The sequence below is a fragment of the Mesorhizobium sp. M0601 genome (assembly GCF_040320845.1).
GTDB lineage: Bacteria > Pseudomonadota > Alphaproteobacteria > Rhizobiales > Rhizobiaceae > Mesorhizobium.
Genome location: NZ_JAMYQK010000005.1, coordinates 1 through 111,467, shown reverse-complemented (window position 1 = coordinate 111,467; position 111,467 = coordinate 1). Strand labels below are relative to the sequence as shown.

The 111,467-nt window shown below is 63.3% G+C and carries 112 protein-coding genes and 1 pseudogene (1 of these 113 running past the window's edge); 63 read left to right on the top strand and 50 right to left on the bottom strand.

What is annotated here, in order from left to right; genetic code table 11:
• Both NKI41_RS07625 and NKI41_RS07620 read left to right on the top strand, forming a co-directional pair.
• Nucleotides 1-509, top strand: partial view of an ABC transporter permease gene (locus NKI41_RS07625; protein WP_023677502.1) — the 3' portion only. It extends 487 nt beyond the left edge of the window; only the last 509 of its 996 coding nucleotides appear in the window; its start codon lies off the left edge, out of view; its stop codon occupies nt 507-509.
• 153 nt (nt 510-662) lie between these two features.
• A complete protein-coding gene (locus tag NKI41_RS07620) occupies nt 663-1,193 on the top strand; it encodes a DUF2231 domain-containing protein (protein WP_023677503.1) in 531 nt (176 codons plus the stop codon).
• 91 nt (nt 1,194-1,284) lie between these two features.
• On the opposite strand, the gene phnN is transcribed toward NKI41_RS07620, so the two are convergent.
• From phnN to NKI41_RS07575, 9 genes are all read right to left on the bottom strand, one after another.
• Nucleotides 1,285-1,914, bottom strand: coding sequence for a phosphonate metabolism protein/1,5-bisphosphokinase (PRPP-forming) PhnN (phnN, locus tag NKI41_RS07615; protein WP_352464731.1), 630 nt, complete (start codon nt 1,912-1,914; stop codon nt 1,285-1,287).
• Complete coding sequence (locus NKI41_RS07610) at nt 1,911-3,050, bottom strand: alpha-D-ribose 1-methylphosphonate 5-triphosphate diphosphatase (RefSeq protein WP_352682268.1); 1,140 nt, start codon at nt 3,048-3,050, stop codon at nt 1,911-1,913. The genes phnN and NKI41_RS07610 overlap by 4 nt, the downstream gene beginning before the upstream one ends.
• A 79-nt stretch (nt 3,051-3,129) precedes the next feature.
• Nucleotides 3,130-3,837, bottom strand: a complete 708-nt coding sequence (locus NKI41_RS07605; RefSeq protein WP_352472333.1) for a DUF1045 domain-containing protein — start codon at nt 3,835-3,837, stop codon at nt 3,130-3,132.
• A gap of 148 nt (nt 3,838-3,985) precedes the next feature.
• Complete coding sequence (gene iolB / locus NKI41_RS07600) at nt 3,986-4,798, bottom strand: 5-deoxy-glucuronate isomerase (protein ID WP_352682266.1); 813 nt, start codon at nt 4,796-4,798, stop codon at nt 3,986-3,988.
• 2 nt (nt 4,799-4,800) lie between these two features.
• Complete coding sequence (locus NKI41_RS07595) at nt 4,801-5,019, bottom strand: DUF3329 domain-containing protein (RefSeq protein WP_352453009.1); 219 nt, start codon at nt 5,017-5,019, stop codon at nt 4,801-4,803.
• 41 nt (nt 5,020-5,060) lie between these two features.
• Nucleotides 5,061-5,978, bottom strand: coding sequence for a myo-inosose-2 dehydratase (iolE, locus tag NKI41_RS07590; protein WP_352682263.1), 918 nt, complete (start codon nt 5,976-5,978; stop codon nt 5,061-5,063).
• 44 nt (nt 5,979-6,022) lie between these two features.
• On the bottom strand, nt 6,023-7,867 hold the full coding sequence (gene iolD, locus NKI41_RS07585) for a 3D-(3,5/4)-trihydroxycyclohexane-1,2-dione acylhydrolase (decyclizing) (protein ID WP_352682260.1): 1,845 nt from the start codon (nt 7,865-7,867) through the stop codon (nt 6,023-6,025).
• Nucleotides 7,868-7,901: 34 nt separating this feature from the next.
• The gene (locus NKI41_RS07580; protein ID WP_352472329.1) at nt 7,902-9,836 is read right to left on the bottom strand and encodes a bifunctional 5-dehydro-2-deoxygluconokinase/5-dehydro-2-deoxyphosphogluconate aldolase; all 1,935 of its coding nucleotides are present in this window, start codon (nt 9,834-9,836) and stop codon (nt 7,902-7,904) included.
• A 200-nt stretch (nt 9,837-10,036) separates the two neighbouring features.
• Nucleotides 10,037-10,765: an SDR family oxidoreductase gene (locus NKI41_RS07575; protein WP_352472328.1), complete on the bottom strand. Its 729-nt coding sequence runs from the start codon at nt 10,763-10,765 to the stop codon at nt 10,037-10,039.
• A gap of 137 nt (nt 10,766-10,902) precedes the next feature.
• Here NKI41_RS07575 and NKI41_RS07570 point away from each other — a divergent pair, with 137 nt between their 5' ends.
• Nucleotides 10,903-11,793, top strand: coding sequence for an AraC family transcriptional regulator (locus NKI41_RS07570; protein ID WP_352682258.1), 891 nt, complete (start codon nt 10,903-10,905; stop codon nt 11,791-11,793).
• Here the strand turns inward: NKI41_RS07570 and NKI41_RS07565 are convergent.
• Nucleotides 11,790-12,635 carry a MurR/RpiR family transcriptional regulator gene (locus NKI41_RS07565; RefSeq protein ID WP_352540037.1) on the bottom strand — a complete coding sequence of 282 codons (846 nt, stop codon included), beginning with the start codon at nt 12,633-12,635 and terminating at the stop codon, nt 11,790-11,792. The genes NKI41_RS07570 and NKI41_RS07565 overlap by 4 nt on opposite strands.
• 153 nt (nt 12,636-12,788) lie before the next feature.
• Between NKI41_RS07565 and NKI41_RS07560 the strand changes: the two genes are divergently transcribed.
• Nucleotides 12,789-13,898 (top strand): Gfo/Idh/MocA family protein, encoded by a 1,110-nt coding sequence (locus tag NKI41_RS07560; RefSeq protein WP_352682256.1) that lies wholly within the window; start codon nt 12,789-12,791, stop codon nt 13,896-13,898.
• A 215-nt stretch (nt 13,899-14,113) separates the two neighbouring features.
• On the opposite strand, the gene NKI41_RS07555 is transcribed toward NKI41_RS07560, so the two are convergent.
• The 7 genes from NKI41_RS07555 to NKI41_RS07525 form a co-directional block, all read right to left on the bottom strand.
• Entirely contained in the window at nt 14,114-15,205 is a 1,092-nt protein-coding gene (locus NKI41_RS07555) for a 3-deoxy-7-phosphoheptulonate synthase (protein WP_352682253.1), read from the bottom strand.
• A 339-nt stretch (nt 15,206-15,544) separates the two neighbouring features.
• On the bottom strand, nt 15,545-16,339 hold the full coding sequence (locus tag NKI41_RS07550) for an SDR family oxidoreductase (RefSeq protein WP_352682250.1): 795 nt from the start codon (nt 16,337-16,339) through the stop codon (nt 15,545-15,547).
• A gap of 23 nt (nt 16,340-16,362) precedes the next feature.
• Nucleotides 16,363-17,364, bottom strand: a complete 1,002-nt coding sequence (gene iolG, locus NKI41_RS07545) for an inositol 2-dehydrogenase (protein WP_352682248.1) — start codon at nt 17,362-17,364, stop codon at nt 16,363-16,365.
• Nucleotides 17,365-17,429: 65 nt separating this feature from the next.
• Nucleotides 17,430-18,197 (bottom strand): ATP-binding cassette domain-containing protein, encoded by a 768-nt coding sequence (locus tag NKI41_RS07540; protein ID WP_023677519.1) that lies wholly within the window; start codon nt 18,195-18,197, stop codon nt 17,430-17,432.
• Nucleotides 18,198-18,199: 2 nt separating this feature from the next.
• Nucleotides 18,200-19,276 (bottom strand): ABC transporter permease, encoded by a 1,077-nt coding sequence (locus NKI41_RS07535; RefSeq protein ID WP_292655972.1) that lies wholly within the window; start codon nt 19,274-19,276, stop codon nt 18,200-18,202.
• A gap of 113 nt (nt 19,277-19,389) precedes the next feature.
• Nucleotides 19,390-20,331 (bottom strand): sugar ABC transporter substrate-binding protein, encoded by a 942-nt coding sequence (locus NKI41_RS07530; protein ID WP_352451673.1) that lies wholly within the window; start codon nt 20,329-20,331, stop codon nt 19,390-19,392.
• 309 nt (nt 20,332-20,640) lie between these two features.
• The gene (locus tag NKI41_RS07525; protein WP_352472322.1) at nt 20,641-21,672 is read right to left on the bottom strand and encodes a LacI family DNA-binding transcriptional regulator; all 1,032 of its coding nucleotides are present in this window, start codon (nt 21,670-21,672) and stop codon (nt 20,641-20,643) included.
• Nucleotides 21,673-21,806: 134 nt separating this feature from the next.
• Between NKI41_RS07525 and NKI41_RS07520 the strand changes: the two genes are divergently transcribed.
• From NKI41_RS07520 to NKI41_RS07510, 3 genes are read left to right on the top strand one after another with little or no spacing between them, the layout of a single operon-like run.
• A complete protein-coding gene (locus NKI41_RS07520) occupies nt 21,807-22,937 on the top strand; it encodes a fatty acid desaturase family protein (protein WP_352682246.1) in 1,131 nt (376 codons plus the stop codon).
• Between the two features lie 40 nt (nt 22,938-22,977).
• Nucleotides 22,978-23,292, top strand: coding sequence for a MocE family 2Fe-2S type ferredoxin (locus NKI41_RS07515; protein ID WP_352472320.1), 315 nt, complete (start codon nt 22,978-22,980; stop codon nt 23,290-23,292).
• A 2-nt stretch (nt 23,293-23,294) separates the two neighbouring features.
• On the top strand, nt 23,295-24,524 hold the full coding sequence (locus NKI41_RS07510) for an NAD(P)/FAD-dependent oxidoreductase (RefSeq protein ID WP_352682416.1): 1,230 nt from the start codon (nt 23,295-23,297) through the stop codon (nt 24,522-24,524).
• Between the two features lie 34 nt (nt 24,525-24,558).
• Here the strand turns inward: NKI41_RS07510 and NKI41_RS07505 are convergent, their stop codons facing one another.
• The 5 genes from NKI41_RS07505 to hslV form a co-directional block, all read right to left on the bottom strand.
• Entirely contained in the window at nt 24,559-25,518 is a 960-nt protein-coding gene (locus tag NKI41_RS07505) for a DUF1402 family protein (protein WP_023677526.1), read from the bottom strand.
• Nucleotides 25,519-25,700: 182 nt separating this feature from the next.
• The gene (gene hslU / locus NKI41_RS07500) at nt 25,701-27,014 is read right to left on the bottom strand and encodes an ATP-dependent protease ATPase subunit HslU (protein WP_254815924.1); all 1,314 of its coding nucleotides are present in this window, start codon (nt 27,012-27,014) and stop codon (nt 25,701-25,703) included.
• A 4-nt stretch (nt 27,015-27,018) separates the two neighbouring features.
• Nucleotides 27,019-27,615 (bottom strand): DUF2585 domain-containing protein, encoded by a 597-nt coding sequence (locus NKI41_RS07495; protein WP_254815925.1) that lies wholly within the window; start codon nt 27,613-27,615, stop codon nt 27,019-27,021.
• Between the two features lie 4 nt (nt 27,616-27,619).
• Complete coding sequence (locus NKI41_RS07490) at nt 27,620-28,162, bottom strand: GNAT family N-acetyltransferase (RefSeq protein WP_352472585.1); 543 nt, start codon at nt 28,160-28,162, stop codon at nt 27,620-27,622.
• Complete coding sequence (gene hslV / locus NKI41_RS07485; RefSeq protein ID WP_352616829.1) at nt 28,152-28,703, bottom strand: ATP-dependent protease subunit HslV; 552 nt, start codon at nt 28,701-28,703, stop codon at nt 28,152-28,154. The genes NKI41_RS07490 and hslV overlap by 11 nt, the downstream gene beginning before the upstream one ends.
• 225 nt (nt 28,704-28,928) lie before the next feature.
• On the opposite strand from hslV, the gene hisB reads away from it, so the two are divergent.
• The 15 genes from hisB to NKI41_RS07410 all read left to right on the top strand — a co-directional run bounded on the left by hisB (nt 28,929) and on the right by NKI41_RS07410 (nt 40,195).
• Nucleotides 28,929-29,528: an imidazoleglycerol-phosphate dehydratase HisB gene (gene hisB, locus NKI41_RS07480; protein WP_352472583.1), complete on the top strand. Its 600-nt coding sequence runs from the start codon at nt 28,929-28,931 to the stop codon at nt 29,526-29,528.
• 4 nt (nt 29,529-29,532) lie between these two features.
• The gene (locus NKI41_RS07475; RefSeq protein WP_352682244.1) at nt 29,533-30,006 is read left to right on the top strand and encodes a DUF2628 domain-containing protein; all 474 of its coding nucleotides are present in this window, start codon (nt 29,533-29,535) and stop codon (nt 30,004-30,006) included.
• Between the two features lies 1 nt (nt 30,007).
• Complete coding sequence (gene hisH / locus NKI41_RS07470) at nt 30,008-30,658, top strand: imidazole glycerol phosphate synthase subunit HisH (protein WP_023677533.1); 651 nt, start codon at nt 30,008-30,010, stop codon at nt 30,656-30,658.
• A gap of 3 nt (nt 30,659-30,661) precedes the next feature.
• The gene (locus tag NKI41_RS07465; RefSeq protein WP_352472581.1) at nt 30,662-30,952 is read left to right on the top strand and encodes a DUF1330 domain-containing protein; all 291 of its coding nucleotides are present in this window, start codon (nt 30,662-30,664) and stop codon (nt 30,950-30,952) included.
• A gap of 2 nt (nt 30,953-30,954) precedes the next feature.
• A complete protein-coding gene (gene hisA, locus NKI41_RS07460; RefSeq protein WP_352472580.1) occupies nt 30,955-31,704 on the top strand; it encodes a 1-(5-phosphoribosyl)-5-[(5-phosphoribosylamino)methylideneamino]imidazole-4-carboxamide isomerase in 750 nt (249 codons plus the stop codon).
• Nucleotides 31,701-32,261, top strand: coding sequence for an arginase family protein (locus NKI41_RS07455; protein WP_352682242.1), 561 nt, complete (start codon nt 31,701-31,703; stop codon nt 32,259-32,261). The genes hisA and NKI41_RS07455 overlap by 4 nt, the downstream gene beginning before the upstream one ends.
• A complete protein-coding gene (locus tag NKI41_RS07450; RefSeq protein WP_352682240.1) occupies nt 32,258-32,536 on the top strand; it encodes an arginase family protein in 279 nt (92 codons plus the stop codon). The genes NKI41_RS07455 and NKI41_RS07450 overlap by 4 nt, the downstream gene beginning before the upstream one ends.
• Nucleotides 32,533-33,327 carry an imidazole glycerol phosphate synthase subunit HisF gene (hisF, locus tag NKI41_RS07445; protein WP_352682414.1) on the top strand — a complete coding sequence of 265 codons (795 nt, stop codon included), beginning with the start codon at nt 32,533-32,535 and terminating at the stop codon, nt 33,325-33,327. The genes NKI41_RS07450 and hisF overlap by 4 nt, the downstream gene beginning before the upstream one ends.
• 36 nt (nt 33,328-33,363) lie before the next feature.
• Nucleotides 33,364-33,690 (top strand): phosphoribosyl-ATP diphosphatase, encoded by a 327-nt coding sequence (locus tag NKI41_RS07440; protein ID WP_254815934.1) that lies wholly within the window; start codon nt 33,364-33,366, stop codon nt 33,688-33,690.
• An 18-nt stretch (nt 33,691-33,708) separates the two neighbouring features.
• Nucleotides 33,709-34,668: a type I pantothenate kinase gene (gene coaA, locus NKI41_RS07435; protein WP_352682238.1), complete on the top strand. Its 960-nt coding sequence runs from the start codon at nt 33,709-33,711 to the stop codon at nt 34,666-34,668.
• A gap of 77 nt (nt 34,669-34,745) precedes the next feature.
• Nucleotides 34,746-35,753, top strand: a complete 1,008-nt coding sequence (locus tag NKI41_RS07430) for a glycosyltransferase family 2 protein (protein WP_352682236.1) — start codon at nt 34,746-34,748, stop codon at nt 35,751-35,753.
• Nucleotides 35,753-36,523: a class I SAM-dependent methyltransferase gene (locus NKI41_RS07425; RefSeq protein ID WP_352682234.1), complete on the top strand. Its 771-nt coding sequence runs from the start codon at nt 35,753-35,755 to the stop codon at nt 36,521-36,523. The genes NKI41_RS07430 and NKI41_RS07425 overlap by 1 nt, the downstream gene beginning before the upstream one ends.
• Before the next feature lie 7 nt (nt 36,524-36,530).
• On the top strand, nt 36,531-36,926 hold the full coding sequence (locus NKI41_RS07420; protein WP_352682232.1) for a GtrA family protein: 396 nt from the start codon (nt 36,531-36,533) through the stop codon (nt 36,924-36,926).
• 73 nt (nt 36,927-36,999) lie between these two features.
• Nucleotides 37,000-38,514: a hypothetical protein gene (locus tag NKI41_RS07415; protein ID WP_352682230.1), complete on the top strand. Its 1,515-nt coding sequence runs from the start codon at nt 37,000-37,002 to the stop codon at nt 38,512-38,514.
• Between the two features lie 94 nt (nt 38,515-38,608).
• Nucleotides 38,609-40,195 carry a hypothetical protein gene (locus NKI41_RS07410; protein ID WP_352682228.1) on the top strand — a complete coding sequence of 529 codons (1,587 nt, stop codon included), beginning with the start codon at nt 38,609-38,611 and terminating at the stop codon, nt 40,193-40,195.
• On the opposite strand, the gene NKI41_RS07405 is transcribed toward NKI41_RS07410, so the two are convergent.
• From NKI41_RS07405 to NKI41_RS07395, 3 genes are all read right to left on the bottom strand, one after another.
• Complete coding sequence (locus NKI41_RS07405) at nt 40,158-40,775, bottom strand: alpha-ketoglutarate-dependent dioxygenase AlkB family protein (RefSeq protein WP_352682226.1); 618 nt, start codon at nt 40,773-40,775, stop codon at nt 40,158-40,160. The genes NKI41_RS07410 and NKI41_RS07405 overlap by 38 nt on opposite strands.
• A gap of 131 nt (nt 40,776-40,906) precedes the next feature.
• On the bottom strand, nt 40,907-41,344 hold the full coding sequence (arfB, locus tag NKI41_RS07400; RefSeq protein ID WP_023677545.1) for an alternative ribosome rescue aminoacyl-tRNA hydrolase ArfB: 438 nt from the start codon (nt 41,342-41,344) through the stop codon (nt 40,907-40,909).
• A 78-nt stretch (nt 41,345-41,422) separates the two neighbouring features.
• The gene (locus tag NKI41_RS07395; protein WP_352539988.1) at nt 41,423-43,033 is read right to left on the bottom strand and encodes a phosphoenolpyruvate carboxykinase; all 1,611 of its coding nucleotides are present in this window, start codon (nt 43,031-43,033) and stop codon (nt 41,423-41,425) included.
• Nucleotides 43,034-43,375: 342 nt separating this feature from the next.
• Between NKI41_RS07395 and NKI41_RS07390 the strand changes: the two genes are divergently transcribed.
• The 13 genes and pseudogenes from NKI41_RS07390 (at nt 43,376) to NKI41_RS07330 (ending at nt 61,552) form a co-directional block, all read left to right on the top strand.
• Entirely contained in the window at nt 43,376-44,077 is a 702-nt protein-coding gene (locus NKI41_RS07390; RefSeq protein WP_023677547.1) for a response regulator transcription factor, read from the top strand.
• Nucleotides 44,078-44,099: 22 nt separating this feature from the next.
• Complete coding sequence (locus NKI41_RS07385; protein WP_023677548.1) at nt 44,100-45,884, top strand: sensor histidine kinase; 1,785 nt, start codon at nt 44,100-44,102, stop codon at nt 45,882-45,884.
• Nucleotides 45,885-45,915: 31 nt separating this feature from the next.
• Nucleotides 45,916-46,362, top strand: a complete 447-nt coding sequence (locus NKI41_RS07380) for an HPr kinase/phosphorylase (RefSeq protein ID WP_352472572.1) — start codon at nt 45,916-45,918, stop codon at nt 46,360-46,362.
• 164 nt (nt 46,363-46,526) lie between these two features.
• Complete coding sequence (locus tag NKI41_RS07375) at nt 46,527-46,928, top strand: PTS sugar transporter subunit IIA (RefSeq protein WP_023677550.1); 402 nt, start codon at nt 46,527-46,529, stop codon at nt 46,926-46,928.
• The gene (locus NKI41_RS07370; protein WP_023677551.1) at nt 46,925-47,221 is read left to right on the top strand and encodes an HPr family phosphocarrier protein; all 297 of its coding nucleotides are present in this window, start codon (nt 46,925-46,927) and stop codon (nt 47,219-47,221) included. The genes NKI41_RS07375 and NKI41_RS07370 overlap by 4 nt, the downstream gene beginning before the upstream one ends.
• Nucleotides 47,222-47,632: 411 nt before the next feature.
• A complete protein-coding gene (gene ahcY, locus NKI41_RS07365; protein WP_023677552.1) occupies nt 47,633-49,033 on the top strand; it encodes an adenosylhomocysteinase in 1,401 nt (466 codons plus the stop codon).
• Between the two features lie 188 nt (nt 49,034-49,221).
• Nucleotides 49,222-51,783 carry a sensor histidine kinase gene (locus NKI41_RS07360; protein ID WP_352539990.1) on the top strand — a complete coding sequence of 854 codons (2,562 nt, stop codon included), beginning with the start codon at nt 49,222-49,224 and terminating at the stop codon, nt 51,781-51,783.
• Nucleotides 51,784-51,791: 8 nt separating this feature from the next.
• Nucleotides 51,792-53,303 (top strand): tRNA (adenosine(37)-N6)-threonylcarbamoyltransferase complex ATPase subunit type 1 TsaE, encoded by a 1,512-nt coding sequence (gene tsaE, locus NKI41_RS07355; RefSeq protein WP_352682223.1) that lies wholly within the window; start codon nt 51,792-51,794, stop codon nt 53,301-53,303.
• Nucleotides 53,304-53,344: 41 nt separating this feature from the next.
• A complete protein-coding gene (locus NKI41_RS07350; protein WP_352451649.1) occupies nt 53,345-54,103 on the top strand; it encodes a nucleotidyltransferase family protein in 759 nt (252 codons plus the stop codon).
• Nucleotides 54,100-57,237, top strand: coding sequence for a double-strand break repair protein AddB (gene addB, locus NKI41_RS07345; RefSeq protein ID WP_352682221.1), 3,138 nt, complete (start codon nt 54,100-54,102; stop codon nt 57,235-57,237). Before NKI41_RS07350 ends, addB begins: the two co-directional genes overlap by 4 nt.
• A pseudogene (addA, locus tag NKI41_RS07340) lies at nt 57,234-60,745 on the top strand (double-strand break repair helicase AddA). Before addB ends, addA begins: the two are co-directional and overlap by 4 nt.
• A gap of 73 nt (nt 60,746-60,818) precedes the next feature.
• Complete coding sequence (trxA, locus tag NKI41_RS07335; RefSeq protein ID WP_023677558.1) at nt 60,819-61,142, top strand: thioredoxin; 324 nt, start codon at nt 60,819-60,821, stop codon at nt 61,140-61,142.
• Nucleotides 61,143-61,270: 128 nt separating this feature from the next.
• Nucleotides 61,271-61,552 carry a cupin domain-containing protein gene (locus NKI41_RS07330; RefSeq protein ID WP_023718287.1) on the top strand — a complete coding sequence of 94 codons (282 nt, stop codon included), beginning with the start codon at nt 61,271-61,273 and terminating at the stop codon, nt 61,550-61,552.
• A gap of 47 nt (nt 61,553-61,599) precedes the next feature.
• On the opposite strand, the gene NKI41_RS07325 is transcribed toward NKI41_RS07330, so the two are convergent.
• The 6 genes from NKI41_RS07325 to NKI41_RS07300 form a co-directional block, all read right to left on the bottom strand.
• On the bottom strand, nt 61,600-62,019 hold the full coding sequence (locus NKI41_RS07325) for a VOC family protein (protein WP_352454801.1): 420 nt from the start codon (nt 62,017-62,019) through the stop codon (nt 61,600-61,602).
• Between the two features lie 61 nt (nt 62,020-62,080).
• Nucleotides 62,081-63,406 (bottom strand): bifunctional folylpolyglutamate synthase/dihydrofolate synthase, encoded by a 1,326-nt coding sequence (locus NKI41_RS07320; protein WP_352682219.1) that lies wholly within the window; start codon nt 63,404-63,406, stop codon nt 62,081-62,083.
• Between the two features lie 55 nt (nt 63,407-63,461).
• Nucleotides 63,462-64,388 (bottom strand): acetyl-CoA carboxylase, carboxyltransferase subunit beta, encoded by a 927-nt coding sequence (accD, locus tag NKI41_RS07315; protein WP_352682217.1) that lies wholly within the window; start codon nt 64,386-64,388, stop codon nt 63,462-63,464.
• 95 nt (nt 64,389-64,483) lie between these two features.
• Complete coding sequence (gene trpA / locus NKI41_RS07310) at nt 64,484-65,323, bottom strand: tryptophan synthase subunit alpha (protein ID WP_023677563.1); 840 nt, start codon at nt 65,321-65,323, stop codon at nt 64,484-64,486.
• A 2-nt stretch (nt 65,324-65,325) separates the two neighbouring features.
• Nucleotides 65,326-66,576: a tryptophan synthase subunit beta gene (gene trpB / locus NKI41_RS07305; RefSeq protein ID WP_352505958.1), complete on the bottom strand. Its 1,251-nt coding sequence runs from the start codon at nt 66,574-66,576 to the stop codon at nt 65,326-65,328.
• A gap of 33 nt (nt 66,577-66,609) precedes the next feature.
• Complete coding sequence (locus tag NKI41_RS07300; protein ID WP_352616834.1) at nt 66,610-67,269, bottom strand: phosphoribosylanthranilate isomerase; 660 nt, start codon at nt 67,267-67,269, stop codon at nt 66,610-66,612.
• 162 nt (nt 67,270-67,431) lie between these two features.
• Here NKI41_RS07300 and NKI41_RS07295 point away from each other — a divergent pair, with 162 nt between their 5' ends.
• Nucleotides 67,432-67,650, top strand: coding sequence for a hypothetical protein (locus NKI41_RS07295; RefSeq protein ID WP_254815955.1), 219 nt, complete (start codon nt 67,432-67,434; stop codon nt 67,648-67,650).
• 73 nt (nt 67,651-67,723) lie between these two features.
• Here the strand turns inward: NKI41_RS07295 and NKI41_RS07290 are convergent, their stop codons facing one another.
• The 4 genes from NKI41_RS07290 to NKI41_RS07275 all read right to left on the bottom strand — a co-directional run bounded on the left by NKI41_RS07290 (nt 67,724) and on the right by NKI41_RS07275 (nt 71,099).
• Entirely contained in the window at nt 67,724-68,482 is a 759-nt protein-coding gene (locus tag NKI41_RS07290) for a M48 family metallopeptidase (RefSeq protein ID WP_352451640.1), read from the bottom strand.
• Nucleotides 68,483-68,579: 97 nt separating this feature from the next.
• On the bottom strand, nt 68,580-69,068 hold the full coding sequence (locus NKI41_RS07285) for a DUF2852 domain-containing protein (protein ID WP_352682215.1): 489 nt from the start codon (nt 69,066-69,068) through the stop codon (nt 68,580-68,582).
• Nucleotides 69,069-69,184: 116 nt separating this feature from the next.
• Nucleotides 69,185-70,327, bottom strand: a complete 1,143-nt coding sequence (locus NKI41_RS07280; protein WP_352682213.1) for a benzoate/H(+) symporter BenE family transporter — start codon at nt 70,325-70,327, stop codon at nt 69,185-69,187.
• A 4-nt stretch (nt 70,328-70,331) separates the two neighbouring features.
• On the bottom strand, nt 70,332-71,099 hold the full coding sequence (locus NKI41_RS07275; RefSeq protein WP_352682211.1) for an alpha/beta hydrolase: 768 nt from the start codon (nt 71,097-71,099) through the stop codon (nt 70,332-70,334).
• 215 nt (nt 71,100-71,314) lie between these two features.
• Between NKI41_RS07275 and infC the strand changes: the two genes are divergently transcribed.
• The 7 genes from infC (at nt 71,315) to NKI41_RS07240 (ending at nt 77,851) form a co-directional block, all read left to right on the top strand.
• Complete coding sequence (gene infC, locus NKI41_RS07270; RefSeq protein WP_023677573.1) at nt 71,315-71,851, top strand: translation initiation factor IF-3; 537 nt, start codon at nt 71,315-71,317, stop codon at nt 71,849-71,851.
• Nucleotides 71,852-72,050: 199 nt separating this feature from the next.
• Nucleotides 72,051-72,692: a methyltransferase family protein gene (locus NKI41_RS07265; protein WP_352682209.1), complete on the top strand. Its 642-nt coding sequence runs from the start codon at nt 72,051-72,053 to the stop codon at nt 72,690-72,692.
• 179 nt (nt 72,693-72,871) lie between these two features.
• Nucleotides 72,872-73,075: a 50S ribosomal protein L35 gene (gene rpmI, locus NKI41_RS07260; protein WP_006201248.1), complete on the top strand. Its 204-nt coding sequence runs from the start codon at nt 72,872-72,874 to the stop codon at nt 73,073-73,075.
• A gap of 35 nt (nt 73,076-73,110) precedes the next feature.
• Nucleotides 73,111-73,512, top strand: coding sequence for a 50S ribosomal protein L20 (gene rplT / locus NKI41_RS07255; protein WP_006201247.1), 402 nt, complete (start codon nt 73,111-73,113; stop codon nt 73,510-73,512).
• A 96-nt stretch (nt 73,513-73,608) separates the two neighbouring features.
• Nucleotides 73,609-74,694 (top strand): phenylalanine--tRNA ligase subunit alpha, encoded by a 1,086-nt coding sequence (gene pheS / locus NKI41_RS07250; protein WP_352682208.1) that lies wholly within the window; start codon nt 73,609-73,611, stop codon nt 74,692-74,694.
• A 106-nt stretch (nt 74,695-74,800) separates the two neighbouring features.
• A complete protein-coding gene (pheT, locus tag NKI41_RS07245; RefSeq protein WP_352682206.1) occupies nt 74,801-77,209 on the top strand; it encodes a phenylalanine--tRNA ligase subunit beta in 2,409 nt (802 codons plus the stop codon).
• A gap of 39 nt (nt 77,210-77,248) precedes the next feature.
• Nucleotides 77,249-77,851: a nucleotidyltransferase family protein gene (locus tag NKI41_RS07240; protein ID WP_352682204.1), complete on the top strand. Its 603-nt coding sequence runs from the start codon at nt 77,249-77,251 to the stop codon at nt 77,849-77,851.
• Between the two features lie 270 nt (nt 77,852-78,121).
• Here NKI41_RS07240 and NKI41_RS07235 read toward each other — a convergent pair whose 3' ends face one another.
• Entirely contained in the window at nt 78,122-79,117 is a 996-nt protein-coding gene (locus NKI41_RS07235; protein ID WP_352682202.1) for an aldo/keto reductase, read from the bottom strand.
• A 105-nt stretch (nt 79,118-79,222) separates the two neighbouring features.
• Between NKI41_RS07235 and NKI41_RS07230 the strand changes: the two genes are divergently transcribed.
• The 5 genes from NKI41_RS07230 (at nt 79,223) to NKI41_RS07210 (ending at nt 84,240) form a co-directional block, all read left to right on the top strand.
• The gene (locus NKI41_RS07230) at nt 79,223-80,113 is read left to right on the top strand and encodes a LysR family transcriptional regulator (RefSeq protein ID WP_352682200.1); all 891 of its coding nucleotides are present in this window, start codon (nt 79,223-79,225) and stop codon (nt 80,111-80,113) included.
• A 60-nt stretch (nt 80,114-80,173) separates the two neighbouring features.
• Nucleotides 80,174-80,752, top strand: a complete 579-nt coding sequence (locus NKI41_RS07225; RefSeq protein WP_352682198.1) for a cytochrome b — start codon at nt 80,174-80,176, stop codon at nt 80,750-80,752.
• A 68-nt stretch (nt 80,753-80,820) separates the two neighbouring features.
• Nucleotides 80,821-81,396, top strand: a complete 576-nt coding sequence (locus tag NKI41_RS07220) for a YceI family protein (RefSeq protein WP_352472551.1) — start codon at nt 80,821-80,823, stop codon at nt 81,394-81,396.
• A gap of 140 nt (nt 81,397-81,536) precedes the next feature.
• The gene (locus NKI41_RS07215) at nt 81,537-82,523 is read left to right on the top strand and encodes a Gfo/Idh/MocA family protein (RefSeq protein ID WP_352682196.1); all 987 of its coding nucleotides are present in this window, start codon (nt 81,537-81,539) and stop codon (nt 82,521-82,523) included.
• Nucleotides 82,524-82,581: 58 nt separating this feature from the next.
• Nucleotides 82,582-84,240 (top strand): FAD-binding dehydrogenase, encoded by a 1,659-nt coding sequence (locus tag NKI41_RS07210; protein ID WP_352682194.1) that lies wholly within the window; start codon nt 82,582-82,584, stop codon nt 84,238-84,240.
• Between the two features lie 165 nt (nt 84,241-84,405).
• Here NKI41_RS07210 and NKI41_RS07205 read toward each other — a convergent pair whose 3' ends face one another.
• Nucleotides 84,406-85,152: a GntR family transcriptional regulator gene (locus tag NKI41_RS07205; protein ID WP_352540004.1), complete on the bottom strand. Its 747-nt coding sequence runs from the start codon at nt 85,150-85,152 to the stop codon at nt 84,406-84,408.
• Between the two features lie 99 nt (nt 85,153-85,251).
• Between NKI41_RS07205 and NKI41_RS07200 the strand changes: the two genes are divergently transcribed.
• The 3 genes from NKI41_RS07200 (at nt 85,252) to NKI41_RS07190 (ending at nt 87,113) form a co-directional block, all read left to right on the top strand.
• The gene (locus tag NKI41_RS07200; protein WP_352682192.1) at nt 85,252-85,806 is read left to right on the top strand and encodes an autotransporter; all 555 of its coding nucleotides are present in this window, start codon (nt 85,252-85,254) and stop codon (nt 85,804-85,806) included.
• Between the two features lie 156 nt (nt 85,807-85,962).
• On the top strand, nt 85,963-86,748 hold the full coding sequence (locus tag NKI41_RS07195; protein ID WP_352682190.1) for a DUF899 domain-containing protein: 786 nt from the start codon (nt 85,963-85,965) through the stop codon (nt 86,746-86,748).
• A 98-nt stretch (nt 86,749-86,846) separates the two neighbouring features.
• Entirely contained in the window at nt 86,847-87,113 is a 267-nt protein-coding gene (locus tag NKI41_RS07190; RefSeq protein WP_352682188.1) for a hypothetical protein, read from the top strand.
• Between the two features lie 46 nt (nt 87,114-87,159).
• Here the strand turns inward: NKI41_RS07190 and NKI41_RS07185 are convergent, their stop codons facing one another.
• The 7 genes from NKI41_RS07185 to bcoG form a co-directional block, all read right to left on the bottom strand.
• Nucleotides 87,160-88,098, bottom strand: coding sequence for an alpha/beta hydrolase (locus NKI41_RS07185; protein WP_352682187.1), 939 nt, complete (start codon nt 88,096-88,098; stop codon nt 87,160-87,162).
• 222 nt (nt 88,099-88,320) lie between these two features.
• Nucleotides 88,321-89,103: a carnitinyl-CoA dehydratase gene (locus NKI41_RS07180; RefSeq protein ID WP_352472543.1), complete on the bottom strand. Its 783-nt coding sequence runs from the start codon at nt 89,101-89,103 to the stop codon at nt 88,321-88,323.
• Nucleotides 89,096-91,174: an acetate--CoA ligase family protein gene (locus NKI41_RS07175; RefSeq protein WP_352682185.1), complete on the bottom strand. Its 2,079-nt coding sequence runs from the start codon at nt 91,172-91,174 to the stop codon at nt 89,096-89,098. Before NKI41_RS07175 ends, NKI41_RS07180 begins: the two co-directional genes overlap by 8 nt.
• A 186-nt stretch (nt 91,175-91,360) precedes the next feature.
• Nucleotides 91,361-92,524, bottom strand: a complete 1,164-nt coding sequence (locus NKI41_RS07170) for an acyl-CoA dehydrogenase family protein (protein ID WP_352682183.1) — start codon at nt 92,522-92,524, stop codon at nt 91,361-91,363.
• Nucleotides 92,525-92,528: 4 nt separating this feature from the next.
• Nucleotides 92,529-93,602 carry a 3-hydroxyacyl-CoA dehydrogenase NAD-binding domain-containing protein gene (locus NKI41_RS07165; protein WP_352682181.1) on the bottom strand — a complete coding sequence of 358 codons (1,074 nt, stop codon included), beginning with the start codon at nt 93,600-93,602 and terminating at the stop codon, nt 92,529-92,531.
• Nucleotides 93,599-94,228 (bottom strand): HD domain-containing protein, encoded by a 630-nt coding sequence (locus NKI41_RS07160; RefSeq protein WP_352682179.1) that lies wholly within the window; start codon nt 94,226-94,228, stop codon nt 93,599-93,601. Before NKI41_RS07160 ends, NKI41_RS07165 begins: the two co-directional genes overlap by 4 nt.
• 31 nt (nt 94,229-94,259) lie before the next feature.
• Nucleotides 94,260-95,171 (bottom strand): 3-dehydrocarnitine:acetyl-CoA trimethylamine transferase BcoG, encoded by a 912-nt coding sequence (gene bcoG, locus NKI41_RS07155; RefSeq protein WP_352451615.1) that lies wholly within the window; start codon nt 95,169-95,171, stop codon nt 94,260-94,262.
• Nucleotides 95,172-95,247: 76 nt separating this feature from the next.
• On the opposite strand from bcoG, the gene NKI41_RS07150 reads away from it, so the two are divergent.
• Entirely contained in the window at nt 95,248-96,228 is a 981-nt protein-coding gene (locus NKI41_RS07150; protein ID WP_352451614.1) for a GlxA family transcriptional regulator, read from the top strand.
• Between the two features lie 86 nt (nt 96,229-96,314).
• On the opposite strand, the gene NKI41_RS07145 is transcribed toward NKI41_RS07150, so the two are convergent.
• Both NKI41_RS07145 and NKI41_RS07140 read right to left on the bottom strand, forming a co-directional pair.
• A complete protein-coding gene (locus tag NKI41_RS07145; RefSeq protein WP_352682177.1) occupies nt 96,315-96,524 on the bottom strand; it encodes a hypothetical protein in 210 nt (69 codons plus the stop codon).
• A gap of 164 nt (nt 96,525-96,688) precedes the next feature.
• Nucleotides 96,689-97,345, bottom strand: coding sequence for an O-methyltransferase (locus NKI41_RS07140; RefSeq protein WP_352682175.1), 657 nt, complete (start codon nt 97,343-97,345; stop codon nt 96,689-96,691).
• Between the two features lie 93 nt (nt 97,346-97,438).
• On the opposite strand from NKI41_RS07140, the gene NKI41_RS07135 reads away from it, so the two are divergent.
• Nucleotides 97,439-98,071, top strand: a complete 633-nt coding sequence (locus tag NKI41_RS07135; RefSeq protein WP_352682412.1) for a TetR/AcrR family transcriptional regulator — start codon at nt 97,439-97,441, stop codon at nt 98,069-98,071.
• A 131-nt stretch (nt 98,072-98,202) separates the two neighbouring features.
• Here the strand turns inward: NKI41_RS07135 and xylA are convergent, their stop codons facing one another.
• Nucleotides 98,203-99,528 carry a xylose isomerase gene (gene xylA / locus NKI41_RS07130; protein WP_352682173.1) on the bottom strand — a complete coding sequence of 442 codons (1,326 nt, stop codon included), beginning with the start codon at nt 99,526-99,528 and terminating at the stop codon, nt 98,203-98,205.
• 110 nt (nt 99,529-99,638) lie between these two features.
• On the opposite strand from xylA, the gene NKI41_RS07125 reads away from it, so the two are divergent.
• Nucleotides 99,639-100,001 carry a nuclear transport factor 2 family protein gene (locus tag NKI41_RS07125; RefSeq protein ID WP_352682171.1) on the top strand — a complete coding sequence of 121 codons (363 nt, stop codon included), beginning with the start codon at nt 99,639-99,641 and terminating at the stop codon, nt 99,999-100,001.
• 38 nt (nt 100,002-100,039) lie between these two features.
• Here the strand turns inward: NKI41_RS07125 and xylB are convergent, their stop codons facing one another.
• From xylB to NKI41_RS07110, 3 genes are all read right to left on the bottom strand, one after another.
• Complete coding sequence (xylB, locus tag NKI41_RS07120) at nt 100,040-101,494, bottom strand: xylulokinase (protein ID WP_352682410.1); 1,455 nt, start codon at nt 101,492-101,494, stop codon at nt 100,040-100,042.
• Nucleotides 101,495-101,685: 191 nt separating this feature from the next.
• Nucleotides 101,686-103,011, bottom strand: a complete 1,326-nt coding sequence (locus tag NKI41_RS07115; RefSeq protein WP_352540014.1) for a tetratricopeptide repeat protein — start codon at nt 103,009-103,011, stop codon at nt 101,686-101,688.
• A 9-nt stretch (nt 103,012-103,020) separates the two neighbouring features.
• The gene (locus NKI41_RS07110) at nt 103,021-103,644 is read right to left on the bottom strand and encodes a LysE family translocator (RefSeq protein ID WP_023718327.1); all 624 of its coding nucleotides are present in this window, start codon (nt 103,642-103,644) and stop codon (nt 103,021-103,023) included.
• Nucleotides 103,645-103,832: 188 nt separating this feature from the next.
• Between NKI41_RS07110 and NKI41_RS07105 the strand changes: the two genes are divergently transcribed.
• The 9 genes from NKI41_RS07105 (at nt 103,833) to NKI41_RS07065 (ending at nt 111,215) form a co-directional block, all read left to right on the top strand.
• Nucleotides 103,833-104,597, top strand: coding sequence for a L,D-transpeptidase (locus NKI41_RS07105; protein WP_352682169.1), 765 nt, complete (start codon nt 103,833-103,835; stop codon nt 104,595-104,597).
• 98 nt (nt 104,598-104,695) lie between these two features.
• The gene (locus NKI41_RS07100) at nt 104,696-105,862 is read left to right on the top strand and encodes a diphosphate--fructose-6-phosphate 1-phosphotransferase (RefSeq protein ID WP_352451606.1); all 1,167 of its coding nucleotides are present in this window, start codon (nt 104,696-104,698) and stop codon (nt 105,860-105,862) included.
• Nucleotides 105,863-105,878: 16 nt separating this feature from the next.
• Nucleotides 105,879-106,604: an MBL fold metallo-hydrolase gene (locus NKI41_RS07095; RefSeq protein WP_352682167.1), complete on the top strand. Its 726-nt coding sequence runs from the start codon at nt 105,879-105,881 to the stop codon at nt 106,602-106,604.
• A 357-nt stretch (nt 106,605-106,961) separates the two neighbouring features.
• Nucleotides 106,962-108,500, top strand: a complete 1,539-nt coding sequence (locus NKI41_RS07090) for a DegQ family serine endoprotease (protein WP_352682165.1) — start codon at nt 106,962-106,964, stop codon at nt 108,498-108,500.
• Nucleotides 108,501-108,633: 133 nt separating this feature from the next.
• A complete protein-coding gene (locus NKI41_RS07085; RefSeq protein ID WP_023680229.1) occupies nt 108,634-109,245 on the top strand; it encodes a molybdopterin-dependent oxidoreductase in 612 nt (203 codons plus the stop codon).
• Nucleotides 109,242-109,988 (top strand): FAD-binding oxidoreductase, encoded by a 747-nt coding sequence (locus tag NKI41_RS07080; protein WP_352451602.1) that lies wholly within the window; start codon nt 109,242-109,244, stop codon nt 109,986-109,988. The genes NKI41_RS07085 and NKI41_RS07080 overlap by 4 nt, the downstream gene beginning before the upstream one ends.
• A gap of 439 nt (nt 109,989-110,427) precedes the next feature.
• On the top strand, nt 110,428-110,631 hold the full coding sequence (locus NKI41_RS07075) for a DUF680 domain-containing protein (protein ID WP_292664977.1): 204 nt from the start codon (nt 110,428-110,430) through the stop codon (nt 110,629-110,631).
• 70 nt (nt 110,632-110,701) lie between these two features.
• Nucleotides 110,702-110,908 (top strand): DUF680 domain-containing protein, encoded by a 207-nt coding sequence (locus NKI41_RS07070; RefSeq protein WP_352682163.1) that lies wholly within the window; start codon nt 110,702-110,704, stop codon nt 110,906-110,908.
• Between the two features lie 67 nt (nt 110,909-110,975).
• Nucleotides 110,976-111,215: a DUF680 domain-containing protein gene (locus NKI41_RS07065; RefSeq protein WP_352451600.1), complete on the top strand. Its 240-nt coding sequence runs from the start codon at nt 110,976-110,978 to the stop codon at nt 111,213-111,215.
• The last annotated feature ends 252 nt before the right edge of the window (nt 111,216-111,467 follow it).

The following is a 111,467-nucleotide window of genomic DNA, read 5'->3' as shown; positions in this document are numbered from 1 at the left end:
TCATCGCGCTGATCGTCATCGCCGTCGTCATGTGGGTGGTGCTGCACCGGTCGGTGTTCGGGCGCTATCTCTATGCCATCGGCAAGAACGAGGAAGCGGCAAAATATTCCGGCATCCGCACCGGCCGCATCGTCATGGCCGCCTATGTCATCTGCGGCGTGCTGACGGCGCTGTCAGCTATCTATTTCGCCATGTACACACGCTCGATCTCGCCGGCGAGCCACGGCCAGTTCTACGAGCTCTATGCCATCGCGGCCGCGGTGCTCGGCGGCTTCTCGCTGCGAGGCGGCGAAGGCTCGCTGATCGGCGTCCTGCTCGGCACCGTGCTGCTGCAGGAGCTGCAGAACCTCGTCAACCTGCTCGGCATCCCGTCCTCGCTCAACTTCGCCGTCATGGGCGGGGTGATCCTCATCGGCGTGCTGGTCGACCAGCAATGGGGCGTGTTCAGGGCGCGGCGGCGGATGCTGGAAGCCACACGCAAGGGCGTGGCGGGTGCTGCCGCTGAGTGACGCAAAAATAGCTGGATGAAATACGCCGACTGCCATGGCAGGTGGCGTGAGAGAGTCAGCCGGAGCTTCGCGACAGCAGTTCAGGTCGGTCTCTATTTGGAACGAAACCCGTATCTGAGCGTTTATTTAAGCTTTGCTGCGCGGAGGCGTCCCATGCCCACGAATCCAGTTAGTACCGCCAAAGTAGGAACTCACCCCCTCCACCCGATGCTGATACCTTTTCCTGTCGCGTTTCTTGTCGGTGCGTTTGTCACCGACCTGGTTTTCTGGGGGACTGCCGATGCCTTCTGGGCACGGGCATCGATGTGGCTGATCGGGGCAGCCATCGTAATGGCCCTTATCGCTGCGACAGCCGGTTTTATCGACTTCCTCAACGAGCCGCGCATTCGCGCCTTGTCCGACGCCTGGTACCACATGCTGGGCAACTTGACCGCAGTCGTTGTGGCACTGATCAATTTCTACCTTCGCTATGCTCAAGGCGCCGAAGCCGCGGTCCGACCATGGGGCGCGCTCTTGTCGTTCATCGTGGTCTGCATATTGCTGTTCACCGGCTGGAAGGGCTGGGAGATGGTGTATCGGCACCACGTTGCAGTTCTGGATACACCAGCGGATGCGCCAGCGAAGCCTTCGACAACCACTGCCACGGATACTCGTCACGCTGGTCGGGACCGGCACGCCGCATGAGGCCATAATCCCGAAAACTGGATACCGATTTCCAAAAAGATATCGGTTAGACAAGTAGCGCCCATACCGAATGCATCGGATGGGCTCTACTTCAGATAAGGCCCGACATGTCGGAGAAGGCCATGGCCTTGCGCAGCACCTCGGCGAAGCGCTCGCCGGCGGCTTCACGAGGGCCGCTATTGTCGATCGAGGTGACACCCGGTCCGGACAGCGCCACATTGGCACTGCGCGCCAGCCGTGCCAGCACTTCGCCGCGCGATTCGCGACCGCGCAATGCCAGCCGCTCGGCCAGGATATCCGGTGTAGCCGTGATCTCGACGACCGCCAGATTGGCGTAGCGCTCCCGCAGCGCCGGGATGATCGCGCGCGAGACGTTGGCGATCGCGACACGGCCGTTTGAGACCGACCAGTCGACTTCGGCCGGGATGCCATAGCGCAGGCCATGCGCCTCCCAGGAAATGGCGAAGGCGCCATCCGCTTCGGCCTCGACGAAGGCAACGTCGGCGAGCGTATCGTGATCCTCGGTGGCCGCATCGCTCGGCCGGGTGATCACCCGGCGCACGAACTCCAGCCGGCTCTCGTCGGCAAACACGGCGCGCGCATAGCCGATCACCGTGTCCTTGCCGGCACCGCTCGGCCCGACGACGGCGACGAAGACACCGTCGCGGATCGGAAATCCCGTAGCGGACAATTCACGCTCGACCGATGCCGACACCATCATGCGACCCGGCGTCCCTGCCGCCAGACCGTGCGGACGACCGGGACATGGTCGTCGACGCGCACGCGAACCAGATCGGCGCGCCGGCCGGGCTCGATGACACCGCGATCGGTGAGGCCGACCGCCTCGGCCGGGTTCTTCGAGACCATCGCCACCGCCTGTGGCAAGGAAATGCCCTCGACCACGTCGCCGAGGAAGAAGGCTGACTGGATCAGACTGAAGGGAATGTAGTCCGACGACAGGATATCGAGCAGGCCATCGCCGGCCAGCGTGCGGGCCGAGACATTGCCCGAATGCGACGCGCCGCGCATGACGTTCGGCGCGCCCATCAATACGCCGAGCCCTGCCTTTTTCGAAGCCCGTGCTGCCTCCTCGGTGGTCGGGAACTCGGCGACGCGCACACCTTGCTCGATCGCTTCGTCGACATGGCCGACGGTCGCGTCGTCATGGCTGGCGAGCACGATGCTGCGCTCATGACAAGCCGCGGCGATGAAGCTGCGGTTCGGGCTCGAATTCCTCGCCGATTCAGCCATCCGCTTTTCGCAGAATTTCTGGAAATCGCGATCGGTCAGCTTCAGCTTGCGCTGGTAGTAATAGGCGTAGGTTTCCAAATTGACGAACTGGCGCTGTCCGGGCGCATGGTCCATCAGCGACGCCAGCCTGACCCGCTCGTCGCCGTCGAAATTGGCGAAGGCCGTGAGGCAGTCCGGCGCCGAAACCTCGCAACGCAGATGGAGGAAATGGTCGGCCCTGAGCCGGTCCTGCTGTACGCTGTCCTCGATCGCGTCGGCCAGCTTGCGTATGTCGGCGGCCGTCAGGTCGGCATCCTCGTCCATGCCGACACGCAAGGCGTCGAGCACGGTGGTGATGCCGGCGGTCGCCACCTGGGCGTCATGCGCGAGCACGGCTGCGATCGGGTTCCAGCGCACTTTCGGCCGCGGCGCGTAATGGCCTTCGAGATGGTCGGTATGGAGCTCGACCAGGCCAGGGATGATGAAGTCGCCGCCCATGTCCTCGCCGCTGCGGCCAGCGCCGGGATCGATGGCGGCGATCACCCCGTCGCGCAGCACGATCGACCCTTCGACGATCTGGTCGGCCAGCACGATACGGGCATTGTCAAGAACGGTCTCGGCAGTCATTTCAGGCAGTCCTTGCAGCATTTTGCAGCCAATTGAAAATGAATTGGCGTCGCACTATCCGGTTGAAGCAAATAGCCATTTAGGCAGTTCTTCTGGCCGGGCGGCGCCCGAGCGCGTGATGCGACAGCACCATGAACGGCGCACCCGGTTCAGTTTCCACAAACAGCGTCAGCGCGTCCACCGCCACCGGCCGTTGCAGCACGTCCGTAAACAGGCTGTCGATTGCTAGGCGAAGACGAGGGCTTTCCTGTGACGACACCCGGCCGGACAGCGTCATATGGAAGCGAAACGTCTCGAAGACATAGGGATAGCCCCACTGGCAGAGATTGCGGAACTCGTCGGGCTTCAGCGAATCGGGGCTGCGCCGTTCGATCTCGGCTTCCGTCAACGGCGCGCGGAAGCGGTCGAAGTCGCGCACAACGTCGTCGGCGAAGCGGTTGAGCGCCGGCAGCGGTGCTTCCGGCACCAGCGCGAAGAAGCCGTCGATCTGGCTGACGACGAGGCGCGGGATCGTAACCAGCGGCGTCGCCTCGGCAAAATCGTCGAGTGCTGCACGAAGCGACGTTTCCGTCTCGTTGGAGGCCAGTCTGAAGGGCGCCTTCAGTGTCGCATGAAAGCCATAGCGGCGCGCCGAGGCGGTATGGAAGGCAACTTCTGCCGCCGACAACTCGCCCGCAGCCTCGACCGGCTTTGTGGCGGCACCGAATGGGTCGCGGGCGAGCCAGTCGGCAGCGATCCGTGCCAGCGGTTCGTCCTGTCGGGGGGTGAAATAGATCGCGTAGCGCATCGAAAGTCCTCGTCAGCCCCGCTGCCATAGGTGATTTCCATGACGAATTGACGAAGCTTTGCGGCGTTTTCGGTAACAAAACCACACAGCCGGGTCGTTAGCCGACGATTTTTCGCTTGGACCAGCGGTTGGGGCGAAGGGGAAGTGGTTAGGCCTTCATCAGCCATTCGTGCTCGGGCGCGTTGTGGAATTTCCACGTCCGCTTCGGTCCGGCCATGACGTTGAGATAATAGAGATCATAGCCGTGGCAGGCGGCGCAGGGGTGATAACCCTTGGGGACCAGCACGACGTCGCCGTCCTCGATCGCCATCGCCTCGTCGAGCGAACGAGCACCGTTCTGGTCGGCATCGGTGTAGACGCGCTGGAAAGCAAAGCCCTGTGGCGGGTTGAGACGGTGGTAATAGGTCTCCTCGAGATAGGATTCAGCCGGCAGATTGTCCTGGTCGTGCTTGTGCGGCGGATAGCTCGATGTGTGGCCGCCGGGTGTGATGACCTCGACCACCAGCAAGGAATCGGCCGGCTTGCCTTCCGGCAGGATGTTGGTGACGTAGCGCGTGTTGGTGCCTTTGCCGCGAACCTCCTGGCCGAGATCGTCGGGCGCGATGACACGGACCGGCAGACCGCCGCCCAGTCCTGGCGCCGAACAGACGGCAAGTTCGAGATCGGTATCGGCGCTCACCGACCACTCCGACCCCTGCGGCACATAGACCGACCAAGGCTTGCCTTCGAACGGCGACATGCGTTCGCCCAGCAAGCCGAGATCCTTGCCGCCGGCCTTGGCCTTGCCCTTGCCGGTGACGAACACCAGGCAGACCTCACGATCCGCGGTTTGCCCGGAAGCGCTCTCGCCGGGCCTGAGCCGATGCACATCGAAGCCGACATAGGTCCAGCCGGCGTTTTGCGGCGTCACATGAGCGACGCGGCCGTGGCCCTTATTGGCTTTGACGAGCAGCTTCGACATGGTCATTCCTTCGGTTCGGCGTCCGCCGATGACTTGTCCTCGTCAGCCGGCTTGTAGAGGTAGAAAAACTGCCAGACGGCATAGCCGGCGAAGCCGAGCGCGATCACGCCCCAGAACGGCGTGCCGGTGGCGAATTCGATCACCGACCAGACCAGGCAGACCGCGACAACGGCGACGCGCCGCCACAGCGGCCGGAAAAACGGGTGCTCGGAGTCTTTCATCGGATCACCCCCGGCATCGGATCAGCCCTTCCTCGCGAGCCTCAAGCATTGGGAAAGCCTTTTGTCTCCACCGTATAGCCGACCGCTGTCATCAGCCGCATCAATTCCTTGTAGCCGACCTGCGCCATCTTGAGCGGCGGGTTCTTCTTCGGATCCTGCTCGGCCTCGACCACGAACCAGCCCTCATAGCCATGGTCGGCGAGCCTCTGGACGATGGCGCCAAAATCCAGCGAGCCATCTCCCGGCACGGTGAAGGCACCAAGCGCCACCGCATCGAGAAAGGATTGCCTGCTACGATCCAGCTTGTTGATCACCTCCATGCGTACGTCTTTCACATGCACGTGGTTGATGCGCCGGTGGTGGTTATCAATAGCGCGCAGCACATCGCCGCCGGCAAAGGCCAGGTGACCCGCGTCGAGCAGCAATGGAATGCCTTCTCCCGAATAGCGCATGAAGGCATCTAGCTCTGGCTCGGTCTCAACTACTGCCGCCATATGATGATGGTAGGAGAGCGGCATGCCTTGCCCTGCACACCATTCGCCGAACTCGGTTAGCCGCCGGGCGTAGGCTTTCATTTCCTCGTCCGGAAGCCTGGGCTTGCTGGCGAGCGGCTTCGAGCGGTCGCCCTGGATGGAGCGGCCGACTTCACCATAGACGATGCATGGCGCGTTCACCGCCTTGAACAGGTCGATCATCGGCTGGATACGATCCTTGTTCTTCGCCATGTCTTCGTCGACCAGCGTCCCCGAGAACCAGCCGCCGCAAAGCGTCACGTCGGCCTCTTTCAGGATCGGCAGCATGATTTGCGGATCGTTGGGAAAGCGGCGGCCCATTTCCATTCCGGTAAAGCCAGCCGAGCGCGACTGGCGCAGGCACTCCTCCAGCGACACATCATCGCTGAGTTCGGCGAGATCGTCGTTCCACCATGCAATGGGGGACATGCCCAGTTTGGCTTTCAAGTCGTCACTCCAGTTTCAGACATTCGAGGCGCGTTCGCGGATGGCTAAAGAACCCGCCCGCTCAGCGCTTCCTCATATTTCTTGCGCGCCGCATTCACTTGCGGCCGTGCCGAGACTTCCGGCACTGCGACATCCCACCAGCTTCCACCGGCCTCGGTCGAAACCAGCGGGTCGGTGTCGATGACCAGCACCGTCGTTCGCGTGTTCTTCTTCGCTTGCACCAACGCCGTTTCCAGCCCGGCGATCGATGGCACTTTTTCGGCAATCGCACCCATGCTCGCAGCATGCGCGGCGAAGTCGATCTCGGGCAAGGCTTCGTGACGGGCGTCCTTCAGCAGATTGTTGAAGTTGGCGCCGCCGGTCGCCATCTGCAACCGGTTGATACAGCCATAGCCGCGGTTGTCGAGCAGCACGATGGTCAGCTTGAGGCCGAGCATCACCGAGGTCGCGATCTCGGAATTGAGCATCAGGTAGGAGCCGTCGCCGATCATGACCACGACCTCTTCGTCCGGCTTGGCCATCTTGACGCCAAGCCCGCCGGCGATTTCATAGCCCATTGTCGAGAAGCCGTATTCTGCGTGGTAGGAGCCGGGCGCGCCCGCCTGCCATAGCTTGTGCAATTCGCCGGGCAAGCCGCCGGCCGCATGAAGCAGTACCACGCCGGAGCCCATGGCGCGCTGTACTGCGCCGATCACTTGCGCGTCGGACGGATAGGCGGCATTGGTCGACGCCGTCACCTTGTCGGCATCCGCTTGCCAGTCCTTCTTGCCCGTGATCGCATTGTCGGTCCAGCCTGAAGGGGCCTTCCAGCCTTTCAGCGCCGCAGCGAGTTCGGCGAGCCCTTCCGCCGCATCGGCGACCAGCGGCAGCGCCTGGTGCTTTCCGGCGTCAAAAGGCTGCACGTTGAGCCCGATGATGGTCCTGCCGGCATGCTTGAACAATGCCCAGGAGCCGGTGGTGAAATCCTGCAGTCTGGTGCCGACGGCAAGCACGACGTCGGCCTCTTCGGCCAGCCTGTTGGCCGCCGAAGTGCCGGTAACGCCGACCGCGCCCATGTTCAACGGATGATCGTCCGGGAGCGAGGATTTGCCGCCTTGCGTCTCACAACCTGGAATGCCGGCGCCTTGCACCAGTTTTGCCAGCTCCTCGGATGCCTGCGAATAGAGTACGCCGCCGCCCGCGATCACCAGCGGCTTTTTCGCCGCTTTGAGTACCGCGACTGCGGCCGCCAGTTCGTTGCGGTCCGGGCGCTGCCGTCGCGGCGTCCAGAGTCGCTCGGCAAAGAAACTCTCGGGGTAGTCATAGGCCTCGGCCTGCACGTCCTGGCACAGCGCCAGCGTCACCGGGCCGCATTCGGCGGGATCGGTCAGCACCTGCATGGCGCGGTTGAGCGCCGGCATGATCTGCTCCGGCCGCGTGATGCGGTCGAAATAGCGCGACACCGGGCGGAGGCAGTCATTGACCGTCGCCGTGCCATCGGAAAAATCCTCGGCCTGCTGCAGGACGGGATCGGGAATGCGATTGGCGAAGACGTCGCCAGGCAGAAACAGGACAGGCAACCTGTTTACATGCGCAAGTGCCGCAGCGGTCACCATGTTGAGCGCGCCGGGGCCGATCGAACTGGTCGCGGCCATGAAGCGGCGGCGGAAATTGGCCTTGGCGTAGGCGATCGCCGCATGCGCCATTGCCTGCTCGTTATGGGCACGGAAGGTCGGCAGTTCGTCGCGAACCTGGTAGAGCGCCTCGCCGACGCCGGCGACATTGCCGTGGCCGAAGATCGCCCAGACTCCGCCGAAGATCGGCACTTTCTTGCCGTGCATCTCGGTCATCTGTCGGGCAAGAAAGCGGGTCAGCGCCTGCGCCATCGTCAGGCGGATTGTCTTGGTCATGTCGGTTCCTCCGCAGTGCTTATGTCGCGCCTTCTTATGCTGCTTTGCGACCGCGCGCGGCAAGCCATGCCTCGGTCAGTTTTTCGAAACGCGATGCCATGTCGGCCACCGCCTCCTCGTCCGACATCTTGCCGGCAAGCCATTGTTCGGCCGCGTTAATGAAGATGGTGCGGCCGACAGCGAAGCCTTTGACGATAGGCGCCTTGGCGGTGGCGGCGAAGGCCGCTTCCAGCTCGTCCTGCGGCGCTTCCAGGCCAAGCAGCACAATTCCACGGCACCACGGATCGTGCTTCAGGATCACCGCTTCGATCTTTGCCCATGCGCCGGCCGATGCCTGCGGTTCGAGCTTCCACCAATCGGGCTTGATGCCGAGTGCGTAGAGTTCCTCGAGCGCGCGCGGGATGGTCATGTCGTCGAGCCTGCCGTGCTTGCCGGCGATGATCTCGACCAGAAGTTCTCTGCCCATTTTCCGCGCGGCCTCGAACAAAGCGCGCAGTTTCTGCTGCTGTTCGCTCTTCAGCGCCGCGGGATCGTCGGGATGATAGAAGCACAGGCACTTGATGCAGTGGTCGACCGGCCATTCGGTCAGTTGCGAACCTATGTCTTGCGAGAACTCGAAGCGAAGCGGCCGCGAACCCGGCAACTCGACCGGCCGGCCGAGCCAGGCGAAGGAATGGTGGGCGAATTCGAACATCGCCTCGCGTCCGTATTTTTCGTCGAGCAGCATGCCGTAGCCGGCGCGGCCAGCCGCGACCTTGGCCGCAGCCTTGACCGTCAGCACCTTGAAAGCCGGGATTCGCGACGGATCGGCGCCGGCTTTTGCCGCGACATCCTCCAGCTGGACGCGGTGGTCGCAGGCGAACGCCATCAGCGAGGGGATGTCGCGCCGGCGCGTGGTCGCCCAATGGATGTGATTGATCGCCTCGTCCTTGCGCAGCGCCAGATGCTTGCTGCCGTTTTTCAGGAAGAACTGCAATTCCTCGAAAGTCGGGTATTCCGGTGCGCAGAGGAGCCGCGACACGGCAAAGGCGCCGCAGGCATTGGCCCAGGTCGCCGCCGTCGCCAGGCCTTCCTCGCCGAGCCAGCCGCGCAGGAAGCCCGACATGAAGGCGTCGCCGGCGCCGAGCACATTGTAGACCTCGATTGGAAATCCCTTGCCGACGATACCGTCCTCGAGGTCGTCGCTGATCGGCCCGTCATAGACGATGCAGCCCATGGCGCCGCGTTTCAGCACGATGGTTGCCGCCGACAGCGAGCGGATGGTTTTCAGCGCGCTCAGGCAATCGTCTGCGCCCGAGGCGATCATGATTTCCTCTTCGGTGCCGACGATGAGATCGCAATCGGGCAGCACCGTCTTCAACTGCGCCGAGACGCGGTCGGATTTCACATAGCGCTCGAAGCCTTCGGCGTGGCCGGCGAGACCCCAGAGGTTGGGGCGGTAGTCGATGTCGAACACCACCTTGCCGCCCTTGGCTTTCATGACACGGATCGCCTTGCGCTGGGCGGCGTCGCTGTTGGGCCGTGAAAAATGCGTGCCGGTGACGACGACCGCGCGTGCCGAAGCGATAAACGCCTCATCGATATCGTCTTTCGAAAGCGCCATGTCGGCGCAATCGCTGCGATAGAAGATCATCGGCGAGACGCCTTCATCCTCGACCGACAGCAGCACCAGGGCGGTCAGCCGCTCCGGATCGGTCTTGAGGCCTTGGACCGAAACGCCCTCGCGGGTCAGCTGCTCGCGGATGAAGCGGCCCATCTGCTCATTGCCGACGCGGGTGAGCAGCGCCGAGCGCAGGCCGAGCCTGGCAGTACCGACCGCGATATTGGCCGGACAGCCGCCGACCGACTTGGCAAAGGAAGTAATGTCCTCGAGGCGCGAGCCGATCTGCTGACCATAGAGATCGACGGAAGCGCGGCCGATGGTGATAATGTCGAGCGGCGCATGTCTCGCTTCCACGGCTTCGCCCATTCGAACCTCCCATCGGCTTTGTTGTTTTGGGTAACACGCGCGAGCGGCAGCGTGGCGCCGGCAATATGAAATAATAATTCCAATCCATAGTCAATATGGAACGAGCATTCCCAAGGCTGAAAAGTGCTGTGCAAGGCTCGCGCGTTCAGAAACTTTGAAGTCAGACGAACGTCAAGTGTCTACCACTGAAACCAGCTGATTTACCAAGGAAGCGGGCCATCATCGTTGAAGTACCCGGCGGTCGGGCCATCGGCGTCCAAGGTCGCCAGGTGAATGACGATCTCGGCCGCCTGCTGCACCGTGCGGTGACCTTTATACCCGTTGAGATCGGTGGCAGTGTAGCCGGGCGCCGCGGCGTTGACCTTGATGCCTTGCGGCGCGAGCTCCCTGGCGAATGCCACCGTGATGGCGTTCAAGGCTGTCTTGGAGCTGCCGTAGCCCATCATGTTAACGGCGTGGTTCGCAGTGGCGGGATCGAGCGCCCGGCCGATGGACCCGGTGGAGCTGCTCACCATCACGATCCGGGCAGCAGGTGCTGCTAGCAGCAGCGACAGGAATGCCTGGGTCACGCGGATCGGGCCGAAGACATTGACGTCGTAGGTGGCCTGGATGTCGGCGATCCGCTGCTGGCTCGGCGGCAGGTCGTAATTGATGGCGACGCCGGCGTTGTTCACCAGCACGTCGAGGCAGGGGCTGGCCTGCCTGAATGCCTCGGCTGCCGCCTTCACACTGTCATCCCGCGTGACGTCCAGCTCAAGCCACTCCACGTCGAGGCCTTCGGCGCGCAATGCCTGCGCCGCCGCCATGCCGCGTTCGGCGCTCCTGGCGCCGAGCCAGACCTTGAAGCCCTTGGTCGCCAGTTGCCGGGCGATTTCACGGCCTATACCCTTGTTGGCGCCGGTCACCAGCGCGCTTTTCGATGTCGTCATATCGGTGTCTCCATGTTTGCTGTGGAAGACCCACAAATGGCGCGAGACAGCGGGCGCCGCGCGCCGGAAATTCTCCGGTTCTTGCCTAATCCTCTCACGCTGTTGCGCAGCCGGTGCGAATGCGCGATGCTGGCGCAATGAGCGAAGCGCTGCAGGAGTTGATCGAGATCGCCAGCCGTCATGCGCGCGGGCGACGAACAAGAACGGCGATTCCCCGCGTTTCGATCGGCCGCAGCGAAGTCGCCACGGCGCCAATACCAGGGGTGTGGGGGTCGGGGATCTTATTCGTACTGCAGGGCGCGAAGACGGTTCTGATCGGCGACCGGGCTCTTCGTTACAATCCGGCCAGCTATTTCATCTATACTGTCGAGACGCCCACCATCAGCCAGATAATCGAAGCGAGCGCGGCGCGTCCTTACCTGGCCATTGGCTTGACCCTTGACCTGCAGGCCGTCGCCGCGCTCCTCGTCGAGCACGCGCCGGCCCTCAGGGGCGATAGTTTCTCCACCTCTCCCGCTGATGACGACCTGCTCGACGCGTTGCGTCGAATGCTGCGGCTGCTTGACCGGCCAGCGGAGATTCCCGTGCTCGCGACCATGATCGAGCGAGAGGTGCTGTTTCGGCTCCTGCAAGGCCCGCAAGGCGGAAAGCTTCGTGAACTTGCGCGCGCCGATGGCCATCTGTCCCGGATTGGCCGGGCGATCGCCTGGATCCGTTCGCATCCCCATCAGCCGGTCCGGGTCGGCGACCTGGCCGAGATTGCCCGTATGAGCAGTGCTGCGTTTTATCGTCACTTCAAGGCGGCGACGGCCATGAGCCCAATCCAGTATCAAAAGCAAATCCGCTTGCTGGAAGCCCGCCATCTGCTGATTGCCCAGCCGGGCAACGTCGCACGTGTCGCCTTCGCCGTCGGCTATGAGAGTGCTTCCCAGTTCAGCCGGGAGTATGCCCGCCAGTTCGGGTCGCCGCCTGCACGCGACGCAGCGCGGCTTTCGGCAGAAGGCGAAACGGCAATAGAGGTGATCTAAGGCTTGCGCTTGCGGCCGCTGTCGCGCCGCTTCTCGCCGACCGCGACGGTCAGCGCCATAGCCAAAGCCATCGTCGCCGACAGCGAGCGGAAGCCGGCGAAATCGGCCTCGGCGACCTCGAACCAGACCCTGGCGAATTGGGCGAGTGGCGAAAAGGAGCTGTCGGTAATCGCCACGATCGGCACGCCTTGCTCCGAAATGACGCGCGCCTCCTCGATGGTGGCCGGGGCATAGGGCGAAAAGCTGATGGCGATCACGGCGTCCCTTGGAGAGGCAAAGCCGATCATCTCTGCATTGAGGCCGGCGGCCGATTCGATCAGCTGGTTGCGGATCTTGAGCTTGCCCAATGCATAGGCGATATAGGAGGCGACCGGGTAGGAGCGCCGCTTGGCCAGCACGTAAATGGTTTCGGCCTTGGCCAGCACGGTGATCGCATCTTCGAAATGGTCTTCATTCAGCGTGCGCGAAATGTCGTTGAGCGAGGTACTGGCTGCGGCAACAAAACCGTCGAAAATCGCGCGGTGGCCGGCGCCTTCCTCGGCCTTGGCGCGCAATGCCGCCAGCCTTTCATCATAGGATGAGTTGCGCTCGCGCAGGCGCTCGCGAAACACCAACTGCAGGCTGGTGAAACCATCAAAACCAAGCTGCTGGGCAAAGCGGATCAGGGTCGAAGGCTGGACACCGGCGGAAGCGGCGATGCTGGCAGCGGTGCCGAAGGCGATATCGTCTGGGTTGTCGAGCGCATAGGCGGCGATTTGGGCGATACGTTTCGGCAGGCTCTGACGCCGCTCCAGTATCGTCGCCCGCAGCGTCTCGAAATCGCGCGGCACCCGTTCGTCCATCGTCGCTCCGCCTAGGCTCATCGTCTGGTTCCCTCTGTGGCCCATCATAGCGGGCCTGTGCAAGAACACCATAAAAAATGAGACAAGCGTTCCATCTGCAGACAAAATGGACTAATTCATCCACACAAATTTTGCGCACAGGGAGGCAAGCGGATGGTCGGGGTAGGTCTTATCGGCACGGGTTTCATGGGCAAGTGCCACGCCATTGCCTGGAACGCGGTCGGCACCGTCTTTCCCGATGTGGCCAAGCCAAGGCTGGTCCATCTGGGCGAGGTCAACGAGGATCTTGCCAAACGCCGTGCCAGCGAATTCGGCTTCGCCAAGGCGTCCGGTGACTGGCGCGCCGTCGTCGACGACCCGGATGTCGATGTCATCTCGCTGACCACGCCGAACCAGTTCCACCCGGAAATGGCCATCGCCATCCTCGAAGCCGGCAAGCATCTGTGGTGTGAAAAACCGATGGCGCCAAGTTTTGCGGAGGCGCAAGCAATGGCTGCGGCGGCCCAAAAGTCCGGCAAGGTGGCCGCGCTCGGCTATAACTATATTCAGAATCCAGCGATCCGCCATATCGGCGCGCTGCTCGACGAGAAGATCATCGGCGAGGTCAACCATCTGCGTATCGAGATGGACGAGGACTTCATGGCCGATCCGGAGGCGCTGTTCTTCTGGAAGCACGAGGCGGCGTCCGGTTACGGCGCGCTCGACGATTTCGCCGTGCATCCGCTGTCGCTCATCGCCGTACTGTTCGGCCGCGTTGCCCGCGTCATGTGCGACATGGCCAGACCCTATGCCGACCGCCGCGTCGCCTCGGGCGGGCGCCGCGCGGTCGAGACCTACGACATCGCGAGCATCCTGATGCATCTCGAAAACGGCATCGCCGGCACGCTGCTGGTCAACCGTTCGGCCTGGGGCCGCAAAGGCCGGATCGCCATCCAGATTTTTGGCTCGAAGGGCTCGATCCTGTACGACCAGGAGCGGATGAATGAGTTCCAACTCTATCTGACGGCCGACCGGCCGACCGAGCAAGGCTATCGCACCATCCTGGTGGCGCCGCATCATAAGCCTTATGACGCCTTCCTGCCGGCGCCCGGCCACGGCCTTGGCTTTAATGACCTCAAGATTATCGAATGCCGGGAACTGTTGACGCGACTTGCCGGCAAGCCGGCGCGGATCATCGATTTCGACGAAGGCCTGGAGATCGAGCGCACGGTGCACGCGATGGCGCGCTCGTTCGCGGAACAGCGCTGGATGGAGGTGCGGTAGTAAGCCCGCGCTGGTCTCCCCTTCCCCCCTTGTGGGAGAAGGGGAGACCGAGCGAAGCTCGGTCGGATGAGGGGTGTTGGACGGATCGCTACAGCGAAGAAATAACCGCTTAAAATCCCTCAATATTTTTGCGCCGAGTTTCTTCCAGCACCCCTCATCCGGCTCGGCGCTGCGCGCCGATCCACATTCTCCCACAAGGGGAGAAGGTGAAGTGCTCAGGCGGCTCCTGGCCGGCCGGCGATCATGGCGCGGCGCACCGACCGGCGCTGCTCGACGGCGTCGGCAAGGCCGTGCAGCACGGTCTCGGTGGTCGCCCAGTCGATGCAGCCATCGGTGATGCTCTGGCCATAGAGGAGCGGCTTGCCGGGCACGACATCCTGCCGGCCGGCGACAAGGTTGCTCTCGATCATGACGCCGATGATGCGCTCGTCGCCTGCCGCGATCTGGCCCGCCACGTCAGCCGCCACCAGCGGCTGGTTTTCCGGCTTCTTGTTGCTGTTGGCATGACTGACATCGATCATCAGCCGAGGTGCCACGCCGATCCGGCCGAGCTCAGCGGAGGCAGCAGCTATGCTTGCCGCGTCGTAGTTGGGCACAATGCCGCCGCGCAGGATGACGTGGCAGTCCTCGTTGCCGGTGGTCGTCGCGATGGCGCTGCGCCCACCTTTCGTCACCGCCATGAAATGGTGCGGCTGGGCGGCGGATTTCACCGCCTCGGCCGCGATCCGCAAATTGCCGTCGGTGCCGTTCTTGAAGCCGACCGGGCAGGACAGGCCTGATGCGAGTTCGCGGTGGATCTGGCTCTCGGTCGTGCGCGCGCCGATCGCGCCCCAGGCGACGAGGTCGGCAATGTATTGCGGAGTTGTCATGTCGAGGAACTCGGTCGCTGAGGGAAGGCCGAGATTGTTGACCGCCGAGAGCACGTTGCGGGCCATCCGCAGACCCTTGTCGATGTTGAAGCTGCCGTCGAGGTCGGGATCGTTGATCAGGCCCTTCCAGCCGATCGTCGTGCGCGGCTTCTCGAAATAAACCCGCATCACGATCTCCAGCCGGTCCGACAGGTTTTCACGCAGCGATGCCAAACGGCTGGCATAGTCTACGGCGGCGGCCGGGTCGTGGATTGAACAGGGGCCGACGACGACCACCAGCCGATCGTCGGTGCCGGTCAGCACCGCGTGGATCGCATTGCGTGACGCGGCAACGGTGCGCGTCGCCGTCAGCGTGCGCGGTATCTCCCGCATCACCTCGTCCGGCGTGCTCAATTCCCTTATTTCTTTGACCCGAAGATCGTCTGTGGTCGTCAACACGGCTTATGCTCCTGATTGGGAGACCTGCCGGCTGAAACAAAAAAGCCGCCAGGTCTGGCGGCTGTTCGGATATTGTTGCTGCAATCTTCAGATCGAGCGCAATCCTCCCGCCGCCAGCGAGCTCATAAAGTACCAATATGTGGCGGTCAGGTTGATCATGAGGGCTGATATAGTCGATGCGGATGCGCTTGTCACGTGCCTGGTGAGGAGGAGGTTTACTCCAGCCCATTCGCGATTGGCTGAAGCCCCCCGAACTTCGTCATCCTCGGGTCTGCGCCGCGTCGCTGCGCTCCTTGCTCCGCCCGTGGATGACGAAGCGTTCCGCTAGACTTGCCGGCGTTATTCCGGCGACGACCCGGCGACGCTCTGGTCGTAATCGACCAGCGACCCGGTCATGACGCCGGACTGCGGGCTGATCATATAGCTGATCAACCGGGCAAGCTGTGCCGGCTTCACCAATTGACCCATCGGCTGCGCGGCCTCGGCCCTTTCCAGCCAGTCGTCCGGGGCGTCGTGCCATTTCTTCTGCACGATCGCCTCGCCTTCGGTGTCCATCCAGCCGGGCAGCACCGCATTGCAGCGGATGCGATTGCCGCGATAGGCATTGGCGACATTCTTGGTGAGTGTCGCCAGCGCTCCCTTGCTTGACGAATAAGGCGCCAGGAACGACTGGCCGCAATGCGCCGACATCGACAGCACATTGACGATCGAGCCCGGTACCTGGCGCGCCAGCAAATGCGCCACCACGCCCTGCATCAGGAAAAACGGGCCGCGCACATTGGTCTGGAATATCTGGTCGAACAGATCCTCGGAGGTCTCGACCAGCGAGCCGCGAGCCGAGGTGGCAGCGGCGTTGACCAGCGCGTTGACGGAACCAAAATGGCCAATCGCCGTTTCGACCGCACGCTTGCAGTCGGCCACTTTTGAGACGTCGGCGCTGATGAAGATGGCATCGACGCCTGCCCCCTTGAGGATGGCGACAGCCTTGTCGCCCTTCTCCTGCGAGCGGCCGATCAGCGCCAGCGCCCGGCAACCCTCATCGGCCAGCGCTTCGGCGACGGCAAAGCCGATGCCTTGTGCGCCGCCGGTGACGATGGCGCGTGTTTCGGAATTGCGACCGGCTGAACCGTTCATCGCCTTGCTCCTGTGCTTGATAGTCAGATTGTTTTGTCGAGGCGGACGGTCTTGCCTTCCTTGGCCGATTTCAGCGCCGCATCCGCCAGCCTGAGCGCCACCAGCCCGTCCTTGCCGCTCGGCGCCGCCTTCTTGCCTGACGTCGCTGCCGCGATGAAGGCAGCGATCTCGTTGGCATAAGCGTCGAGATAACGGGTCATGAAGAAATCGTGCAGCGGCGGCCGCGTATAGCCTTTCTCATTGGCCAGTTCGATCGACACCGGCCGCTGGTTCTCGGCCGCAATCATGCCTTTCGAGCCATGCACCTCGATGCGCTGGTCGTAGCCGTAGGTGGCGCGGCGCGAGTTGGAGATAACGCATTGCTTGCCGGAGGCAGTTTCGAGGATGACGCTGACGCTGTCGAAGTCGCCGGCCTCGCCGATCTTCTTGTCGACCAGCACCGAAGCATGCGCGCTGACCGCCACCGGCTCCTCGCCGAGCAGGAAGCGCGCCATGTCGAAATCATGAATGGTCATGTCGCGGAAGATGCCGCCCGAGCGGCCGATATAGTCGAGCGGCGGCGGGCCGGGATCGCGCGAGGTGATTGTCACCATTTCGACAGTGCCGATGGCGCCGTCGTCGATCGCCTTGCGCACGGCGGCAAAATGCGGATCGAAGCGGCGGTTGAAGCCGACCATCAGGGTGGCGCCGGCCTTGTCGACGATGGCCAGGCATTCTTCCACTCTGCCGGCGTCGAGATCGATCGGCTTTTCGCAGAAAATCGCCTTGCCCGCTTTGGCGAAGCGTTCGATCAGATCGGCATGGGTATCGGTCGGCGTGCAGATGACGACCGCATCGATATCGCCGGCCTTCTCGATGGCATCGATGCTGCGCACTTCGGCGTCATAGGCAGAGGCCAGATCGGTCGCCGCCTTCTCGAAGGCGTCGGCAACCGCAACCAGCCTGGCCTGCGGATTGGAACCAACGGCGCGAGCATGGACCTTGCCGATACGGCCGGCACCGAGAAGAGCAAAGCGAAGAGGCATGAAGAATTTTCCTTTAAAGATGGTTCGAAGGGGAGGCGTCAGCGCCTGTGGCTCGGCGTTGGCCGTTACGCCGCAAGTTCCGCCTGCCCGGTCTTGGCGCCGGTGATGTAGGAGACGATATCGTTGCCGTCGGTGTCCTGCTTGCGCAAATTGGCGACGATGCGGCCGCGCCGGAAAACGACGATGCGGTCGACCAGGTCGAACACCTGGCGCATGTTGTGAGAGATCAGGATCAGCGGTTCGCCATTCTCCTTCAGCGTGCGGATGATGTTTTCGACCTGCATCGTCTCCTGCACGCCGAGTGCCGCCGTCGGCTCATCCATGATGATGAGCTTGGAAGCAAAGGTCGCGGTTCTGGCAATTGCTACGCACTGGCGCTGGCCGCCCGACATGTGGCGGATAGTATTGGAAAGATTGGGGATCTTGACCGCTGTGCGGACCAAGGCTGCCTCGGTCGCCTTGCGCATGAACTTGCGATCGAGGATCGAGAAGGGCCCGAGATTGAACAGCACCCGCTCGCGGCCGAGGAACAGGTTCGACGGCACGTCGAGGTCGTCGGCGAGCGCCAGGTTCTGGAACACCGTCTCGATGCCTGCCTCGCGGGCTTCGATGGGGCCGGCAAAATTCACTTCCTTGCCGTCGAACCACATCCTGCCACTGGTGCGCTGCTCGACGCCGGTGATCTGGCGTACGAAGGTCGATTTCCCCGCGCCGTTGTCGCCCATGATAGCGACATGCTCGCCCTTGCGCAGCTCGAAGTCGGCACCCTCCAGCGCATGGACGCCGCCATAATACTTGGTCAGGTTTTCGGTCTTCAGGACGATGTCCGACATGATCAAGCCCTCATTGCCCGCAGGCGTTGGCGCCACTGGTCGAGAACGACTGCGCCGACGATGATCACGCCTTTGACCATCTCCTGATAATAGGCGTCGAGGCGCAGAAAGGTGAAGCCGGAGATGATCACGCCGAAGATCAGCGAGCCGATCACCGTTCCGATGATCGAGCCGCGGCCGCCCGACAGCGAGACACCGCCGATAACCGCCATGGCGATCGCATCGAGCTCGTACATTACACCCATGCCGGCTTGGGCGGTGAGATTCTTGGAGCTCAGCACCACGGCGGCGAGCGCGGCGAGGACGCCGGCAATGACGTAGACGAGGATCTTGTGGTTGGCGATGTTGATGCCGGACATGCGCGCGGCGTCCTCATTGGAGCCGATCGCATAGCAGTGCTTGCCATATTTGGTGTAACTCAGGATCAGCTGGAACAGCACTGCGAGCGATATGAAAATGATGACCGGCATCAGCCCCTTGCCGATGGCGGCGAAACTCTCGGTCGGAAACGAGATCGGCTGCCCCTTTGACCACCATTTGGCGATGCCGCGCGCGGTGACCATCATGCCGAGCGTGGCGATGAACGGTGGGATGCGCGTGTAGGCGATCAAAGCGCCGTTGACCAGGCCGGCCAGCAGGCCGCAGCCGATCGCGACCAGCACGGGCACGATCACCGGCAGGTCGGTCCAGCCCTGGGCGATGAACATCGCCTTGGGGTTCGGGTTGCCGTTGACCGTCGCTACCTGGGCGAAGCTCATGGCTATCATCGCCGTGGCGCCGACGATCGAACCTGAGGACAGGTCGATGCCGCCGGTAATGATCACCTGCGTCACGCCGATGGCAATAATGCCGACGATCGACACCTGCAGGATGATGATCTGCAGGCGCGCTTCGTTGAAGATCGCATCGATATTGTCGCGGGTATTGAAAAGGAAGCTGTCGCCCAGGAAAACCCGGCCGATCAGCTCGAAAGCGCCGACCAGGATGACGAGCGCCAGGAAGACGTTGAATTCGGCCGGCCATGCGCGCCGTTTCGCATCATAGCTGAGCCCGCCGACGCCGTGAGATGTCTGTGCCAATCGTGCTTCCTCCGTCAGCCACGGTCTCCACTCGGCGCTGTTCAGGCCGAGAGGGAAAAGCAGAGCGGCGCTGTCTTACTTTGGCGCGCCGCTCCGTATCGGACAGGTCCGCCTCAGTTCTTCTTCAGGAACTTGTCGATATTTGCCGGCGTGACCAGCTGGAACGGGATGTAGACCTTGTGCTCGACCTTCTCGCCCTTCGCCAGCTTGAGCGCCGCGTCAAGCGCGCCGGCACCCTGGCCGGCCGCGTCCTGGAACACCGTCGCATCGAGGTCGCCCGCCTGCATCGCGGCAAGCGCATCCTGGGTAGCGTCGACCCCGCCGACGACAACCGACTTCATGTCGATGTTGGCGGCCTTCATCGCCTGGATGGCGCCGATGGCGCTTTCGTCATTATTGGCGATGACGCCGTCGAACGGCTTGCCGGTCGACAGCCAGTTGGTCATCAGGTTCTGCGCTTCTTCGCGCTTCCAGTTCGACGTCTGCTTGTCGATGATCTTGATGAAGCTGCACTCCGGTGTGGCGATCACGTCATCAATGTCCTTGGTGCGCTGCACCGCTGCCTGGTTCGACAGCTCGCCCATGATCACATAGACGTTGGCTTCAGTCTTGCCGGCCTCCTTGAAGAGGCGGCAGACCTCCTTGGTCTCGAGCGTGCCGGAATCGGCTTCGTTCGAGGCGACGAAGGCCTGGTTTTCGGGCAGCGTGTCGACGTTGACCGGCTCGCGATTGACATAGACCAGTGGAATCTTGGCAGCGGCGGCTGCGTCCGACATTGCCTGGGTCGCCGAGGTGTCGACCGGGTTGACGATGATGGCGTCGACGCCTGAGGCGGCGAAGTTCTTGATCTGGTCGAGTTGCTTGGCGACGTCGTTCTGCGCATCCTCCACCTGCAGCTCGACGCCGTCCATGCCCTTGGCCTGTTCAATCATGCCGTTGCGCAGCACGGTGAGAAAATTGTCGTCGAACAACGCCATCGACACGCCGATCTTGGCGGCAAAGGCGGACGAACTCATCAGCGCCGCGAACGCGACGCCCAAAAGCAGTTTTTTCATTTTATTTCTCCTCCACATTGGTGTCCGGCTGCACCGATCTACCCGGAATCCCCGATCTCGCAGGGAATTCTCTCCCGATTGCCATTTTTGGTTCCAGAGGCATTTGCCTGAAACAGATCTTCCGGAACGAAAGAACCAAAATGCTCAGATGGTGAAATATTTATTCCATTTCGCGTGGGCGTCAAGCGAGATTTCGCCATGAGGAATGGATTTTCGGCATTTCGAGCGCTTTTGGACGGACGCTCAGGCAAGCGAGGCCTGAAAGCATTCTGATAGATTACATCATGTCTGCCGCCGATGACCGCGACGTCAGATGTTTTCTGGCAGATAAATGTCGAAGGGCAGAAAGGTCTGGCCCGGCGCATTCGCAGCGCCGGTCTCGATGGCATGCGCCATCAGCCCGACAAGCTCGCGGCAAAGCGCCGCCAGTGGCGTCGAGATCACCATGGTCAGGAAATTATCCGCCAGCGCCGCGCGGGAGTCGGGCGTGATCTCGTTGCAGACGACCGCCGGCATCTCAGCCGGCTTTGCCTCCCTCAGCGCCGAGATCGCGCCTTCCATGCCGCCACCGGCGACATAGCAACCGGCGAGATCAGGGTGGCGGGCCAGAAGCTCGATCATTGCATCATGCGTGATCTGGTTCGCTTCCAGATTGACCAACGTCTCGAGGAGAGTGAATTCCGGCGCCTGCTCGCGAAAGAAGGAGCGAAAACCGATCTCGCGAAGCTCATGGCCATGGAAGCGATGGCTGCCGACGAAGAGGGCAACCTTGCCAGGTCTCTTCGCGGCCTTCGAGATCATCCAGGCAGCGGTGCGGCCGACCTTGCGATTGTCCAGGCCAACATAGCCCTCGCGAATACCGGACGCAAAGTCGGAAAGCAGGGAGAACACCGGTACGCCATTGGCTTTGAGAGCCTCGACGGCGACCGTCAGCGTCGGGTGATCAGGCCCGACCAGGGCGACGGCCCTGGATTTGGCGGCCAGCTTGCGCATCCGCTGGACGATCTCGTCCGGCGCCAGCGAAGCGGCGAAGTCGATGGTGGCCACGCCGCGAAAGCGCGGCGACTGCGATACCGCCAGTTCAAGCTCGCGGGCAAATTCGCTGTAGAAGACGTCCTCCCGCCTCAACAGCAGGAACCCGAGCCGGTATTCGGGCAATTCATGGCGCATCCGCTGCTTGATCAATCCGGCTGCGTGATAGCCGATGCTGGTCGCGGCCTCATAGACGCGGCGCGCGGTTTCCTCGCGCACCGGCAAGCGGTTGTTCAGCACCCGGTCGACGGTGGCAACGCTGACCCCCGAAATGCGCGCCAGGTCGGTGATCGTCGGCCGTTTCGCCATCGCTGCCTCATTCCACTGTTTGGCCCTTTTACACCATTCTGATGGAAAATGATAGAAACTATCTTTGTGATATTGAGCCTATCAGGGCTCGGCGTTATTTTGAACGCTGACCGAATATGATCGAGGCCTCCGCTATGGTGGATATTGGACTCCGAACCGGGAATACGAGCTCCGCAGCGGCGTCCCGACGCGACTATAGCCTGATCGGCCGCGACGCGAAGCTTGCCGTCGAGAGCGGGCTGGCGGCGGCCGAGTGGTATCACACCGACGTGCCGCGCAAGCAGATGAAGGAGCTGATGCAGCGCTCCGACGGCCCGGCGATCCGCGATACCATCGTCTGGCTCGGCGCCATGATCCTCAGCGGCGCCGGCGCCGCCTGGTTCTGGGGCAGCTGGTGGTGCGTGCCGTTCTTCCTCGTCTACGGCGTCCTCTACGGTTCCTCCACCGATTCACGCTGGCACGAATGCGGCCACGGGACCGCTTTCAGGACGCAGTGGATGAACGACGTGGTCTATCAGGTCGCCTGCTTCATGATCATGCGCAACCCGGTGACCTGGCGCTGGAGCCACACGCGACATCATACCGATACCATCATAGTCGGCCGCGATCCGGAGATCTCGGTGATGCGTCCGCCCGATCTGCTGCGCGTGGTGCTCAACTTCGTCGGCATTCTCGACGCCTGGCATGCGATGAGCGACATGCTGCGCAATGCAGCCGGTATCGTCAGTCCGGCCGAAAGAACCTTCATTCCCGACCAGGAGCAGCCGAAGGCAATTCGCATTGCCCGCATCTGGACGACAATCTATGCCGCGACCATTGCGCTGGCGCTCTATACCGGCTCGTTCCTGCCGCTGATGCTGGTCGGTCTGCCCAGGCTTTACGGTGCCTGGCACCATGTCATGGTCGGCCTGCTGCAGCATGGCGGCCTGGCTGAAAACGTCACCGATCACCGGCTCAACAGCCGCACCGTCTACATGAACCCGATAAGCCGCCTCATCTACTGGAACATGAACTACCACGTCGAGCATCACATGTTTCCCATGGTGCCCTATCACGCGCTGCCCAGGCTGCACGAACTGATCAAGCACGATCTGCCGGCGCCGACACCATCCATCCTGGCCGGCTACCGCGAGATGATACCGGCTTTCCTGCGCCAGCTGCGCAATGAGGATTATTTCATCAAGCGCGAACTGCCGCCAACGGCGAGGCCCTATCGCGAGGATTTCCACAGCGATAACGCTGCTGTTGCAGTGGCTGCTGAATGACAAGCCCATGCCAACGCACCAAACATCGAGGGACCCGTAAATGAGCGACTGGGTCGAGGCCTGTGACGCCGAGGACATCGACGAAGAAGACGTGATGCGCTTCGACCATGGCGGCCGCACCTTTGCCATCTATCGCAGCCCCGACGACGGGTATTTCGCCACCGACGGGCTTTGCACGCATGAGAAGGTGCATCTGGCGGACGGGCTGGTCATGGACGACGTCATCGAGTGCCCGAAGCATAATGGCCGCTTCAACTACAAGACAGGGGCTGCCAGGGGCGCGCCGGTCTGCGTCGATCTAAGAACTTATCCGGTCAAAGTCGACGCCGGCAAAGTCCTTGTCCGGATCGGTTGATGATGACGAAGGGAATGGTCATCATCGGCGCCGGCGAATGCGGCGGGCGCGCCGCCCTTGCGCTGCGCGAGCTCGGCTATGATGGCCCGGTGACGCTGGTCGGCGACGAGCCGCATCTGCCCTATGAGCGCCCGCCGCTGTCGAAAGATGCGATGGTTGCCGACGCGCCCCTGATCAAGGCGATCGCCAGTGAGGCGGTTCTGGCCGAAAGATCGATCAGGCATATCCATTCGGTCCAGGCGGTGGCGATCGTCCGAGAGGCGCATGTCGGGCGCCACTCGCACGGTTCCGCCCTGGCCTACGACAAGCTCCTGCTGGCGACCGGTTCGGTGCCGCGCAAGCTGCCTATGCCGGGCCTTGGCGGGCGCTGCGTCTACCTCCGGACCTTCAACGACGCGCTGGCCATTCGCGCCCATCTCAGCGCCGGAAATCGCATCGCCATAGTCGGCGGCGGCTTCATCGGGCTTGAGCTTGCCGCGGCGGCACGCAGACTGGGTGCCGCGGTCACAATCATCGAGGCGCAGCCGCGCATCTTGATGCGCGGCGTGCCAGCCGAGATCGCTGAGGTCATCCATCAGGCGCATGAAGCGGAAGGCGTGAAAATCCTGTGCGGCGAGGGCATCGCCGCCATTGCCGATGATGGCGCCGAAGTGCGCATCGCGCTCGCCGGTGGACACGACATTGTCGCCGATCTTGCCGTGATCGGCATCGGCGCCATGCCGGTGACCGGACTTGCCGCGGAGGCGGGGCTGACCGTCGACAATGGCATCGCCGTCGACGCCGAGCTTCGCACCAGCGACCCGGATGTCTTTGCCGCCGGCGATTGCTGTTCGTTTCCGCTCGCCATCTATGGCGGCCGGCGCGTGCGGCTCGAAGCCTGGCGCAACGCACAGGAGCAGGGCGCGCTCGCCGCAAGGAATATGCTTGGCGCCGGCGAGGCCCATGCGGCGGTGCCGTGGTTCTGGTCGGATCAGTACGGCCTGACCTTGCAGATCGCCGGCCTGTCGGACGAAGGCCGCAGCATCGTGCGCCGCGACCTCGGCGACGGCGCCTTCATCCTGTTCCACCTCGCCGAAGACGGCAGGCTGGTTGCGGCAAGCGGCATCGGCGCCGGCAACGCGGTCGCCCGCGACATAAGGCTGGCCGAGATGCTGATTGCAAAGCAGGCAAGGCCGGCGCCGGAAGCGCTAGGCTCGCAGTCCGTCAAGTTAAAGTCGTTGCTGGCGGCTTGATCCGCCGCGTGGATAATTGGCCGAGCGCGTTCGGCTAAAACAGCGCCTTCAGCTCCGGCAGCTTGTCGTTGACCAGCCATCCATAGTAATTTTCCTCGGGCAGTTTTTCCGGCTCGCCCGCAGCGCGGCGCTTGTCGTTCTCGGCCTTCAGCGCATAGGCGCGCTGTTCGGGGTTGCCGACATTGTAGAGCGTCGACGTGATGCCGGGATTGCCTGAGATGTCAAAGCCGGCAATGCTTCTATAGGCGTCGATCGATTTCCGGATTGTTGCTGCGACATAAGGCAGTGTCAGGTCAGGATCCATGATGGTCTTGTAGACCGCGTTGGGATCGCCGACGTCGAGTTCCGGCAGGCCGGAAACCTTGTGCACGAGGTCGCTCATTTGCAGTGCCGTCAGCGGATTGAGCTGGCCAAGGCCAAAAGTCTGGCCGGCATAATAAGGCTGGAAGAAAGTGGCGCCTAAACGGTCGTTGGGAAAGCTCTCGCCGTCGACGGTCTTGCCGCGGAACGACCGGTTCCACACCTGTTCGCGGCACTCCCACAGATCGTAGCTGTCGGACTTCCCTGCGCATTTCGCAAATTGCGGCCGCTGCACGAAATCGGAGATATCCTCGCCATCATAGGCAAAGGAGAGCTTGCTCGACAGATACGAAATCGCCTTGACGTAGTAGGTCTGCAGCCGGTCGTAGGCATCGACATTGTAGGTGTGCTCGCCGACGATGGCGCCGACGATATGCATTGGGTCGATGCCATAGGCCGCGGCTGCCTGCTTGATCTTGCCGCGCAACTCGGCATCGTTCTGGAGCAGCGCAAAGACTTTGCGGTATTTCGCCTGGAAGGTGGTGTTGGTCGCCTGGGTGCGCCGGCTCGAAGCGCCCGGTATGTCGGGCTGCTCGGTGTTGCGGTTGCCCGGCGGCACCATCGTTGCCGCTTGCGCGGCGAACATGGCTGCCGCCAGCGTCAGCCCCAAAATGACGAGGATCAGTTTTTTCATGCGCCGCCGCCCAAATAGTCGCCGGCAAACTAGGTAATGCTCCACCGGGAGTCGAGAGACGCCTGCACCCGACGGGACGAAAGCTTGCCGGATGCTTCCATTTGGCCACACATCGGGAATGCTGGGCCAAATTGGGGAGGCCGGGCGCAATTCCCCGACCCTCTTCGAGAATGAAGCGTCTCCTACAAGATGAAACGCGACAAGTCCGTGTTTCTGGAGAGGTCGCCGACATGCTTCTCGACATAGGCGGCATCGATGGTCACCGAGGTGCCGTTGCGGTCCGGCGCGTCATAGGAGATATCGTCCAGCACCCGTTCCATCACCGTCTGCAGCCGCCTGGCGCCGATATTCTCGACGCTGGCGTTAAGGTCCACGGCGATGCCGGCCAACGAATCGATCGCGTCATCGGTGAAGACCAGGTCGACGCCTTCGGTCTTCATCAGCGCGATATACTGCTTGATCAGGCTGGCTTCGGTCTCGGTGAGGATGCGGACGAAATCGTCCTTCTCCAGCGCCCGCAGCTCGACGCGGATCGGCAGGCGGCCCTGCAATTCCGGCAGCAGGTCGGAGGGCTTGGCGACGTGGAACGCACCCGAGGCGATGAACAGGATGTGGTCGGTCTTCACCGGTCCATATTTGGTCGCAACCGTGGTGCCTTCGACCAGCGGCAGCAGGTCGCGCTGCACACCTTCACGCGAAACACCGGCACCGATGCCGCCTTCGCGCGAGGCGATCTTGTCAATCTCGTCAAGGAAGACGATGCCGTCATTCTCGGTCGATTCGAGTGCCCTGCGCACCACTTCGTCCTGATCGAGCAGCTTGTCGGACTCGTCGCTGATCAACAGCCCGTAGGATTCCTTGACGGTCGTCTTGCGCAACTTGGTCTTCTTGCCGCCCATCGCCTTCGACAGCATGTCGTTGATGTTGAGCACGCCGATATTGGCGCCCGGCATGCCGGGAATCTCGAAGCCAGGCATGCCGCCATTGCCGGTATCGGCCACTTCGATCTCGATCTCCTTGTCGTCGAGTTCGCCGTCGCGCAGCTTCTTGCGGAAACTGTCGCGGGTGGCCGGGCTCGCCGTCTTGCCGACGAGCGCTTCGAGCACCCGTTCCTCGGCGTTGATGTGGGCACGCGCCTTGACGTCCTCGCGCATCTTCTCGCGCACCAGCCCGATGGCGATCTCGACCAGATCGCGGATGATCTGCTCGACATCGCGGCCGACATAGCCGACCTCGGTGAACTTGGTGGCTTCGACCTTGACGAAAGGCGCACCGGCAAGGCGTGCCAGGCGGCGTGAAATCTCGGTCTTGCCGACACCGGTCGGGCCGATCATCAGGATGTTCTTCGGCATCACCTCTTCGCGCATCTGGCCCTCGAGCTGCTGGCGGCGCCAACGGTTGCGCAAGGCAATCGCCACGGCACGCTTGGCGTCTTTCTGGCCGATGATGAAGCGGTCGAGTTCCGAAACGATTTCGCGGGGAGAGAAGGTGCTCATGTCACTAAATTCCACTTTGCCACTGCCGAATGGACTCGAACGGATGCAGCAGCATGATCACGTTGAGTGTCAGATTGTCCCGGATGAGATAGCCGACACCGAATTCGAAGATGAGGGCGAGGGTCACGATCACCCATATAGGAAGCCTTCGCGCCATGACAAACCCCAGCACCATGGCCAGCGTGTCGGACACCGAATTGATGATGCTGTCGCCATAATAGTCGAGCGAGATTGTGCCGGCGCGGTAGCGGTCGATGATGAAAGGGCTGTTCTCGAGCAACTCCCAGCCGCCCTCTATAACCACCGCAAAGGCCAGCCTGAGCCCGATCGGCGAGCGCGGGAAAAGGAACCACGCCAGCGCATAGAACAAGAAGCCGTGAATGATGTGCGAGAAGCTGTACCAGTCGGAAATATGCTGGGAATTCTCGGAGCTCTGCACAATGCCGTGCCACAGCTTGACATAGCCGCAGGTACAGATCGGCGTCCGCCCCATGCCGTAGAGGACCCCGGCCTGGAAGATGACCAGGCCGAGAACCAACAGAAGCCCCATTCGCCAGCTGTCTTCGTAGGCCGAGACGGTTTTGTCGCTGGATACGCTCATGCTGCTATTGCCCCTCTTTTGCCTCACCCTGTCCGGCGTCGCCCTCTGGGGCATCAATCGCCATCAGCACGGCATCGCCATATTCCGACTTCCTGCGATCGATAGCCCTGAAACCGGCCTTTTCATAGGCACGGATAGCCCGTGCATTGGCGGGGTCCGGGTCGATGATGACGCGCGGCGTACCTTCCTCGAAAAGCTGCTCGACGAACTGCCGGACGATCGCCGAGCCGTGGCCGACCCCGACAAGCCCCGGCACGCCGATCGACAGATCGATGCCGAGCGTGCCGAACGGCTGGTCGCTATAGGGATGGCCGTCCTCCAGATGCGGATCGTAGCTCTGCAAATAGCCGATGGGCTTTCCGTCGAGCTCGATAATCAGCGGCTCGACCGAAATGCTGTCGATATGCTCGCGGATCTCCGCAATCTCGGTCTCTGGGTCGTTCCACCATTCGGCGACATGCGGCTCGGCAAGCCAGCCGGCGATCATCGGCAGGTCCCTCTGGATCACCGGCCGAAAACCATAGCGGAGGCTCCGCTCAGGCGGCATCGAGGGTTTCGACGACGAAGTTGTTGTTTGTGTAGACGCAAATGTCTGACGCGATCTGCATCGCCTTGCGGGCGATGTCCTCTGCGCCCTTGTCGCTGTCCATCAAAGCGCGTGCCGCTGCCAGCGCGTAATTGCCGCCGGAGCCGATGGCCATGACGCCAAATTCGGGCTCCAGCACGTCGCCGGTGCCGGTCAGCGCCAGCGACACCGACTTGTCGGCCACCAGCATCATTGCTTCCAGCCGGCGCAAATAACGGTCGGTGCGCCAGTCCTTGGCGAGCTCGACGCAGGCACGTGTTAGCTGGTCGGGATATTGTTCGAGCTTGGCTTCGAGCCGCTCCAGCAGCGTGAAGGCATCGGCGGTGGCCCCGGCGAAGCCGGCAATGACGTTGCCGCTTTTGCCGATGCGGCGCACCTTCTTGGCGTTGCCCTTCATGATGGTCTGGCCGAGGCTGACCTGGCCGTCGCCGGCGATCACCACCTTGCCGCCCTTGCGCACGGTCAGGATGGTCGTGGCATGCATGGTCAGTTCATTCGACATTTTCTGCTCCGATCAGCACCGATCCCATCGAGGCGATCGGCGCGTTACGAGTGACTTGATCGGCCATATGTATGCATAGGCCGGATGATTGCAAACCGGCCATCCGCCGGGCCGGACTGTGCTCCGCAGCGGTAACTGGCAATCGCCGGATCATGCTGCTAGAAGGCTTTCGTTTTCAGGCATGTGAACGCCTGAACCGTGCAAATCTGAGACAAGGATGAGGTCATGGCGCCCCGTTCCGCCGAGATAAGCCGCAAGACCAGGGAAACCGACATCGCCGTGTCGGTTCAGGTCGACGGCTCGGGCAAATCCGACATTTCGACGGGCGTCGGCTTCTTCGACCATATGCTGGACCAGTTGTCGCGCCATTCGCTGATCGACATGACCGTGAAGGCCAAGGGCGACCTGCACATAGACGACCACCACTCGGTCGAGGATACGGGCATCGCGCTCGGCCAGGCGCTGGCCAAGGCGTTGGGCGAGCGGCGCGGCATCATGCGCTACGCCTCGATCGATCTCGCCATGGACGAGACACTGACGCGGGCGGCAATCGATGTCTCCGGCCGGCCTTTTCTGGTCTGGAATGTTTCGTTCTCGTCGCCGAAGATCGGTACGTTCGATACCGAGCTGGTGCGCGAATTCTTCCACGCGCTGGCGCAGAATGCCGGCATCACGCTTCATGTCACCAATCATTACGGCGCCAACAACCACCACATCGCCGAGACCTGCTTCAAGGCCGTGGCGCGTGTGTTGCGTTCGGCGCTTGAGCGCGACCCGCGCCAGCCGGACGCGGTTCCCTCCACCAAGGGATCCCTGAAAGGATAGCGTCATGGCCATCTATGTCGTGATGAAGCCGCCAGGCCGCAGCGAAAGCGTGGACACTACCTTTATCCGTGACGCCTTTGCCTGGCTCGGCTTCCTGGTGCCGCCGCTGTGGCTGGCCTGGCACCGGCTGTGGGTCGAGGCGGCATTGGCGTTTGTCGCAATGGGCCTGCTCTCGATGCTAGGCGAAAGGCTGGACCTGGAAACAACCGGCTCGCTTTTATCCCTGCTTGTCATGCTCTTTGTCGGACTGGAAGGGCAGGGCTTGCGGATCGCAGCCCTGCGCCGTCGCGGCTGGCATGAATGGGGCGTGGTCGAGGCCGACAGGCTCGACGACGCAGACCTCCGCTATGCATTGGAAGCCGATGCTCAGTCGGATGAACAACCGACGGTGCAACGCATCGTCCCAGACGCAGCACATGCCCGGTCGGCGCAGATGGGCCTGGCGCTGGGGCTGAACCATATTCCGGGAAAGCCCTGAGATGAGGGTAGCGATCATCGATTACGGGTCGGGCAATCTGCGCTCGGCCACCAAGGCCTTCGAGCGTGCCGCGCATGAAGCCGGTATTGCCGCCGCGATCGAACTCACCGCCGATGCCGAGCGGGTCAGGACCGCCGACCGCATCGTCCTGCCCGGCGTCGGTGCCTATGCCGATTGCGCCGCTGGACTGCGTGCGGTCGCCGGCATGTGGGAAGCGGTCGAGGAGGTGGCGATCGCCAAGGCTCGGCCGTTCCTCGGCATCTGCGTCGGCATGCAGCTGATGTCGGAGCGAGGCCTGGAAAAGACCGTCACAAAGGGCTTTGGCTGGGTCGCCGGCGACGTCAAGGAGATCACGCCGGCCGATCCGACACTGAAGATCCCGCAGATCGGCTGGAACACGATTGACCTGAAGCGCAAGCATCCGCTGTTTTCCGGCATTGCGACGGGTGGCAAGGGACTGCACGCCTATTTCGTCCACTCCTACCATCTCGATGCACGGAAGGAGGATGAGGTGCTGGCGGTTGCCGACTATGGCGGCCCGGTAACGGCCGCTGTCGCTCGCGACAACCTCGCCGGAACGCAATTCCACCCCGAGAAGAGCCAGGCGCTGGGCCTGGCGCTGATCACCAATTTCCTAGGCTGGAGGCCCTGAACCATGAGCAAGAAGGGCTATTGGATGGCAATGGTCGATGTCCGCGATCCCGAGATCTACAAGCGATATATCGAGGCCAATGCCGCGGCTTTCGCGAAATACGGCGCGAAGTTCCCGGTGCGCGCCGGGCGGTACACCAGCCCGGAAGGACCGGCAGGCAATCGCCACGTGCTGGTGGAATTCGAATCCTATGAAAAGGCGCTGGAATGCTACGGCTCGCCTGAATACCAGGAGGCGTTGAAGTACAGGCTCGCCGGCTCGACCGGCCACTTTGTCATCGTCGAAGGCGCCTGAAGGTGTTTCTGTTTCCGGCGATAGACCTCAAGGACGGCAAATGCGTGCGCCTCAGGCATGGCGACATGGCGACCGCCACCATCTACAATGACGATCCCGCCGCTCAGGCGCGCGTCTTCGAAGAGCAGGGCTTCGAATGGCTGCACGTCGTCGACCTCAACGGCGCCTTCAAGGGCCAGAGCGTCAACAGTGCCGCGGTCGGCGCCATCCTGAAGGCGACGAGCAATCCGGTGCAGCTCGGCGGCGGCATCCGCACGCTGGCGCAGATCGAGGACTGGCTCGACCGTGGGCTGGCCCGCGTCATTCTTGGCACCGTGGCGGTGCGCGATCCGGATCTGGTCAGGCAGGCCTGCAAGGCATTCCCGGGCAAGATCGCTGTCGGCATCGACGCCAAGGGCGGTAAGGTCGCGGTCGAAGGCTGGGCTGAGGCCTCGAGCCTCGGCGTCATTGAACTGGCGAGGAAATTCGAAGGTGCCGGCGTCGCCGCCATCATCTACACCGATATCGACCGCGACGGTGTGCTGACTGGCATCAACTGGGACGCCACCATCGATCTCGCCGACGCGGTGTCGATCCCGGTTATCGCCTCGGGCGGGCTCGCCTCGATCGCCGACATCGTGCGCATGACCATGCCCGATGCCCGCAAGCTCGAAGGCGCGATCTCCGGCCGCGCCCTCTACGACGGCCGCATCGACCCGGCCGAGGCATTGGCGATCCTGCGTGGCAAACCGATGGCAGGGTGTGAAACGTGAAGGTCTCGATTATCGTTGCTCCCTACGACAGCGGGCACTATCACGAAGGGTGCGGCCAGGGGCCGGACGCCATCATCGGCGGTGGGCTGGTCGAAGCTCTGACCGTGGCTGGCCATGACGTCGCCGTCGAAGATATCGGCAAGGTCGGAGACGAGCAGGGGCGCGAAATTGCAACCGGCTTCGCCGTCTGCAACGCCGTCGCGACCAAGGTTAACCTCGCCCGCGATGGAGGACGCTTCCCCATTATCCTTGCTGGAAATTGCCTAACCGCCGCCGGTGCGGTCGCCGGTGAAGTTGCGGATTCGATCATCTGGATCGACCAGCATGGCGATTTCAACACGCCGGAGACGTCCTCCTACGGCTTTCTCGACGGCATGGCGCTGGCGGCGACGCTCGGGCTCTGCTGGCATCCGATGGCGGCAGCAATTCCGGGGTTCCGGCCGATAGACCCGGCGCGCTGCATGCTGGTCGATGCCCGCGACCTCGATCCCGACGAAAAGGACTGCTGGAAACTTTGCCGATCGTGCGCACCGAATGTGCCGGTGCAATCGATATGATCGGAAAGCTCACGGCGACAGGGACTGTGCGGGCGCATCTGCATCTCGACCTGGATGTCCTCGATCCGGATGTGTTGCAGGTGAACCGCTACGCGCACCCGGGCGGCCCGAGTCCGGAACAGCTACGGCAGCTTGCCTGCGGACTGGCCAGGTCAATCCCAATCGTCGGCGTGACGCTCTCGGCCTACGACCCGGCCTTTGATTCCCAGTCCGAAGTTCCGCCCGTCGTCGGCCAGCTGCTTGTCGAGTTTCTTGCGGCGATCGAGAGGATCTGATGCTGAAAGCCCGCGTCATCCCCTGTCTCGACGTCAAGAACGGCCGTGTCGTCAAGGGCGTCAATTTCGTCGACCTGGTCGATGCCGGCGATCCCGTCGAAGCGGCAAAAGCCTATGACGCGGCCGGCGCCGACGAGCTCTGCTTTCTCGACATCACCGCCTCGTCGGAAAGCCGCGAGACCATTTTCGATGTCATCGCCCGCACCGCCGAACAATGTTTCATGCCGCTGACCGTTGGCGGTGGCGTCCGTCAGGTCGCCGACATCAGGAAGCTGCTACTGGCCGGCGCCGACAAGGTGTCGATCAACACGGCGGCGGTGAAGACCCCAAATTTTGTCGCCGAGGCTGCCGACAAATTCGGCAACCAGTGCATCGTCGTCGCCATCGATGCCAAGAAAGTGTCCGCTGCGAGCGAGGCTGATCGCTGGGAGATCTTCACCCATGGCGGCCGCGAGAAGACCGGCATCGACGCCGTCGAGTTCGCTCGGCGAGTGGTCGATCTCGGCGCCGGCGAGATCCTGCTAACATCGATGGACCGCGACGGCACCAAGGCCGGCTACGATATAGCCCTTACCCGCGCGGTCGCCGATGCCGTACGCGTGCCGGTCATCGCTTCCGGTGGCGTCGGCACGCTCGACCACCTTGTCGAAGGCATTCGCGACGGCCATGCCGGCGCGGTGCTGGCGGCGTCGATCTTCCATTTCGGCACCTACAGCATCGCCGAAGCCAAGCTGCACTTGGCTCAGGCCGGACTGCCGATGCGGCTGGACTCGCCGGGTAATCGGTCCTAGAGCCTTTCCGGCTAAGAAGAGGCTGTAAACGCCGTCATGACTGAGTTCTCGCTCTCCGATCTGGAGAAGATTATTGGCGAACGCGCACGTTCCGGCGATCCGGATTCGTGGACGGCCAAGCTCTTTCAGCGTGGCATGAGCAAGGCAGCGCAGAAACTCGGCGAAGAGGCAGTCGAAACGGTGATCGCAGCCGTCAGCGCCGACCGGGACGCGCTTGTTTCGGAAAGCGCCGATCTCATCTATCATTGGCTTGTCGTTCTCGGCATAGCGGACATTCCGCTGAGCGATGTGCTCAACGAGCTTGAACGCCGCACCGGTCGTTCGGGCATCGCCGAAAAGGCGTCTCGGCTGGACCGGGGCTGATCGCTGCGGAGGAACTCGATGGACCAGCTCGCTCCTACCGAGAAGTATTCACCCTATCGTTTCTTCTCGGCCGAGCAATGGTCGCGGTTCCGCGCCGATACGCCGATGACGCTGACCGCAGACGAGATCCATCGTCTGCGGTCGCTGAACGATCCGGTCGATCTCCACGAGGTCGAGCGAATCTATCTTTCGATGTCGCGGCTGTTGTCGGCTCATGTCGAAGCCAGTCAACTCCTGTTCAGGCAGCGCCAGGCCTTCTTCAACGCGCTGGACGCGGCCAAGACACCTTTCATCATCGGCATTGCCGGTTCCGTCGCGGTCGGCAAATCGACCACGGCGCGCGTGCTGAAGGAGCTGCTGGCGCGCTGGCCGTCGAGCCCCAAGGTCGACCTGGTCACCACCGATGGTTTCCTGCTGCCGAACGAAGTCCTGCGCCGCAACAACCTGATGGAGCGCAAGGGCTTTCCCGACAGCTACGACGTCGGCGCCCTTCTGCGCTTCCTGTCCGGCATCAAATCGGCGCAGCGCAACGTCCGCGCGCCGGTCTATTCGCACCTGACCTATGACGTCATTCCGGGCGAGTTCCAGACCATCGACCGGCCCGACATCCTGATCTTCGAAGGCATTAATGTCCTGCAGCCGGGCAAGCTGCCGAAGGACGGCAAGATCGTGCCTTTCCTGTCGGATTTCTTCGACTTTGCCATCTACATCGATGCCGAGGAGGCGCTGATCCATCACTGGTATATCGCCCGCTTCATGCGGTTGCGCGAAACCGCCTTCCGCGACCCGGCCTCCTTCTTTCACCGCTATTCGCAACTTTCCGAGGATGCGGCCCGCGCCATCGCCGAGGGTCTGTGGACCAACATCAACCTTAAGAATCTGCGCGAGAATATATTGCCGACCCGCGCGCGAGCCGATCTCATCCTGCGCAAGGGCGCCAACCATCTGGTCGAGGAAGTGGCGCTCAGGAAACTGTGAAATCCCGGGACATTCCTTAAAGTCATCTTAACCCAGTCTTTCTATTGTCGGGCCTGATCTGCGGGCTCGGCAAACAAATGAATGCGCCATTCCTAAACATCGATCGGCCGGCAGCTGACCGCATCGCACGTCCGGGCAGCGGCGGCGCAACGATTGCCTTGATCGTGCCTGTCCACAATGAGGAAGGCGCAATTGCTCCATTCCTGAAGGCGGTATGCGAAAGCACCGCGCTGCTGAAGGACAAAGGCGTTGCCCTCGAGTTCATCTTCGTCAACGACGGCAGCAGCGATACGACGCTCGAAAAGCTGATCGAAGCCCAACAAACCGATCCACGCATCCACGTAATCGACCTTTCACGCAATTTCGGCAAGGAAGCCGCGATGACCGCGGGGCTCGACAGCTGCGATGCCGATGCAGCGATCCCGATGGATGTCGATATGCAGGATCCGCCGCATGTCATTCCGCTGCTTGTGGAAAAGTGGCGCGAGGGTTTTGAGGTTGTTCTGGCCAAGCGAGCCAATCGGTCGAGCGACAGCTTTCTCAAGCAGCGCTCCGCCTCGATGTTCTACCGCGTTCACAACTGGATCGCGCAGCAGAAGATCCCGCACGATGTCGGCGACTTCCGTTTGATCGACCGCCAGGTCATCCAGGCGCTGCGGTCTTTGCCCGAACGCCGTCGTTTCATGAAGGGCCTGTTCGCCTGGGTCGGGTTCCGCACCGCAAGCGTCGAATATGTCCGCGATCAGCGCATCGCCGGCCAGTCGAAATTCTCCGGCTGGAAGCTGTGGAACTTCGCGCTCGAAGGCATCACCAGCTTCTCCACCGCTCCGCTTGAAATCTGGACCTATGTCGGCGCGACGATTTCCGCGCTGTCGTTCCTCTACGGCCTGCTGATCGTTGCCAAGACAATGATCTTTGGCGTTGATGTGCCCGGCTACGCCTCCCTGCTGGTCAGTGTTCTTTTCCTTGGCGGCATCCAGTTACTCGGCATCGGCATCATCGGACAATACCTCGGCAGGGTCTACGCCGAGATCAAGCAGCGTCCGATCTATATCGTGCGCCGCAAATATGAGGGAATGAGCTGATGGAGATCGACGCTTACCGACAGATGGCCGCCACCGAAGACGAGCATTGGTGGTTCTGCGGGCGTCGCGCAATCGCCGAGGCGGTCATTCGCAGCATCGGCCTGCCTGAAAACGCGCGCATCGTAGAGATCGGCGCCGGCACCGGCGGCAACATCCGGATGCTGGAGCAGTTCGGCGCAGTGACGGCAGTCGAGATGAGCGATCTCGCGCGCAGGATTGCCTGGGAAAAGACCGGCCGCGACTTCCTCGCCGGACATCTGCCGGACAACATTCCTGTCGCGCCGCAAAGCTGCGACCTCGTCTGCCTGTTCGACGTGCTGGAGCATGTCGCCGAAGACGAGGCGTCGCTTGCCGCGATCCGCCAGATGCTGAAGCCGGGCGGCAGCGTCGTCCTCACGGTGCCAGCACACCAATGGTTGTGGAGCACGCATGATGTTGGGCTGCATCACATGCGGCGCTATTCACGCAATCTGCTGCGTGAACGAATTGAAAAGGCTGGTTTCGCGATCGACCGGCTGAGCTACACAAATGCCGCGCTCTTCCCGGTAGCGGCGCTGGCACGACTGGTGGACAGGTTGCGCAGGCCGGCCTTGCCAGCCGGTCATGCCACGCCGCCGAAACCACTGAATGCGGCGATGAAGGCAGTGTTTTCGGCGGAAGGCCGCATCATACCAAATGCAAACCTGCCCTTCGGCGTTTCGCTGCTGGCGGTGTTCCGCAGGGACAGCGCCGTCGAAACCGCTCGCCTCGACGAGAAATTGGCAGCTTGACCGCGTTATGGGCACCGGCTCGTATCGTCGACTATCGCGCTTTGCGCTGATTGGCATTGCGTCGACGCTGATCTACGCCGTTTGCGCTTTCCTGCTGTCGCGTGGACAGGCGACGGCGGCCCTGCCGGCGGCGCTCACATCGTTTGCGGCCTACGCCGTCGCCGCGCTGTTCTCCTACACCGGGCATAAATATTTCACGTTCACCTCGGGCGGCAGTCACGCTATGGAATTGCCCCGCTTCCTCCTGCTCACCGCTTCCGGCCTCGCCGTCGCGATCGCCCTGCCGGGGCTTTTGACCCAGATGCTCGGCATCCCTGCCGCAATCCCGATCCTGCTCACCTGCATTGCCGTGCCGGTCATCAACTATGTCGTCCTCGGGCGGTGGGTGTTTCGTGGTCTCTAGCGCGCGATCCCTCAGTGAACTGCTGCCCGGCGCCAACCGCTTCTCGCTCTTTGTGGGCGTAGCGGGTGCTCCGTTGCTGCTGGCCAGTCTGGTCGTCACATACGCCGTCTGGCTATCGACTGTTGCAATTCCGACCAATGTTGACGTGTCATGGCTTCTGGTCGTCTGCGATCGCCTGCTTGGCGGAGAGCGGCTCAACACCGACATCGTGGAGACCAACCCCCCTTTCTCGATCTGGCTCTACATGCCGTTCATGCTCCTGGAAAAGCTCACTGGCATGCGTGCGGAATTCTGGCTGACGCTTGGCGTCGTTTGCCTGAGCCTGGCCAGTCTTTTCGGTTCCGTCCGTATTCTCGCGCGCGACGAACCGGTCTACCGGCAGCCCCATGCGCTGTGGGCGGCAGCCGCGGCCCTGTTTTTGATCCTGTGTTTCATGCCGGATCAATTCGGCCAACGCGAGCACTTCGCATTGATTGCCATTCTGCCTTGGGTGGCGTTGCAATGCACACGTCAGCGGAACCTGGATTTCAGCGCGGGCTCGCGCCTGGAGCACATGGTCGCCGGGTTCTGCGCGGCGGTCGTGGTCATGGTCAAGCCGCCCTATTTTGTGCTGGCCTTCATGTTGCCGTCGCTCTGTCTTGCGCTTGAAAGGCGGTCGCTGAGACCGCTCTTCGTCGCAGAGAACCTGATGGGCGCTGCGATCGTGGCCGCCTATATCGCGTCCATCGCGCTCTTCGACCGCGCTTACGTCAGCGACGTCCTGCCCTTGGTCAGGGAGGTCTATCTTCCGTTGAGGGCCTCTGCCGCCGATATGCTGGCAAACTGGCCGAAAGTGGTGCTGCTTCTGGCCGCCGCCACCGTGCTTGCGGCCGGCGGCCTGAGAAAGACGAACTGGGACGTCAGGATTCCGCTCCTGACCGCCCTGGGGTTCATTCCGGCCTTCATCGTCATGGGCAAGGGTTGGCCCAATCACGCGCTGCCGATGGTCGTTGTTGCAACACTTGCATTTGGCATGCAGCTTGTGCGGTTCGGCACATTCGGCAGTGCAGGCATCGTTCGCAAGGCCGCCCTGATCTTCGGCTGCGTGCTGGTGCTGCAAATAGCGGTCAGGGCACAGTACGCGGCGCTGACGACGGATAACGGCCCGATCGCCCGGTCTGTCGCCGCGATCCGCGCAACGGTCGAAACCCCGACCATCATGTCGATTGCCGACCAGATGCAGGTTGCCCATCCCCTCGCCAGGCTGGTCGGCGGCAGGTTCATATCACGCCATCCGAGCGCCTGGGCGGTCTCCAACGCGGACACGCTCGCCCGCGTCACCGGCGATCTCGAACGGAGACCGGAACTTGAAAGCATCCGCGATCGGGTGATCGGCGAAAACGCCGCCGAGATATCAGCGAAGAAGCCCGATATCGTGCTGTCAGGCTCGCCGGCGTGGACTGCCCTGATGCTGCAGGACAAGCGGATCCAGGTCGCCTTGGCCGACTATCGTCTGCTGCACACCGAGCGGGAAATCACTGTCTATCTGCGTTACACGGCGCCTGCGCCGCTCCAAACCGATAGAGCAGGAGCCCCCGGAAACCCATGACACGGCTGGATCCAATCGCTCCGCTGGACGACATATGGCTCGATCTCGAGAGCCTCGGTGCAACAGCATGAGCGTCTCGAACGACATTGGCGGCTTGAGCCGCTGGCGCGACCGGGATATTGCGGCGTCGCTGCTTCCTAGCCGCAATGTCCTGGCCATTGCGGCAGTCACCGTCTTCTCGATCTTCTGGCAGCGACGTTGGGGGACTGTTCCCGACACTAGCTGGCTGATCACGGTCTGCGAGCGTATGCTGTCCGGTGAGCGGCTTTACTCGCAAATCTACGAGACCAATCCCCCATTCAGCGTCTGGCTCTATCTGCCGCCAGTGGCTGCGGCCAGATTGCTGGGCACCGCCCCGGAAATCCTGGTTGAGGCCTGGACATACCTTGCCGTGCTTATCGGACTTTCGCTCTCGGGCGTGATCGTCAAGCGTGCGGGTTTCACCGAAACTGCATCATTGTTTGCACTGGGGCCAGCGTTTTGCGCAATGTTGGTGGTCTTCCCCGGAAATGCCTTCAGCGAGCGGGAGCATATCGGCACGGCACTTTTCATGCCGCTGCTTGCGCTTCATGCCTGGCGCGCGCGCAGAGATGCAGCTGCCCAACCAGACCCCGGGCTCGCCGTACTCGCCGGCCTGTCGGGCAGCATTCTGCTGCTGGTCAAGCCCTACTATGCGATCATGGTGTTGGCGCCGGCGCTGGTCGTTGCAGTGCGCCGGCGCAGTCTGAAATCGATCTTCGCCCTGGAACACTGGGTCATTGGCGGCATCTGCGTTGTCTATCTCGGCACGGTCACGCTGATCCATCCGGAATTCGTGCGCGACATCTATCCCCTCTTGGCGGACGTTTATGCAAAGATCGGCATCTTTTGGCCGATTGTGATCGGCTACGGTTTCTCGTGGTGTTTCCTTGTCTTCCTGATCTGGTGGCTGTGGCCGGCCAGGCGGTTTCCAGAGCTGGCGGCGGTAGCGTTGGCGGCATCGATCGCCGGCATGTTTCCCCTGTTCTACCAAGCCAAAGGCTGGTCTTATCATGCCTATCCCGCGATCTTTTGCGCTGTGGCAGCCATTTTCTGCCTGTTGGCACTGCCCAGGATCGTGCAGCGGCCGTCGAAGCTGTTGACGTTCGTGACGGCTCCTTCGCGAGCTTGGGCATTGGCGGCGGTGGCAATCGCTTTCTTGCCGTACTGGAGCACTCAGAAACCAGGGCCGGCGCTGGTTGCCGCAATTCGCGCCGCCACCGATCGGCCGACCGTAGCGTTGGTTAGTTCGGATATTTCCTCGGGACATCCGTTGAACCGTATGATCGATGGGCAGTTCGTTTCAACCCACGTCAGCGATTGGCTTGGAGCGTTCGCACTTTCCCTGTCCCGGCAGGCAGCTCTCTCGGGTGACACCGCCGAAGCCATGCGTTACCGAGCCATCATGGCGCGCTACGTCGAAAGCAAACGCGAAGAGTTCGTGCGTCTGCGCCCGGATATCGTCGTCTTCAAGAAAAACAACACGATGTGGACAAGCCAACTGACGGGGCATTTTGGCTTTGACGCCATCCTGGCGCACTACCGCATTCTTATCGAGGACGAGGCCGAGCGCATCTATCTGCGCGACGATTATGTCCGCCCGGGCCACCGGCCACCCGAACAGCCTATTTCGGAATCGTCACCCGTCGCAGCGTCAGATTGATGCGGCCGCCACTCCTGAGCAATGCCGAGGTCGACGGGTAGATACGGTCGACGCCGTGAAAGCAGAGCCGCCCTTCGCCGCCAAGCACGACGACGTCGCCGCTCCTCAGCCTGAACGATTTGGTGGCGCCGTCGCGCGTCGTCTGGCCGACCCGGAACAGGCAATCGTCGCCGAGCGACACCGAGACGACGGGCGCGGAGAAATCGCTCTCGTCGCGGTCCTGGTGAAGACCCATCTTGGCATCCTGCGAATAGAAATTGACCAGGCAGGCTTCCGGCGGGCGCGCATAGGCAGATACATCCCGCCACAGTTCGAGCAGCATCTCCGGGATCGGCGGCCAAGGCCTTCCGGTCACCGGGTGGGTCGGCTGGTAGCGATAGCCGTGCTCCTTGTCGGTGACCCAGCCCAGCGGACCGCAATTGGTCATGCGCACGCTCATCTCCTTGCCGGTACGCGGCATCGCCGGCACGAACAGCGGCGCGTTCTGCACGACCTGCCTGATATCTTCCACCAGCACTTCCTGCATGGCGCGCGACAGGTAGCCGGGCATATGGCGGACGCCTTTGGGCAGTACGAGCATCGCGTCGCTTAATCCGTTGGTCTGGAGAAATCAGAATGCCACCGTCAAATGAAAACGGCGACCCGAAAGCCGCCTCCGACGGTGGCTGCGCGCTTTAACCGGCGATCTGAGATCCGAAGCCGCTTCGGCTGTCACTCATCCCCGACCCGGCCGCGCAGTTTCTTGATCGAGCCGCGCCCGGCCTTGCTCTTGAGCCGTCTTTCGACCGCGCCTTTGGACGGCCTGGTCTTCTTGCGCGGTGGTGGTGGTGGTTCGGCGGCCTTGGCGACCAGTGCCGTCAGCCGCGCCCGGGCGTCCGCCCGGTTCTGCTCCTGGGTGCGGAAGCGTCCGGCTTCAATGACGATGACGCCGTCCTTGGTGGCGCGCTGGCCGGCAAGCTTGATGGTCCGTTCGCGCACCCGCTCCGACAGGCCAGCCGCATTGGCGGCATCGAAGCGCAATTGCACTGCCGTCGCCACCTTGTTGACGTTCTGGCCGCCCGGGCCGGACGAACGGATGAAGTCCTCGTGCAGGTCGCCCGGATTAATCACCGCATCGTCGGTAATGATGATCTTGTCGTCGGCGTTCATGCCGCACTCATGGCGCGGCAGGCGAAAAAAGAAAAGGCCCGATCGAAGCCGGCCTTGAAGCATCACCAGGGGCGACGGCTATTCAGCCGCTACCTGCATGCGTGGTGCGGCGCCGAGCACGGTGGCGTCGACATGGGCTTCGAATTTTTCGAAATTGTCGACGAACATGCCGACCAGCCTTGCCGCCTGCCGGTCGTAGGCGGGCTTGTCGATCCAAGTCGATCTAGGGTCGAGAATGGCGCGGTCGACGCCGGCAACCGTCACGGGCACGTCGAAACCGAAATTGGCGTCGGTGCGGAAGTCGGCCGCTTTCAGCGAGCCGTCGAGCGCCGCCGCAAGCAGCGCCCGCGTTGCTTTGATAGGCATTCGCTTGCCGGTGCCGTAGGCGCCGCCGGTCCAGCCGGTGTTGACCAGCCAGCAATCGACGCCGTGGCGGGCGATGAGCTCGCGCAGCAGATTGCCATATTCCGACGGATGCCGCGGCATGAACGGTGCGCCGAAGCATGTCGAAAATGTCGCTTCGGGTTCCGTAACACCCTTCTCGGTCCCCGCCACCTTGGCGGTATAGCCGGAGAGGAAATGGTACATGGCCTGCGCCGGGGTCAGCCGCGCGATCGGCGGCATCACACCGAATGCGTCGGCGGTCAGCATGATGATGTTCTTCGGGTGGCTGGCGCGCCCCGTCTTGCTGGCATTGGGGATGAAGTGGAGCGGATAGGCGCAGCGTGTGTTTTCGGTCAGCCCGCCGTCGTCGAAATCCGGCACGCGGCCTGCGTCGAGCGCCACATTCTCCAGCACCGTGCCGAAGCGCTGGGTGGTGGCGAAGATCTCCGGCTCGGCTTCGGCCGAAAGCTTGATCGTCTTGGCATAGCAGCCGCCCTCGAAATTGAAGATGCCGTGCGGTCCCCAGCCATGCTCGTCGTCGCCGACCAGCGTGCGCGACGGGTCGGCCGACAACGTCGTCTTGCCGGTCCCGGAAAGGCCGAAGAAAACGGCCGCGTCGCCGACGGGCCCTTCATTGGCCGAGCAGTGCATCGGCATCACACCCTTTGCCGGCAGCAGGTAGTTGAGCACGGTGAACACCGACTTCTTCATCTCGCCGGCATACGAGGTACCGCCGATCAACACGATCATGTGCGAAAGATCGACGGCAATCACCGTTTCGCCGCGCGTGCCGTGGCGGGCGGGATCGGCGCGAAACGACGGCAGGTCGATGATCGTCAAATCGGGCATGAAATGCTCGAGTTCGGCGGCGGCCGGTCGGATGAGCAGATTGCGGATGAACAAGGAGTGCCAGGCAAGCTCCGTGATCACCCTGGTCGGCAGCTTCAGTTCCTCGTCGGCGCCGCCGACCAGGTCCTGCACATAAAGGTCCTTTCCAGCCGCGTGGGCGCGAAAATCGGCAAGCAGCGTATCGAACTGGATCGGCGAAATCGCTTTGTTGTTGTCCCACCATATATGCGGCGCGGTGCTTTCGTCGCGCACCACGAATTTGTCCCTGGGCGAGCGGCCGGTGTGCTGCCCGGTCTCGGCGGCAAGCGCGCCATGCGCGGTGAGTCGGGCCTCGCCACGGCGGATTGCCTCCTCGTAGAGCGCGGCCGCGCCGAAATTATAGCGCACCACGCCCGTGGTTCTCAGGTCGATGCGATCGATTGCACATGCAGGATTGCGTTTGCCGGCTTCCGACATGGGTGTCCCTTCTTCGATTTACCGCGTCTTTACCGGCGAATTCCGGAACCCCCATTGCAGGAGCTAAAAACGTCAAAACCAGAAAAGGCGAATGATATCAAATCATTAATCGATTTAAATATTTTGAAAGTTGTTTAAATCGTTTATATGTGCAAAAACACTGATGGTTGCCCAAAGGATTGGCGATGTTCATTCGTCCAATCCATATCGAGGTACAATTGTAGCCGTCGACATGCCGCGCGTGACAGCGGATACAGCCTGTGCCACATTTTGTACCTAATTTGTCCTGCAAAAGCCCCTTCTCGACGAAAGAAGGGACAGCTCATGAGGGAGCCGCTTGAAATGGCAACAATCGCGCTTGTCGACGACGATCGCAACATTCTGACTTCGGTTTCGATCGCCCTCGAATCCGAGGGTTATCGGGTCGAAACCTACACGGATGGGGCATCGGCGCTGGAGGGACTGGCGGCGCGCCCGCCGAACCTCGCCATCCTCGACATCAAGATGCCGCGCATGGACGGCATGGAGTTGCTGCGCCGGATGCGTCAGAAATCCGACCTGCCGGTGATCTTCCTGACCTCCAAGGACGATGAGATCGATGAACTGTTCGGCCTCAAGATGGGCGCCGACGACTTCATCCGCAAACCCTTCTCGCAGCGTCTTCTGGTGGAGCGCGTCCGCGCCGTGCTGCGCCGCGCCAGCACCCGCGAGGCGGCGGCCAAGGCGCCCAACCAGCAGGCCCGGTCGCTTGAGCGCGGCCAGCTTGTCATGGACCAGGAGCGCCACACCTGCACCTGGAAGGGCGAGCCGGTGACGCTGACCGTCACCGAGTTCCTCATCCTGCATTCGCTGGCACAGCGTCCGGGGGTCGTAAAAAGCCGTGATGCGCTGATGGATTCGGCTTATGATGAGCAGGTCTATGTCGATGACCGCACCATCGACAGTCACATCAAGCGGCTGCGCAAAAAGTTCAAGGCCGTCGATGATGACTTCGAAATGATCGAAACCCTTTACGGAGTCGGATATCGGTTCCGCGAAGCTTGAGTCGAGCGGGAGCTGCTATTCGATGGCAGTGCAAGTAGAGCGAGTGAGACGGTCGGGCGCCGCCAGGCGCCCGCCGCGGATTCTGCCCGCCTTCGTGTCGAAAATTACGGTGCCGATGCGCCGGTTTCTCGGCCATCACATCTTTTCCAGCCTGACGCGGCGTATCCTCTTTCTCAACCTTGCCGGCCTTGCCGTCCTGGTCACCGGCATTCTCTATCTCAATACCTTTCGTGACGGGCTGATCGACGCCCGTGTCGAGAGCCTGATGACTCAAGGCGAGATCATCGCCGGCGCGATCGCCGCCTCGGCGACGGTCGAGACCGATTCGATCAGCATCGATCCGGAGAAGCTGCTCGAGTTGCAGGCCGGCGAAAGCCTCGGCCCGGGCTCCGATCAGCTCGACAACCTCGATTTTCCGATCAATCCGGAGCGCGTGGCGCCGGTGCTCAGGCGGTTGATCTCGCCGACGCGCACACGCGCCCGCATTTACGACCGCGACGCCAACCTGCTGCTCGATTCCCGCCATCTCTATTCGCGCGGCCAGATCCTTCGCTACGATTTGCCGCCGGTCGAAGAGGAGCAGCCGGACCTTCTGGAGCGCATCCAGAAATTCGTCTTTGATTTCTTTCGCAACAAGCAGCTGCCTGTCTATCGCGAGCAGCCAGGTGGCAACGGCGCCGCGTTTCCTGAAGTGGTCAAGGCGCTTACCGGCAGTCCGTCGACGATCGTGCGGATCTCGGAGCAGGGCGAGCAGATCGTTTCAGTGGCGGTACCGATCCAGCGCTTCCGTGCCGTTCTCGGCGTGCTGATGCTGTCGACCGAAGGCGGCGACATCGACAAGATCGTCGCGGCCGAGCGCAAGGCGATCCTGCGCGTGTTCGGCATTGCCGCCCTGGTTACCGCCATCCTGTCGATGCTGCTGGCCTCCACCATCGCCAACCCGCTGCGCCGGCTTTCCGCGGCGGCGGTCAGGGTTCGCCGCGGCGTCAAGAACCGCGAGGAAATCCCCGACTTCTCCGACCGCCAGGACGAGATCGGCAATCTGTCGATCGCCGTGCGCGACATGACCAACGCGCTCTACGCCCGCATCGAGGCGATCGAAAGTTTTGCCGCGGATGTCTCGCACGAGTTGAAGAACCCGCTTACCTCGCTGCGCAGCGCGGTGGAGACATTGCCGCTGGCCAGGAACGACAATTCGCGCAGCCGGCTGATGGATATCATCCAGCACGATGTGAGGCGGCTTGACCGTCTCATCACCGATATTTCCGATGCCTCCCGTCTCGATGCCGAGCTGGCGCGGGAAGATGCAGGAACCGTCGACCTCAAGAAGTTCATCACCGATCTGGTCGCCGTCTCGCGCGAGGCAACGCGCAACAAGAAGGCGGTCGAGATCGAATTCAAGGTCGCCAAACTGCCGCAGGGCGTGAAAGGCTACTTCGTCGTCGGTCATGATCTGAGGATCGGCCAGGTGATCACCAACCTGATCGAGAATGCCCGCTCGTTCGTTCCCGAGGAACGTGGCCACATCACCATATCGCTGGCGCGCGCCGGCAAGTTCAACATCGTCACCATCGACGACAATGGACCCGGTATCCGGGCCGATAACATCGACCGCATTTTCGAGCGGTTCTATACCGATCGGCCGGCCGGCGAGGCGTTCGGTCAGAACTCGGGCCTTGGCCTGTCGATATCCAGGCAGATCGTTGAAGCCCATGGCGGCACGCTGAGCGCCGAGAACATCCCGGGCACCAAGCCTGGCGAGATCAAGGGCGCGCGCTTCGTGGTGACGCTGCCGGCGGAAGGCTGACGGATGAATTCCAATCACGCCTGGTCCTATTGTGCAGCCTGAAAATATTCACGGCACCGCGATCCTGATAGGTGATCGCGGCATTCTCATCACCGGACCGTCCGGCTTGGGCAAGACGACGCTGGCGCTCGCCTTGATCGATCATTGCAGCCAGCGTGGGCTGTTTTCCCGGCTGATCGGCGATGACCAGCTCTATGCTGCAGATTGCGACGGGCGGCTGGTCTGCCGCGCACCAGCCAGCATAGCCGGCCTCGTCGAGGTCCCGGGATTCGGCCCCAAACCGATACGGTTCGAGCCAAGCTGCGTGATCGACCTCATTATCCGGCTGGTGCCAGCCGGCAAAATGGCCCGCTTCCAGGAAGACTGCTGCGAACTCGTTGTCGGCGTACCAGTGCCGCGCATCGATCTTGCCGGGCGCAATGTAGCGGCGGCCTTGCCGGCAGTGATGTCGCGCCTGTCGATTGCGCCTTTCCTGTGATCCGATTTCGATTTTTTGCTGCAATGCGTCAAATTGGCTTGGGCCGGCGCAATTTTGGGCTTGTCAACGGGCCTTGCGTCGACAAGATAGCGCTCCCGCCACCTGGAACGGTCGGCGAGCATAAAATGCGCCTGTGAAGCGGCGATGACGGGAGCCACCAAAGAATGATCGGACTCGTGCTTGTAACGCACGGTCAACTGGCCGCCGAGTTCCGCAATGCCGTGGAACATGTCGTTGGGCCACAAGACAATTTCGAGACCGTGGCGATCGGTGCCGACGACGATATGGAACAGCGCCGCCGCGACATTATCGAGGCAGTCGGCCGCGTCGATACGGGATCAGGCGTCATCGTTTTGACCGACATGTTCGGCGGCACGCCCTCTAACCTCGCCATTTCCGTGATGGAATCCGGGCGTATCGAGGTCATTGCCGGCATGAACCTGCCGATGCTGATCAAGCTGTCCAGCGTTCGCAAGGGCGACAACATGACGGCCGCGCTGGATGAGGCGCAGGCTGCCGGCCGCAAATACATCAATGTCGCCAGTCAACTCCTGAGCAGCAAATGAGCGCGCTGTTGCCGGAAAAGGACAAGATCGTTCGCGACTTTCCAATCGTCAACCAGCGCGGCCTGCATGCGCGCGCCTCGGCCAAGTTCGTTCAAATCGCCAGCGGCTTCAACGCCACGGTCCAGGTCGAGAAGGACGGCGTCAAGGTCGGCGGCACCTCGATCATGGGCCTGATGATGCTGGCGGCGAGCCCCGGTTATTCGATACGCGTCACCGCCACCGGCCCGGAGGCCGAAGAGGTCATCGATGCGCTGGAGCAACTGGTTGCTTCCCGTTTCGGCGAGGAGTGCTGACGGCTTCGCCGACGGCACCTGCTACGGCATGTTCGGGCGCAACCTTGCGGCGGTGAAGGAAATCGCATTTTTGCGCGACCGTCGCGTATTTTGTTCTTGCTTTGTGCCGGCAGCTATGCTACTAATTTCGCTATGGTGCCAATTGGCCCCGAAGACCCGCCCGCCGAGGCGGGTTTTTGTTTCCGGCTTTGAAAGTGTTGCCGATTTGAGGTCTGAGGGACGGCCACCTTGGACAGCACCCCTTCTGCGCGCTCTCATGGCCGCCGCCGCTGAAGACATGCACGGATAAAGATTTCTTTATATCCCATTGTCGTCCCACTCCCGATCTGCTAGTCAGGCCGGCAACTCGCGCCCTCCGAAATGCCTTCGGGGCGGGCGCGTCCCGCAATCAATTCGCATCGGAGCACTGCCATGACGGGTAGCAAGGACTATGTGGTCGCTGACATCGCGCTTGCCGGCTGGGGCCGCAAGGAGATCGAGATCGCCGAAACCGAAATGCCCGGCCTGATGGCCTGCCGCGAGGAATTCGGCGACAAGAAGCCGCTCAAGGGCGCGCGCATCACCGGTTCGCTGCACATGACCATCCAGACGGCGGTGCTGATCGAAACGCTGAAAGCGCTCGGCGCCGACATCCGCTGGGCTTCCTGCAACATCTTCTCGACCCAGGACCACGCTGCCGCGGCCATTGCCGAGGCCGGAATTCCGGTGTTTGCCGTCAAGGGCGAGACGCTGGAGGATTATTGGGTCTACACCGACAAGATCTTCCAGTGGGCCGATGGCGGCACCTCCAACATGATCCTCGATGACGGTGGCGATGCCACCATGTACATCCTGATCGGCGCCCGCGCCGAGGCCGGCGAGGATGTGCTGTCCAATCCGGGCAGCGAAGAGGAAGAGATCCTGTTTGCCCAGATCAAGAAGCGCATGCAGGCATCGCCCGGCTTCTTCACCAAGCAGAAGGAAGCGATCCGCGGCGTCACCGAAGAGACGACGACCGGCGTCAACCGGCTCTATCAGTTGCAGAAAAAAGGCCTGCTGCCGTTCCCGGCGATCAACGTCAATGATTCCGTCACCAAGTCGAAATTCGACAACAAATATGGCTGCAAGGAATCGCTTGTCGACGGCATTCGCCGGGGCACCGACACGATGATGGCTGGCAAGGTCGCGGTTGTCTGCGGCTATGGCGACGTCGGCAAGGGCTCGTCGGCTTCGCTCAAAGGCGCCGGCGCCCGCGTCAAGGTCACCGAGGTCGATCCGATCTGCGCGCTGCAGGCGGCGATGGACGGTTTCGAGGTGGTCACGCTCGAAGACGCGGCGCCGACGGCCGACATCGTCATCACCACCACCGGCAACAAGGACGTCGTTACCCTCGACCACATGCGCCTGATGAAGGACATGGTGATCGTCGGCAACATCGGTCACTTCGACAACGAGATCCAGGTGGCCTCGCTGCGCAACCTGAAATGGACCAACATCAAGCCTCAGGTGGATATGATCACCTTCCCGGACGGCAAGCGGATGATCCTTTTGTCGGAAGGCCGCCTGCTCAACCTCGGCAACGCTACCGGCCACCCGAGCTTCGTCATGTCGGCGTCCTTCACCAATCAGGTGTTGGCCCAGATCGAGCTGTACACCAAGCCCGGCCAGTACGAGAACCAGGTCTATGTCCTGCCGAAGCATCTCGACGAAAAGGTCGCGCGCCTGCATCTCGACAAGCTCGGTGCCCGCCTGACCGAACTGTCCGGCGAACAGGCCGCCTATATCGGCGTCACTCCGCAGGGACCGTTCAAGCCGGAACACTACCGCTATTAACCACGGCGAAACTTGCCACTAGATATTGAAGCCGGGCGATTGACTTTTCGCCCGGCTTTATTTTTGCGCTGATTGATTCTTCACGCCGATTCGCGCAAGCGCTATGGTGCTGATTCGCGGTCCGGGGACGAGGCCCGGGCGCACGCATCAGGGCGGTCTTGCATTCAGGCGGCGAAGAGGACCAAGACATGCCGGGGGATAACCCGCCTTGCGCGGGACAGGCCGTTTCCGGCGGCCATAACGATTCGATCACGGGCTCCGCTGCCAGAGGCGGCAGCCTTCTATGGCGCGCCGGCAGCCGTGTCGGGGTGCTGCTTGCTTCTTCCGCGCTGGTTGGTCCGCTGCTTGGCTTTACTGCACATGCCCAAACCCGCGTGGCGCAAAAGGCCGGGCTGTCGGTCAGCACGGTCGAGGTCATGCAACTCGCCATGTTCGTCGGCGTCATGGGGGCGGCATTGCTGTCGGCCATCTTTCTGATCCGCGAACGGGCGCGCACCGCGGCGGAAAATGCCGAGCTCAGGACCCGTATCGCCGACGTCAATGCCGCGCTGCAGCGCTCGGAGGCGCTGCTCCATTCCCGCGATCAGCGCGTGGTGGTATGGGCGGCCGAGAACAAGAAGCCCGAGCTTGTCGGGACATTGCCGATCGAGAGCGGCGCGCCGGAGGACCGGGCGGCCTTCCTGGCTTTCGGCCGCTGGCTGATGCCGCGTTCGGCGGCTGCACTCGAACATGCCGTCGCGGCACTGCGGGACAAGGCAAAGCCGTTCGATCTGGTCATCGAATCGCAGGCCGGCCAGCCGCTCGAGGTTCACGGCCGCAAGAGTGCGGCGCATGTGCTGGTTCGCTTCGTCTCGCTTTCGGAGACACAGCGAAGCCAGGCCAGGCTGAAGATCGAGAACCAGCGCTTAGCTGCCGACCATGAGACGCTGATCGGTCTTCTGGATGCGCTCAAGATGCCGTCATGGCTGCGTACTGTCGACGGGCGGCTGAAATGGGTCAACCGCGCCTATGCCGAAGCGGTCGAGGCCGAGAATGCCGAAGCGGCGGTCCGCGATGGCAAGGAATTCCTCGGCGGCCAGGCGCGCGACACGATCGCTGCGCAGCACAGGTCGCGCGCGGTCTTTGAACAGACGCTCTCCACGGTCATCGAAGGCGACCGCCGCATGTTTGCCGTGACCGATTTTGCCGGGGCGGATGGTTCGGCTGGTCTTGCCTGCGACATCAGCGCTATCGAGGCCATTCGCGCCGAATATGAGCGGACCATGCAGAGCCACGCCGACACGCTCGATCAGCTCAACACCGCCGTGGCGATTTTCGACACCGACGAGAAATTGCGGTTTTTCAATCAGGCGTTCCAGAAACTATGGGGCCTCGACAGCGGCTTCCTGCACAGCGCGCCGGACAACGCCTTGCTGCTCGACCGCCTGCGCAGCGAAGGCAAGATCGCCGAGCAGCCCGAATGGCGGCGCTGGAAAGAGAGCCTGCTCGGCGCTTACCGCGCGGTTGAATCGCAGGAGCATTGGTGGCATCTGCCGGACGGCAAGACCATTCGCGTCGTCGCCAATCCGCAGCCCAAGGGCGGCGTCACCTGGGTGTTCGAGAACCTGACCGAGAAGATGGACCTTGAAAGCCGCTACCAGACCGCCGTCCGGGTCCAGGGCGAGACGCTCGACAACCTCGCCGAAGGCGTCGCTGTGTTCGGCCCCGACGGCAGGCTGAGACTGTCGAACCCGGCGTTCGCGGCATTGTGGGGGCTGGATGCCGATGCCTCAAAACCCAACGTCCATGTCTCGACGATCCGCGACCTTTGCGACCGCCGTGCCGTCGACAGTCCGTGGGGCGGGTTCGTTGCCGCCATCACCGGCTTCGACGACGAGCGCCGCGACCGCCACGGCCAAACCGAATTGAACAACGGCACCGTTTTGCGCTACGCCGTCATCCCTTTGCCCAACGGCCAGGTGATGATGACCTTCGTCGACGTTACCGACAGCGTCAATGTCGAGCGGGCGCTGAAGGACAAGAATGAGGCGCTGCAAAAGTCCGACCAGATCAAGAACGAATTCGTGCAGCACGTCTCCTATGAGCTGCGCTCGCCACTCACTAACATCATCGGCTTTACCGAGCTTCTTTCACTGCCGTCGACTGGTCCGCTGAACCAGAAGCAACGCGAATATATCGGGCATGTCGGCTCGTCCTCCTCGGTCCTGCTCACCATCGTCAACGACATCCTCGACCTGGCGACGGTGGATGCCGGCATCATGGAACTCGACATTTCCGAAGTTCACATCGATCGAACCATTACGGCTGCCGCCGAACTGGTCGCCGACCGGCTGGAGGAACATGCGATCAAGCTCAGGATCGACGCGGCGGCCGCGCCGAAAACCTTCCACGGCGACGAGATCCGCGTCCGCCAGATCCTCTTCAATCTGCTCAGCAATGCCGCCAATTACGCGCCGGAGGCGAGCACCATAACGCTCGCCTGCCGCCAACTTGCCGACGGCGTGGAATTTTCCGTTCACGATGACGGCCCCGGCATGCCGCCGGACCTGCTTGACTCAGTGTTCCGGCGCTTCGAGCCGCGCACCAATGGCGGCCGCCGCCGTGGCGCCGGGCTCGGCCTGTCGATCGTCAAGAGCTTTGTCGAACTGCATGGCGGCAGCGTCCGCATCGAGACCGGCAGGGATAAGGGCACCACGGTTGTTTGCGCCTTTCCCGACACGCCGTCCGGCATCCGCGCGGCGGCCGAGTAGCGCGTTCGATGGCGGTATTGGTGCTGGAGCGTTTTCTCGCCGACGAGGCTGCGACGGCAAGGTTCGGCGAGGATCTCGCCATGTCGCTGCGCGTCGGCGACGTGCTCGCCCTCAAGGGCGATCTCGGCGCCGGCAAATCGACCTTGGCACGGGCGCTGATCAGGGCACTGGCCGACGATGCCGGGCTCGACGTGCCGAGCCCGACCTTCACGCTGGTCCAGAGCTACGACGCGCGTGTGCCGGTTCATCATTTCGATCTCTACCGCTTGGGCACGGCATCCGAGCTGGACGAGCTGGGCTTCGACGAGGCGCTGACGCAAGGCGCCGCGCTGGTCGAATGGCCGGAGCGGGCAGAGGCATATCTGCCGAAAACCTCGGTGCTGGTCGAACTTCTCCAGCAGGGCGACGGCCGACTGGCGAGACTATCGGGAGAGGGCGCCGCCTTCGAGCGCGCGGCGCGATCGCTGGCAATGCGCGATTTTCTCGGGCAGGCCGGTTGGGGCGAAGCGCAGCGACGATATTTCATCGGTGATGCCTCGGCTCGCTCCTACGAGATCGTCACGCTCGCCGGATTTCCGCCGCGCGTGCTGATGAACTCGCCAAGGCTGGTGCTCGGACCGCCAGTCCGCGACGGCAAACCCTATGCCGAGATCGCTCACACCGCGCAATCCGTTTCGGCGTTCGTCGCCATCGACCGGGCCTTGCGGGCCGGCGGCGTCAGCGTCCCGGAAATTCATGCCCAGGATCTCGACCAGGGTTTTCTTCTGCTGGAGCATCTCGGTTCCCAAGGCTTCCTCGACAAGCGCGGCCAGCCGGTGGCCGCGCGTTATGCGGCGGCGGCCGAACTGCTTGCCATGATGCACGGCAAAACATGGCCGGCCCGCATGCAGGCCGGCCCCGGCGTCTTCCACGACGTGCCGCCTTTCGACCGCGACGCCATGATGATCGAGGCCGAATTGCTGGTCGACTGGTATGTCCCGGCGATATCAGGCGCTTCGCCAAGCGAGGCGTTGCGCGCCGGTTATCGCAGCGAATGGAGTGCGGTGCTCGATCGGCTGGAGGGGCGCGAATACACGCTGATGCTGCGCGATTTCCATTCACCCAACCTGATCTGGCGCGCTGACCGTTCCGGTCACGACCGTCTCGGCGTCGTCGATGTCCAGGACGCGCTGATCGGGCCGTCCGCCTACGACGTCGCCTCGCTCGCCATGGACGCGCGCGTCACTATCTCACCCGAAATCGAAAAGCACACGCTCGCCGCCTACATCGCCGCGCGACGCGCTGCCGGTGCCTTCGATGAGAACGAATTCCGCGAAACCTATGCAATCATGGCCGCACAGCGCAATTCCAAGATCCTCGGCATCTTCGTGCGGCTCGAAAAACGCGACGGCAAGCCTTATTATCTGAAGCATCTGCCGCGCATCCGCGACTATCTTCGCCGGGCACTGGCGCATCCGGCGCTGGCCGGGCTGCAGGATTTCTACATCGCCCACGGCTTGCTGGAGGAACGCTCGATTTGACGGCTAAGGATTTGGGCCCGAAGGCGTCGGATGAGCAGCCGATGCCGACGACCGCCATGGTGCTCGCCGCCGGGCTCGGCAAGCGCATGCGGCCGATCACCGACACCATGCCGAAGCCGCTGGTCAAGGTCGCCGGCAAGACATTGCTCGACTGGGGGCTGGACTGCCTAGCCGAAGCCGGCGTCGCCAAGGCCGTCGTCAACGTCCATTACCTCCCGCAACAGATCGTGGACCATGTAGCCCGCCGCAGTGCGCCGAGAATCGTCATCTCGGATGAGAGTAGGGGCTTGCTTGACTCCGCCGGTGGTATCGTCAAGGCATTGCCCAGGTTAGGGGCGCCCTTCTATGTGCTCAACGCCGACACCTTCTGGATCGACAGCGGCGTTTCCAATCTCAGGCGTCTTGCCCTTGCATGGGAGGGCGCGACAATGGACATTCTGCTGATGCTTGCGGATCTCCAGTCGGCAACCGGACATAGCGGCGGCACCGATTTCCTGGTGGCGCCGGACGGCGCCTTGCGGCGTGCGAACAACGATCCGGCCGGCCTGATCTATGCCGGCGCCGCAATCGTCCATCCGTGCATCTTCAAGGATGCGCCGGCCGGTCCACACTCTCTCAACGCCTATTTCGATGCGGCAATCGCCGCCGGCCGCTTGTTCGGCATGAAAATGCAGGGTCACTGGATTACTGTCGGCACACCTGACGCGATCCCGCGGGCGGAAGCAGCGGTCGCCGCCGCGCTTGCCGGCACGCCCAATGCTGTTGCTGAGGCACCCGGCGCTCTTACCGAGTCGAAATGAGCGGCTCCCGCCGCGTTTTCTCGATCCCGCCCGGAGCGCCGTTCCTGCCGACGCTGGCCGAGGCGCTGCTTGCGGGGCGCTTGGTTCCCGGCTTCGCCTATGACGGCGATCCGCTGGCGCTGGCCGATCTCACCATCTATGTGCCGACGCGCCGTGCGGCGCGGGCGCTTCGCGGCGTCTTCGTCGATGCTCTCTCGCGCTCGGGAAGCCGCTCGGCGATCCTGCCGGTCATCCGCCCGCTTGGTGAGTTCGATGAAGATGAAGCCGCCTTCGAGGCAGGAGCTTCGGCCGCCATCGACCTTGCGCCGCCGATCGCCGCGGTCGAGCGTCTTCTGCTGCTTGCGCCGCTGGTGCGGGCGTGGAAACGCCGCCTGCCGGCACATGTCGCGGCTTTGTTCGACGAGGAGATCGTCATACCGGCCTCCGCCGCCGACGCCATCTGGCTGGCGCGCGACCTTGCACGCCTGATGGATGAGATCGACACCGAAGGCACGGATTGGGCAAGGCTCGCCGAGCTTGTAACCGGCAATCTTGCAGGCTGGTGGCAGGTGACACTCGACTTCCTGACCATCGTGACGGAGAACTGGCCGAACCTGCTCGAGGAACGCCATCGTTCCAATCCGGCCGCGCATCGTAATGCCCTGATAAGGCTGGAGGCGGCGCGGCTGAAGCGTAATCCGCCAGCCGGACCGGTGATCGCCGCCGGTTCCACCGGCTCCATTCCCGCCACGGCCGAGCTGCTTGCCGTGATCGCCGGTCTGCCCAATGGCGCTGTTGTGCTGCCCGGGCTCGACCGGGCGTTGGACGAGCCGTCCTTTGCCGCGATCACCACACCGGGCGCGCGCCCAGCCGTGCTTGGCCACCCGCAATACGGCCTGGCAAAGTTGATCGGCAAGATCGGCGTGCCGCGCGCCGATGTCGAGGAGATTGCTGTTGCGCCGCGACCGCTTGCGCTGCGCGCCGCACTTGTCGGCGACGCGCTGCGCCCGGCGGAGACCACCGAGCTTTGGGCCGAGACGCGCGCCCGCTTTAGGGCCGGCGATATTGCCGAGGCCTTCGCCGATGTGACGCTTCTCGAAGCCGCCAGCGAACGAGACGAAGCCGTGGCGATCGCCGTCGCGCTCAAACAGGCCGTCGAACGGCCCGGCCAGCGCGCCGCACTCGTCACCGGCGACCGCGCTCTGGCGCGGCGCGTCTCAGTCGAGCTGCTGCGCTTCGGCGTTGCCGCCGACGATTCCGGCGGCACGCCGCTGATCAACACACCAGCTGCCAGCCTGCTCAGGCTGGCGCTTCAGGCAGCCTTCCGCCCGGGCGACCCCGTCGCCCTGCTGTCGCTGCTCAAGCATCCCCTGCTTGGCCTCGGCCTGGAGCGGGCAAGCGTGCGCTATGCGGCCGAAATCGTCGAACTCGTGGGGCTGCGCGGCGGCACAGGGCGTCCGGACGTGGCGTCGCTGCCGCAGCTCTTCGACACCCGGCTCCTCGAATTCGACGGCGGCGGCAATCGCCGCCCACCCTTCTGGTGGCCGCGGCTTTCGGTCAGGCGCATCGAACAGGCGCGCGACCTGCTGATCCGGCTAACGGCCGCGCTGGCGCCGCTGGTTGCTTTTCGCGGCGACGAGAATGCCGATCTTGCCACCCTTGTGCGCGCCAGCGTCGTTGCGCTCGAAAGTCTCGGCCGCGCCGCTGACGGCAGCCTGAGCGAACTCTATGCGGGCGATGCCGGCGAAAAGCTCGCCGAGCTCTTGCGCGGGCTGGTCGCGGCCTCGGTGTCGTTCTCCTTCGCCGCTGACGAATGGCCTGACGTGATGGAGGCGCTGATCGCGCCCGAGACGGTCAAGCCGGCGCAGGGCACCGACAGGAACATCGCAATCTGGGGTGTGCTGGAAGCGCGGCTTCAGGATGTCGACACGCTGGTCGTCGGCGGGCTCAACGAAGGCGTGTGGCCGCGCAAGCCGGAGAGCGACCGCTTCATGTCGCGGCTGATGAAGACCGGCATCGATCTTGAACCGCCCGAGCGGCGCATCGGCCTTGCCGCCCATGATTTCCAGATGGCCATGGGCGCCAAAAAAGTGGTGCTGGCTCGCTCCGGCCGCTCCGGCGACGCACCGTCGGTACCTTCGCGCTGGCTGCAGCGCATCCTTACATTCGTTGGCGAGGACCACGCTGCTGCACTTCGCCGGCGCGGCGATGAACTGCTTGCCTGGGCGCGTGTGCTCGATGCCGGCGAAAAGCAGGACTTTGCGCCGCGGCCGCAGCCGAAACCGCCGATCGCCGCACGGCCGCACCACTTCTCGGTCACCGAGATCGAAACGCTGCGTCGCGATCCCTATGCGGTCTATGCCAGAAGGATACTCGGCCTGATGCCGCTCGATCCGGTCATTCGCGATCCGGGCGCTGCCGAGCGTGGCACGCTGTTTCACGCCGTTCTGCACCTCTTCTCAGCGACGGTGGCCGACCCGTGCGCGCCGGAGGCGCTGGTCGGGCTCATCGCCGCAGGCCGCTCCTGCTTTGCAGGCGCGGCCCTGCCCGCCGATGTCGAGGCGGTGTGGTGGCCACGCTTCGAAAAGCTTGCCGCCGGCATCATCGAATGGGAGCGCGGCCGGGCCGCAGCCGTGGCACGGCGGCACGCCGAGGAACGCGCCGAAAAGACCGGTGTCGGCCGATCCGGTATGACCCTGTCCGGCTATGCCGATCGCATCGATCTGCTGGCCGGCGGCATGGCCGACATCCTCGATTACAAGACCGGCTCCTCGCCATCCAAAGCACAGGCGCACACGCTGCTCGCGCCGCAACTGGCACTGGAGGGCGCGCTGCTCAGGCGCGGCGCTTTCAAGGAGCTTGGCGCTTGCGAGCCGTCGCAACTGGCCTTCGTGCGGCTGAGGCCGAATGGCGAAGTGTTCGAGGAATCCATCCTCGAATACAACCGCAAGCCGCGAACCGCCGCCGATCTCGCCGAAGAAGCGTGGGCGCGGCTGGAAAAACTGCTGATCCACTACGCCGACCCGGCGACCGGCTATCTGTCGCGGGCGCTGCCGTTCCGCGAGGGCGAGACCGACGGCGACTACGACCATCTCGCCCGCGTGCTCGAATGGTCCGCCGGCGGCGACGCCGATGACGAGGGAGGGGAGGCATGAAAAAGGCCTATCCCATTCCAAGCGACACTGCCGCCAGTCAGGCAAGCGCCTCCGATCCGCGCAATTCCGCATGGGTGTCGGCCAATGCCGGATCCGGCAAGACCCATGTACTCGCCCAGCGCGTTATCCGGCTGTTGCTGCGCGGCACCGATCCGTCCAAGATCCTGTGCCTGACCTATACGCGTGCCGCCGCCGCCAACATGTCGAACCGGGTGTTTTCGACCCTGTCGCAATGGACGGCCCTGGGCGATGCCGAGCTCTCGACACGGATAGAGGCGCTGGACGGCCGCCAGCCCGACCGCGAAACCATGCGCCGGGCGCGGCGGTTGTTTGCCGAGGCGCTGGAAACACCCGGCGGGCTGAAGATCCAGACCATCCACGCCTTCTGCGAATCGGTGCTGCATCAGTTCCCGCTGGAAGCCAATATCCCTGCGCATTTCGAAATGCTCGATCCGCAAATGGAGGCTTCGCTGTTTGCCGCCGCCCGCCGCGACATGATTTCGGGCGGCGTTGCAGGCGATGCGGCATTGTCCGAGGCCTTCGCCACCGTGCTGGAGCGCGGCGGCGAGCATGGGCTCGACGCACTGTTGGCCGAGATCGTGCGCAAGCGCGATGGTTTGCGTGCGTTCATCGCCGCGGCCGGCGGCGATGGTTTTCAGGCGCTGTTCGACGAGTTCCATTTCCGCGCCGGCCAGACGGCCGAAGGTATAGCCGCCTCGGTCTGGCCGCTGCCCGGCTTCCTGCCGGATTATCTCGTCACCTTTTCACGGGCAGCCGAGGCCGCCGATGCGCGCATCCTGCTGAACAATCTGCTGCCATACGCCCGCCTTGCCTTTGCCGAGGAGCATCCGGTACGTCGCCTGAATTTGCTCTCCAAGGCTTTCCTGAGGGCCGACGGCGAGCCTTACGATCCGGCAAAGACGTTTAAAAGGGCATTGCTTCACCGGTTGCCCGATCTTGCCGAACGATATCTGGCGGCGGTCGACGCCATTCTCGAAATCTCCGACAGGCTGGCCTTGTTCAGGATGCTGGAAGGCACGCGTGCGGCGCTGACCATCGCCGACTGGCTGATCGCCCGCTACGAGCAATTGAAGCGCGCGCGCGGCTTCCTCGACTTCAACGACCTGATCACCCGCACGGTCCATCTACTGGCGCGGCCCGACGCCGGCCCATGGGTGCAGTACAAGCTCGACCAGGGCATCGACCACATCCTCCTCGACGAGGCGCAGGACACCAGTCCCGACCAGTGGGAGGTAGTCAAGCGGCTGGCGGAGGAGTTCTTTGCCGGGCTCGGCGCACGCGACGCCGTCCACCGCACCATCTTTGCGGTCGGCGACGAAAAGCAGTCGATCTATTCCTTCCAGGGAGCCGCCCCGGACTCCTTTGCCGACAGCCGGCTTTTGTTTGCCGGCAAAGTCAGATCCGCCGCCGCCGCCTTCGCCGATCTCAAGCTAACCTGGTCGTTTCGCTCGACCGACGACGTGCTTGCGGCGGTGGATCGTGTCTTTGCTGACCCGAACGTGCGGCGCGGCATCAGCCACGATCCCGATCCGCTCGACCACAAGGCGATCCGCAACGATGCGCCGGGCTATGTCGACGTCTGGCCCTCGCTCGGCGCCGACGTCGTCGACGAACCGGACGACTGGACGCAAGCGGTGGATCACGCCCACGCACCGGCGGTGCGCGTTGCCGAAAACGTTGCAGCGACCATTGCCGGCTGGATCGGCGGCGGCGAGGTCATCGAAGGGCGTGGCAAGAAACTCCGGCCCGGCGACGTGCTGGTGCTGGTGCGCAAGCGCGACCGCTTCGTCCATGCGCTGACACGGGCGTTGAAGCGCCGCGACATCCCGGTGGCCGGCGCCGACCGGCTCAGCCTGCCTGGCCATATCGCGGTGAAGGACCTGATCGCACTCGGTCATTTTCTCATCCAGCCCGAGGACGATCTGTCGCTGGCCGCCGTGCTGCGCAGCCCGATCTTCGATGTCTCGGAAGAGCAGCTTTTCGCGCTTGCTGCGGAGAGGCCATCGGGCGTCTCGCTGATCGCCTCGCTGCGCCGGCATGCCGGCGAAAGTGAGGCGTTGGCCGCCGTCGTCAGCCGGCTCGGCACATGGTCGAACGAGGCCGCATTCAAGCCGGTGTTCGAATTCTATGCTGCAGCTCTCGCCCGCGACGGCCTGCGCAAGAAGATGATCGCGCGGCTCGGGCCGGAGGCCGGCGACGTCCTCGACGAATTCCTGAATTTCTGCCTGGCCGAGGAGCGGACCGGCCTGCCGGGACTGGAATCCTTCCTGTCGACGTTGGAAAACGCCGGCCCCGAGATCAAGCGCGAAATGGACCAGACCCGCGACGAGGTTCGCGTCATGACCGTGCATGCCGCCAAAGGCCTGGAGGCGCCGGTGGTATTCCTTGTCGATGGCGGCTCCGCGCCGTTCAGTGACCAGCATCTGCCGAGATTGATGCCGTTCGAAGGCTCGGGCGACTGCTGGGAGGGCAAGGGCTATCTCTGGCGTTCGGCCAGCGATGTCGCAAATGGGTTTTCACGCGCCGCATCGGCCCGCGCCCGCGAGCTCGCCGACGACGAATACCGCCGGCTGCTCTATGTCGGCATGACCCGCGCCGAGGATCGGCTGATCGTCTGCGGCTACCATGGCAAACGGGCGCCGAATACCGGTACCTGGCATTCGATCGTCAGCCGCGCACTGGTCGGTGCCGCGGAGAGCGAAGAACACCGGCATCCCGCCACTGGCGAGACCGTGCATCGTTTCCAGGTGACGAAACTGCCGCCCATGCCACTGGCGGCAGTGAATGAGGCACGACAGGCGGAACGCTTTGCACCACTGCCTGAAACCCTGTTCCAGTCTCTGCCGCCCTTCGAGGAATTGCCGCGGCCGCTCTCGCCGTCCGGCGCCTCGGTGCTGATCGACGAGGCGCGGCAAGCGGTGGCCGACACGCGTTCGCCGGTACTGGATGCCGACGCCGAACCCGGCTTGGCCGTCGTGCGCGGGCTGGCGCTGCACAAATTGCTGCAGATGCTGCCCGGCATCGCCGAGGGAACACGCCGGGATGCCGCCGAACGCTATCTGGCAAGAGCCGGCGCGGCATGGCCCGACGACGAGCGCGACAAGGCCCTGGCTGGCGTTTTCAGAATTCTTGCCGACAGCCGCTTCGCGCCGTTGTTTGCGCCAAACTCGCGCGCCGAAGTCGCCATCATGGGCAGCCTGGAGGTAAGGGGCAAACTGCGCTCGATTTCCGGCAAGATCGACCGGTTGGCGGTAACGCCGGACAAGGTTTCGATCGTCGACTACAAGACCAATCGACCAGCGCCAGCTACGCTCGCCGAAGTGCCGCAAGCCTATGTTCTGCAGCTCGCAATTTATCGCGCGCTGCTTCAGCCGCTCTATCCGGGACGCGAGGTCTCGGCGGCGCTGCTGTTCACCGAGGCGCCGCGGCTGATCGAGCTGCCGGCAGCGGTCATGGACGACCGCTTGCTAGACTCACGGGAGCGTGACACAACACTTGCTTGAAGACGGACGCGATCACCACCACATTTGGTGCGACGAATAAATCGAAAGGATCTCAGCATGGCCACCGTCAAGGTCGACAAGAGCAATTTCCAGGCCGACGTGCTCAACGCCAAGGAGCCAGTCGTGGTCGATTTCTGGGCGGAATGGTGCGGCCCGTGCAAGATGATCGCCCCGGCGCTCGAGGACATCGCCATCGAACTCGGCAGCAAGATAAAGATCGCCAAGCTCAACATAGACGAGAATCCTGAGCTGGCCGCGCAGTTCGGCGTGCGCTCGATCCCGACGCTGATGATCTTCAAGGGCGGCGAAGTCGCCGACATGAAGGTCGGTGCTGCGCCGAAAACGGCATTGTCGCACTGGATCAACGGCAGTCTCGCCTGATCCGATCAAAATTTTGCAGAAAAGCCCGGCCTCGCGCCGGGCTTTCTTGTGGCGTCACCGATCCGCAGATCTGGCACTCGCCACTTGCAGTCTCATGCTCTTGTCTGGCTTAAAGCAGGAGAAGCGATATGACCGGATCCGCCAAGGCCACCGTCTTCATCGACAATGAGCGCGTCATCGTCACCGAATACCGCTTCGCCCCGGGAGACAACACCGGCTGGCATCGCCATGGCCACGACTATGTGATCGTGCCGTTGACCGACGGCAAGGTGAAGCTCCTGACCAAGGATGGCGAATCCTTTGCCGAGATGAAGAAGGGCGCGCCGTATTTCCGCAATGAGGGCGTCGAACATGACGTCATCAGCGCAAACGATGGCGAATTCGCCTTCATCGAGGTCGAGCTGAAGTAGTCCACCAACCATCGGCTGCGCCGCTACAATTGTCCGGCGAGGCGCGATCACCAATCCGCGATACGATCGCCGCCGACGAATTGTGCGCTTTTCTCAGTATATTCGAACAGTTCTATCTTCACGCCGTTGGGGTCGCGGATCCAAGCCTGGTAGGTGTCATCGCACGCGCGTTTCTTGGAAGTGACATCAACCCCCTTTGACCTCAGATGGGCGATCGCGGCGTCGATGTTTTCCACTTCGAGGCAGAAGTGGTTGATCTGGTTCAAGTCGCCATAGCTGGCGCCGTCTTTCTGGAACACCTCGACATGGCTACGGCTGCCGCAATTGAGGTAGAAGCCGAAAATCTTCCCGTCGCGCAGGAAATTGAACTGGGTGTCCATGCCGAGGACGTCCCGATAGAAGCTTCGCGTCATCTCCAGGTCATTCGCGAAAATGCAAACGTGTGCGAGCTGCTTTACCTTGATCATGATTGGCTCCTCGCGGTGGTATGACAAGTTTGGCGTCACCGTGGCCCGGCTGAAGCACGCCTCAAACCGGCGGCGTGCCGTTTTCGGCCAACACCGCGCCGGCCAGGTAAAGTGACCCGCCGATCAGGATGCGCGGCGGCGGTCCGTCCCACGTGTCGCGCAGCAGCATCAGCGCATTGGCGACGGAACTGACCGGTTCGGCCGACAGGCCGGCCTCGATGGCGCGGGTCGCCAGCTCGTCGTTCGGCACGCCCGCGTCGCTCAGGCTCACCGGCACGGTGTAGACATGCCGGACCAGTCCTTTGAAGGCGCGGAAATAGCCGCTCTGGTCCTTGGTGTTGATCATACCCGAGATCAGGAACAGCGGACGCGGGTTCTTTTCCTCCTGCTCGGCCAGCGCCTCGGCGACGACCACGCCGGCGCCGGGATTGTGGCCGCCGTCGAGCCATATGTCGGCGCCCTTCGGCGCCAGTTCGCTCAGCCGTCCTTGCGGCAGCTTTTGCATGCGGCCCGGCCAGGCAACATTCGCCATCGCCTTCTCGGCAGCGCGGTGGCTGATCTCGAAGCCCGCCGCCTTGACCGCCGCGATCGCCGCCGCCGCATTGGCGAATTGATGGCGCCCCGGCAGGCGCGGCGGCGGCAGGTCCATCAATCCGTCTTCGTCCTGATAGACCATGCGCCCGTTTTCCTCATAGGCAAGGAAATCCTGGCCATAGACGAAGGCGGGGCAGTCGAGCCGCTCGGCGGTTTCGATGAGCACCTGCTGGGCCGTCTCACTTTCCTGCGCGCCGATGACGACCGGGCATCCGCGCTTGATGATGCCGGCCTTTTCGGCGGCGACCAGCTCGACGCGGTCGCCGAGATAGGCTTCGTGGTCGAGCGACACCGGCATGATCACCGACACGGCCGGCTCGGCGATGACATTGGTGGCGTCGAAGCGGCCGCCAAGGCCAACCTCGAGGATGACGGCATCGGCCGGATGTTCGGAAAACAGCAGGAAGGTGACGGCGGTGAGGATTTCGAAGACGGTGATCTTCTGGCCTTGATTGGCTTTGGCGACGCAGGCGATGGCTTCGGCGAAGACCTTGTCGTCCACCAGCCTGCCGCCGCCATCTGCGGCCAGCCGGTAGCGCTCGTGCCAGTTCACCAGATGTGGCGAGGTGTGGACGTGGACGCGGTAGCCGGCGGCTTCGAGCAGCGCCCGTGAAAAAGCAGCACAGGAGCCCTTGCCGTTGGTGCCGGCGATGTGGATGACCGGCGGCAGCTGGTCCTGCGGATTGCCGAGCCGCTCGAGCAGCCGCGAAATGCGGTCGAGCGAAAGGTCGAAGCCCTTCGGATGAAGCGCCATCAGGCTTTCGATTTCGCGGTCGGCGGCAAGCGTGGTCATGGCGAATCCTAGGCGCGCCACGGACGGCGCGCAATCGCAGTTCGTGGCGAATGCGTCAGGCGTGCGGCCGGGCTTCGGCCGGAATCACCGACGGCGGCAAGATTTCCGGTTCCTGAGATTTTTGCTCCTCCGGCAGCTTGAGCAGCATTCTCAGCAGCCGCGCAATGGTCTGGCGCATCTCCAGCCGTGACACCACCATGTCGACCATGCCGTGTTCCATCAGATATTCGGCGCGCTGGAAGCCGTCAGGCAGCTTTTCGCGGATGGTCTGCTCGATGACGCGCGGGCCGGCAAAGCCGATCAGGGCGCCGGGCTCGGCAATATGCACGTCGCCCAGCATGGCATAGGAGGCGGTGACGCCGCCGGTCGTCGGGTTGGTCAGGACGACGATGTAGGGCAGGCCGGCCTCCTTCAGCCTGTCGACGCCGACCGTGGTCCGTGGCAACTGCATCAGCGACAGGATGCCTTCCTGCATACGGGCGCCGCCGGAGGCCGCAAACAGGATCAGCGGCCGCTTGCGCTGCAAGGCGACCTCGAAACCATGCACGATGGCGTCACCTGCCGCCATGCCGAGCGAGCCGCCCATGAAGGCAAAATCCTGCACCGTCACCACCACCGGCACGCCCTCGACCGTGCCCAGCGCATTGATGATGGCGTCTTCCATGCCGGTCTTGGCCTTGGCATCCCTAAGCCGGTCTACGTAGCGCTTCTCGTCGCGGAACTTGAGCGGATCCTGAACGACCTTGGGGTTTTCCAGCGTCTCGTATTTGCCGTCGTCGAGGAAGAATTTCAGCCGTTCCTTGGCTGATATCTTCATATGGTGGCCGGAGGACGGGATGACGAACTGGTTCTGCTCCAGATCCTTATGGAACACCATTTCGCCGGTCTCGGGATCCTTGATCCACAGGTTTTCCGGCATGTCGGTGCGGCGGCCGAGCATCGAATTGATCTTCGGGCGGACGTAATTGGTGATCCAGTTCATCGCTTCGGCTCCTGTCCTTACGAAGAGTTAGACCATGATCCCGAAAAGTGGAAACCGGTTTTCGCTGGAGATCATGGCCAACCAGAAGATCAAGATTATTCGGCGGCAGCAAGGCGAGCCGCGCGAACCCCTTGCGAAAGCCCGCTGACCAGCGTGGCGACGGCCTCGGCCGGATCGGCGGTCTTTTCGCCCTTCGGCCCCAGCACGTTGGCGACTGCATTGACAATCGCGGTGCCGACAACGACGCCGTCGGCCGACGCGCCGATGGTGCGCGCCTGCTCTGCGGTCTTGACGCCGAAGCCGACACAGACCGGCAGGTCGGTATGGCTCTTGATGCGCTTGACCGCTGCCGCCACCTTGCCGGTGTCGGCCAGCGCCGAACCGGTGATGCCGGTCATCGAGACGTAGTAGACGAAACCCGACGTGTTCTGCAGCACCTTGGGCAGGCGCTTGTCGTCGGTGGTCGGCGTCGCCAGCCGGATGAAATTGATGCCGGCCTTGAGTGCCGGGATGCAAAGCTCCTCGTCCATCTCAGGCGGCAGGTCGACGACGATCAGCCCGTCGATGCCGCTGGCCAGCGCGTCGCTCAGGAAGCGCTCGACGCCGTAGATGTAGATCGGATTGTAATAGCCCATCAAGACGATCGGCGTTTCACTGTCGCCGGCGCGGAATTCCGAGGCCATCTTCAGCGTCTTGACCAAAGTCTGGCCGCCCTTCAGCGCCCGCAGGCCGGCCGCCTGGATCGCCGGGCCGTCGGCCATTGGATCGGAAAACGGCATGCCTAACTCGATGATGTCGCTGCCGGCGCCGGGCAGCGCCTTCATGATCGACAGGGACGTGTCGTAGTCCGGATCGCCGCCCATGAAATAGGTGACGAGTGCCGGTCGCCCCTCGGCCTTCAGCTTTGCCATGCGGCGGTCGATACGGGTGGCCATGATCAGATCTCCATGCCCAGCATATTGGCCACCGTATGCACGTCCTTGTCGCCGCGGCCGGACAGGTTGACGATGACGATCTGGTCCTTGTCCATGTCAGGCACGATCTTCACCGCCTGTGCGATGGCATGGGCCGATTCAAGCGCCGGAATGATGCCCTCGACGCGTGTCGTCAACTGGAACGCCTCCAGCGCCTCGCTGTCGAGGATCGGCACATAGTCGACGCGGCCGGAATCGCGCAGCCATGAGTGCTCGGGACCGACGCCCGGATAGTCGAGGCCCGCCGAGATCGAGTGACCGTCCATGATCTGGCCGTCGGCGTTCTGCAGAAGGTAGGTACGGTTGCCATGCAGCACGCCGGGCGCGCCGGCACTCATCGAGGCGCAATGCTCGATGCCGTCGAGCCCGCGGCCGCCGGCTTCGACGCCGATGATGCGCACCTCACTGTCGTCGAGGAAGGGATGGAACAGGCCGATAGCGTTGGAACCGCCGCCGACACAAGCGATGATGGTGTCCGGCAGCCGGCCTTCCTGCTCGAGGATCTGGGCGCGCGCCTCGGTGCCGATCACCGACTGGAAGTCGCGCACCAGCTCCGGATAGGGGTGCGGGCCGGCGGCGGTGCCGATCAGATAATAGGTATCCTCGACATTGGTCACCCAGTCGCGCAGGGCCTCGTTCATGGCGTCCTTCAGCGTCCCGTGGCCGGCCGTCACCGGCCGCACCTCGGCGCCCAGAAGCTTCATGCGAAATACGTTGGGGCTTTGCCGGGCGACATCGGTCGCGCCCATATAGACGATACAAGGAAGCCCGAAGCGCGCCGCGACCGTAGCGGAAGCGACGCCATGCTGGCCGGCACCGGTCTCTGCGATGATCCTCGTCTTGCCCATGCGCTTGGCGAGCAGGATCTGGCCGAGGCAGTTGTTGATCTTGTGCGAGCCGGTGTGGTTCAGGTCCTCGCGCTTGAAATAGACCTTTGCGCCGCCGCCTAGGCCCTTCGCCGAGGACACCTCACGAAGATGCCTGGTCAGGCCTTCGGCGAAATAGAGCTTCGACGGCCGCCCGGCGTAATGCGTCGAGAGATCGGTCAGTTCGGCCTTGAAATCCGGGTCGTTCTTGACCTCGTTCCAGTGCCGCTCCAGCTCAAGGATCAGCGGCATCAGCGTTTCGGCAACGAAACGACCGCCAAAAATGCCGAACATGCCCTGCTCGTCGGGGCCGGTGCGGAAGGAATTCGGTATCGCCGGCTTGTCCATCGCCGATCTCCTGGTCTGTGGTTTGAAGCGTGGTCAGGCGGCGCGGTTGTCGCGTGCTGCCCCGACGGCGCGGAAAAATTGTTCGATCAGCGCCGGTTCCTTGACGCCCGGCGCGCTCTCCACGCCCGAGGAAACATCTATTCCGGGCGGGTTCGCCAGCCGAAAGGCGTCGCCGATATTGCCGGCATTGAGCCCTCCGGAAAGCATGTAATCGACGCCGGCGTCAAGGCCAGCCAGAATGCGCCAGTCGAAGGCAAGACCGTTGCCGCCCGGCAATTCCGAACCCTTAGGCGGCTTGGCATCGAACAGGAAGCGGTCGGCAATGCCGATGAAGGGCTTGACTCGCCCGAGATCGGCGGCCTCGCTGACCGGCAGCGCCTTCATCACCGGCAAGCCGTAGCGGGCCTTCACCTCGGCCACCCGCTCGGGAGGCTCGGCGCCGTGAAGCTGCAGCATATCGGGCTGCATCTTTTCGACGATGTCATCCAGGAACGCATCGCTGGCGTCGACCGTCACGGCAACCGCCTTGGCCTTGCCGCGCGCCGCTTCGCGCAGGCGGCCGGCTTCCGCCGGCTCGACATAGCGCGGGCTTTTGGCAAAGAAAATGAAGCCGACATGGCTGGCGCCGCCGGCCAATGCCGCAGCCAGTGCCTTGTCGGTCTTCAACCCGCATATCTTGATGTCCAGCGCCATGGCGCGGGATTGGCATGAAACGGCCAAAGAGTCGAGAAAAAGCATCCTGTTTGCCGCCAGCGCGGAACGCGCTACCTTGCTAATGTAAGAGCGGAACGCGCTACCTTGCTAATATAAGCGCAACGCTACTTGCTCAGGCACAGAGGCGGGAGAACAAAGATCATGCCGGAAAAGACCGTCGCGGAACTCAGGCAAAAGCTGGCGCAGGCCCATGAGGTCATCGCTCATTTGATGGACAAGGCAGCCTTCAACGGCGCCGAGGCGCACCGGGCGCTGGCTTATTTCAGCAACGAGACCTTCGAGAAGGATTTCCTGCCCTGGCCGCGCCATGTCGATGAGGGGTTGCGGCCGGAGGAGTTGAACGCGGCCAATGACGATTGATCGGCAGTGCAGAATCTATTGAGGCCGGCGCGAAGGATCGCTACAGTTTCCATTTCGTTCCCCTACAAGCATCCTACTCGAACGCGATCGCCTGCAGCGCGCCGCCATTGCGCTTGAGCCAGTCCTTGCAGCGCTCGGTATCCGGGCAAAGCTGCTCGCATAGTTTCCAGAATTTCGGGCCGTGGTTCATCTCCTTGAGATGCGCCACCTCATGCGCGACGAGGTAGTTTATCACCGGCCGCGGCGCCATCATGATGCGCCAGGAAAACGACAGATTGCCGTCCGACGTGCACGATCCCCAGCGGCTCGACGTATCCTTGAAGCGGATCGCCTTGGCGCGCTTGCCGACCGCAGCACTGTGCTTGGTCACCAGCGCTTCGATCTCGCGCTTGGCTTCGCGCTTCAGGAAATCGGCGATGCGGCGCGGCAGATGCACGCGTTCGCCATGCACGATCATCAGCGGCCCGCGCTCGTCGCGCGACAGCGTGACGGTGCCGCGTTTCGACGGTTCATGGACGATGCGATGCGGCACGCCGCGCACCGGCACCTTGATGCCGGGACGCACCTGCGGCCGGTTGGGCACTTTGGCCAGCCTTTGCTCCAGCCAGTCCTGATGGCGGTCGAGAAATTTTTCCACCTCGCCGCGGCGCAGCCCCGGCGGCACGGTGATGCGCAGACCACGGCCGCCGGAATCGATGCGCAGCGTCAGGCGCCGCGCCCGGTCGTTCTCGACGATCTTGAGCGGCAGCGTGCGGCCGGCAACGCAATGCTCGCGCTCCACGACGGGCGTGGGCTTGGGTTTCGTCGGGGTGCGGAAGAAGCCGAAGGACATTCCGGGACGATACGTGATTCGAGGGAAACGACTAGAACAAAAAAGAAACGGCGCCGCTGACGCGACGCCGTTGGATTATCTATCTGGGCACGGGACCTTACTCGTCGAGCAGGCCTGGCGTGGAGTTGCCGCCGCGTTTGTTATTCGTCGTCGAGCCAGTTGACCCACCTGTCGTGGGCGACGTCGACTTGTTGCGGTTGGCCATGAAGCGATCGAACTCTTCCTGGTCCTTGGCGCGGCGCAATTCGCGGGCATATTCATCGAACTCGCTCAGCATCTCGTCGAGCTTGCGGCGTTCCTCGGCAAGCCGCTCGAGTTCCTTTTCGCGCCAGTCGTCGAAAGCGACGTTGCCGGTGCGTGCGGAGCCAAGGCCCCAGCGCGCGGCCCTGTCGGAGCCGCGGCGGCAGCCGGCGAAGATGCCGTCGGTGGCGCGGTTGACGTCGCGCTTGAAGCCCTCGAGCCGATCGCCCCAGATGATGTAGGCGAGCATGGCGAAGCCGAGCGGCCAGAACACCATGAACCCGATCACCATCAACGCGATGGTCGCCGGCGTCCAGGCCGGACGGATCAATGCAGATGTGTTCATTTCTTCCAATCCTTCAGTTGGAGACAGCCAAATCCGGCTGCGTGGAATCGAAATGGGATGAAGAAAACGGCGATTCAAGACAGCAACCGCCAAAACCGGACAAGCGGCTGAAATGATTATCGCTTTTTGAGCATTTCAAGAAAAAGCACGACCAATCCGGCGATCAGGCCCCAGAACGCCGCACCGACGCCGAACAGCGTCAGCCCCGATGCGGTGACGGCGAAGGTGACGGTGGCGGCCATCCGCTCGTCCTCGTCTTTCAAGGCGATCGACAGTGCATTGGCGAGCGGCGCCATCAGCGCCAGGCCGGCGACCAGCGCGATCAGGCTCTGCGGCAATACGGCGAAGATCGCCACCAGCGAGGCGCCGAACAGGGCAAAGACGAGATAGGCCAACGCATAGAACGGCCCGGTCTTCCAGCGCTCGGCCGGATCGGGATGCACGTCGGGCCCGGTGCAGATCGCCGCCGAGATTGCCGCCAGATTGGTGGTCGAAGCGCCGAACGGCGCCGTCAGCAGCGAAAACAGGCCGGTGACGCCGATCAGCGGCCCGGGTTCGGGATGATAGCCGGCTGCCCTCAGCACGGCGAGGCCGGACAGGTTCTGCGAGGCCATGGTGACGAGGTAGAGCGGCAAGGCGAGGCCGATGATCGCAGTGGCGGTGAACTGCGGCATCACCAGCGTCAAGCTCGAGAGTTCCGGTGCCGGCAGACCGCCGACCCGGCCGATGAGGAAGGCGGCGAGACCGCCGCCGATCAGCACCAGCAGCACCGACAGGGCCGGGTTGAACAGGCGGATGACGAAGAACGCCGCAACCAGCGGCAGGATCAGCCAGGGGTCGACGGGAACGGTTTTCACCGCATTGATGGCGAAGGTGACGAGGATGCCGGCCAGCATTCCGGACGCGACGGACGCCGGTATTCTGGCGATCAGCTTGGTCAAGGGCCCGAACAGGCCGGTGGTGATCAGCAGGACCGCGGTGACGACGAAGGCACCAACCGCCTCACCCATCGAAAAGCCGGTCGACGCGGCGATCAGCGCCAAGCCTGGCGTCGACCAGGCGGTGATGACCGGCATTTTCGTACGCCAGGACAGCCACAGGCTCTCGATCGCCATCGCCAGGCAAAGCGCCGTCACCCAGCTTGCGGTCTCGACCTGCGTTGCGCCGACCGCCTTGGCGGCGGCAATGACGATGGCCAGCGTACCGCCGAAGCCGACGATCGCCGCCACGAAGGCGGACACCGGAATGGAAATGCGCATGTCTCTATCCCGCCTGCCGCACCATCGCGTCCACCGCCCGCACCAGCATGTCGAGATCCTGCGGCCGCGACAGGCGGTGGTCGCCGTCGGGAATGAGCGACAGCGTGACGTCGTCGGCGGGCAGCAGGCTGACCAGCTTCAACGCATGGCTCGACGGCACGTCGGGATCGGCAAGGCCTTGCAGGATGTGGACCGGACAGTGCGTGTCGATCGGCCCGGTCATCACCCGGTTGTTGCGGCCGTCCTCGATCAGTGCGCGCGTGTAGATGTACGGTTCGGCTGAATAGTCCGACGGCTCCTCGAAAAAGCCCTTTTTCCTGAGGTTGCGCTTCTGCGCCCCGGTCAGCACCGGCTCCACCAGTTCGAATGTGAAATCGGGCGCCGGGGCCAGCAGCACAAGGCCGGCGACGCTGTTCTCGCCCGCCTTGCGCAATTCCTGCACCATGCGCAGCGCGATCCACGCGCCCATCGACGAGCCGACCAGGATTTGCCTGCCCTGGGTGAAGCGGCGGAAAACCGCCAGGCTCTCGCCCAGCCATTTCGAGATGGTGCCGTCGGCAAAGGCGCCGCCCGATTCGCCGTGGCCGGAATAATCGTGGCGCAGGAAAGCGCGGCCTTCTTTGCGCGTCCATTCCGACAAGGTTTCGGCCTTGGTGCCCAGCATGTCGGATTTGTAGCCGCCAAGCCAGACGATGCCGGGCTCGGCACCTGCAGCATGCCTGACGGCGATGCTCGTCCCGTCGACGTCCAGAAAGATCGGGGTGGTGCTCATGGTGTATTCCCTCACGCCGGTCTTTTGGCACAGCAAGGCATTCAACGAAAAGTGCTCCGCCACTTTCTTCGCTTGGTGCAGAGGAGCATTCCATCGAGCAGGTGATTTCCTGAGAATGCTGTGCTATTGACTCCGACCGCGCGCTCACCACATTGCGCGTTCGCAATTCTGAACTGAAGAACCCCTTAACGAAACGGCTCAAGGAGACCACGACCATTCGCAGACCTTTCAAAGCAGCGGCGCCCACCAAGGAAGGCCCGCGCTCCAACCGTGACATCCGGGTTCCCCGGGTCCAGCTAATCGACGCCGAAGGCCAGAACCGCGGCGATGTCTCCATCAACGACGCATTGCTGCTCGCCGAAGAGGCTGGGCTCGATCTGGTCGAGATATCGCCCAATGCAGTGCCGCCCGTCGTAAAGATCCTCGATCTCGGCAAGCTGAAATACGCCAACCAGAAGAAGGCGGCCGAGGCGCGCAAGAACCAGAAGGTCATCGAGATCAAGGAGATCAAGATGCGCCCGAACATCGACAGCCACGACTACGAGACCAAGATGAAGGCCGTCCGGCGCTTTTTCGAGGAAGGCGACAAGGTCAAGCTGACATTGCGCTTCCGCGGTCGCGAGATGGCGCATATGGAACTCGGCATGCAGCTTCTGAACAAGGTTCGCGAGGAAGTGGCGCCCATCGCCAAGGTCGAAGCCGAACCGAAGCTCGAAGGCCGCCAGATGATGATGGTGCTGGCGCCCCGCTAAAGCGCGTTGCGCTTTAGTTCTGTTTGTGCATGTCGTTGTCGCAAAACCGCAGCGCACTTTTGGGCGACGTGCATTAAATCCGCCTGAATCATATTGCAAGGCGTCCCGGCGATCGGCGGGGCGCCTGTTCTTGGCCAGACGCTGCGATCGCCGGCGAGAGCAAAGACGCTCTGGTTCCCTCGACGATCGGATTCCCGACATGGTCAATGACGTCAAGCATTCGGAAGCCAAATATGGGCTGGGCAGCTACCAGCACACGCGCAGGATGGTGCTTGCCGTCGTCGTCGTCGTCCTTTTCGCGATGCTTTTGTTCGGGCAGTCGGTTTTTCCGCCCGATACGCCTGTGCATGAAACGATCGAAATGGTCGGCGTCGTGCTGATCTTTCTCGGCATCGTCGGACGCTTGTGGTCGACGCTCTATATTGGTGGACGCAAATCCTCCGAAGTGGTGACCGGCGGACCCTATTCGATCACTCGCAACCCGCTCTATGTCTTCTCTACTTTAGCTGCCGCCGGTGTCGGCGCACAGATCGGCTCCATCACCGCCACGATCGGCTTTGGAGCGCTCTGCGCGGGTGCATTTTACATCGTTATCCTGCGCGAGGAGAAATTCCTCAGGCAGGTTCTTGGCGCGCCATACCAGGCCTACCTGTTGAAAGTGCCGCGCTTCTTCCCGAAACTGTCGCTGTATCAGGAAGGCGACACCGGCAGCTTCAAGCCGCGCCTGCTGCGAACCACGCTGCTGGACGGGCTGGTGTTCCTCGTTGCCTTGCCGGCTTTCGAACTGATCGACGGCGCCCAGCAGTCGGGCATATTGCCGGTGCTGTTCCGTTTCCCCTGAGCACTACAGTGTTGCTCGGCACGGGGTGTTGCGCGCCAGCCCGCTTTGACGTATAGGACCGCCGTTCCCAAAAAACCGCCCGGCAGGGCATGCCGTGGCGGTTTCATTTGCTTTTCAGGCTTTGGTCGGCCTGAAGCGAACAAAAAGCGCATTGGTGCGCATATAAACGGAGTAGCAAAATGCCCAAGATGAAGACCAAATCGGCCGCCAAGAAGCGGTTCAAGATCACAGGTACGGGTAAAGTTCTGTCGGCTGCGGCCGGCAAGCGTCACGGCATGATCAAGCGTTCCAACAAGTTCATTCGAAATGCCCGCGGCACGATGGTTCTGGCTGAACCGGATGGCAAGAAGGTCATCAAGAATTTTCTGCCGAACGGCCTCTGAGCATTCGGTCTGGACAGCGTTAAGGAGATCATGACATGGCACGCGTAAAGAGAGGCGTCACCTCGCACGCCAAGCACAAGAAGGTCCTGAAAGCCGCCAAGGGTTTTTACGGCCGTCGCAAGAACACCATCCGCATCGCCAAGCAGGCGGTGGAAAAGTCGCTGCAGTACGCCTATCGCGACCGCAAGAACCGCAAGCGCTCGTTCCGCGCGCTGTGGATCCAGCGCATCAATGCGGCGACGCATGAGCATGGTCTGACCTATGGCCGTTTCATCGACGGTCTCAACAAGGCCGGGATCGAGATCGATCGCAAGATCCTGTCGGACATGGCCATCCACGAGCCGCAGGCCTTCGCCGCACTCGTGGCCAAGGCCAAGGTCGCGCTCGAATACCTGAAGAATACCACGCCGAATGCTTTTGAAAGCGCTGTCGCTTAAGACCAGCGCTTCCCAAGCTATTCGACACTTGATTTGGGAAACCCGCGCTGGCAGGGCTGGCGCGGGTTTTTCTTTGCTTCCAATCGGATCTGGAACATGAGTGACATGGAAACTCTCGAAAATTCCCTGATGGCCGAGATCGCCTCGGCCGCCGACGAGCAGGCGATCGAGGCGGTGCGTGTCTCTGCCCTTGGCAAGAAGGGCTCGGTTTCCGAGATGCTGAAGACACTCGGCTCGATGAGCGCCGAGGAGCGACAGGTCAAAGGCCCGGCAATCAACGGCCTCAAGAACCGCGTCACCGAGGCACTTTCGGCGCGCCGCGCCGAGCTGAAAGATGTGGCGATCACAGCACGGCTTGCCGCAGAGAAGGTCGACGTCAGCTTGCCGGTCAGGCAATCGCCGGCCGAGCGCGGCCGCATCCATCCGATCAGCCAGGTTATCGACGAGATCGCAGCGATTTTCGGCGATCTCGGCTTTGCCATCGCCGAAGGTCCCGACATCGAGACCGACTATTACAATTTCACCTCGCTGAACTTCCCGGAAGGCCACCCGGCGCGCGAGATGCACGACACGTTCTTCTTTCAGCCGGACGAGCAGGGCGAGCGCAAGCTTTTGCGCACCCACACCTCGCCGGTGCAGATCCGCACCATGGAGATGCAGAACCCGCCGATCCGCATCGTCATCCCCGGCAAGACCTACCGGCAGGATTCCGATGCCACCCACTCGCCGATGTTCCATCAGGTCGAGGGGCTGGTGATCGACAAATCGGCCAACGTCGCCAACATGAAATGGGTGCTGGAGGAGTTCTGCAAAGCCTTCTTCGAGGTGCCGAGCGTCAAGATGCGCTTCCGGCCGTCTTTCTTCCCGTTTACCGAGCCCAGCCTCGAGGTCGACATCCAGTGCGACCGTTCGCGGCCCGGCGAGGTGCGCTTCGGCGAAGGCTCCGACTGGATGGAGATTCTCGGCTGCGGCATGGTCCACCCCAATGTGCTCCGTTACGGCGGGCTCGATCCCGACGAATACCAGGGCTTCGCCTGGGGCATGGGCATCGACCGTATCGCCATGCTGAAATACGGCATGCCGGATCTGCGCGCCTTCTTCGACGCCGATGTGCGCTGGCTGTCGCATTACGGTTTTAGGCCGCTTGACATGCCGACGCTGTTCGGGGGCTTGAGCGCGTGACGACCGGGCCGCAGCAAATCCGCAGACAGCTCGCCTTCCTGCACATGTCCGACGCGCGGGCGCATAGCTTCAAGTGCAACATGCCCAGACCAGACGGAACACAGTCATGAAACTCACCCTCTCCTGGCTCAAGGATCATCTCGAGACAGACGCCTCGCTGGCGGAAATCGTCGAGCGTCTCACCTCGATCGGCCTCGAGGTCGAGCATGTCGACGACCGGGCGAGCCTGGCTCCCTTCGTCATCGCCAAGGTGCTGACGGCGGTCCAGCATCCCGACGCCGACCGGCTTCGCGTGCTGACCGTCGACACAGGCGACGGCAAGCCGCCGGTGCAGGTCGTGTGTGGAGCGCCGAACGCCCGCGCGGGCCTGGTCGGCGCCTTTGCAGCACCGGGCACCTATATTCCCGGCATCGACGTGACGCTGACCGTCGGCAAGATCCGCGGCGTTGAAAGCCACGGCATGATGTGCTCCGAGCGCGAGCTCGAATTGTCCGAGGAGCATGACGGCATCATCGACCTTCCGGCCGATGCGCCGGTCGGTACCAGCTTCGCCGCCTATGCCCATCTCGACGACCCGCTGATCGAGATCAATCTGACGCCGAACCGGCCGGATGCGACCAGTGTCCATGGCATCGCCCGCGATCTGGCGGCGAGCGGGCTCGGCACGCTGAAGAGCGCGCCGATAGAGCCGATCCCCGGCAAGGGCGAGACGCCGGTCAAGGTGACGATCGAAGCGCCGGAGCTCTGTCCCGGCTTTGCGCTGCGCCTGGTGCGCGGCGTCAAGAACGGACCGTCGCCGAAATGGCTGCAGCAAAGGCTTCTCGCCATCGGCTTGAGGCCGATCAGCGCGCTCGTCGATATCACCAACTACGTCACCTTCGACCGCGGTCGGCCGCTGCATGTCTTCGACGCTGCGAAGGTCACCGGCAATCTCGCCGTGCGCCGGGCGCGTGATGGCGAAAAGGTGCTGGCGCTCGACGGCCGCGAATACACGCTGACGCCGGAGATGTGCGTCATCGCCGACCAGGACGGCATCGAATCGATTGCCGGCATCATGGGCGGCGAGCATTCCGGCTGCGACGAGAACACCACCGACGTGCTGATCGAGTCGGCGCTTTGGGACCCGATCACCACCGCCCGCACCGGCCGCACGCTCGGCATCATCACCGACGCACGCTACCGCTTCGAGCGTGGCGTCGACCCGGAAATGATGATTCCCGGTGTGGAGCTGGCGACGAAGCTGGTGCTCGATTTCTGCGGCGGTACGCCGGCGCAAACCGAAGTCGTCGGCTATGCCGGCCATCAGCCGAAGATCGTCTCGTTCCCATTGTCCGAAGTGAAGCGGCTGACCGGCATCGAAGTGCCGCGCTCGACAAGCCTCGACATTCTTGCCTGCCTCGGCTTCAGGCCGGAGGGCACGGGCGATGTCGTCAATGTGGCGGTCCCGTCCTGGCGGCCGGATGTCGACGGCAAGGCCGACCTGGTCGAGGAGGTCATGCGCATCCACGGCGTCGACAACATCGCGCCGCAGCCGCTCGGTTCGCACGATGCGGTCAACGCCAGGATCCTGACTGTGCTGCAGATCCGCACCCGCGCCGCCAAGCGGGCACTTGCCGTGCGCGGCATGATGGAGGCCGTCACCTGGTCGTTCATTCCGGCAAAACACGCCGAATTGTTCGGTGGCGGCCAGCAGGCGCTGAAGCTTGCCAACCCGATCGCCGCCGATATGTCGGACATGCGGCCGTCGCTGCTGCCGGGGCTGATCGCGGCAGCACAGCGCAATGCCGACAGGGGCATCGGCGATGTCGCGCTGTTCGAAGTGTCGGGCACTTACGAGGGCGCCGGCGCCGACCAGCAGCGGCGCGTTGCCGCCGGCGTGCGGCGCGGCACCGCCAGGCTCGAGGGCTCCGGCCGCCATTGGGCGGGCAATGCCGGCGCCGTCGGCGTCTTCGATGCCAAGGCCGATGCGATCGCAGCACTCGAAGCCTGCGGCGCGCCGGTCGAGCGGCTGCAGATCGAGGCCGGCGGCCCGGCCTGGTATCATCCCGGCCGCTCCGGCACGATCAAGCTTGGGCCGAAGGTAATCCTTGGCACGTTTGGCGAGTTCCACCCGAAGACGCTGGAGGGGCTTGACGTCTCCGGCCCGCTTTGCGGCTTCGAAGTGTTCATCGATACCGTGCCCGAGCCGAAGGCCAAGCCGACGCGAACAAAGCCGAGGCTTGATCTGTCCGCCTTCCAGGCGGTCAAGCGCGATTTCGCCTTCGTCGTCGACAAGGCGGTCGAAGCCGGCACACTCGTTCGCGCCGCCCTTGCCGCCGATCGAAAGCTGATTTCCGGCGTCTCGGTGTTCGATGTTTTCGAGGGTGCAGCGCTCGGCGCGGCGAAGAAATCGATCGCCATCGAAGTGTCGATCCAGCCGGTCGAAAAGACGTTGACCGACGAGGATTTCGAGGCGCTGGCCAAGCGCATCGTCGATAATGTCGGCAAGCAGACCGGCGGCGTGCTGCGCGGCTGAGGGGTTGCGAGCGCCTGGCGAATCGCCGTCCAAAGGGCGATGGACCATTTGCGCTATTGCGGGCTGCCCTTCGAGAAACAGCGTGCAGTCTTTCTCGATATCGTCTCGGCCGATCCGCTGATTGCCGAGACGCTGTCGCGGGTACGGGTGCTAGGCCTGCCGGACTGGCTGGTCGTGTCCGGCGCGCTTTACAACAGCGTCTGGAATCATCTGACCGGAAAGCCATCGGGGTACGGCATCCGGGATGTCGACCTGTTTTATTTCGATGAGAGCGATCTGTCCTATGAAGCCGAGGACACGGTCATCCGCCGTGCGGCGAGGCATTTCGAAGGGCTGAAGCTGCCGGTCGAGGTTCGCAATCAGGCACGGGTGCATCTGTGGTTTGAGGCGCGCTTTGGCGGTTCCTATCCCAGACTGTCGTCGTCCGCCGAGGCGCTGTCCTATTTCGCTTCGAAAACCCATGCGGTCGGCGTTAGATTCGACACCGATGGGCAACTCGCGCTCGTGGCGCCGTTCGGGCTCGACGACATCTTCTCGTTTCGCGTTACCCCGAACCGTGCACTGGATAATCGGCAGACGCACGAGATGAAGGGCGCGCGTGCCAGGGAGAACTGGCCGGAGATCAGTGTCATGCCTTGGTAGGAAATGTCGGCGCGAGGCACCCCCCTCTGCCCTGCCGGGCATCTCCCCCTCAAGGGGGGAGATCGGATGTCGCCTCGGCTTTCGCCAATCACCGGCGCCGGAAGGGCGGGCAGGGCGCGGGAACTGCCAATCTCCCCCCTTGAGAGGGAGATGTCCGGCAGGACAGAGGGGGGTGCCTCGCGCCGAGGTCTCACAACGCTTTGCATCGCACCGTATTAGTCAAAAAGGGGTGCCCAAACGCCCCGTTTCGATTACGCCGTCGATTGCCGTTCACCCGTTAACCAGCGCCAGCAGCTCCTCGGTATAGCGCTTGCCGACCACCTTTTCCGGCGACAGGGCGTCGCCGATGGATGCCACCTCGGCCTGGCTCAGCACGATATTGGCTGCCGCCGTATTCTGTTCGAGATGTCGTATCTTGCGGGCACCAGGGATCGGCACAATGAAGTCGCCCTGATGCAGCACCCAGGCGAGCGCCAGCTGCGCCGGCGTCACGCCCTTCCCGGCGGCCATCTTTTCCAGCACGGCGACGACCGCCGCATTGGCCGCCATGGCGTCGGCCTGGAAGCGCGGCAACCCACGGCGCCAGTCGTCGGCGCCGAGAACATCGGGCTTGGCGATCGTGCCGGTGAGCAGGCCGCGGCCGAGCGGGCTATAGGGGACAAAGCCGATGCCGAGCTCACGGCAGACAGCAAACACCTCCTCCTCCGGATCGCGGCTCCACAGTGAATACTCGCTCTGCACGGCGGCGATCGGGTGCACGGCATGCGCCCGACGAATGGTCGCCGCACTCGCCTCCGACAGGCCGAGCGCCCGCACCTTGCCCTCGCGCACCAGCTCGGCCATGGCGCCGACCGTATCCTCGATCGGCACGTTGGGGTCGACGCGGTGCTGGTAATAGAGATCGATCACCTCCGTATCCAACCGCTTCAATGACGCTTCGGCCACCGCCTTGACATGCTCCGGGCGGCTATCGACACCGGCCATGCGCTCCATGCCGCTGCCTTCTTCGAGGATTTTGAAGCCGAATTTGGTTGCGATCGTCACCTTGTCACGCACCGGCTTCAGCGCCTTGCCGACCAGGGTCTCGTTCTCGAAAGGGCCATAGACCTCGGCCGTGTCGAAGAAATTGACCCCGATCTCGACGGCATGGCGCAGCGTGGCAATCGCCTCCGCCTCCGGCTGGCCACCATAGGCAAAGCTCATCCCCATGCAGCCGAGGCCGACCGGGTAGACGTCGAGTTCATTGCCAAGCTTGCGGGTTTGCATCACGTGTCTCCTTGTTGTGATGGTTGTGATGCCGCAGAGATAGCGTCTTGCGCCGAGTTCGATAATCGGCTCTCAATTGCACGGGCTGTTCCAAGAAATAGATCAATGAAGCGAACCCATCTTTCACAGCTCGCGGTACTGGCAATGGTCGCCCAATGCGGCAGTTTTCGCGGCGCCGCCAAGGAACTGGCAATCGCGCCGTCGGCGGTCAGCCACGCGGTGTCCAGCCTCGAAGCGCGCCTCGGCGTGCGCCTTCTGGCACGCAGCACGCGCAGCGTTGCTCCGACCGAGGAGGGCGCGCAACTGCTTGAGCGCCTCAGGCCGGCGCTGTCGGAAATCGACCTGGCGCTGGAATCGGCGATCGAGGCGCGCCACCGGCCGGCGGGCAATCTCAGGCTGACCGTGCCGCGCACCGCCGCCCACCTGGCGCTGACGCCAAGGCTCGGCGCCTTTGCTGCTGCCTATCCCCACATCGTGCTGGAGATCGTCATCGAGGACCGCTTCACCGACGTGGTCGAGGGCGGCTTCGATGCCGGTGTGCGGCTGGGCGAGAGCCTGCAGCGCGACATGATCGCAGTGCGCATCGGACCAGACCTTCGCGGCGCGGTGGTCGGCACGCCATCCTACTTCGAGACCAGGTCCAAGCCGCAGCATCCGCGCGATCTCGCCGCTCACCGCTGCATCCGCTTCCGCTTCTCCAGCGGCATCATCTATCGCTGGGAATTCGAGAAAAACGGCGAGGAGATCGAAATCCCGGTGGAAGGGCCGCTGATCCTCGACGAGGACCATCTGATTGCCAATGCCGCGGTCGACGGCGCCGGGCTCGCCTTCGTGTTCGAGGACTATGTCCGCGACCCGCTCGCCGCCGGCAAGCTCGTTCGCGTGCTGGAGGACTGGTGCCCGCGCTTCGATGGTTTCTTCGTCTATTACCCCAGCCGCCGCCAGATGCGGCCGGCGCTCAGGGCCTTTGTCGATTTTTTCAAGGTCGGCGAATAAGCCAACCCTCCCCACAAGGGAGAGCTGGAAGAAAGTCGACCTGGCATTCGTTCACCGACCATGTCAGCACTGCCCAAAAACCAGACGGCCGGCTACGGCTGGACGGCGATCATCCTTCACTGGCTGATCGCGGCGCTCTTTATTGGCCAGTTCGTGCTCGGCTTCGTCATGGTGCGGCTGTCCAGCCAGCGCACCGCCTTCGAGCTGATCCAGCTGCATAAATCCTTCGGCTTCCTGCTGCTTGGACTGGTCATCCTGCGCATTGCCTGGCGCCTGGGCAGAACGGCCCCATCGCTGCCGCACTCGGTCGGGCCTTTCGAGCGCCGTGCGGCGCCGCTGGTCCATCTCGCGCTTTATGCGTTTCAGCTCGCTCTGCCGTTGTCCGGCTGGGCGCTGGTCTCGGTCTCGGTGCTGGAGATCCCGAGCGTGCCGTTCAATCTGTTCGTCATGCCCAATCTGCCGCTCGGTGAATCGGACACGGCAGAAAGCTTCTGGGCAGCGACGCACTGGTATCTCGCCTATGCCGGCATCGGACTTGTCGCTTTGCATCTCGCCGCAGCGCTGCGCCATCATTTCTGGCTGAGGGATACCGTGCTGACGCGCATGATCACGGCTTCGTCACATCACGACAGGGAATAGAGCGGACGGCTCATTCGTTGATGGGGCGAGGACGCAAGAAAGCGTTGCCTGCCAAGAGGACCATTTCCATGTACGCGCGCATCTTCGGATTTGCGGCAGCTGCCGCTTGTTTTGCCATGCCTGTTTTCGCCGCCGTTGCCCTTGGCGAGGCGGCCGGCAGCTACACGATCAGCCCGGGGAGTTCCAGCATCCATTTCTCCATCGCCAAGCTCGGCGGCGGCGGGCTCGACGGTGCCTTCTCCCGCTTCAAGGGCAGTATCCTCATCGACAACAGCGATGTCGGCCGGTCCCGGGTCAATTTCACCATCTTTCCCGAAAGCGTCGGTACCGGCCAAAGCCGCATCGATGCCTTTCTCCGCTCGGACGCAGTCTTCGACGCGGCCAACAATCCGGAGATCCAGTTCCGTTCGACCAGCGTCAAACGCACCGGCGACACGTCGGCCCTTGTCACCGGCCGGCTGACGGCGCGCGGCAAGACCTTTCAGGAAAAATTCACGGCCGAGCTCGGCGGCCTCCGGGCGGGCACGATAAAATTCCACGTCACCGGCAAGGTGCTGCGGTCGCGCTACGGCATGGATGTCGGCACGCCGATTTATTCCAACGTCGTCGATTTCGACATGACGCTGACGGGTAGAAGGGGATAGCCTTTGCAGGTTCCGCAGGGGGCAGCGCCGGCATCCGGACAAGCCGCAGATGATCGCCCTGTTCGCCGCCATGCTCCCGCATTGGCTTTTCTCCTGAATTAGGGCAAACCTCCAGGCCTGCAATCGAGAGGAGAAATCTGATGTTCCGATGGGGAGTTTTGTCGACGGCCAAGATCGGCCGCGAGCAGCTTTTGCCGGCAATCGTCGAAGCGGAGAACGGCGTGCTGTCCGCGATTGCCAGCCGCGATCTGTCGAAAGCGCAGGCGCTGGGCGAACGCTTCGGTGCGCGCCACGCGTTCGGCTCCTATGAGGAGCTGCTCGCCTCCAGCGACATCGACGGCGTCTACATTCCGCTGCCGACCTCGCAGCATGTCGAATGGACAGCCAAGGCGATCGAGGCCGGCAAACATGTTCTGGTCGAAAAGCCACTGGCGCTCGACGCCAAGGACATTCCGCTATTGATCAAGCTGCGCGATGCCAGGAAGGTGCTGGTCTGCGAAGCCTTCATGGTCGTCTACCATCCGCAATGGATCAAGGTGCGCGACCTCATCGCCAACGGCGCCATCGGCCGGCTGCGCCATGTCCAGGGCGCGTTCTCCTATTACAATGTCGACCCCAACAACATGCGCAACAAGCTCGATCTCGGCGGCGGTGCGCTGCCCGACATCGGCGTCTATCCGACGGTATCGACGCGCTTTTCGACCGGCAAGGAGCCGCTGCGCGTCCAGGCGACGATCGAGCGCGACAAGACATTCGGCACCGACATCTATTCCTCGATCCGCGCCGATTTCGGCGACTTCGAGCTGTCGTTTTACCTGTCGACGCAGATGGCGGCACGCCAGGTGATGGTCTTTCACGGCGAGAAGGGCTTCATCGAGGTGTTCTCACCGTTCAACGCCGGACTCTACGACCATCACCGCGTCGAACTGCACAACCAGAACCACAGCGAGGCGCAGGTTTTCCGCTTTCCCGGCACGCAACAGTACCGGCTGGAAGTCGAGGCCTTCGCGCGGGCGGCACGGGGCGGCAAGGATCGTGCCTTCACCCTGGAAGAATCGGTGCTCAACCAGAAGGTCATCGATGCCATCTTCCGCGCCGGCGAGAAGGAAGGCTGGGAGGCAGTCTAGGCCGGCGATGATCCCAAAAAGTGGGGACCGGTTTTTGGACGAGATCATGGCCAAATAGATGTCCGACGATGCGGATGTGATCATTGTCGGCGCCGGCCTTGCCGGCCTTGTCGCGGCGGCCGAACTGACTGCGGCCGGCAAGAAGACCATCATCGTCGAGCAGGAGCCTGAACAGTCGCTTGGCGGCCAGGCATTCTGGTCGCTCGGCGGCATCTTCCTCGTCGATTCGCCCGAACAGCGGCGCATGCGCATCCGCGATTCGTATGAGCTGGCGCTCGAGGACTGGCTGGGCACCGCAGCCTTCGACCGCACGGAAGATCTCTGGCCGCGCCGCTGGGCCGAGGCCTATCTCGGCTTCGCCGCCGGCGAGAAGCGCTCCTGGCTCATGCAGCGCGGCCTGAAATTCTTTCCGGTGGTCGGCTGGGCCGAGCGCGGCGGCGGCAATGCCGTCGGCCACGGCAATTCGGTGCCGCGCTTCCACATCACCTGGGGCACCGGCCCTGGCGTGCTCGAACCGTTCGCGCAGCGCGTACGCGAGGCCGAGAAGCGCGGGCTGATCCGCTTCAAATTCCGTCACCGGGTCAACGAATTGACGCGGACGGGCAGCGTCGTCAACGGCGTGCGCGGCGACCTATTGGCGGCGAGCGATGCCGAGCGCGGCCGCAAGAGCTCGCGCGAGATCACCGGTGATTTCGAGCTGAAGGCGCAGGCCGTCATCGTCGCCTCCGGCGGCATCGGCGCCAATCACCGGCTGGTCCGGGAGAATTGGCCGAAGCGGATGGGCGCGCCGCCGAAACGCATGATCACCGGCGTTCCCGATCATGTCGACGGCCGCATGCTGGCGATCGCCGAAGCCGCCGGCGGCCGGCTCATCAACCGCGACCGCATGTGGCACTATGTCGAGGGCGTCAGGAACTGGGCACCGATCTGGACCGATCATGCGATCCGCATCCTGCCCGGCCCGTCATCGCTGTGGCTCGATGCGCGCGGCAAGCGCCTGCCGGTCCCGCTCTATCCCGGCTTCGACACGTTGGCCACGCTCAGCCACATCATGAGCACCGGCTTCGATCATTCCTGGTTCATCCTGACCAAAAAGATCATCCAGAAGGAGTTCGCGCTGTCGGGCTCCGAGCAGAACCCCGATCTGACGGAGAAGAGCTGGCGCCAGGTGCTCGGCCGCGCCACCAGCGGCGTTCCCGCGCCGGTCAAGGCGTTCATGGAGAAGGGCGAGGATTTCATCGTCGAGCCTGATTTGCCGGCGCTGGTCGCCCGCATGAACGCAGTGGCCGGCGGCGAGCCGCTGCTCGAACTGGCGCAGGTTGAGCGCGAAATCCGCGCCCGCGACCGGCAGCTCGACAATCCGTTCTCCAAGGACATGCAGATTACTGCGTTGCGCGGCGCGCGAGCCTATCTCGGCGACCGGCTGATCCGCACCGCAAGACCGCACAAGCTGCTCGATCCCGCCAATGGCCCGCTGATTGCCGTCAGGCTCAGCATCCTGACCCGCAAGACGCTCGGTGGGCTGGAGACTGACCTCGACAGCCGCGTGCTGGGCGCCGGCGGCCAACCAGTCGAGGGGCTGTACGCGGCGGGCGAGGCCGCCGGTTTCGGCGGCGGCGGCATGCACGGCTATGCAGCGCTCGAAGGCACGTTTCTCGGCGGCTGCATCTTTTCCGGCCGCAGTGCCGGACGGGCGGCGGCACACGCGGTGGGGTGAAACAAGGCCCGCCGGCGGCCATTGCGCCAAGGTGGCGGGTCGCACCGAATGGCCAACTTCCCTTAGAGCATTTTGCAGCCGAATGGAATCATTTGGCGTCCGCATAAATGCGGCAAAACAGATAGTTAGAGCGGGTTACCGGTTCCAGGAGAACCGGAACCGGCTTTAGGTGAAGGGCTGCAAATTGACGTCTTGAAGCTTGGAACCGGCAAGCAAAGCCTCGAGCACCTGCTTCTTGAGAGACAGGCACTGCGAACGGGCAAGTTTGACGATGGCGGAAATCTCGCCTGCCTCACAGGCAAGGACCAGCTCCTTTTGCTGGGCGATGATCAACTGGGTGAAGTCGCGGGACTTGAAGCCGAGGTGGAGAACCCGCGCCGACTGGTCGAGTATCTGGTCCAGCAGATGCGCCAGTCGTAAATTTCCCGAGAGCTCCGCAAGGGCCAGACGAAACGCACGGTCGGCCGCAAGGAAGGCGACGTGGCTGCGTAGCGTCTCCGGCTTCAGCACTTTTTGCGCTGCCAGCCTGACATCCTCGAGCCCGCGCTCGGTCATGTTCGATGCCGCCACCCTGAACACTTCCGGCTCGATCAAGCTGCGGACATCGAAGATCTCGTTGACATCCCGCAGGCTGAGCGTAGCAACGACGTAGCCGCGGCGCGGCTCGCTCCTGACCAGTCCTTCCTGCATCAGTCGGGCCAGCGCCGCGCGGATGGTCGCCTTTTTGATCTGGTATCGATCACCGATCTGTTTCTCCGTCAGCGCCTCGCCGGGGCGCAGCACGCAGGCGATGATGTCGTTCCTCAGCTGCTCATATGCCTGTTCCCTGCGAAGGACGTCGGCGGCTGACAGTGCTGTCGCCTCGACCGTAGCCGGTCTTGCCGGTTCGGCGGTCAACTTCGTCGTTTTCATATTTTGTCCGTCTGGCTGTCCGATTGACGCTGGCCTCAGCATTCGCTAGCGTGATCATCTCAAATTGATAATCTGAGCATCTCAGGGAGGATAACTGATATGCCTTTAGCCGCCAACTCGCCCCTCTACGCTGTTGCTGATGATATCGTCAATGCCGCGAAGGGGCCAGATCCCCTCGAAGCGGTAAGGACGGTCCTGGGCGACTACACCAACCGCTTTCACGCATCGGGAACACTCGCTCACGAAGAAGACGACGACGAGGTGCTTCTGCATGCGAGTCCGAACCTGACGATCTATCACATCACTCTGTCGCCCGGCCTGCAGTACCCGCCTCACAACCACCTGATGGATGCCTTGATCGGCATCTACAAGGGCAGCGAGACGAACTTCATCTATCCCGTTGCCGGCAGCGAACTCGATGTTCCCGAAAGGCAGGACATCGCAGCGCCTGCCGTGGTGCACATGGCGTCAAATACCGTTCATGCGGTTGCGAATACGGGCGGTTCGCGATCGGGTGCGCTGCATGTCTACCTCGGCGATCTCACACGAACCCACCGGCAGCTGTGGAGTCCGGATAGCAACCAGGCCGAGCCGTTTGACAATGACCGCTATCTGGCCGGCGCTCGGCCCGTTCAGCAGTCCGGGCACGAATGAGCGCAGGGGCGTCGCGGGCGGCGAAATTGGCCGTGATCAGCGGACCCGTCGGAATCGCGTCACACTTGTCACTCTCGCCAACCCGCTATCGCCCCTATCCTATCTGACGACCCAACACGTCGCGCCTGCGGCGACAAACCAGCAAGGAGATGCACAATGACGGCACATCAGAATGGCACAGGCGAGCAGACGAAGCGGCTCGCGATGAAGACACCACCGGTCGTTTCGTCTGACGCGTGGGAGGCCGCGCGCCAGCAACTGCTCGTGAAAGAGAAGACCGTGACCCGGGCTCGCGACGCACTGGCCGCCGAGCGCCGGCGGATGCCGTGGATGGCGGTGGAGAAGACCTATACGTTCGAAGGGCCTGATGGAAAGGTGAGCCTGCTCGACCTGTTCGAGGGCCGCCGTCAGCTGATCGTCTACCGCGCCTTCTTCGAGCCCGGCGTATTCGGCTGGCCCGACCACGCTTGCCGCGGCTGTTCGCTGGGGGCGGACCAGGTCGGCAACCTCGCCCATCTGAACGCCCGCGACACCACGCTTGCCTACGCCTCGCGCGCACCGCAGGCCGACATTGCGCGGCTGAAGGCGCGGATGGACTGGAAGATGCCCTGGTACACCATCACCGACAGCTTCGATGCCGACTTCGGCGTTGACGAGTGGCACGGCCACAACGTGTTCATCCGCGACGGCGACCGCGTGTTCCGCACCTACTTCATCAACAACCGCGGTGACGAGGCGATGGGGACCGTATGGAGCTATCTCGACCTGTCGCCGCTCGGCCGCCAGGAGGTTTGGGAGGATTCGCCCGAGGGCTATCCGCAGACGCCGACGTACAAGTGGTGGAATTGGCACGACAATTACGGCGCCGAAGCCGTCCCCGACAAAAAATGGGTCGAGATATCGGACGCCGGAGAGGCCGCGTTCCGGAATCGCACCGAATAGAACGTCTTTGGCGTCGCGGAAATGCAGCCAGGACAATTGGAGGAGCGGGATGCACGGTTCAATTCGACGCATCCCGCTCGCTATGCAGGACTACGGACATGAGCGAGATTCATGCAGGCGGATCCACCGGCGATGCGAGCCCGGCCGACCATAGTGCAGCCGATTGGCTGTCCTTTGCGGCCGCGCCGACCTTCGCAACCATGGCGCTGCTGACGCTTCTCGGCGGAGCGCCGGACATGATGTGCTCGACCGGGCAAGAGGCGTCACCGCTGGACGGCATGGTCCCGATGTACCTGCTGATGAGCGGCTTCCATTTAGGACCTTGGCTGAAGCAGGTTTCCGGCCGGCGACGCCGCCGCAAATAGAGCTGTACCGGCCGACAAAGGCCCGTTCTGGTCGGGAAGACATCCCTCACCAGATCCACTCGCCCCTTCCCAAAACCGCTACCGCATCGACAATCCGGGTAAAGCTCGAGCGGGCGCGGCCGGCCGTGTGCCTGGCGCGCAAATAGCCATGCACCAGCCCCGGCTCCTCGAGCCACCAGGCGCGCCCGCCCGCGGCAACGATGCGGTCGCGATAGGCTTCGCCGTCCGACGACAGCGGGTCGCATTCGGCGGTGATCACGACGGTGGGCGGCAGATTGGCGAACTCGGCGTCGGCGAGCGGCCACAGAGTGAGATCGCCGGTGCGATCCTCGCCACCGGTCCTGATGTCCCTGTAGAAAACGAGGTCGCGCGCGGTAAGCATCGGCGCTTCCGCGTGGGTGACGTAGGAACCGGCGGAGCTGTCGCCGCCAAGGCCGGGATAGACCAGAATCTGGCCGATCGGCTTGCGCGCATGGCCGCGCGTTGCGTGACTGACGGCGGCGGCGAGATTGCCGCCGGCACTGTCGCCGCAGAGCAGGACAGGACGCTCGTAAGTCGCCGCCGCCCATTCGAAGGCGCTGATGGCATCGTCGAAGGCGGCCGGATGAAGGTGTTCAGGTGCCAGCCGGTAGTCGACCGAAACCACTTCGTAGCCGGTGCGGCTGCAAAGCTCGGCGCAGAGGTCGTCATGGCTGTCGAGCCCGCCGAGGATAAAACCGCCGCCATGGAAATAAAGCACCATTGCCGAAGCTTCCGGCGCCGGGGCGCGGTAGATGCGGATCGGAATGTGCCAGGGTGTGGCAATGGCGGTGGTTTCCGCCGTGACGCCTTGGGGATAGCCGGCAAAGAACTCGCGGCACATCCGGTTATAGATCTGGCGCTGCTCGGCGACGGTGTAGTCGATCGTATCGGGCGGATAATAAGAATTGGTCCGCTCGATGAAGGCCCAGGTCTCGGCGTCGATGAGGGTTTTGTAGTCGGTCATGGGCGCTGAATGGATCGCAATGAATCCGCGTGAACACCCCCCTCTGGCCTGCCGGCCATCTCCCCCTCAAGTGGGGAGATTGGCAGCTTCGGCCTTGCAGCCCATCTTGCAACGTTGGAGATTGGCGAAAACCGAAGCGACATCCGATCTCCCCCCTTGAGGGGGAGATGGCCGGCAGGCCAGAGGGGGGCGTGACGGAGTGCCGTCATTTCGGCAATACCTTCATTTCCCCTTCCACACCGGATCGCGCTTTTCGGCAAAGGCGCGAAAGCCCTCGAGATTGTCCTCCGAGCCGTAGAGTGCGTCAACCGTCGACAGTTGCCGGCGCGTCACCCGGTTCATGGCGTCCTGGAAAGTCAGCGATTCTGCGACCCGGGCCGTCTCCTTGATCGCGGCGAAGACCAGCGGCGGGCCGCTGGCGAGCAGCCGCGCGATCTCCCAGACCCGGTCCTCCAGTCTTTCCTTGGGCAGCACCTCGTTGACTAGGCCCCATCGATGCGCCTCGGCGACATCCATCCAGCGGCCGGTGAGCAGAAGGTCCATGGCGACATGGTAGGGGATGCGCTTCGGCAGCTTGATCGTCGCCGCATCGGCCAGCGTGCCGGCGCGGATTTCGGGCAGCGCGAAGGAGGAGTGGTCCGACGCATAGATGAGGTCGCAGGATAGCGCCAGTTCGAAGCCGCCGCCGACCGCCATGCCGTTGACGCAGGCGATCACCGGCTTGTTGAGGTCGCGCAGTTCCTGCAGCCCGCCGAAGCCGCCGACGCCGTAGTCGCCGTCGACCGCGTCGCCGCCGGCCGCGGCCTTCAGGTCCCAGCCGGCGCAGAAGAACTTGTCACCGGCGGTCTTGACGATGGCGACGCGCAAGTCGGGATCGTCGCGAAACGCCTTGAAAGTCTCGCCCATCAGCCGCGACGTCTTCAGGTCGATGGCATTGGCCTTGGGCCGGTCGAGCGTGACTTCGAGGATAGTGCCCTCGCGGCGGGTGGTGATGACGTCAGACATTTTTGTTCTCTCCAAGCACCAGCAGCGCATCGGCGATCCAGGCGCCCTTGCCTTCGGTGCAGACGATCAGCGGATTGATGTCGAGTTCCTCGATCTCGCCGGCGTTTTGCTGCACGAAAGCGGCAATGCCCGATATCGCATCGATTGCCGCTCCGACATCGGCCTTCGGCCGACCGCGATAGCCGTCGAGCAGCGGGAACAGTTTCAGCCCGCGCAAAGCGGCCTCGATATCGTCGCGGGTCGCCGGCAGCATCAGCGTGACGCTGTCGCGCAACAGCTCGACCAGCACGCCGCCGGTGCCGAGCGTCATCACGGCGCCGAACATCGGGTCGCGGGTGAAGCCGACGAGCAGCTCGGCGACGCCGTCGCGCACCATGCGCTCGACATAAAGGCCCGTGCCGAGCGGGCCGAGATCGTGGGCGGCGGTGCTGACGGATTCGGCATCCCTCAAATTGAGCCGGACCGCGTCGAGCTCGGACTTGTGGATGACACCAAGGGCCTTCAGCGCCACCGGGAAGCCGAGCGCCATCGAGGAGATGACAGCTTCGACCGCGTTGCCGGCGCGCTCGCCCTTCGGCACGGGGAGCCCGGCCTCGATGAGCCGCGCCTTCGCCTCGGCCTCGTCCGGCGTGACATGGTCGCCGACCGGCGCGCCGGACGCCGAAGTGTCGATCGGCTGCGCCTGCGGCTCGCGCCAGGCCCAGCCGATGAAGGCCGCCGCCTGGGCGGCGTCCATGGCTTCGGAGATGCCGAACAGCGGCACCATGCCCCGCGCCATCAGGCCGGCAGTGTATTCCTCGGGCAGGTTCTCCGGCAGCGAGGAGACGATCGCGCCTTGCGCGCTGTTGGTCTTCAGCGCCGATTCGAAGGCGCGCAGCGTCGCCCACCAGTCGGTGTCCGAGCAGCGGTCGGGGCGCGGGAAATCGAGCACCAGCATGTTGAGGTCGAAGCCCCCCGACACCATCGCGGTGAAGGTGGCGGTCATCGCCGGCTCGTTGTTCCAGATGAAGGTGTGGTAGTCGAGCGGGTTGGCCACCGCGACCAGCGGCCCGAGCGTCGATTTGACATGCGCGCGGTGCTCGGGGGTGAGTGGCGGAAACGTCACCCAGCGGCCTTCGGCGCTGTCGGCCATGACCGACGCCTCGCCGCCCGAACAGCTCATCGACGATAGCCGGTAGCCGGGCAGGGGGCCGGTGACGTGCAATAGCTTGAGCGCCTCGATGAAGGCGGGAATTGAATCGATGCGGGCGATGCCGAGCCGCTTCAGGAAGGCGCCGGACGCCGCGTCCGAGCCGGCCAGCGACGCGGTATGGGAAACGGTCGCCTGCCGCGCCTGCTCGGAGCGGCCGACCTTCATGGCGATGACAGGCTTTTTCAGCTCGCGTGCCCGTGCCGCCAGCCTTTCGAAGCCGGCTACCGAATCGAAGGCCTCGATATGCAGGCCGAGCGCGGTGACGCGGTCGTCCTCGATCAGGCCGAGCGCCATTTCGGAAAGCCCGGTCTGCGCCTGGTTGCCGGCGGTCATCAGAAAGGCGATCGGCAGGCCGCGCTTCTGCATCGTCATGTTGATGGCGATGTTCGACGACTGGGTGATGATGGCAACGCCGCGACCGCCTTCTGGCAGCCTGATGCCGCCATGCTGGTCGGGCCACAAAAGCGCGCCGTCGGCGTAGTTGATGAGCCCGTAGCAGTTCGGCCCGATGATTGGCATTTGGCCCGCCGCCGCGACCAGCTCGGCCTGCAGCCGCTCGCCGTCCTCGTCATAGGCCTCGGTTTCGAGGAAGCCGGCGGCGAAGCAGACCGCACCGCCGGCGCCGCGCTCGGCCAGTGCCTTGACCACTTCGATGGTCAAGTGCCGATTGACGCCGACGAAAGCGGCATCCGGCGCGCCGGGCAATTCGGCCACCGAGCGATAGGCCTTGCGGCCGGCGACCTCGGCCTTGCTCGGATGCACCGGCCAGATATCGCCGGCAAAGCCCATCTTGATCGATTGCGCGACCACGGCGGCAGCCTGCGCACCACCGAAGACCGCGATCGTTCGTGGGCGCAAAAGACGTTCAAGTTTGTGCATGAACACCCCCCTCTGCCCTGCCGGGCATCTCCCCCTCAAGGGGGGAGATTGGCAGTTGGGCCGCCGGCCCCAGGCATGCAACGGTAATAACTGGCGAAATCAGGAATGGCGGCCGATCTCCCCCCTTGAGGGGGAGATGTCCGATAGGACAGAGGGGGGCGCGAAGGAATGCAAACATTGCGCTGTTCAGCCCCCGAACGGGCGCAGCAGCGCCCGCGAGATGATGTGGCGCTGGATTTCCGAAGTGCCTTCCCAGATGCGCTCGACGCGGGCGTCGCGCCAGATGCGCTCGAGCGGCAAATCGTCCATCAGCCCCATGCCGCCATGGATCTGGATCGCCTCGTCGGCGACGAAGGCAAGCATCTCGGTGGCCTTCAGCTTGGCCATGGCCATGTCCTGATCGGTAACGGTGCCCTGATCGTACTTCCAGCCGGCTTCGAACACCATCAGGTCGGCGGCCTTCAGCTCGGTCGCCATGTCGGCGAGCTTGAACGACACGCCCTGGAACTTGCCGATCGGCTGGCCGAATTGCTGGCGCTGCGCGGCGTATTCGATGGCATGGCCAAGCGCCCGCTCGGCACGGCCAAGGCAGGTGGCGCCGACTTGCAGGCGCGTTGCGCCGAGCCATGAATTGGCGACATCGAAGCCTTTGTGGACCTCGCCGAGAACTTGGCTCGCCGGCAGCCGGCAATCGTCGAATTCGAGAATGGCATTGGTATAGCCGCGATGCGAGACGTTGCGGTAGCCGTCGCGCACGGTAAAGCCCTTGGTTCCCTTGTCGACGAAAAAGGCGGTGATCTTCTTGCGTTTTCCACGCGAAGACTCTTCCTCACCCGAGGCCATGAAGACGATGGCGAAATCGGCGAGATCCGCATGGCTGATGAAATGCTTGGTGCCGTTCAGCACCCAGTCGTCGCCGTCTTGCACGGCGCTTGCCTTCATGCCGCGCAAATCGGAGCCGGCGCCCGGCTCGGTCATTGCCAGGCAATCCCATTTCTCGCCGCGAATGCAGGGAAACAGATATTTTTCGCGCTGCTCCGGCGTGCCGGCGAGAAGGATGTTCGAAGGCCGCGCCACGCAGGTCCAATGCAGCGCGTAATTGGCGCGGCCGAGTTCCTTTTCATAGAGCAGCCAGGTCACCGTATCGAGCCCGGCGCCGCCGACTTCCGTTGGCATGTTGGCGGCATAGAGGCCGGCTTCGATCGCCTTGGCCTTGATCTCCTCGATCAGCTCGCGCCGCAGCACGCCGGTACGCTCCACTTCGCGCTCATGCGGGTAAAGCTCGTTCTCGACGAAGGCCCGCGTCGTCTCGACGATGAGCTTCTGCTCCTCCGAAAGACCAAAATCCATGGTCTCAGCCTTTCTTCCTTTTCTTCGGCTTTTCAGCCTTGGCCTTTTCGGCCGCCTTGGAGGCGGTGGGCTTCTTCGCCGCGAGCTTGGCCAGCTGCCTGGTGTAGTCCTTGTGCAAGGCGCCGGCACCCCAGCCTTTGCCTTTGTTCTGCTTCGACAGTGCCTCCATGATGGCGACCAGATTGTCGTCGCGGATCTTTTCGAGATCGCGGATCGACAGACCGTGCGCCTGATCGTCCGACTGGGTCGCGATCAGCTCGACCAGCTCGTCGTTGAACTCCGGCACGTCCATCAGCTTGGTCCACGGCCATTTCAGGCACGGGCCGAACTGCGCCATGAAGTGGCGCATGCCGGCCTCGCCGCCGGCGACGCGATAGACCTGGAACATGCCCATCTGCGCCCAGCGCAGGCCGAAGCCGTAGCGCATGATGTCGTCGAGCTCCTCGACCGTGCAGATGCCGTCCTTGACCAGCCACAGCGCCTCGCGCCAGGCCGCTTCGAGCAGCCGGTCGCCGACGAAGGCTTCGATCTCCTTGCGGATCACCACCGGCTTCATGCCGATCGAGGCATAGATCTCCTTGGCGACCTCGATCGCCTCGGGAAAGGTCTGTTCGCCGCCGACGATTTCGACCAGCGGCAGCAGATAGACGGGGTTGAACGGATGGCCGACGACCAGCCGCTCCGGGTGCTTCTTCATCGCCACCTGCATGTCGGTCGGCTTGATGCCGGAGGTGGAGGATCCGACAATGGCGTTGGCCGGCGCATAAAGGTCGATCTCGGCCAGCACGCGGTGCTTCAGGTCGAGCCGCTCCGGCACGCTTTCCTGGATGAAGTCGGCGTCTGCCACCGCCTCGGCGATCGTCTTGGCGAAGGTAAGCTTGCCCTCCTTCGGCAGGCCGCCGGGCAGCATCTGCTTGTAGGCGCGTCGCGCTCCCTTCATCACCTCGCCGACCTTGCGTGACGCCTCGGGGTCGGGATCGAAGATCGACGCGTCGATGCCGTTGAGCAGCAGCCGCGCCACCCAGCCGGCGCCGATGACGCCGCCGCCGATGGCGGCCGCCTTGTTGATGATGCTCATGCGGAGGCTCCGGTTCTTGTCCTGGCTGTTGCGGGGTCGGTGAGGGCGACGCGCTCGCCGGCACGGATCACGGACGCGTCATAGGCCTTGCGCGCGAACACTTCGAGCAGGAAGGGCCGGAAGAAATCGATCGGCAATGTCTCGTAATCCGGGTCGAAGCTCGACTGATCCCAGCGTTCGCAAAACTCATCGCAATCGTCGAAGTAGATGTGCCCGGCGAAACGGTCGCGGGCGTGTGGATTGCCGCCGAGGTGGTGGGCGTAATAGAGGCGCTGGAAATCGCCGTGCTTCTCCACCACCCAGGTGCATTGCTCGCGCACAAAAGGCTTCAGGATGGCGGCTGCATACTCGTCGTGGTTATAGGGCGCGTAGATGTCGCCGATATCGTGCAGCAAGGCGCAGGCAATCCAGTCGGTGTCGGCGCCGTCGCACCAGGCCCGTGTTGCCGCTTGCAGTGAATGGCCGAGCCGGGTGATCTTGTAGCCCGAGAGGCCCGCATCAAGCTGGACGAGCGCGTCGAGCAGCCGCTCGCCGGTCTTTGCCGCATAGTCGATCTCGTGCTCGGTGAGGAAGGCATAGTCCTCGCGGTCGCCGTCCTTCATGGCGGTGAATTTCACGGTCTTCATCAGCGGCTCCTCCCAACCGGCTACCGGCTTTTCAAAGCGGTGCGCGCTTCGTCAGGTTCAGCTTCTTGCGGACTTCGTCCGGGCCGATGACCCTGGCGCCCATATTCGACACGATGCTGACCGCCCGCTCGACCAGCTGCGCATTGGTCGCCAGCACGCCCTTGTCGAGCCAGAGATTATCCTCCAGTCCGACGCGGACATTGCCGCCGGCCAGCACCGCGGCCGCGACATAGGCCATCTGGTTGCGGCCAATGGCAAAGGCCGACCAGTTCCAGGTCGACGGTACATTGTTGACCATGGCCATGAAGGTGTTGAGGTCGTCCGGCGCGCCCCACGGCACGCCCATGCACAATTGCACCAGCGCGTCCGGCTTCAGCACTTCTTCCTCGACCAATTGCTTGGCGAACCACAGATGCCCGGTGTCGAAGGCCTCGATCTCCGGCTTGACGCCGAGCGCCGTCATCATGCCGCCCATGGCACGCAGCATGCCGGGCGTATTGGTCATGACATAATCGGCCTCGGCGAAATTCATGGTGCCGCAATCGAGCGTGCAGATTTCCGGCAGGCACTGGCGCACATGTTCCATGCGGTTGCTCGCGCCGCCCATGTCCGTGCCTTTTTCGTTCAGCGGCAGCGGTTTCTCCGGCGGGCCGAATACCATGTCACCCCCCATGCCGGCGGTCAGGTTCAGCACCACGTCGACGTCCGCCGCGCGGATGCGCTCGGTTACTTCGCGATAGAGATGCACGTCGCGCCTAGGCTTGCCGGTCTCGGGATCGCGCACGTGGCAGTGCACGATCGCCGCACCCGCCTTTGCCGCCTCGATGGCCGAATCGGCGATCTCTCTGGGCGACCGCGGCACATGCGGGCTGCGGTCCTGCGAACCGCCGGACCCGGTCACGGCACAGGTAATGAAAACCTCACGGTTCATCGCTAACGGCATCGGACTCTCTCCCAATAGAACGTAGGGCAAGAATGCCTGACTTGCCGGAAACTGTTTTGCGTTTTACGAAGATCGTGTGACCAAAAACGAAAAACCGACGATCTTTCGGGCCGAGCGTTTGCCGCTCAAGGTAACGCTGCTGGTATTCTCCGGCTCGTCGATCATGTGCGTCGCCTCGGCCGTCGATCCGTTGCGCGCCGCCAACCGCATTGCCGGTGAGACGCTGTTCGATTTCAGGCTGGTCTCGGTGACAGGCGAGGCGCCGGTCACCACATGCGGCCTGCCGGTGGCGGTCAGCGGCCGCTTCGATGCGGCTGACACAACCGATATGCTGGTCGTCGTCGCCGGCTTCGGCACGCAGAACTACGCCACATCGGCCCTGCTGTCCGGACTGCGCCGGGCGGCGCGCGCGGCACGCGCCTGCGGCGGCGTCGAGGCCGGCACCTGGCTGGTTGCCCGCGCGGGTCTGCTGGAGGGGCGCAGCGCCACCACCCACTGGGAGGACATGGAGGATTTCTCGTCGGCCTTTCCCGGCGTCGACGTGCGCCCCGACCGCTACGTCATCGATGGCCCGGTGTTCACCACCGGCGGCGCCTCGCCGACCTTCGACCTGATGCTGCATCTGATCCGCACGCGGCTCGGCATGGCCGTGGCGCTAGATGTCGCGAGCGTCTTCATCTACGACCAGGCGCGCGCCGCGACGGACGCGCAACCGCTGGTCTCGCTCGGCCGTCTCGACGGCTACGATCCCAGGCTGGCGCAAGCCATTCGGCTGATGGAAGCGCATGTCGACCAGCCGCTGACTATCGCCGCCGTGGCAAAGCGCGCCGGGGTGACGGCACGGACGCTGGAAAGCATCTTTCGCAAGTCGATCGGCGAAACGCCCGGCGCTTATTACCTCAGGCTGCGCCTCGGCGCCGCGCGCCGGCTGGTGGTCGACACGCGCATCGCCATGGCGGACATTGCCGGGCGAACGGGGTTTTCGTCCGCCGCGGCATTTTCCAGAGCGTTTTCAAGAGCGTTCGGCGAAGCGCCGGTCAGGCTGCGTCGGGGATAATGCATGTCGCCCAAAAGCTTGGCCACGGGCTTGACCCGAGGGTGCGTAGCGGTTTTGCGATAACGACATGCATAGGCAAAGGTAGATCAGGCAGCGTCCTTGCGGTCGCTGCTGCCGTCGATCTGCGAGCGCATCTGTCTCGCAAGATGGGTCTCGAACCGGCTGGCGACCGCGCGATCCCATTCGTTTGCACTCAGCGCACCTTGTTTCGGGTGCGGCAGCGCCATCAGCCGGTCGATGATCGATCCAGCCTCGCCAGATGAGAGCAGGGCGTCGATTTCGCGTTCGTGCTGCATATCGTTTCGCCTCCTTCTTCTGAATCCCGCCACGAACCACACTATAGGAGGTTCGTGACGGCTGTTTGAAGGCAAGAGCGAGGCGATTGATGGGCGATGCCGGGCAAAGTTTTGTCCGCCGCCGCCCATCTTGGGCACGTCGTTCCGGCAGGTCACGCAGTGCTTCAGCCAAGCCGCATCGACAGTTCAACATCCTCGCCGAACGGCGTGGACATGTAGCCACTCCCGGTCGAGCGCACCCGCTCGAGGTATTCGGGGCAAAGATCTGCGTTGTCGGCAACGACGAAGGCGCCCGGTCTGAGGCGGCTTTCAACCAGACTCAAGATCTCGGGATAGAGCGCTTTGGCGCCGTCGAGCAGAAGCAGGTCGACGCTTTCGGGAAGATCGACGCTTAATGTTTGCAGCGCGTCTCCTTCGCGGGTTTCCACCATGTCAATGAGACCGCCTGCTGTCAGATTACTCCTCGCGCGCGCGACCTTGGATGGCTCGAACTCGCTGGTGATCAGGCGGCCACCGCCATTGTCCCGCAAGGCTGCGGCAAGGTGCAGGGTCGAGATGCCGAACGAGGTTCCAAATTCGACGATCGTCCGTGCGCCGCTGCCTCGTGCCAGCATGTAGAGCAGCGTGCCGGTCTCTCGCGAAACGGGAAGCCAGAGATCCCTTAGCCGCCCATAGAAATCGAGGTATTCGGTCTTGCTTCGAACCAGCCGCATCCGCTCCTCGGCGGAGAGTTCCGCCACTGCAGGGCTTGTTGCCGCAGCGGCTTCCTCGAACAGGCGGACCAGCAGGGGCGCGAGCGGCGTTGTCGTCAGTGTGGTCATATCGGTCTCCAGTCGGAATTGAACGCGTTCTTGTGCGACATTCAAAATACGACTAATCATTCGCATTCACTAATCGCATTGGCGCGGCTCTCAATGAGCGATAACCGAAGTCCGCGGATTTCCTCGCGAAAACAGCCGAAGCAGGCCCGCTCGGCGGAGCTCGTCGCTGCGATTTTGCAGGCTGCTGTTCAGGTTTTGGCGAGGGAAGGCGCGCAGCGCTTCACCACGGCGCGGGTGGCCGAGAAGGCCGGCGTCAGCGTCGGATCGCTGTATCAATATTTTCCGAACAAGGCGGCGATCCTGTTCCGGCTCCAGAGCGACGAATGGCGGCAGACGACCAGTTTGCTGCGCGATATCCTCGAGGATATCAGGAAACCGCCGCTCGACCGGCTGCGCGACCTGGTCCACGCCTTCCTCCGCTCGGAGTGTGACGAGGCCGCGGTGCGTGTGGCGCTCGACGACGCCGCACCGCTTTACCGCGACGCGCCCGAGGCGCAGGCGGCGAGGGCGTCCGGAGACCGCACCATCCAGCTCTTCATGCAGGAGGCGTTGCCGAGCGCCGCGCAAGCGACTCGCGAATTGGCCGGCGACCTGGTCATGACGACGCTCAGCACGGTGGGGAAGCAGTTCTCGGAGACGCCTCGAACCCCCAAGGAGATTGAAGTCTACGCCGATGCCATGGCCGACATGTTTTGCGCCTACCTGAGAGGCCTCGATCACGGCTAAGGCGCGCCAGACCCGGTCAGCGAACAGGCCACGCGAGTTTCACACGGGGCAAAACCTTCGTCGGTTCAGCCCCGCAGAAAGCCGTCTTAGCCGGCGGCCGCTGAACAATGCGGCCGCGAACCGGGTACGCCTCAGACGTACCGGTTGACGATGTTTTCGAGCAATTCCTGGCGGCCGGATCTGGGCTGCGGCTCGATCTTCTCTTTGACGACGCGCTCGGCGATTTCCTCCAGCGTGCACTTGCCGGCAAGCATCGCCTTGGCCTCGGCCGAATCCCAGCCGGCATAGCGCTCGGCGAGCGGGGCGGACAGCGCCTTGTCCTCGACCATGCGCGCTGCCGCCTTCAGGCCGCGAGCGCAGCAGTCCATGCCCCCGATATGGCCGATCAGCAGGTCCTGCGGATCGAGCGACTGGCGCCTGAGCTTGGCGTCGAAATTGGTGCCGCCGGTCTTGAAGCCGCCGGCCTGCAGCACCTGGTAGTAGGCCAGAGCCATCTCCGGCACATTGTTGGGGAACTGGTCGGTGTCCCAGCCCGACTGGTAGTCGTTGCGGTTCATGTCGATCGAGCCAAAAATGCCGAGCGCATTGGCCAGCGCCAGTTCATGTTCGAACGAATGGCCGGCCAGGATGGCGTGGCCCTGCTCGATGTTGAGCTTGACCTCGTTCTCCAGTCCGAAGCGCTTGAGGAAGCCGTAGACGGTGGCGACGTCGTAATCGTACTGGTGCTTGGTCGGCTCCTGCGGCTTCGGCTCGATCAGGATGGTGCCTTCGAAGCCGATCCTGTGCTTGTAATCGACGACCAGATTGAGGAAACGGCCGGCCTGTTCCTGCTCGCGGGCGAGGTCGGTGTTGAGCAGCGTCTCATAGCCCTCGCGGCCGCCCCACAGCACGTAGTTCTCGCCGTTCAGCCGCTTGGTGACGTCGATGCAGTGTTTCACCGTCGCCGCCGAATAGGCAAAGACGTCCGGATCGGGATTGGTGGCGGCGCCCGACATGAAGCGGCGGTTGGAGAACAGGTTGGCCGTGCCCCACAGCAGCTTGACGCCGGTCTGCTTCATCTTTCCCGAGAAATAATCGGCGATCTCGTCGAGCCGCGCCGCACTTTCGGAAAAGTCCCGGCCCTCCGGCCGCACGTCGGCATCGTGGAAGCAGAAATAAGGCGCGCCCAGCAGCGAAAACATCTCGAAGGCGACGTCGGCCTTGAGTTTGGCCAGCTCCATCGTGTCGGTACCGCCGGCCTTGGGGAACCATGGCCGGTCGAACGTCTGACCGCCGAACGGATCGCCGCCCGGCCAGGCGAAGGAATGCCAATAGGCGACGGCAAAGCGCAGATGGTCTTCCAGCCGCTTGCCGGCGACGATCTCGTCGGGATTGTAGAACCGATAGGCCAGCGGATTGGTCGAATCCGGTCCCTCGTATTTGATCTGTTGGATGTCGCCGAAAAAACCGCTGCTCATGTTTTTTTCCTCTCGCATGGTTCGGCCTGATTACCTCAGGCGTAATTGGTTTCGCGCTGGCGCTGGTCGAAAAGGCTCATGTCAAAGCCACCCAACGAAGGAGACAGACCATGACCGACCTCAACACCATTGCCGAAAACTACATCGCCGCCTGGAACGAGAGCGACGCCGCACGCAGGAAAGCCTTGCTCGAGGCGACCTTCACCGAGGACGTCGGCTACCGCGATCCGATCATGCAGGGCGACGGCCATGACGCCATCGCCGCGCTGATCGAAGGCGTTCAGCAGCGCTTTGCCGGCTTCAGGTTCTCGCTGAAAGGCAAGCCGGACGGCTTCGGCGATACCATCCGCTTCTCCTGGAACCTCGGGCCGGAAGGCGTCGGCTCCGTCATCGAAGGCACCGATATCGGCGTCATCGAAAATGGCCGGCTGAAAAGCGTCACCGGCTTTCTCGACAAGGTGCCGGCACAGTGAGGCCTTCTCGGCAGGCCACGGCGAGGGCGGGAAACCGCTCACGCCGTGGCGCTCCTGATCGCCGGGTAAAGCTGGCGGTAGCGCTGATAGGCATCTGCATAGGCATCGCTTAGTGCGGCGACCGGCTCGACCGTGGCGTCCGTCGCCGGCGCCGTGCACACGGCGCGCGGATCGGCGCCTGTCGCCGCGATCAGGCCAAGCCGGGCCGCTCCGAAGGCGGCGCCGAAATCGCCGTCGGCTGGGATATCGACTGGCAGGCCAAGCGCTGTGGCGATGGCCTTCAGCCAGTAGCGCGAACGCGAGCCGCCGCCGATCGCCGTCACCCGGGTCAGCGTCGTACCGGCTTTGGCCAGGGCTTCGAGGCTGTCGCGGAAAGCGAAGGCGACGCCTTCGAGCACGGCCTGGGTCAGCGCCGCGCGGCCGGACTCGTGGGCAAGCCCGGTAAAGGCGCCCCGAATGACGGAATCATTGTGAGGCGTCCGCTCGCCTGACAGGTACGGCAGGAAAGAGACACCGCTCGGCGCCTGCAGCGAATCGCCGAGTTCGGCGGTCAACTCGCCGGCACTTTTTCCAGCGATCCCCGACAGCCAGTTGAGCGAATCGGTTGCCGACAGGATGACGCCCATCTGGTGCCAGGTGCCGGGCAGTGCGTGGCAGAATGTGTGCACGGCGCTTTCCGGATTGGGCAGATACGACGCGTTGGCGGCAAAAAGCACGCCCGACGTGCCGAGCGAGACGAACGCCTGCCCGGCGCCGACCGTGCCCATGCCGCAGGCCGAGGCCGCGTTGTCGCCGGCCCCGCCGGCGATCGGGATGCCCAGCTGCATGCCCCATTTGGCGGCCAGTTCGGCGCGCAAGGCACCGGCCCTGGCCGTGCCTTCGACCAATGACGGCATCTGGCTTTCGTCGAGCGACGTCGCGGCGAGCAGTTCGGCGGACCAGGCGCGTTTGCCGACATCGAGCCACGACGTGCCAGCCGAATCCGACATTTCCGAAATATGCTCGCCGGCGAGCCAGAGCCGCAAAAAGTCCTTCGGCAGCAGGACCTTTGCCATCTTGGCAAAAACAGCCGGTTCGTTGTTCTTGACCCAGGCGAGCTTTGGCGCGGTGAAGCCGGGAAAGACGATGTTGCCGGTCAGCTTGCGAAAGCGCGGGTCGGCATCGAGCGCGGCCGCCTCCGCGTGGCTGCGTGTGTCGTTCCATAGAATGCAGGGGCGCAGCACCTGGTCGGCGGCATCGAGCAGAGTGGCGCCATGCATATGGCCGGAAAGGCCGATGCCGTTGACAGCCGCGAGTTCCTTCGCATGCATCGACCGCAGCTCGCCGACCGCCGCTTCGCAGGCGCGGATCCAGTCGGCCGGGTTCTGCTCGGACCAGCCGGGATGCGGGCGCGACACGTCGAGCGGCGCATGGCCGGAACCGACGATGCTCTGCCTTGCATCGATCAGCAGCGCCTTGACGCCCGACGTGCCGAGATCGAGGCCGAGATACATGTTTCCTCCCATGTCCGTCATGCCTGGCGGCGACGGTCTTTCTTGCTTCGCTGCCCAGTCCTGTGACACGGGCGGCGAAGATATCCCGGCAATCGTGCCGCCGGAAACGCACCCCGGTCAACACGCGAAGATTTTTTCGACGCTCGAAAAAATCAGGCCGGGGCAGTTTTTAAGGCAAGATGTGGCCGTGGTCAATTCGCCGCGGGAGCGTTTGCACGCCGTGAAAACAGTGCCGACAACGGGCTGTCCGGCCGTGCCAGCGCGCGTTCCGCCGCAAGCGCCCTCGCCAGCGCGCCATCACCGGAACGCAATGCCGCTTCGATCAGTGTCAGGTCGATGACGTCGCGTTGTGCGTGGCTGCCGCCGAAGCGATGGGCGATTGCCCGCATCGGCCGGATCAGGCGTATCGTCCCGGCATAATTGCCCTCGCCGAATGCCTTGATGGCGAGCGTCAGGGGATGGCCGACATCCCTGGTGAAACCGGCGTTGTCGTCCTTGCCGCGCATCGCCTCGCGCTGCGCCTCGAGCAAGTTGCGGGCCGGCGCTTCGAGGCCGGCACCGACAAACGCCATCATCGCGTGGGCGTCGTTGAAGGCATAGTGGCCGGCGCTGGCCATGGGCAACCAGTTGGCGGCGAGCGTCGCCCAGCGCTCGCCGACATCGACGCCACCGAGATGCAGCCGCCACAGGATCGCCGAGGCATCGACCATGTTGAGCGCCAGCATCGAGCGTTCGCCATAGATCGGCCCGTCATAGAGCGCCAGCACCTCGTCGACTTCGCCGAGATCATAATGGAACAGTGCCAGATGCCACCAATTGTGCACCTGCAGGAAGCTGTCCCGCGTCCACGCTTCGGGATTGGCGCGCATCCACAGAATGCCGTCCTTCTGCCGGCTCTGCATCTCCATGACATGGGCCACCGCATGCTGGGCCCAGCCGTCGCGCGGCTCGATATCGACCGCCGTGCGGCCAAGTTTTTCGGCGCGCGCGTAATCGCCCATTTCCTCCAGGCCAAAGGCCTGCATGCCGAGTATGGCGTGATAGCCCGGCATGTCGCTCTGCCAGGACGGCAGCGCGCGGCCGATGCGGTCGCGCAGCATGCGCGCATTGCCGGTGAAGAAGTCGATCTGGTGGCCGGTCTGCAGCGCCAGCGCATCGAGCGGAAACTCGATGGCGATATCCTCCAGCACGCGGGCGGCCTCGTGCCAGCGTCCCTCCGCAAGATGGCCAAGGGCGGCGACATGCGCCTGCTCGCGTGTTGTCGCGGCAAGCGGCAGCGCCGCCTCGTGACATGCCTTGGCCACCGCCGTCGCCTCACGCTCTGTGGCGAGGCCAAAGAGATAACCCTTGAACACCTGCGCCATGACGAAGCCGGGATCTTCGGCGATTGCCTGGTCAATGGAACCGACCGGATCGCCGATGAAGCACTGCAATTCGCGAACGGCCCGGCTGTAGGACGAGAGCCCGGCCTCCGTCGCGCCAGACAGTGTCAGGCCGAATGCGTCGCTCACCGCCATGGTCTGTCCTCAGTTGCCCGAGCGCATCGCCACTGTCGCGATCCCGGCGCCGACCAGCAGCGTGCCGCCGGTGCGGTTGAAGATGCGGATCGCCTTTGGGTTGCGCACCACGTTGCGCGCCCTTGCGGCGATCAGCGCATAACCGAAGGCATTGGCGAAGGCGAGCGCCAGGAAGGTCGTCTCGAAGATCAGCATCTGTGTCCAGAAATCCGCATGCCGGTCGAGGAACTGCGGCAGGAAGGCGACAAAAAAGGTGATGCTTTTCGGATTGAGCGCGGTAACCAGCCAGGCGTGCGCCGTCATTTTCGCCGATGACACCGCATCGGTGCGCGGTTCGGCCCGGAGCGCACCGCCGGCGCGAAACAGCTTGATGCCGAGATAGATCAGATAGCCGGCGCCGATCACCTTCAGCACGGTGAATACGGTGGCGGACGCCGCCAGCAGCGCGCCGATGCCCAGCATCGACAATGTCATCGCGGTGAAGTCGCCGAGCGCCACGCCGACTGCCATCGGCAGCGCGGTGCGCCAGCCCTGGCCGAGCGCATAGGACACCACCAGCAGGATGGTCGGACCTGGAATGACCAGAAGGACTGCCGAGGCAGCGGCAAAAGCGGCCCAGTTTTCGAAGGACATTTTCTTCTCCTTGAGCTCAAAGAAGAGGATAAATCCTTGGCCTCGCGCAGATGTAAAGAGGCAAAATCGAAAAAGCCCCCTCGTTAACGCCAGGCGGCCGGCCTTCACGCTTTTTCAACCATGATTGGCGAAAATGCATGCTATACGGCCGGAGCGTGTTTCCCGCCGACAGCGTAGGGTTTGGGTGAATGCGTGAGTTGCCGCACGGTCTGTCGCTGCCGCATATTGGCGACGCAATCGAAACCGAAATACAGCTTTCCCGTCGCACGGTGCTGTCCGGCGCCGGTGCGCTGGCGCTGCTCGGCGTCGCCGGCTGCAGCCAGACGCTGGATCTGCCGTCGCTCCAGCTCGACGACGTCACCACCGGCTCGATCCGGCCCATCCGTCCGAGTATCAGCGTCGACAAGAACATCACCAGCCCCGACGTGATGTACGCTTCGCTCACCGACGGTGGCTTCAATGTGCCGGAAGTGCCCTACCTCAAGGTCAAGCCGGAGTTCCGCCGCCAGATCGTCGTCGATCCGACCGGCGAGCAACCCGGCACCATCGTCGTTCACTCGCAGGAACGGCTGCTCTATCTGGTGCAGCCCGGCGGCGAGGCGATCCGTTACGGCGTCGGCATCGGCAAGGACGGATTCCGCTGGTCCGGCCGCGCCAACATCCAGTACGGCAAGGAATGGCCGGTCTGGACCCCGCCGCCCGAGATGATCGCCCGCAGGCCGGAACTGGTGAAATGGCAAAGCGGACAGCCGGGCGGCCTCGACAATCCGCTCGGCGCGCGTGCCCTCTACATCTATCAGAACGGCAGCGACACCGGCTATCGCATCCACGGCTCGCCCGAATGGTGGAGCATCGGCCAGGCGATGTCGTCGGGCTGCGTGCGCCTGATCAACCAGGACATCATCGACCTCTACAGCCGCGTCTCCAAGAAGAATCCGGTCGTCGTCGTCTGACCGGCTGCTGCTGCCCTTCGTCATCGACTCTGCCGTTGCGCGATGCCGCAAGACAGGCGAATGTGCCTGCGATTTCCATCGCCCGGGAGACGTGAACAATGGCCGGAACTTTTGTCATCGCGCAAGGCGGCGGCCCGACCGCCGTCATCAACCAGACCGTGGTGGGTGCTGCGCTCGAAATCCGCAAGCGGCATCCCGGCGCCAAGGTGCTGGGTTCCATCCACGGCGTGCGCGGCATTCGTGACGGCAATTACGTCGATCTTTCCGCCATCCCCGAGGATCGCCTGCGGCTGATCGCGGCGACACCGAGCGCCGCGCTTGGTTCGACGCGCGACAAGCCGGATGCCGCCTATTGCGACCTCATCCTCAACGGCTTGAAGAAAGCCGGCGCCGATGCCTTCATCTATATCGGCGGCAACGACACCTCGGGCACGCAGCAGATCCTCACCGACGCCGCCGGCGGCAAGATCGCCTTCGTGCATGCGCCGAAAACCATCGACAACGATCTCGAGGAGAACGACCACACGCCCGGCTTCATGTCGGCGGCCGAGTTCGTCGCTGGAGCATTCCTTTCGGTCGATCTCGATTTCCGCGCTCTGCCGGGCATCTATGTCGGCATTGTCATGGGGCGGCATGCCGGTTTCCTGACGGCCGCGTCCGCGGCCTGGCAGCTCGATCAGGACAGCGGCCCGCATCTCGTCTACGTGCCGGAGCGGCCGTTCTCGGCGGCCGGTTTCATCGACGACGTTCGTGCAACGCTCGACCGCCACAAGCGCTGCATCGTTGCCGTCTCCGAAGGCGTCAGCACCGCCGACGGCAAAGCGCTGGTCGAAAGCCTGGTGCCGCCGGAAAGGCTGGAGCGCGACCAGCATGGGAACGTCAAGCTGTCGGGCAGCGACCTGCCGGCAGCCTTGGAGCGCGCGCTCGCCGAAGGATTGCCGGGCAAGCGGGCGCGCGTCGATGCGCTCGGCTATATGCCGCGCGGCTATGTCGGCGCCATCAGCGCGGTGGACGCGCAGGAGGCCTTCGATGCCGGTGCCTTCGCGGTCACGGTGGCCGACGAGGGCGGCGGTTCGGTGGCGCTGCAATATGACGGCAAGAAAACCGTGCTGAAGAAGGTGCCGCTGAAGAACGTCGCCGGCAAGACGCGCCATATGCCGGATGATTTCATGCTGCCGGATGTCAACCGGCTGTCCGATGCGGGGATGGCCTATCTGAAGCGGCTGGTCCCGCAAAAGTACAAGGTCGGCAAGCCGTTCGTCTGATGCCGGCCTTGATCTGATGGACAGCTGGTTCAGCAAAACCATCGTCAACGCCAAGACGACGATGCTGACCGAGCCCTTCGTGCATGATTCCGTGCGTGCCAACATCTGGCATTTGCGCGGCCGCGATGTCGACCTGCTGGTCGACACCGGCATGGGGATCTGCCCGCTGGCGCCGCAGATCGACACGCCGGCCGGCAAGCCGCTGCTCGCCGTCGCCACGCATATCCATCTCGATCATGTCGGCTCGCTGCACGAGTTTCCGTTGCGGGCAGGGCCGCGCCACAGCGCCGCACAGTTCGACAGCATGGATGAAGCGGTGACCTACGCCTGCATGTTCCATGACCTGGAAGGCGCTGTTTCCAAGCTGCCGGCGCCGGGCTGGAGAGCCGCCGATTACAGGATTCCGCCGGCGCCGCTGGCCCGGACCCTGGACGAGGGCGACATGATCGACCTCGGTGACCGCCAATTCCGCGTCCTGCATCTGCCCGGCCACTCTCCGGATTCGATCGCGCTGTTCGACGAGGCAGACGGCCTGTTCTTCGCCGGCGACGCCATCTACGACGCCATGCTGATCGACGACCTGCCGGATTCGGATCGTGCCGCCTATCGCCGCACGATGCAGCGCCTGGTCGAGCTGCCGATCCGGATCGGCCATGGCGGCCATGGACCGAGCTTCGACGGCAGGCGGATGCGCGAGATCGCCACCACCTATCTCAGCCGGACCGACCGGAAAGGCGAATAGGAGGCCTCGGCTGAGGCGGCGCAAATCTGAAGCGATTTGTCTTGCGCAGCTATTTTGTTCTTGCTTTGTGCCGGCAGCTATGCTAGTAATTTGGGTATGGTGCTGATTCGCCCCAACGACCCGCCGCAAGGCGGGTTTTTGTTTTCGGGTTTCGGCGCCAGCCCGGCAAGGCGGCTGCCAGCCGGAAATTAAATCTTCGTAATATTATCTGGAAACCACGATCGGCGCCCTAGATGCGGGGCTGTCGATCCGGTCGGCCGCCGTGCCAGGCGAGACAGGCAAGGCCGACACGCCGATAGAGCGTTCCGGTGACGGAACGCTGCGGCGCCCGATCAATCTCTCGCCCGGACAACGGCCATGTCACCAATCCACACCCTTCGCAGACATCGCGTCGCCGCTTTGCTGGGCGCCGCGCTGATCGTCAGCCCCTTCGCCCTGTCCTTCGCTCCCAGGCTGAATGATGTCCTGGCGGCAACAGTGACCCCACCTGTCACCGGCATGACGGCGCCCAGCGGCTCGTTCGCTCCGGTCGTGGCGGCCGATAAACCGGCAGTGGTGACCATCACGACGGTCATGAAAGTACAACAGCCGGACACCACGAGCGACGCCTCTCCCTTCGGCGGAAACGCGCCTTTCGACGATTATTTCCGCCGTTTCTTCGGTGACCAGGGACTGCCCGCCCCCAAGACACCGCCGGAACAGGCGCCGCGCACCGAGGCCCTCGGCTCAGGCTTCATCGTCGGTGCCGACGGCATGATCGTCACCAACAATCACGTCGTCGACGGCGCCCAGTCGGTCAAGGTGATGCTCGACGACGGCACCGAGCTTCCCGCCAAATTGATCGGCCATGACACGAAGAACGACCTTGCCGTGCTCAAGGTCAACGCCGGCAAGCCCTTGCCGACCGTCAAATGGGGCGATTCGGACAAGCTCATGCCGGGCGACCAGGTGCTCGCCTTCGGCAATCCTTTCGGCCTTGGCACCACGGTCACCGCCGGCATTGTCTCGGCGCGCGGCCGCGATCTGCACAGCGGCCCGTTTGACGACTTCATCCAGATCGACGCACCGATCAACCGGGGCAATTCCGGCGGCCCGCTGACGGATGTGTACGGCGATGTCGTCGGCATCAACACCGCGATCTTTTCGCCGAATGGCGGCAGCGTCGGCGTCGGCTTCGCCATCCCCTCGGACCAGGCGCAAAAGGTCGTCGCCAAGCTGATGAAGGGCGGCTCCATCCAGTACGGCTATCTCGGCGTCCAGATTCAGCCGGTGACGCCTGATGTGGCGAGCGCCATCGGCCTCGATCACCCTACCGGCGTGCTGGTCGCGCAGGTCAGCGACGGATCGCCGGCCGCCAAGGCCGGCATCGAGACCGGCGATGTCATTACCAGCTTCGCCGGCCAGGACATAAAGGATCCGAGGGATCTGTCGCGCGCCGTCGCTGACGTTGCGCCTGGCACGAGGGAAGCCCTCAATGTCTGGCGCAAGGGGAAAAGCCTGCAGATCTCCGTCGAGATCGGGCGCAACGAAGACGACACGGCGACGGGATCGGTGACCGGCGATTCAGGTCAGCCGTCGACGGGGCAGGGCCTTCGCGCACCGGCGCTCGGTCTCGGCCTGATGGACGTCACTCCGGATGTGCGCCAGGCAATGAACCTGCCGGAAAACCAGCACGGCGCACTGGTCGAGCGCGTCGACCCGAACAAGGCGGCGTCGGCTTCCGGCATCCAGCCCGGCGACATCATCGTCGGCGTCGACCAGACCCCGGTGAGGAGCGCCAGACAGGCAAATCAGGCGATTGTGCAGGCTGCCAAATCCGGCAAGAAATCGGTGCTGCTGCTTGTCGAGCGTGGCGACGCCCAGATGTTCGTGGCCGTCCCCTTCGCCAGCGGCTGAAGCGGGCGCCGCGCTGCCAAGATCAATGTAGAGCATTGCCGCCAGGCCGGAGCCAAGATTTCTGTTGCCCGCGCTCGCGTCTTCGAGAAAACTGACAAAGCTCGATTGGACCTTGCGCAAACGGATATTCTAGATGGTTACCCGAGGCTTCTCTTCCGGACGAAAGCCGCCGACGGATACGGATGCACGTATCCCGCCGGGGCAATATCTCGAGCAAGGTTTCCCGGTCCTGTCGGCCGGCCCGACGCCGCATGTGCGCACCGAGGATTGGTCGTTCACGCTTAAGCACGGGCCGCGGCCGATCAAGAAGTGGAACTGGGCCGAGTTCAACGCGCTGCCCTTGACCAAGATGACGCGCGACATCCATTGCGTCACCGCATGGACCAAGTTCGACACGGCGTGGCAGGGCGTGCTCGTCGACGACATTCTTGCCGACGCCGGCATCGAGCCGCCCACCGCCTTCACGCTGGCGCTGGGTTTCGACGGCTATTCCACCAACGTGCCGACGAAGGATCTCACCGGCGGCAAGGCGATGGTGGCACTGCTTTACGAGGGCAAGCCGATCACTCCCGACCATGGCGGCCCGGCCCGGCTGCTCGTTCCGCATCTCTATTTCTGGAAATCGGCCAAATGGCTGAACGGGCTGCAGTTCACAGAGCGTGACGAGCCGGGTTTCTGGGAGTTGCGAGGCTATCACATCTATGGCGATCCGTGGCGCGAGCAGCGCTACACGAACGATCCATGAGCGACGCACCGGCGGCGCAGTCGCCCTGGCAGACGGTCACCATCACCCGCATCCAAAAGCGTACGCCGCGCGTCACCAGCTTTTTCCTGCAGCCGTCGCGGCCCTTCGCTTACCGGGCCGGACAGCATGTCGATGTCAGATTGACGGCGCCGGACGGCTATCAGGCGCGCCGCTCCTACTCCATCGCCTCGGCGCCGGAGACCGGCGAGACCATCGAGCTGGCGATTGAAAAACTCGAGGACGGCGAGGTCTCGCCGTTCTTTCACGAGATCGCGGCGGTGGGCGACGAGGTCGAATTGCGCGGGCCGCTCGGCGGCCATTTCGTCTGGTCCGACGGCGATGGCGGACCGCTCCTGCTCGTCGGCGGTGGGTCGGGCGTGGTGCCGCTGATGTCGATGCTCCGTCACCGGGCGATGCGGGGATCGCTGGTCGCCGCCGCCTTGGTGTTTTCGGCGCGGGTCTGGGACGAGGTGATCTTTCGCGACGAGCTGATCGACCTCGCCGAGCGCCGGGATGGCTTCGACCTGGTGCTGACGCTGACGCGCGAGCCGGCCCGCCGATCGTCGGATTATGCGCGGCGGGTCGACGCCGCGATGATGGTGCAAGCCATGACCAGGCTGCCGGCGCCGCCGAAGCTCGCCTTTGTCTGCGGCTCGAACGCGTTCGTGACGGCCGCCGCCGAGGCGCTGATCGATGCCGGCGTTCCCGCGGCTCTCATCCGCACCGAACGCTACGGGGTCTGACCTGGTTCTTGCGCGGTTGCTGCCTTCGCCGGCCGGCATAAGCGGGCCGAAAACCGGCAGAACGGTGAGGCCGCGTTTGGCCGAAATGGTTAACGATTCGACAAAGAACCTCGGCCGCGACTTTTATCGGTTTAAAAAATCGAACCGAACGGTTCGTTTCTGTTGACAATGCGTGCAGGACGCTGTGAACGCTGCCTCCCCAAGTCACCTTGCAGCCAGACCGATACTATGGGCTATCTACTTGATATTTAGCAATAAAATTGTGGCGAAGGGAATCTCTGGCACAATTTCAAGGTGTAGATTCTTGGTCCACACCAAAAAACTTCGTGATTGGAAACTGGCCATTGGCTTTCCCACATCGGGGCTGTCCGAACGACGCGAATTCCTCCCAAGGCACGCCGCTGGACGGACGGAAAAACTGAGATACTGGAGTACTAAAATGAAAAAGATCGCTCTTGCCGCCGTCGCCGTTTTGGCCATCACCGGCAGCGCCTTCGCTGGCAGCGACAACTTTGGTTCCAAGGGTGCGAACCAGCCTGCCGCTTCGGTCGACAGCTCGTATACGGCTTCCATTCAGAAGCCGGCTCATGCTGACCAGCAGCCTGTCCAGGGCGCCGACCGTAACCTCTTCGGCAACAACTAACAGCCGATCCCAGCATCAGGGCGGCGGGCATATCCGCCGTCCGGGATCTGAAAAATTCAGGAGTATTAAGATGAAAAAGATCGTTCTTGCTGCCGCCGCCGTTTTGGCCATCACCGGCAGCGCCTTCGCCGGCAGCGACAACTTTGGTTCCAACGGAGCCAACCCGCCTGCTGTCTCGGTCGACAGCTCCTACACGGCTTCCGTCAAGACGTCGGACCAGGCTGAAAAGCAGCCGGTTGTCCAGGGCGCCGACCGTAACCTCTTCGGCAACAGCTAACAGCCGATCCCACCATCAAGGCGGCGGCATGCCCGCCGCTTGATTTCGAAAATCCAGGAGTACCCAAATGAAAAAGATTGTTCTTACTGCCGCCGCTCTCTTGATTGCCGCCGGCAGTGCCTATGCCCGCAACGACAATGTTGGCGGGACCGACATCAACAAGCAGACGACCGTCAACGTCGACAAGACGCAGACGTATTCGGTGCGGGACAGCAACTCGCCGATCTACAAGCTGCTGAATTCGTCTGGCGATGTGCCCAAGTCCGCGCCCCAGGGCGCCGATCGCAACCTCTTCGGCAACAACTAGAGCAATTCCAGGAAAAGTGTGAAACGGTTTTCCCGGGAAAAGCGTGTAGCGCTTTCCCTTGGGAATTGCGTCAAAACAAAGAGATAGAGCGGTTCGGCGTTCCGTGAAACGATAACCGCTCTAACGGCCGAACTGGAATTCCAGACAAGAGCCGCCGGGGAAGGCCCCCCGCGCTGTCTGATGGGAGGCGGGGTGACCCCAGGGGGCACCCGCGCTTTGTGTGGGTGAGAGGGTCGGGCAAACGCGGCCGGG

Bases quoted from the DNA above. Each gene is read 5' to 3' on its own strand.
- NKI41_RS07200 (WP_352682192.1), top strand. From the start codon at position 85,252: ATGCCTTTAGCCGCCAACTCGCCCCTCTACGCTGTTGCTGATGATATC.
- NKI41_RS07135 (WP_352682412.1), top strand. From the start codon at position 97,439: ATGAGCGATAACCGAAGTCCGCGGATTTCCTCGCGAAAACAGCCGAAG.
- NKI41_RS07405 (WP_352682226.1), bottom strand. From the start codon at position 40,775: ATGCTCGTACTGCCCAAAGGCGTCCGCCATATGCCCGGCTACCTGTCG.
- hslV (WP_352616829.1), bottom strand. From the start codon at position 28,703: ATGTCGAATGAACTGACCATGCATGCCACGACCATCCTGACCGTGCGC.
- iolG (WP_352682248.1), bottom strand. From the start codon at position 17,364: ATGCCTCTTCGCTTTGCTCTTCTCGGTGCCGGCCGTATCGGCAAGGTC.
- NKI41_RS07375 (WP_023677550.1), top strand. From the start codon at position 46,527: ATGATCGGACTCGTGCTTGTAACGCACGGTCAACTGGCCGCCGAGTTC.
- NKI41_RS07210 (WP_352682194.1), top strand. From the start codon at position 82,582: ATGTCCGACGATGCGGATGTGATCATTGTCGGCGCCGGCCTTGCCGGC.
- NKI41_RS07280 (WP_352682213.1), bottom strand. From the start codon at position 70,327: ATGCGCATTTCCATTCCGGTGTCCGCCTTCGTGGCGGCGATCGTCGGC.
- NKI41_RS07540 (WP_023677519.1), bottom strand. From the start codon at position 18,197: ATGTCGGACATCGTCCTGAAGACCGAAAACCTGACCAAGTATTATGGC.
- NKI41_RS07575 (WP_352472328.1), bottom strand. From the start codon at position 10,765: ATGACGACATCGAAAAGCGCGCTGGTGACCGGCGCCAACAAGGGTATA.
- NKI41_RS07395 (WP_352539988.1), bottom strand. From the start codon at position 43,033: ATGTCGGAAGCCGGCAAACGCAATCCTGCATGTGCAATCGATCGCATC.
- NKI41_RS07070 (WP_352682163.1), top strand. From the start codon at position 110,702: ATGAAAAAGATCGTTCTTGCTGCCGCCGCCGTTTTGGCCATCACCGGC.
- NKI41_RS07145 (WP_352682177.1), bottom strand. From the start codon at position 96,524: ATGCAGCACGAACGCGAAATCGACGCCCTGCTCTCATCTGGCGAGGCT.
- NKI41_RS07510 (WP_352682416.1), top strand. From the start codon at position 23,295: ATGACGAAGGGAATGGTCATCATCGGCGCCGGCGAATGCGGCGGGCGC.
- phnN (WP_352464731.1), bottom strand. From the start codon at position 1,914: ATGATGGTGTCGGCATCGGTCGAGCGTGAATTGTCCGCTACGGGATTT.
- NKI41_RS07175 (WP_352682185.1), bottom strand. From the start codon at position 91,174: ATGCACAAACTTGAACGTCTTTTGCGCCCACGAACGATCGCGGTCTTC.
- NKI41_RS07525 (WP_352472322.1), bottom strand. From the start codon at position 21,672: ATGGCGAAACGGCCGACGATCACCGACCTGGCGCGCATTTCGGGGGTC.
- NKI41_RS07550 (WP_352682250.1), bottom strand. From the start codon at position 16,339: ATGAACGGTTCAGCCGGTCGCAATTCCGAAACACGCGCCATCGTCACC.
- NKI41_RS07475 (WP_352682244.1), top strand. From the start codon at position 29,533: ATGGCCATCTATGTCGTGATGAAGCCGCCAGGCCGCAGCGAAAGCGTG.
- hslU (WP_254815924.1), bottom strand. From the start codon at position 27,014: ATGAGCACCTTCTCTCCCCGCGAAATCGTTTCGGAACTCGACCGCTTC.
- NKI41_RS07425 (WP_352682234.1), top strand. From the start codon at position 35,753: ATGGAGATCGACGCTTACCGACAGATGGCCGCCACCGAAGACGAGCAT.
- NKI41_RS07220 (WP_352472551.1), top strand. From the start codon at position 80,821: ATGTACGCGCGCATCTTCGGATTTGCGGCAGCTGCCGCTTGTTTTGCC.
- NKI41_RS07170 (WP_352682183.1), bottom strand. From the start codon at position 92,524: ATGGATTTTGGTCTTTCGGAGGAGCAGAAGCTCATCGTCGAGACGACG.
- NKI41_RS07360 (WP_352539990.1), top strand. From the start codon at position 49,222: ATGCCGGGGGATAACCCGCCTTGCGCGGGACAGGCCGTTTCCGGCGGC.
- NKI41_RS07370 (WP_023677551.1), top strand. From the start codon at position 46,925: ATGAGCGCGCTGTTGCCGGAAAAGGACAAGATCGTTCGCGACTTTCCA.
- NKI41_RS07275 (WP_352682211.1), bottom strand. From the start codon at position 71,099: ATGAGCACCACCCCGATCTTTCTGGACGTCGACGGGACGAGCATCGCC.
- NKI41_RS07420 (WP_352682232.1), top strand. From the start codon at position 36,531: ATGGGCACCGGCTCGTATCGTCGACTATCGCGCTTTGCGCTGATTGGC.
- NKI41_RS07385 (WP_023677548.1), top strand. From the start codon at position 44,100: ATGGCAGTGCAAGTAGAGCGAGTGAGACGGTCGGGCGCCGCCAGGCGC.
- NKI41_RS07465 (WP_352472581.1), top strand. From the start codon at position 30,662: ATGAGCAAGAAGGGCTATTGGATGGCAATGGTCGATGTCCGCGATCCC.
- NKI41_RS07225 (WP_352682198.1), top strand. From the start codon at position 80,174: ATGTCAGCACTGCCCAAAAACCAGACGGCCGGCTACGGCTGGACGGCG.
- NKI41_RS07095 (WP_352682167.1), top strand. From the start codon at position 105,879: ATGGACAGCTGGTTCAGCAAAACCATCGTCAACGCCAAGACGACGATG.
- trpB (WP_352505958.1), bottom strand. From the start codon at position 66,576: ATGGACAAGCCGGCGATACCGAATTCCTTCCGCACCGGCCCCGACGAG.
- NKI41_RS07595 (WP_352453009.1), bottom strand. From the start codon at position 5,019: ATGAAAGACTCCGAGCACCCGTTTTTCCGGCCGCTGTGGCGGCGCGTC.
- NKI41_RS07105 (WP_352682169.1), top strand. From the start codon at position 103,833: ATGCGTGAGTTGCCGCACGGTCTGTCGCTGCCGCATATTGGCGACGCA.
- NKI41_RS07230 (WP_352682200.1), top strand. From the start codon at position 79,223: ATGAAGCGAACCCATCTTTCACAGCTCGCGGTACTGGCAATGGTCGCC.
- NKI41_RS07515 (WP_352472320.1), top strand. From the start codon at position 22,978: ATGAGCGACTGGGTCGAGGCCTGTGACGCCGAGGACATCGACGAAGAA.
- NKI41_RS07450 (WP_352682240.1), top strand. From the start codon at position 32,258: ATGATCGGAAAGCTCACGGCGACAGGGACTGTGCGGGCGCATCTGCAT.
- ahcY (WP_023677552.1), top strand. From the start codon at position 47,633: ATGACGGGTAGCAAGGACTATGTGGTCGCTGACATCGCGCTTGCCGGC.
- iolB (WP_352682266.1), bottom strand. From the start codon at position 4,798: ATGTCGAAGCTGCTCGTCAAAGCCAATAAGGGCCACGGCCGCGTCGCT.
- NKI41_RS07565 (WP_352540037.1), bottom strand. From the start codon at position 12,635: ATGGACGAACGGGTGCCGCGCGATTTCGAGACGCTGCGGGCGACGATA.
- NKI41_RS07290 (WP_352451640.1), bottom strand. From the start codon at position 68,482: ATGTCCTTCGGCTTCTTCCGCACCCCGACGAAACCCAAGCCCACGCCC.
- NKI41_RS07495 (WP_254815925.1), bottom strand. From the start codon at position 27,615: ATGAGCGTATCCAGCGACAAAACCGTCTCGGCCTACGAAGACAGCTGG.
- NKI41_RS07520 (WP_352682246.1), top strand. From the start codon at position 21,807: ATGGTGGATATTGGACTCCGAACCGGGAATACGAGCTCCGCAGCGGCG.
- NKI41_RS07285 (WP_352682215.1), bottom strand. From the start codon at position 69,068: ATGAACACATCTGCATTGATCCGTCCGGCCTGGACGCCGGCGACCATC.
- NKI41_RS07190 (WP_352682188.1), top strand. From the start codon at position 86,847: ATGAGCGAGATTCATGCAGGCGGATCCACCGGCGATGCGAGCCCGGCC.
- NKI41_RS07265 (WP_352682209.1), top strand. From the start codon at position 72,051: ATGGTCAATGACGTCAAGCATTCGGAAGCCAAATATGGGCTGGGCAGC.
- xylA (WP_352682173.1), bottom strand. From the start codon at position 99,528: ATGAGCAGCGGTTTTTTCGGCGACATCCAACAGATCAAATACGAGGGA.
- arfB (WP_023677545.1), bottom strand. From the start codon at position 41,344: ATGAACGCCGACGACAAGATCATCATTACCGACGATGCGGTGATTAAT.
- NKI41_RS07165 (WP_352682181.1), bottom strand. From the start codon at position 93,602: ATGAGCATCATCAACAAGGCGGCCGCCATCGGCGGCGGCGTCATCGGC.
- NKI41_RS07350 (WP_352451649.1), top strand. From the start codon at position 53,345: ATGCCGACGACCGCCATGGTGCTCGCCGCCGGGCTCGGCAAGCGCATG.
- NKI41_RS07125 (WP_352682171.1), top strand. From the start codon at position 99,639: ATGACCGACCTCAACACCATTGCCGAAAACTACATCGCCGCCTGGAAC.
- NKI41_RS07390 (WP_023677547.1), top strand. From the start codon at position 43,376: ATGGCAACAATCGCGCTTGTCGACGACGATCGCAACATTCTGACTTCG.
- NKI41_RS07610 (WP_352682268.1), bottom strand. From the start codon at position 3,050: ATGACTGCCGAGACCGTTCTTGACAATGCCCGTATCGTGCTGGCCGAC.
- NKI41_RS07195 (WP_352682190.1), top strand. From the start codon at position 85,963: ATGACGGCACATCAGAATGGCACAGGCGAGCAGACGAAGCGGCTCGCG.
- NKI41_RS07430 (WP_352682236.1), top strand. From the start codon at position 34,746: ATGAATGCGCCATTCCTAAACATCGATCGGCCGGCAGCTGACCGCATC.
- xylB (WP_352682410.1), bottom strand. From the start codon at position 101,494: ATGTATCTCGGCCTCGATCTCGGCACGTCGGGCGTCAAGGCGCTGCTG.
- NKI41_RS07300 (WP_352616834.1), bottom strand. From the start codon at position 67,269: ATGGCGCTGGACATCAAGATATGCGGGTTGAAGACCGACAAGGCACTG.
- pheS (WP_352682208.1), top strand. From the start codon at position 73,609: ATGAGTGACATGGAAACTCTCGAAAATTCCCTGATGGCCGAGATCGCC.
- NKI41_RS07490 (WP_352472585.1), bottom strand. From the start codon at position 28,162: ATGCCGCCTGAGCGGAGCCTCCGCTATGGTTTTCGGCCGGTGATCCAG.
- NKI41_RS07085 (WP_023680229.1), top strand. From the start codon at position 108,634: ATGGTTACCCGAGGCTTCTCTTCCGGACGAAAGCCGCCGACGGATACG.
- NKI41_RS07065 (WP_352451600.1), top strand. From the start codon at position 110,976: ATGAAAAAGATTGTTCTTACTGCCGCCGCTCTCTTGATTGCCGCCGGC.
- NKI41_RS07075 (WP_292664977.1), top strand. From the start codon at position 110,428: ATGAAAAAGATCGCTCTTGCCGCCGTCGCCGTTTTGGCCATCACCGGC.
- NKI41_RS07330 (WP_023718287.1), top strand. From the start codon at position 61,271: ATGACCGGATCCGCCAAGGCCACCGTCTTCATCGACAATGAGCGCGTC.
- NKI41_RS07215 (WP_352682196.1), top strand. From the start codon at position 81,537: ATGTTCCGATGGGGAGTTTTGTCGACGGCCAAGATCGGCCGCGAGCAG.
- NKI41_RS07090 (WP_352682165.1), top strand. From the start codon at position 106,962: ATGTCACCAATCCACACCCTTCGCAGACATCGCGTCGCCGCTTTGCTG.
- NKI41_RS07180 (WP_352472543.1), bottom strand. From the start codon at position 89,103: ATGTCTGACGTCATCACCACCCGCCGCGAGGGCACTATCCTCGAAGTC.
- addB (WP_352682221.1), top strand. From the start codon at position 54,100: ATGAGCGGCTCCCGCCGCGTTTTCTCGATCCCGCCCGGAGCGCCGTTC.
- NKI41_RS07295 (WP_254815955.1), top strand. From the start codon at position 67,432: ATGCCGGAAAAGACCGTCGCGGAACTCAGGCAAAAGCTGGCGCAGGCC.
- coaA (WP_352682238.1), top strand. From the start codon at position 33,709: ATGGACCAGCTCGCTCCTACCGAGAAGTATTCACCCTATCGTTTCTTC.
- NKI41_RS07240 (WP_352682204.1), top strand. From the start codon at position 77,249: ATGGACCATTTGCGCTATTGCGGGCTGCCCTTCGAGAAACAGCGTGCA.
- NKI41_RS07560 (WP_352682256.1), top strand. From the start codon at position 12,789: ATGGTCGGGGTAGGTCTTATCGGCACGGGTTTCATGGGCAAGTGCCAC.
- NKI41_RS07110 (WP_023718327.1), bottom strand. From the start codon at position 103,644: ATGTCCTTCGAAAACTGGGCCGCTTTTGCCGCTGCCTCGGCAGTCCTT.
- hisB (WP_352472583.1), top strand. From the start codon at position 28,929: ATGGCGCCCCGTTCCGCCGAGATAAGCCGCAAGACCAGGGAAACCGAC.
- iolD (WP_352682260.1), bottom strand. From the start codon at position 7,867: ATGACCAAGACAATCCGCCTGACGATGGCGCAGGCGCTGACCCGCTTT.
- NKI41_RS07440 (WP_254815934.1), top strand. From the start codon at position 33,364: ATGACTGAGTTCTCGCTCTCCGATCTGGAGAAGATTATTGGCGAACGC.
- NKI41_RS07325 (WP_352454801.1), bottom strand. From the start codon at position 62,019: ATGATCAAGGTAAAGCAGCTCGCACACGTTTGCATTTTCGCGAATGAC.
- NKI41_RS07115 (WP_352540014.1), bottom strand. From the start codon at position 103,011: ATGGCGGTGAGCGACGCATTCGGCCTGACACTGTCTGGCGCGACGGAG.
- NKI41_RS07185 (WP_352682187.1), bottom strand. From the start codon at position 88,098: ATGACCGACTACAAAACCCTCATCGACGCCGAGACCTGGGCCTTCATC.
- pheT (WP_352682206.1), top strand. From the start codon at position 74,801: ATGAAACTCACCCTCTCCTGGCTCAAGGATCATCTCGAGACAGACGCC.
- rplT (WP_006201247.1), top strand. From the start codon at position 73,111: ATGGCACGCGTAAAGAGAGGCGTCACCTCGCACGCCAAGCACAAGAAG.
- trpA (WP_023677563.1), bottom strand. From the start codon at position 65,323: ATGGCCACCCGTATCGACCGCCGCATGGCAAAGCTGAAGGCCGAGGGG.
- NKI41_RS07605 (WP_352472333.1), bottom strand. From the start codon at position 3,837: ATGCGCTACGCGATCTATTTCACCCCCCGACAGGACGAACCGCTGGCA.
- NKI41_RS07235 (WP_352682202.1), bottom strand. From the start codon at position 79,117: ATGCAAACCCGCAAGCTTGGCAATGAACTCGACGTCTACCCGGTCGGC.
- NKI41_RS07620 (WP_023677503.1), top strand. From the start codon at position 663: ATGCCCACGAATCCAGTTAGTACCGCCAAAGTAGGAACTCACCCCCTC.
- NKI41_RS07140 (WP_352682175.1), bottom strand. From the start codon at position 97,345: ATGACCACACTGACGACAACGCCGCTCGCGCCCCTGCTGGTCCGCCTG.
- rpmI (WP_006201248.1), top strand. From the start codon at position 72,872: ATGCCCAAGATGAAGACCAAATCGGCCGCCAAGAAGCGGTTCAAGATC.
- hisH (WP_023677533.1), top strand. From the start codon at position 30,008: ATGAGGGTAGCGATCATCGATTACGGGTCGGGCAATCTGCGCTCGGCC.
- NKI41_RS07320 (WP_352682219.1), bottom strand. From the start codon at position 63,406: ATGACCACGCTTGCCGCCGACCGCGAAATCGAAAGCCTGATGGCGCTT.
- NKI41_RS07080 (WP_352451602.1), top strand. From the start codon at position 109,242: ATGAGCGACGCACCGGCGGCGCAGTCGCCCTGGCAGACGGTCACCATC.
- trxA (WP_023677558.1), top strand. From the start codon at position 60,819: ATGGCCACCGTCAAGGTCGACAAGAGCAATTTCCAGGCCGACGTGCTC.
- NKI41_RS07160 (WP_352682179.1), bottom strand. From the start codon at position 94,228: ATGAAGACCGTGAAATTCACCGCCATGAAGGACGGCGACCGCGAGGAC.
- NKI41_RS07530 (WP_352451673.1), bottom strand. From the start codon at position 20,331: ATGAAAAAACTGCTTTTGGGCGTCGCGTTCGCGGCGCTGATGAGTTCG.
- NKI41_RS07205 (WP_352540004.1), bottom strand. From the start codon at position 85,152: ATGAAAACGACGAAGTTGACCGCCGAACCGGCAAGACCGGCTACGGTC.
- NKI41_RS07100 (WP_352451606.1), top strand. From the start codon at position 104,696: ATGGCCGGAACTTTTGTCATCGCGCAAGGCGGCGGCCCGACCGCCGTC.
- tsaE (WP_352682223.1), top strand. From the start codon at position 51,792: ATGGCGGTATTGGTGCTGGAGCGTTTTCTCGCCGACGAGGCTGCGACG.
- accD (WP_352682217.1), bottom strand. From the start codon at position 64,388: ATGAACTGGATCACCAATTACGTCCGCCCGAAGATCAATTCGATGCTC.
- NKI41_RS07580 (WP_352472329.1), bottom strand. From the start codon at position 9,836: ATGGGCGAAGCCGTGGAAGCGAGACATGCGCCGCTCGACATTATCACC.
- NKI41_RS07505 (WP_023677526.1), bottom strand. From the start codon at position 25,518: ATGAAAAAACTGATCCTCGTCATTTTGGGGCTGACGCTGGCGGCAGCC.
- bcoG (WP_352451615.1), bottom strand. From the start codon at position 95,171: ATGCCGTTAGCGATGAACCGTGAGGTTTTCATTACCTGTGCCGTGACC.
- NKI41_RS07570 (WP_352682258.1), top strand. From the start codon at position 10,903: ATGAGCGAAGCGCTGCAGGAGTTGATCGAGATCGCCAGCCGTCATGCG.